Here is a 115,343-nt window from a genome sequence, read left to right on the forward strand (position 1 = left end):
CCGTTCAAATAACGTAGAACGATTTGTATTTTTTCATCAGCTGTAAATTTAGCCATAGAAAAACTGCACCTCCAATTGTTAGACTGTGTCTAACAATTGGGGTGCAGTTCAAATCCCCTTGCTCTTTTTTGTTTACATATACGAAAATAACAGGGAAACATATAGTAGCGGCGAATATATGTATCGTTAGACTGATGTAAGAAGAAAATAAAAGGGAGAGAAGGGGATGACGCAGTTTGAACCTGGTATTCACCATATTGAATTTTGGGTAGCAAATTTAGAGGAGTCTATGCTGTTTTATAGTAAATTGTTCGCTATCATTGGGTGGCGACAGTTAAACAAATATGCATTTAGTACGGGAAGTACGGAAATATATTTTAAGGAAGTAGATGAAAGGGTAGTAAGAACATTAGGACCAAGGCATATTTGTTATCAGGCTATTAGTAGGAACGTAGTTGATGAAGTAGCGAAATTTGTTAGAAATATAGAAGTAGTAGTAATTCGTGGACCGATTGAAATGAATCATTATGCAGAGGGGTACTATACGATAGATTTTTATGATCCAAATGGTTTTATAGTAGAGGTCGCTTATACACCTAATGTAGAAATATAAGATACGATTTTAATTATAAAATCATAGAGGGAAGCAAGGATTCCCTCTATGATTCAGGTCATTCACGTCCTTTTGTAAATGTAAGAGGCTCAGTACTTAGCATTTGTGGTAAGTGTAATTGTAAAGTAGGAAACTCACCGTGTATATTGATGTCATAGGCAAATAATATATTCATTTTTGTTTGGAACAAGGTAACTGTAGTAACGAATACGTCGTAATGATAATGTTGTAGTTGCATTTCTATATCCATAAATTGTACATATAACGAGTCACCTTGTTTGTATACTGTTAACAGGCCATATGCAGGATGCTTAAATGTTCCAGTATAGTCATCTAACTTGCGAGAAGATACCGTCCCTTTTATTTGCTTAGGCAGCGATTCAATTGATTCTTTCATCATTTCTTTCATTTTTTCACTATCTTCTACTGCACGTTTATGCCAGTTTATGTTTTCTAAACCGAGTAGTTTATCGTAAATATAGTTTGTAAGGTAAATAGGAAGTAATGTATTGCCGGAGTTTGTTAATACGATAATTCCTATATTTTCGTTTGGCATAAATGATATAAGTGACGTAAATCCATCAATATTGCCGCCATGGTGAATCAGTTTATAACCACGATAGGCACTAATAAACCAACCTCGCCATCTTTTATTACTGCTATAGCAGCGCCGGGGACGTGTAAATCGTTCATCATCATTTTAACTTTCGTTTGTAAGTTGTTTATAACAGGAGTTTCAATTTTCGCCATCGCTTTAACCTCCAAATATATTTTTTCTTCCCGTGCTAGTATTTTGATCATTGAGAGTGAAAACCTTTTGGATATGGAAAAATTAAGGGATTTTTAATAATCGATAAAGTGGGTATTTAGAATCTTTCGATATTTAAACGAATTTAAAATATAAATATTTTGAGTGAGAACTTTGTAAATGTATGCATGATTGTTTTTAATATGATAAACTCCATATAGATATAGATGCGAAAGAGGGTTTTTCTTATATATGAAACATGCTGAATATGAATATTTAAATTTATGCCGCCATGTCATGGAGCATGGTACGAAAAAAGAGGATCGTACAGGAACAGGAACGGTATCTGTATTTGGATATCAAATGCGCTTTAATCTTAGTAAAGGGTTCCCTTTATTAACGACAAAGCGAGTTCCATTTCGTCTTGTTGCAAGTGAGTTACTTTGGTTTATGAAAGGTGATACAAATATTCGTTATTTATTGCAACATAATAATAATATTTGGAATGAATGGGCGTTTAAAAATTGGGTAGAAAGTGCTGAATATAAAGGACCGGACATGACGAATTTCGGACTGCGCTCACAACAAGATGAAGCATTTAAAAAACAATACGATGAGCAAATGGAAATCTTTAAAAAGAATGTGTTAGAAGATGATGAATTTGCACAGAAGTATGGTTATTTAGGAGATGTATATGGCAAGCAGTGGCGCGCTTGGAAAACGGCTGCTGGTGAAACGATTGATCAATTAAAAGATGTAATTGAAATGATTAAGAAAACACCGGATTCTCGCCGCTTGATTGTTTCGGCATGGAATCCTGAAGATGTACCAAATATGGCACTTCCGCCATGCCATACATTATTCCAATTTTATGTAGCAGATGGAAAGCTTTCATGTCAATTATATCAACGAAGTGGAGATATTTTCTTAGGCATTCCATTTAACATTGCAAGCTATTCGCTGTTAACGCATTTAATTGCTCATGAGTGTGGTCTTGAAGTAGGAGAATTTGTTCATACAATTGGCGATGCACATATTTACACAAATCATTTTGAACAAGTGAAGAAGCAATTAGCACGTGAACCACGTCCATTTCCAACATTAAAATTAAATTCAGATGTGAAATCTGTTTTTGATTTTGAAATGGAAGATTTAATGATAGAAGGATATGACCCGCATCCAACAATTAAAGCACCAGTTGCAGTCTGATTGTAAGAGGAGATGAAAAGATGATTATTTCATTTATGGTTGCAATGGATGAAAATCGAGTAATTGGTAAAGATAATAAGTTGCCTTGGCATTTACCAAGTGAGTTACAATATGTGAAAAAAACAACAATGGGACACCCCCTTATTATGGGAAGAAAAAATTATGAAGCCATTGGAAGACCGCTTCCTGGAAGACGAAATATTATTGTTACACGCAATACAGATTATTACGTGGAAGGCTGTGAGATTGCTCATTCTGTGGAGGAAGTGTTTGAACTTTGTAAAAATGAAGAGGAAATCTTTGTTTTTGGTGGAGCGCAAATTTATGAGCTATTCTTACCGTATGTGGATAAGTTATATATAACGAAGATTCATCATGCCTTTGAAGGGGATACATTCTTTCCGGAAATCGATATGAAAGATTGGAAAGAAGTGTTTGTAGAGAAAGGTGTAACGGACGAGAAGAATCCGTACACATATTACTATCATATATATGAAAAGCAACAATAATAAAAAAGATTGATGTAAATATGTTTATTTGCATCAATCTTTTTATTTACATGGTTAGATGAAAGTTTTTGAATTTGCTTTGAAGATGCTATAATGAGAACGAGTATATGTTTTTTACTATATATGGTTATGAAAGAGAGCATGTATTTCGTTACTTACTAGGAGGAGGAGAATAGATTGAAAAAAATATGGGGGGCTCTTTTTCTTTGTTTCATGCTGGTCTTAGTTGGCTGTGGCAAAGAAGAAAAGCCAATAGATGCATTCCATACATATGCCAAAGCATGGAATAAGCAAAAGTTCGCTGAGATGTATGATCAATTATCAGAAAATGCAAAAAAGACAATTTCTAAAAAAGAGTTTACTGAGAAATACGAGAAAATTTATGCAGGTATTGAGGTTAAAAACTTAAAGGTAGAAACAGGTGAAGGAAGTAAGGAACAAGAAGACAAAGGACCTGTACATTTTAAAGTAAGTATGGATACTGTTGGTGGAAATATTTCATTTTCACACGAAGCGAAAATGGTAAAAGAAAAAAGTGGAGATGAAGAAGTTTGGAAAATAGACTGGACTCCTGATTTTATCTTTCCAGGGATGACAAAAGATAGCAAAATTCGTATGCAAACATTTCAAGCAAAACGCGGTGAAATTTATGATCGCAACGGAAAAGGGCTTGCTATAAATGGAAGAGCATCTCAAGTAAGCATTGTTCCTGGTAACTTAGAAGATAATGCAGCACAGACAAAAGAAACGGTTGCGAAACTATTAAATATGTCCGTAGAAGAGATCGACCAAAAATTAAATGCAAAATGGGTAAAACCAGATTACCTTGTGCCAATTGGCATTTTACAAGAGGGAGTTACTCAAAATGATTTTATTGATTTACCGGGTGTTGCAACTCGTCCTGTAGATGTTCGTACATATCCATTAGGAGAAGCGGCAGCGCATTTAACTGGTTATATTGGGAAAGTAAATGCTGATGATTTAAAGAAACTTGCGAAAAAGGGCTATCAAGCGGATGATCCGGTTGGAAAAGCTGGTTTAGAGCAAGTGTTTGAAGAAAAACTACGTGGTAAAAAAGGTGGGCGCGTCTTTATGGAAGATGCGCAAGGGAAAGAAATCAAAACATTGGTGAAAACGGAAGCAGTAGATGGTGAAAATATCAATTTAACAATTGATAGTACGATTCAAGAAAAGATTTATAATGAAATGAAAGGAGAAGCAGGTTCAAGTGCGGCGATTAATCCGAAAAGCGGTGAGACACTCGCACTTGTTAGTAGTCCAGCTTATAATCCGAATATCATTGCAAGAGGAGCTTCAAAAGCACAACGTGAAGCGTGGGCTAATGATCTGAAAAAGCCGATGACGAATCGATTTACACAGTTATCTGTACCAGGTTCTGTATTTAAGCCTATTACAGGTGCAATTGGTCTTGAAACAAAAATAATTGATCCGAAGGAAGAATTAAAAATTGAAGGATTGAAATGGACGAAAGATTCTTCATGGGGTAACTATTATGTAACACGTGTAAAAGATGCAAGTCCAATTGATTTTGACAAAGCAATGAAGTATTCTGATAACATTTATTTTGCGCAGCAAGCATTAAAAATTGGGAAAGATAAATTTGTAAATGAAGCAAAAAAATTCGGATTTGATGAGAAATTACCAATTGAGTACGGGTTCCCAGCTTCAAAAATTGTGAATGATGGAATGAAAAATGATATTCAAATGGCGGATACAGGATATGGACAAGGTCAAGTATTAATGACGCCTCTTCATTTAGCTTTCACGTATGCACCAATTGTAAATGATGGAACGATACCTTCACCGCACCTTATAAAAACAGAGAAACTACCAAAGGCTTGGAAAGAGAATGTCATTTCTAAAGAAAACCAAGATATATTAAAAACAGCATTAACAAAAGTCATTAATGATCCAGACGGTACAGGGAAAATTGCTAAAATTGATGGCATGACTCTTGCTGGCAAAACAGGAACGGCTGAGTTAAAAGCAGCAAAAGATGCAGAAGGTAAAGAACTTGGATGGTTCGCTGCTTTTGATTTAAATGCACCTGACATGGTTGTTACAATGATGATTGAAGATGTAAAAGGTCGAGGTGGAAGTAATATTCCAGCTGAGAAAGTAAAGCATGTTTTTCAAAAGTGATAGGTAATGAGAGAGCTATCTTTATTTAAAGTAGAGATAGCTCTTTTTAAGGCTAACATTTATAAATGTTATAACGGGATATTGTGAAACTGAATAACTTATTAACTTACGAAAAAAAAGTAACTATTTTTCGTTGACAAAGAGAAAATCTTTTTGTATTATACTTACATAAGGTAAGTAATTTACTTTTAAAAAACAAATCTCAAATTAAAGATAAATGTATAAAGGGAGAGAATATAATGACAAAAGTTCTATTTATTACAGCAAATCCAAATTCAGCAGAAACATCTTTCGGTATGGCAGTAGGTGAAGCTTTTATCGAAGCATATAAAAATGAAAATCCACAACATGAAGTTGTAACAATCGATTTATTTAACACAACAGTACCAGTAATTGATGCAGATGTATTTGCAGCTTGGGGCAAGTTTGCAGCAGGTGAAGGTTTTGAAGCATTAACTGAAAACCAACAACAAAAAATTGCAGCAATGAACACAAACTTAGAAACATTTATGAATGCAGATCGTTATGTATTTGTAACACCAATGTGGAACTTCGGTTACCCACCAGTAATGAAAGCATACTTAGATAACATTGCTATTGCAGGTAAAACATTTAAATATACTGAAAATGGTCCAGTAGGATTATTAGAAGGTAAAAAAGCACTTCATATCCAAGCTACAGGTGGCATTTACTCTGAAGGTGACTATGCAGCAGTAGACTTTGGTCGTCAACACTTAAATACTGTATTAGGATTTATCGGTGTATCTGACACAGAATACCTTGCAGTTGAAGGTATGAATGCAAATCCTGAAAAAGCACCAGAAATTAAAGAAGCAGCAATTGCTAAAGCACGCGAATTAGCAAAACGTTTCTAATATAGAAAACTCAAAAATGTCCAAACGCTTGTCGTTTGGACATTTTTTCTTCTTTTTCCCTCGTTTGTCTAGTATAATGAAGGACGGAATGATAATAGGTGGGGGTTTTGTATGATTCAAACGTTTTTTAAAGTTTTATATTTAATTGTAATTGTAATCGGTATTACACCGAGATTGTGGCGCATTCAAAAGAAAGCAAATACACTATCGCCACAAGAGAAAGATCGCCTTGTGTATAAAACAACAAATTGGTTTGGAAAAAAGATGGTTCGTGCAGCTGGAGCTGGATCGACTGTAGAGGTGAAAGGGCTTGAAAATGTACCGAAAGATCAACCGGTACTTGTTGTAAGTAATCATCAAAGTAATATGGATATTCCTGTTTTACTAGGATATTTAAATAAACCGATTGGATTTGTTTCTAAGGCAGAAATTAAAAAAATTCCGATTGTACCAGCTTGGATGGAATTAATGAATTGTGTGTTTATGGATCGTAGTAATCGCCGTCAATCTCTTCAAGCGATTAAAGAGGGGATTGAACTATTAAAAAAGGGCCACTCTCTCGTAATTTTTCCAGAAGGAACACGCAGTAAAGGTGGCGAAATAGGTGAGTTTAAAGCAGGGAGTTTTCACCTTGCAATCAAATCGGGAGTAGCTATTTTACCGGTCACGATAGAGGGAACATATAAGATGTTCGAAGCGAATGGAAATAGACTGAAACCAGCGCATGCAACGCTTACCATTTCAAAACCAATTACACCTGAGCAATATGGAAATATGGATGTTAAAGAATTAACGCAGTATACAAAGGATATGATTGCTGCTCCATTACATAAGTAATAAAAAAATCTCAGCTTTTTCAAGCTGAGATTTTTTTATGCGACAGGTAACACGTAAAATAATACGCAGAAGAACATCATTGTACTACCACCTAATACGAATAGATGCCATATTGCATGATTGAACGGTAGTTTTTCCCACAGGAAGAAAATAGCACCGACTGAATAGAGAATACCCCCAATTAAAAGGAGAGAAAATCCGTGTCCAGTTAAGTTTTCATAAAGGGGCTTAATAGCTACTATAATGAGCCATCCCATAATAACGTAGCAAAGTGTTGACATTTTAATAAAGCGGCGTACAAAGAAAATCTTAAAGATAATCCCCCCAATCGCTAATGTCCAAATAATAGCAAGAAGTGTCCAGCCAAGAGGGCCGCGTAACGTAATGAGTAAAAAAGGTGTATACGTTCCGGCTATTAATAAGTAAATAGCAGAATGATCTAAAATGGTAAAGACCTTTTCAACTTTTGGATGGTGAATGCTATGTAATAATGTTGAAAATAAATATAGTAGAAACATGCTTACACCATAGACTGTAAAAGCGATAATGGCAGAAGCTGTACCGTGTTTTGAAGCATGGATAATTAATATGATTAATGCGGGTATGCTTAAAATAGCACCAATTCCGTGAGTAATCGCATTCGCAATTTCTTCTTTTACGAACTGTGTCATTTTTGTTATCTTTTGTGTCATAATTTAATCCCTTCCATCGATAAAATCAATTATTATCTCTTTAAACATATCATATGCAATAAAAATAGGAAATGAAATTTGTATAATTGATTATATTTTTTAATTTTTTTGACAAAATATAATGGATACGTTGACGTTTACAAACTTTTTTGACAAAATGAGATTATGGGATAGTAGAAGGGAAAAATCGAGTAAGAAGGGGATGGGGAAATGTTATCAAATATTGGCTTTCCGGGATTAATTTTAATTTTAGTAGCCATACTTATATTATTTGGTCCGAAAAAATTACCAGAAATCGGACGGTCTTTAGGTGAAACATTAAAAGAATTTAAAAAATCAACGAGAGAGTTAACAGATGATGCGTTTCAGGAGAAAGAAAAAAAGTAAATTATAGTAAAACGCGATATAAAAAATTTAAAAAGAAGGAATAGGAGAGAACACCTATGCATAGAAAGGGAGAGTGCTTTTTAAAAATACTCTTCTTGTTTGTATAATCAGGGTTTATGATTGATATATGAAAGACGATTTCAACGAGAGAGTGTAGTAGGATTTTTGCTAGATTTGGTGAGAAAAGTGTGGTGAACGAGATGGAAGATCGAGAGATGAGTATAGTAGAACATATCGTAGAACTTCGAAAACGTCTAATAATTACTATTTTATCGTTTATCGTATTTTTAGTAGTTGGTTTTGTTTTTACGAAAGATATTTATTTTTGGTTAGTAAAAGATTTACCGATGAAGCTGACAGTTCTCGGTCCGAGTGATGTATTATGGATCTTTTTCTCGATTGCTACTGTATTCGCCATTGTTTGTACAATTCCGATTGCAGCAATGCAAATTTGGTTGTTTGTAAAACCGGGATTGCATCCGCGTGAGCAGAAAATGACATTAATGTATATTCCTACATTATGTGTATTATTTATAGCGGGTTTATGTTTTGGATATTTTATTGTAATGCCATTTTTATTTCATTTTTTAACAACAATCGGAAATGAAATGTTTCATACGATGTTTACGACAGAGAAATATTTTCATTTTGTATTAAATTTAACAATTCCATTTGCGGTTATATTTGAATTACCAGTCATTGTTATGTTTTTAACAAGCATAGGTTTATTAACAGCGGAATTTCTGCAAAAAGTCAGAAGATATGCTTACGTTATATTAATCATTCTTGCTGCTTGTATATCGCCACCAGATTTTTTATCACATAGCTTAGTGGCTGTACCTCTTATTTGTATTTATGAAATAAGTATTGCTATATCTAAATTTGTAAGTAGAAGGAAGAAAAGAAGAGAAGAAGTACACTCAAAAAGTGCCTCATTATAAAGGTACTTTTTGAGTGTATTTGTTATACTATGTTTATAATCGCATACAATATAAAAAAAGAAAAAAATTATAGAATCTCCGAAATTTAGACAAACTTTTCACCTTTGTAAGTTTATACTGAAGTTACAAATCCAATAAAAAAGAGGATTGATATTGTGATTATGAAAAGTTTTTACTTTACTCATTCAACAGGAAATTGTATTAAAATATTCGAAATACCGGTTTTACAAGCACATCATCCATTAGCGTTTCTGATTCAGTCGCGCCTCCAATTATTTATCACAAAAATTCAAAAACAAAAACACCCGAGGGTCTCATACTCTTTCCGAGAATATTTACAAAGTTGTTTAAAGTGGAATGATTATTCAAATGTATATCAAACAAATACGCTTGAAAAAAATGCATGATGGAAATACTGGCAGAGCAAATGAGCTCTGCCGTTTTCTTTTTGGACATAAAACAGAAGATTTTTACTGAAAAATGCTTTCAAATGGTTGAAAGCATTAGGAATACTAGTATAATAACAAGGAGAGCGTATTGGAAAGGGAAGAAGTAAAATATGCAAAAAATTAAAATTGTAACAGATTCAACGGCAGATTTATCACAAGATGTGATTGAGAAATATGATATTCATGTAATCCCATTATCTATTTCTGTAAATGGACAAACGTATTTAGATAGAATAGATATACAACCAGATGAATTTATTGAAGAAATGATGAAGTCAGAGGAATTACCAAAAACATCACAACCTGCTATGGGATCATTTGTTGAAATGTATGAAAATTTAGGAGAAGATGGTAGCCAAGTTCTTTCCATTCATATGACGGGTGGGATGAGCGGTACAGTTGCAACCGCGAATAGCGCAGCATCCATGACAGACACAAAAGTAACAGTTGTCGATTCTCAATTTATTACGCATGGGTTGGCATATCAAGTCCTTGAGGCAGCCAAGATGGTACAAGAAGGTCGTTCATTAGAAGAAATTTTAAACCGTCTTGATGAAGTAAGAAAAAACACTCGTTTATATGTTGTTGTAGATACGCTAGAAAATTTAGTAAAAGGTGGGCGTATCGGAAAAGGGAAAGCCTTCATTGGTTCATTATTAAATATTAAACCAATTGCTAGCCTTGAAGATGGAGTTTATAATCCTGTTACGAAAGTACGTAGCCAAGGGCAAATTGTAAAAACATTAGCGAAATTGTTTGAACAAGATATAGCTGGAAAGACTGTGAAGGCAGTAGCAATTCCACATGCAAAAGCACTTCCGCTTGCAGAAAGTGTAAAAGCTGCTGTTGAGAAAGTAAGCGGATTTACACAATCAGAGATTTTTTATACAACACCAATTATCAGTACGCATACAGGCCCAGGAGCAATCGGTTTTATGTATTTAGCTGAGTAGAAAAAAGCTACTTGAAATTTTTATTCAAGTAGCTTTTTTAACTGTATAAAAAATAAGAAATAAGCAGAGCTATACAAGCACTTCCACTCATAATAAATCGTGTTTGTAAGTATTCTTTCATCTAAACACCTTCCGCTTTTTTTCTATATAATGTATTTTCAAGAAAAAAGGTTATGCTTGGAAAGGTTCTAAAATTTTTTTAACTTCTGCATGATTCAGTAGGGAAGAATATAGAAATGTTTGCCCAAGAAATAGCACATGTAAGTGTTCCCAAGGCAACATACGCAAATTCCAATTATTGCGAAGACGTGTGATAGCTTCCCTCGGCGTTTCATCTGCAAGCGCAAATGCTCCATAATGCATTGGAATGAAGTGAGTTGCATTTACGTCTAAATAGGCCTGTACGGCTTCCTCAGGTGAGACATGAGAGACTTTCATAAACCATTCTGGTTCATAGGCACCAATCGGCATGAGTGCGACATCAATCGAGAAGCGTTTTCCAATTTCCTTAAATCCTCGAAAATAGCCGCTATCTCCACAGAAATAAATGGTTTCGTCCGCTGTTTCATTGTGAATTATCCAACCACCCCAGTGAGAAGTGTTCATATCAAACAGTGATCGCCTCGTCCAGTGTTGAGCTGGAACAAAATGAAAAGAGACCTCATCAATTGTTGCAGATTCCCACCAGTTATACTCTTCTACACGCGTAAACTTCTTTCGTAAAAATAATTTTTTAAGTCCCGCAGGTACTAAATATAGAACGTCATTGTTTAGTTGGCGGAGTGTTGAAAAGTCTAAATGGTCGTAATGCCCATGTGAGATAAGCACAATATCAATATTAGGTAGTTCTTGTAGTGAGAGTCCAGGCTCTGTAAGTCGCGGTATAAACTTTAATTTTTTTGCCCAGACAGGATCCGTTAAAATATTTAATCCGTTTGTTTGAATGAAGAAAGTGGAATGTCCGATCCATGTAATAGTCGTTTGTTCATTGTTCTTTCGTAAAAATTCAACTTGTTTTACAGGTGATTGTTCCACAAGAAATGAAAAATCTTTTTTGCCTAAATTACGTTCTTTTCGCCACTTTAAAAACGAACGAATCGATTTTTTTGTAGTAACGGTATCCATGTTTTCGTAGCGTTTCGCCATGAACATCACCTCATTTAAAATCTTTGTAGTTGTATTGTATCGAAATCTTGTAAAGGAAAACAGTGGAAATCATTGATGAATCATTAAAAAGTTGTAAAGAATGGTTTGAACTTCTTTACAAAATCAGCATATATTTGTTGGAAGTATGCAATGTAAAAATATTGTAAGGAAATAATATTAGTAAATAATGAAATGTTTGTCCAGTTATTTACTTGCAAATGAAACGAATCTCTATAAATTCGTACGATTTCGTGAACAAATAGGATAAACAATTTTCTCATGGTGTTTACTTTTGTTATGATAAACTTAAAACACATATTAAGGAAAGAGAAAAGAGGTTTGAAAATGAAGCGTTATCAAAAGCTGATTGGTCTCATAGTTGTTTTTTGCTTCTTTATACTTGCAGGATGCGGCTCAGGAGCAAAACTCCGTAAACCATTAAATTGGGATTTAGAAACTTTTCAATATATAAATCAAGATGGAAAACAGTTTGGAACAAAAGATTTAAAAGGAAAAGTATGGGTAGCTGACTTTATGTTTACGAATTGCCAAACAGTTTGTCCACCGATGACTGCTAATATGGCTAAATTACAAAAAATGGCAAAAGAACGAAAGTTAGATGTTCAATTTGTTTCGTTTAGCGTAGACCCTGAAGTAGATAAGCCGGAGAATTTAAAAGCATTTATACAAAAGTTCACGAATGACACAAGTAATTGGAATTTATTGACGGGTTATACATTAGAAGATGTAAAGAAATTTTCAAAAAATAATTTTCAATCTCTTGTTGATAAGCCAGAGAATGGTCAAGTGATTCATGGAACATCATTTTATCTAATTGATCAAAATGGGAAAGTAATGAAAAAGTATAGTGGAATTAGTAATACTCCATATGAAGATATATTGCGTGATATGAAACGGCTATTGGATTAAAAGAAGGATGCTCAGCATCCTTCTTTTTAAAATGTATTCACTTGTAAGTTATTCGATGGATAAAATATCATGTTGCTGCGGAAGCTTTAGGGCACGAATTTCTAATACACCATTTTGATAAGTAGCTTTTGCGGTCTTTTTATTTATTAAATAAGGTAATTTAATAATACGAGAAGATTCTGAAACAGAGCGTTCACGGCGATAATAATTATGCGAAGCTTTTTCTTCTGTTTCCTCAAGAATATCTTCCGTTACAGAAACCTTTAAGTATTCACTCTGCATTTCAATTTGTATTTGTTCCTTTTGAACACCTGGGAGTTCAGCTGTAATAACAAGTTCTTCACCGGCTTCATATAAATCAACGGGGAATGTTAATAAACGATTTCCCTTTTGGAAAAAATGATTCAAATCAGCGATTACGTTGCGAAGAGGTGTCTGTTCGAAAAAATCATCAATTTGTTTCAAATAATTTCGGACTGGCGGACGTGAAGAAGACTCTTTTTGTTCTTCGCTCATGACGATCCCTCCTAGAAATCAATTTGCAATATCATATGACAAAAGTGGAGAAATGTGAGTGCCTATTTTTCAGGTTTATATGAAAAAGTGCTAAAAATGTGAAACGGAGTGATTTTTTTATAGTTTTTGTCGCCATATTGAGTTGATTATGCTAGTATAAATAGGGTTGATATAGTAGTATAGAAACAGAATGAAAACTGAAAGAGGGTAAGAAGTATGTGTGGTTTTGTAGGATGTTTATGTGAAAACCCTAGAGAGTTTTCAGAAACAGAAAAACATCAATTTGAAAATATGAACACGATTATTTTCCATCGTGGTCCAGATGACGAAGGATATTTTCGTGATGAGCATGTACAATTTGGCTTCCGCCGTTTAAGTATCATTGACTTAGAGGCAGGACATCAGCCGCTAACTTATGAAAATGATCGATATGTAATTATTTTTAATGGTGAGATTTACAACTATGTAGAATTGCGTGAAATGCTACTAGAGAAAGGTGCAACATTCGCAACGCAATCTGACACTGAAGTAATTATTGCATTATATGCACATATGAAAGAAAAGTGTGTGGATTACCTTCGCGGTATGTTTGCATTTATGATCTGGGATCGTGAAGAGAAAAAACTTTTCGGAGCACGTGATCATTTTGGAATCAAACCTCTTTACATTGCAACACAAGGGGATACAACTTTCTTTGCATCTGAAAAGAAAAGCATTATGCATGTCATGCAAGATAAAGGGGTAAACCCAACTTCGCTACAACATTACTTTACGTATCAATATGGGCCAGAACCAGAAACATTAACAACGGATATCAATAAAATTGAACCTGGCCATTATTTTGTAAAAGAAATTGGTAAAGAAATGGAGATTCATCGTTACTGGAAGCCATATTTTAAGGCTTCAAACGCAACGAAAGAAGAGCATATTCAAGCGATTCGCGATGTACTATATGATTCAGTAAAAGTGCATATGCGCAGTGATGTACCAGTAGGTTCATTCTTATCTGGGGGTATTGATTCATCTATTATTGCTTCTATCGCAAAAGAAATGAATCCAAATCTTCTAACGTTCTCTGTTGGTTTTGAACGCCGCGGCTTTAGTGAAGTAGACGTGGCGAAGGAAACTGCTGAGAAGTTAGGTGTGAAAAACTATAGTGTATTTGTAACAGCACAAGAGTTTATGAATGAATTCCCGAAAATTATGTGGCATATGGATGATCCATTAGCGGATCCAGCAGCAGTACCATTGTACTTCGTTGCAAAAGAAGCACGTAAACATGTAACAGTTGTTCTTTCTGGTGAAGGTTCAGACGAACTGTTTGGTGGCTATAATATTTACCGCGAGCCAAATTCTTTAAAAATGTTCTCTTACATTCCTACTCCAGGAAAAGCTGTTTTAAAAGCTTTGAGCGGAGCGCTTAAAGAAGGATTTAAAGGAAAAAGCTTCCTAGAGCGTGGATGTACACCAATTGAAGAGCGTTACTATGGCAATGCAAAAATCTTCCGTGAAGAAGAAAAAGCAGCATTCATGAAGCATTACAATGAAAGTATTAACTATATGGATATCACGAAACCATTGTATAACGAAATTAAAGATTATGATGATGTAAGTAAAATGCAATATATTGACATGTACACATGGTTACGTGGAGACATTTTATTAAAAGCGGATAAAATGACAATGGCAAATTCATTAGAGCTTCGTGTACCATTTTTAGATAAAGAAGTATTTGACGTTGCTTCTAAAATACCAACAGAATTAAAAATTGCTAACGGAACAACAAAAGCGATTTTACGTGAAGCAGTACGCGGAATTGTGCCAGACCATGTACTAGATCGTAAGAAACTAGGCTTCCCAGTACCAATTCGTCACTGGTTAAAAGATGAAATGCATGACTGGGCTGTTAATATTATTAAAGAAAGCAAAACAGAGCATTTAATCGATAAGCAATATGTATTAAACTTACTAGAAGCGCATTGTGCGGATCAAGGCGATTATAGCCGTAAAATTTGGACAGTATTAGCATTTATGGTATGGCATCAAATCTTTGTTGAACATAAATATGATACAAATGACTTCCATGAAGAAACAAAGCGTGCATATAGCTTAGTTTAATTTTGAAAAACCTTAAGGTCACGTTTGATCTTAAGGTTTTTTTCATAAATACACACTATACTTGATACAATAAGAATAAAAGGATGGACAACGTATGATTACATTTGAAAAAGTAAATGCAGATACAAAAGAAGCGGTTAAGGAGATGTTTGCTTCCCACGGCTTAGAGACAGAGGAAGTGCAATATTGTATAAAAGCTGATGATACATATATTGGTGTAATTGGTTATGTCGTTCAAGATAAGCGTGCACAATTATCTCATTTTGTCATTCATTTTGATTATCAAGGTTATGGATATGGTACGAATGCTTATTTTACATTTGAGGAGATGATGAAACATAGACAAATAAAAGAGATAAAAGTAGCAATCCAATATGTAAATGATAAAGCAAGAGCTTTTCTTGAAGGAGTAGGTTTTACGTTAGACGAAAATGGATACATAAAACGTTTTTAACTGAATGTAAGGCAGGTGGGGGAATGTCGATCACAACCAGTCTTGTATTAATAGGGAGTTGTTTTTTTATTGCAGAAATGTGCCAACTTTTCATTCGAAGAAATAGGCGAATGAAACGCAAGCCATACGAATGGCAATATACGCCGTTTTTTTTCGTTTTATTGATTACTTTACTTTTGTTGCAAAATATCATTCATTTTCCACCGCTGTTAAGTATTATTTTGAAATTTGGCTTATTATATAGCGGAATTGGGCTCCTCATTTTATTTTGTCTATTTTGTATACGCCATACTCATTATCAATCTTACATATTTATTTTAAATTGGTTAAACAGAGATGATAACAACCGCCATATATAAGGCGGTTTCGTATGTACATAAAATGGTAAAAAAGTGGATTGTTTCCTAGTGTAGATAGAAGAAAGGAAGAGTGCTGAAGGGAAGAATAGAGATCGTAATCCATTTATAGTATGCGGTTTTATAGATTGAAATATCAGAAAATTATTTCTATTCAAAAGGAGTAGGTGTACAATAGAAGTAATATGTTGTAAAGAGGTGAAAGAATTGACAGGTGCTTATAAAGAGTGGATTTTGTTTAATGGAAAAATTGTAAACATAAAGCAAGAAAGGCCGATGATAGAGTTAGAAGAGCGCGGATTGCAGTTTGGAGATGGGATTTACGAAGTGTTTCGATTGTATAACGGAAAACCACATTTACTAGAGTTACATTTGGAAAGATTTTTTGCATCTATGAAAGAAATTCATTTGATTCCCCCTTTTACAAAAGAAGAACTTACCGAGCAGCTTCAACAGTTGATTGAGAAAAATCAATGTAAGGAAGATGGGAATGTATATCTTCAAATTTCACGAGGTGTTCAATCTCGGGATCATGTATATGACTCGAATTTACAAGCTACCTATTTTGCAAACATTGTCTCATATCCAAGACCAACTCAAACTATGGAAGAAGGGATAAAAGTTACGGTAGAAGAAGATATTCGTTGGAAGTTGTGCCGTATTAAATCCTTAAATCTTCTTCCTAACATTATGATTAAAAATAAAATTCATGAGCAAGGGTATCAAGAAGCGATACTTATTCGAGATGGAGTTGTTACGGAAGGGTGTCATTCTAATTTCTTTATCGTAAAGAATAATAGATTGATTACACATCCTGCAGATCAGTTTATTTTACATGGAATTACCCGTCATCATGTGATTTCATTGGCAAAGTCTTTACGTATTGAAGTGGAGGAGAGAGAATTTTCTTTGCAGGAAGTTTATGAAGCGGATGAATGTTTTTTTACTGCAACCCCTCTTGAAATATTTCCAGTTGTTCAAATAGGAAATGAGCAATTTCGAAATGGAGAAAGAGGACCTATTACAAAAAAATTACAAGCCGCTTATGAAGAAAGTATTGCCCCTTTAAAGGTAACAAATTAAGTATCGCAAGAAAGAAGAAGCTGGATAATCTCCCAGCTTTTTTTCATGATATAATGCAAAGAATAGGATAACTTTTGAAAACGCTATAAAAGGGGATAGTATGATATGAATTATGAAACATTTAAAGAAATAGTTCATGGCCGACGAAGTATACGGAAGTTTACAGAACAAGAAGTATCTGTTCAGGACATAGAGGAAATTATTGATTGTGCTCGCTATGCACCAAGTGATACAAACTCTCAAACATGGGAATTTATTGTGATTATGAATCGAGATAAAATTAAAGATATTGAGAATATGACATGGGAAGCATTACATAAATTGGCTGATCAGGCTGCAAAGAATGGTCAAGAGAAAGCAGGAAAACTGCTCACGCGTTCCTTTGGACCATATGCAACGGCATTTTCTGATGCACCGGTGTTAATTATATGTTTAGCAACACCGTATGAATCTAAATTTCGTGAAAAAATATTTGATCCTATTTCGTTTGTTCCAGATGCAGTATGGGAAGAAGAAGGAATGAAAAGTAGCTGCCTAGCAGCACAAAACTTAATGTTAGCAGCACATGCAAGAGGGCTAGGCACGTGCCCGATGACAGGGCCGGTGCTGTTGGCGCAAAATGAATTACGAGAGTATTTACAAATAGAGCGAGAAAAACAAATAAATATGGTGATTTCATTAGGATATCCGAAAGATCATCCAAAGAAGCTCGCACGAAAAGAAGTAAAGGAGATTACAAAATTCATTTTTTAAGGATGATATGAAAAACAGACATTGCTTTGATCAATGTCTGTTTTCTTTTTCTCATATGAATATTTTCTAAATAGTATGGGTTAAAATGAAATAGAAGGAGGGATTTCCACAAATTTCTTAAAAAATGTAATACTGTTAAAAAAGAAAGTATGATATAGTAATCGCGAATAAACAAGTTTGTTCACGTAAGTGTTAAAAATGAGTTTTAGAACATAAAATTATTTTTGTATAATAAGTGAAAAGGACTAATAGACAGGGGGAATGGATTTTGAAAAAATTCATAATCGCTGGATTGTCTGCTTTATTGCTTATCGGGTGTACTGCACAAAATGAAAGGAAAGAAGTGCAGTCTGTGAAAGAAGAACAAGTTGTAAATGCAAGTGATGAAAATTTAATTCCTTTTCCTAAAGGGGTAAGTCAGATGGGAGCAGGGGAAGTAAAAGTCATTACACCAGATGGTACTTCAGAAAACGGAAATGTACCAACCGTGTTTGTAAAGAAAGATACCTTAATACAACAAGTTGAGGTAGAGCTCACTAATTTTCAAAGTGATAAAGAAACGTTTGTATTCGTAGATGATATATTTGCAGACAAATATCAAGTTACGAATGCAACGCAGACAACAGTGGCATTAAAACAAACAACATTAGAGACTGGGCATCATACAGTTACAGCAGTACAATTTGAAAACAATGATCCCAAAGGAAACGTTGTAAGTTTCAAACAAGCGAAATTTGAAACGCAGCCAGCACCTTAACAAAATATATTAAAAAAAGTACATTACTTGTAACGGTAGTGTACTTTTTTTAATATATTTAGAATGAAAGAGACATAATGATTAGAATCGTTATCATGTTTGTAGGTATTTTGTTTGAAAATGTCGAATATAACATATGGCGTCGTAAAAGCACGTTTTCTATTGTTTAGTATGAAACAAATCGAGATGAGAGTAAGTAGGAACGTGATACATATATCATTCATAGTTTGACGACAAAGTTAAAGAGACAATATAGGGTTTTACATTAGGTTTAAAAAGCAGTAAAAAGACATAATAAAAATCTATTTGACAGTAGGAGTTGAAGGGATATGGGGAAAGAAGCTTTATTAATTGTAGATATGAGTAATGATTTTGTAGCGGATAATGGATCTTTAACTGCTGGTAAACCAGCGCAACAAATTGTACCGTATATTACAGAATTAGCAACTCGTTTTTTAGAAGAAGAGAATATTGTTGTTGTTACAATGGATGCGCACGAGCCTGATGATCCTCATTTTCAATTATGGACGCCCCATAATATTGTGAATACAGAAGGGCAACAATTATACGGTGAATTATATGAATGGTATCAAGAAAATAAAGGAAACGAAAATGTAATTTACGTCCCAAAAACAAATTATAATGCGTTTTTTAAAACAGATTTGGCCGCTACTTTAAAAAACTTGGAAGTTGAAAAAGTACATACTGTTGGAGTATGTACGGATATTTGTGACTTTTTGACAATAGCTGGAGCAGATGCAGAAGGATTTCAAACAGCAATACATAAGCGAGGCGTCGCAACATTTACTGACCTTGGTGAAACTATGATAAATCACATGAAACTTTGTTTTCATACTGAAATCATTGAGTAGAAAATGGAAGAACTCATAAACTAAAACGTAACTGACGGAGAAGGTAATACATGTTATAGAGGATGATTGAAGTGAAAAATTCCGTTTCTGACGGAATTTTTTTATTTTCTTTATTGTCCTTCACATCATGTAACACTTTACAATATAACCAAAGGGAGAGGGGAATTTAGCGAACTTTCAAACGAAACTGGAGTCAGTGTTCGATCACTTTAGTATTATGAAGAAAATAATGTTGTTTTTATTCTACAGAAAAACGAGATAGATTCCAAAAAAATGTGATTCTTTTTAGTGAGATCTTGAATTTCACATACCGTATAGTATAGAAATAATGGAAAAAAGTACATGATCAAATAATCAAGTAAATAGTTTGACCTTTTTTGACCATTTGATATAATAAAGACAGAAAGAGTTAATCTTTTATTCATATCTTATAAGGAGGAAAGAAATATGCGTGATTTATTTCCAGAATTAACAAATCGTAGAAATGGCGTTGCAGAATTTGGGCCTTCTTTATTTGAGATGATGACAGATGCTTTCTTTAAACCGATGAGCATAAATACTTTTAAAGTAGATGTTCAAGAGGATTCTGATAAATATGTAGTGGAAGCAGATTTACCAGGATTTCAAAAAGAAAACATTCAAGTTGACTTTGAAAACGATATGTTAACAATCCAAGCGACTCAAAATCATGAAGTAGAAGAAAAAAATGAACATGGCATATATATTCGTAAAGAACGCTCTACAGGTTCATTTATTCGTCGTTTTACATTTAACGGTGTAGAAAATGAAAATGTAAAAGCAAAATTTAAAGATGGTGTGTTAACAATCGAATTACCAAAATCTAATCAAGTGAAATCAAATCGAAATATTATTGATATAGAATAAAGAAGCTGAGCAATTCAGCTTCTTTTTTTGGTGTATTGTTTAGAAGGAAAGTGCAGAAGTATGAAAGGAAGCGATGAAACAGAATCGCTTGCCATTGCTAACAAAAAGAGAAGAAGTTCTTTATGAAATTGCGAAAGGGAGAAGGAATAAAGTGAAACTTTAATCAGTGGGGGGGGTCTTCATCCCCCACTGATTATGAGCCCTCACCAATCGGGCTGTTACGGGCAGCCCTACTCCCACCTATCTTCCTTGCTTCTCTCTGAATCTTGAGGTGGGAGTCTTACTGCCCTCAAATAGCGGGAGAAAGAAATTGCAGTAGAGCTTCATATTACAGAGCGAACAGTGAAATGCTTGGAAGATCGGACACAGGTAGCACTTTACGCTGTAAAACAAGAGATATAAAAAATACCACTAGTGTCGCGTAGTAGTATTTTGAGTTTTCTGTGTTTTTGTTTTTCTTCCATAAGAAGAAAAACAAAAACACTTTAACAGAGGTAGTAAACATTCATTTTTTTACCATAACCTTCGACTCGTGTAACAGAGACATAAAAAGCTTTATTTTATGGAACGCTCTTTCCTTAGATTTTACGTTGCTAAATGTGTGCAGGTTTCCATAACGACGCTTTTAAAAAGCGACTGATTTGCAAATAGGTTCGCTTACTTTGCGAAGAGAACTGAGCTAGCACATGTAAACAGTACACAATCATTGCAATGTATACTTGATTGTGCACCGCTTGTTCGCTCTGACCGTAAAACTTCTTGAGATTCAAATGTTGTTTCATCCATTTGAAAAACAATTCTATGGCCCACCGTGACTTATATAACTTGGCGATTTCATCCGCGCCTAAATCAAATCGATTCGTCAGTAAATGTAATTCATTTCCTTTTGAATCGAGTACCTTGATGAAACGAAATGCGTTTTCAGAGCGATTTTGCGTCGTGCCAATCACAATCATTTCATCCGAGATCACAGCGGTTTTTTTCGGTAAGGAGAATGTCTCAATCACCCGTGTCACCACATTTTTACGTAATCGTGAGACAAAAAAGTAACCTTCATCCGTCATACGGTCGAATCGCTCATCATCTAAGTAGCCGCGGTCAAACACATACATGCATTCTTTGTCATCTACGAATACTTCTAGCTGACCACGATCATGTTCCTGGGCATTCGTGAGGACAGCTTGATCTGGGTACTAATAGTACTAATACCCTTTTTCCATAAAGACAAGCCGTAATCTTATACTTTTGCATCAAATAGGTAATATTTCTCATACTTGATATAACCCGAAAAAGGGAAAAATATCGTAATCTTACTAGCAGGTGATGTCATGTATTCGAAAATGCTGAAAGTTATTGTCGACATAACAAAGAAAAAGACGAAAAAGACAAAGCATTCCGTAAAGGCTTTGGAACTATCCGTAAAGAATTCTTATTATAATCAGAAGGAATATGAAGAGGCGGGAGGGTATCGCCGTTTCTATGAATCCCTCCTACAAATAGAAGAAGAGGGATTGGTCCAACGAGTTAAATCATCCAGATTAAACAACCTTGCCCCGGTGCTACACGAACAATACTGGTTATTTGGCAGGAAACAAAAACAGAGATGGAATGACGGCGTGATTTTCATGCTATTGGATGAGCTGGATATAAGGAAATACCGCTCATTATCCTTTCTTCAAACGGAAGACAACTTATCTAAATTATTAGCCCTATATCGTTTTATGAAAACGAAAGATAGGCATAACTGGATAAACAGAGAAGAGCGGTCACTGATGCTTTTTGGTGACGAAAAATTTTTGAGCTCCAATAAGGGGAAGTCATTTTTGAATCGCATCAATCTAACCCTTCAGGATTTAAAAATAGAGGAGAAACAAAATGAATTTGAATATTGGATGTCTGCCGATTTCGATATGCTGTCCAACATTCACGTGTTGATTATTGAGGGTAAAGCGACGTACCGCACTTTTAAAAAACAATTAGCTAAGAACGAATGGATTTTTGAATCGCGACCGGATTTATTGATTTTTGGTCAAGGCAATGGGATTGTCTCTACATTTCCATATATCGAGAGGTTGTTGCGAGGAAAGAATGCCACCATTAGCTACGCTGGAGATATTGACCCTTCTGGCTTAAGCATTTATTACACTTTAGTCCACCGATTTCCCGAATATCACATACAGTTAGCTGAAGATATCTATGAGTTTATGATGATGAAACAACAATATTACCCCCAACAAACCAGTCAAGTCTTGGCGAGCGGGGCTGAACGATATTTCAAAACTCATTTTCCTCATCTTTATCATCAAATCGAACCTCTTTTTACAGAGGATTTGCGAATACCGCAAGAAGTGATAAATTTTGACACTATCAAAGTTGGAGGTTAAATTGTGGCGGTAGATTACAATAATATTGAAAGTCGTGGAAAACGATTAAATCCCATATGGAGTTTAGGGACAGGGATGGAAGTCGGCGAATTGTCACCGTATATACGGCACATTTGTCTTGACATATTATTAGAGATTTTTAAACGTGAAGTACGAGCAGATGAGAGAAGGACGATACCTGAATTAGAGCATCTAACCAAACAAGTCCTGACCAAATATAATTTTCAAGCGAGCAAGGAAAGAAGTGAGCGCATCGTTGAAGGACTTATCTGGAGCGGGGACCCACGCTACTTGAATGCTTTTAAAGTCCCTTATTTCAACGAAAAAAAACAACAATGGGAAGAACATTCCTTTCGATTTTTAGAGGATGAACTTGAAAGCAGTAACTTGGAAGAACAAATTTATGTCTATAAATTAACAGAAGAATCATATGAAATTATCTTTATGAGCCATGAAATTCTAGATGAATTGGATATTGATATTCAATCCTGGGTGGCATTGCAATTAATAAAGAGCGGGAATTATCGGGATGCACTGGATAGATTACAGAGGTTAATTATACGGGTTCGAAAATTAATCAAAAAAGAAAGCAGACTTTCTGTTGAGATCAAACGGAACCCTAAAATTATCAATAGCTACACCCGCCACAACGGTCAGGACCATAAGAAGACAGTCGAAACTCAATTCGCTGAAGAAAAAGAGCGGTATATGGAAATGGAACGGTTGTTAAGTAAAATCAATGATGTGCCCGATTTAGAGGTGGAGGTCTCAGCACTTCTTGAGAAAATCAATGAAACAAGAGAACTTCACGATAACCTTGCGCAACTGGTCATTGAAAATATTAAAACGGAAATCACGATTCGAAAAAATCATTTTCATCTGCTTTGGAAAAAACCTCGTATCTCCTTTAAAGAATCCATCTGGGAGGATTTAATCCTTCAAAAAGGTTTTGCAGACCCAGATGACATGTTTAAACTACTCTCCATGTTATTTTCACCTAAGAAACCATTGATTTACCCTTTAGATTGGTCGATTGAGCAAGATGTGACGATGCCTGTTATCGACATAGACGGCGATGGTGACGATGATTCTTGGGATGACGACGATGAATTCATTATTCCTCCTACCGATTGGAAGCCGTTGGTGGAGCTATGGAAACCTGTTTTTTATGAATTGTTGAAAAAAGGCACCATCCATCTTCATTCTGTTTTTGATGATGAAAGCAAGAGCGTTTGGTTAAACAACAAGTATGCTATCGAGCTATGGAATCAATTTGTGAATAACTCGCTTTTCGTCACCAAGCAGGACCTTCTAAATTCCAGTGACCAGCGAGTTCGCCTTTTAAAAGAGCTCATACACGAGGATGAAAACTTTGAAGAACTATTAAACCAGTACATTGTAACGGAATTCGTAGAAGATGAACATGTTTCATTTACATTGGATGACCAAAGGGGATTAATCATCACTGACTACCAGCTGCATTTAAAGGAGGGTGTCAAAAATCATGCTTAACATGGAAAGTGTGGAAGTCGCCAATGAGATTTACAGTGCTTTGTTGGAGAAACGTGCCCTGAAGGATGAAGATGCATTGGTTTTTAAATATAAACAAAATGAATCAGCACGACTCATTCTTAAAAATCGCTGCAAAGTAGAAGGAACTGAGATACTACTCGGCAAGGAGTATCTCCACTTCGTTACCAAAGACGGTTCGTTATATTCCTCTGCATTTTCACAAATGAAAGAAAAATACTATGTGATAGAAAATAAGAGGATTCTACATTTAATCGGTTTACTACACTTTGTCTTTTTCTCCGAAGCTAATACCGAAATTACCACTAGTCAAATAGAATGGCTTCAAAACGGTGTTTCCTACTTTAAACTTATCGAGCAAGCTGACAAAGTTTTCAAACAACTCTATGATACGCAGGTAAAAAGCAATGGTGAATTTTCAAAAAAATTCTCTATTGCCATTGACGGTATATATCATATGTGGAAAGACCTTGACATTGATTATTCTGGACGTCAGCGTGTGACCATGAATCGTAAAACGAAATTTGGATTGGTCCATACAGCTATGAAAATATTAGAAGATGACGGATTGGTTTTTATCAAAATCTTCAAGAGAAACGCCGAAGCGGTACCAACTCGTATTCTCAATGAGCGCTTGGACTTGCAATTTAATAACAATGCTAAGTTTCATGAAATTAAAAATCTGATAAGTCAAATAAAAGATGATGAGAGGAAAGGTGAATAGATGGATTCCTTAATAAATCAAATACGAATCGCGGGTCTGAAATATGCAAAGATGCAAAAACAATATAAAAATACGTTGCTCCCGTTTCACCGTGATGGGGAACCGGTACATACGTTGATTACACTGGTTAATATGGGCGGGAAAGGCGTTCTGCTACAAGCCATCTTTCAATTGTTGGACCCTCTCATTCGTTGGGGAAAAGAAGAAAAGATGGTGGACAGCTTCTTTTTTAATGACAAACGAAAATTTGTTCCTTATTCTTTTCACGTACTCATCGAATGGCTAGTCGGTAGGGAACCCTATACAAAAATTACGACAGGAATCGCGATATCCGCCAAACCCAAGACGAGTAACAAAAGCGATGCCTCACCCATTGAACCGGAATATCTCTTATATATTGTGGAGCAGAACGAACAGACTCCTTTTGATATCGCCTCTATTCCGGTATGGAATGAGGATACTCAAATCGCGTTATCGATTGATGATTTAAAGAACTACTTAAAAAAACATGAAGATCATGTGAAAATCTTTAATCGAAATCAAAAACGAGAGTATTTTTCCATTCTCAAAAATTATGGGATTGACCCGAATGAATGGCGTGTATTGAAGAGCATCAATAAAGATGAAGGAGATGTCTCTGCCTTTTTTAATAGAGCCAATGATAACCATAGTCTTATGTCTAATCTCATCATCCCGGCACTTGATAAACAAATTGAGCCGGAATATAAAAAAAGCTATGTCGAATCCAAAAGTTTAGCAGAAACGTTCAAGGATGTAGCAATAGCCAATCAAGAAATGCCAAAACTGTTGGAACGAGAACTCACGTACAAAATTATCATGGATGAACTAACACCGGTGGCTGCCTATTTAAAAAAATGCGCCGAGTTAGAAGAAGACCTACTTGAACATCGTAAAAACGGGTATATCATCAAGGAGTTTATGAAAGGTCAAGTTCAAATGAAAGTAGAAACTGATAAGGTGGATGCTCAAGAACTTGAGGATATCGAGAACCAGCTGCAAGGACTAAAGTGGGAATCGGCAAATCTTGGTTATGCAAAGGCGTTCCAAAAAGTCTCTGACTTAGAACAAGAGATTGAGTCACTATTAGCCAAGTATGAGGAAGTAACAGGTCTTCTAACTAAGGAAGAAGGTCTATTTAATGAATACACCATTAAATTAAATTTATTTGAACACGCTAAATTACACAAAAATCGGGATAACAAACTTAATCAATATAACGAGTTGAAAAGTTTGCTTGAACTAGATGACTTAGAAAATGAAATGAAAATATTTAAAGAAAAATTTAAAAACGAGTGGAACTTTATTCAAGTGGCGTGGTCTTCCATTAAGCAAAAACATCTTGATTATATGAAACAATATGATGGAGAAATTGAAAAAGACAAGTTGTTGCTTAAAGATATCGAAGATTCCATCAAAGAGTTGGAAACCAAAAACATTCAAATCAACACACTCTTGGGAGTACATGAAAAGAAAAAAGAGGAACTTCAAGCTCGCTTCGGTGAAATGGTTGCCGAAGACCCCCAGTCTCTTCTTGATAATTTGGATTTAAAGAAACAATCACTTCAAGAGAATTCTGCCGACTTAATCACAGAACAAAACAATTGGCAGACAGAGAAAAACGGGCTTCTCCTTAATAAGGGTGAAAGTTCCGCAATGGTTTCTTCTCTGAACGAAAAAATCAAGAACTTAAACATGGACATTCAATTAAAAAGCCAGAAGGAGAACGCCTTAATGGAAGAGATATCGGATATCACCAATGAACGGGTCGAAGCATATTCAAAAGAAGTTATGGGTACTTCCATTAAAGCATTAGAGAAATTATGTACGTTAACGGAAAATACCATTGACTCCAAATCAAAAGAACGATGGTCATTGGAATCACAATACGATTTACTAAAATATTCGGATTATTGGATACCGAATAAAGATATCGTTTTGGTAAAAGAACAGATTTCTTCCCAAGGTATCGCCTGTGAGTTGGGCATGGAGATTTTATATCAAATGTTGGATACCCTAGGCGAAGAATTGACGAAAAAAGAAATCGAAAAACACCCTTTATTCCCATATGGTGTAGTGGTTCATTCAGATGATTTAGAGGACATTGAGTTCTCGTTCCTTGAAAACCAATATTATCAATCTCCTGTTCCCATTTTTGTTCGTGAGGATATGAGAAAACATGGAGCCGACATGAAGCAAGAACATGAACGTCTCTATCCATTCCAACAGGGAACATTTGTCGCCATTGATGGGTGGCTGCATCAGGCTCTTGATTTGTATTCTTTCAGAGATAAGAAAATCGAGTTGGATAAAAAAGCGGATGATTACGCTTATTTGGTTGACCATCAAAAAGAGTATTTAGCACGTTTGAAGGCATTGATTGGGAAATGCAAACAATGGCTAAATGGCCCGGACTCTGACCTCCTTCTCTTAGCTCGTAATGGACTAGCTGAGGACCTACAAGTACACACCAGTTTGTTACAAACGATTAGTGAACGACTGCCAGAAATAGAGATGAAGACAAAAGAAAACACAGCTCAATTAGAAGAAATTACAAATGACCTAGTTTTGGTAAAAGACGACATCAAAATCATCACTTCTTGGATAGAGGAAATGAAGGAAAAGAAACTACTGATAAAAGAAAAGACCAAAATCCGCACCCAAATTAACAGTTTCAATGAACAATATGAGTCAAGGGAGCGTGTGATTCGGAATAACGAGTCAAAAGCTGCAAGTTACCGTGAGGACTATAAAGAGTGGAAAAGGGAAGCCGAAGAACAATTCAAACTCTTGGCACATATTTTTCCTTGGGCGGAAAATCCACTGAATAAAAACAGTGATTTCTCCGTCGAGAAAAAGGATGTGCAAGCCCCTATCTACCGAACAGAGGAAATTGACTTGCTAAGAAATGAAATCTTTAAGTACAACAGTTTAAATAATGAAATCGAGAAAAAGAATTTCGACCTACAACGTATTTCCAACGATATTCGCAGCTTGGGCGAAAAGATTCGTGAGATTGAGATAAAACTTGATGAACTTGATAAAAACTGGAAAACATTAACCACGCCAAATGAATCGAAAAACGTGATAGTACAGTCCATTCGAACGCATGAAAAAAATGCTGCTGAATTTAAAGAAAGAGCAGGTAGCTTAAAAGGAGAATTTACTAAGAAACAGGGTGCCAAAGAACTAGCCGATGAGTTTCTACAAAATGAAAAAACAAATGTCATGAAACTCAATCCGTCCAAGGAACCGGAAAATTGGTCTGAGATAGATTTGGATGAAAAAGATAAAGAAATTAAACGGAATCGCCAGCAAGCCCTTTCCTTGAAAAAGAAAACCGAAGATGCTCGGAAAATCAATCAGAGAGCCATCAATACATTAAATATCAATATTACACAACTAGAGAACATGGATTTAGAAAAGACCAGCATCAAAGATTTTAATGACATCGAATGGCTACAGGGAATCAAGGAGAACTACCAGCAGAAAACTTCTTCTTGGACCAAGGAATTCACTTACCTGAGCAAACAATTGCAGCAATCTGGAGCGGAATTTAAAGTGAAGTACGATGAATATCGCAAAGCCATTGTCCAAACAAAGGATATGGATAGGGAAATTGTGTCGAGAGTAGATGCCTATTTCGATGACATCAATACACAAGAGTATCTGCTGCGGTACGAAGGGGTTAACAGCATACTTGAATCTTTTGAAGTGGAACTACAAAAAATTCACGAGAATAAGAATGAAGGTCTCACTATATTAAAACAGTGGACAGATAGAGCAACCTATCGAGTAAATCTTATCGTGAAGAAGATGAAACAGATGGTTCATAAAATGAAAATAAAAAACTATCAAGACCACTCTTTTCCGCTTGTTAAATATTCGAATTATTACCGGTTCAATGAAAATTTGGAGCAGTACAATAGTATCCTAACGGATTTCTTTATTAAAGTTTTGGATGAACTTCAGAATGACTATGAAGACATCAATGATGTTCCTATCTTTGACATCGAAAAACGAATTGAAGTCAGTACATTGGTGTTAAAAGTCTTAGGAAACCAATATCCCACGCTATCTATTTACAATCCTGGTGGCAAAAATCACTTGCTATACGAAAAGCCGAGAGATTCCTATTATTCTGATTGGGAAACCATTATGAACGGGGATTATGCGGAAGCTTCCGGCAGTGGTGGTCAAAAGTTGATGACCCAGATGATTATCATGGCAATGTTGATGAAGAGTAATAAAAAAGGCTGGTCTGTTTTAATATCGGATAATCCTTTCAGTAAAATGGTATCGGAACATGTCATTACACCAATTTTCGCCTTATGTGAATTGTTAAAAATACAATGGATTGTGGTATCTCCTCCTGAACTGACATCGACGTTTGAATTGACAAGAAGATTCCCAGTCATTCATCGTTTGTCCTTTACACGAGATAAGGGAAAGGACTTTATACAAGACGATATTCAAATGAATACCCGTATCTATATAGATAAAGACAACATACTAAATGAAAAGCGTGCAGTGTCCGAATAATTACCCAATTTAAATAAAAATCAATCTCTAAGTAAACAGTGCTGTTCGTATGTTAAACAGCGCTGTTTTTCTTGGTGCGGCCCAGCATGCGCCTATTCTCTAAGGTTCAAGTCCCGAATCGTGAAGGCAGTAGTAACGATTAGCTTAAGACAAGGGTGTCCGTGGTAACGCGTAATCTGAAGGAAGTCGGCGGCAAATCTCCGGTCTGAGGAACACGAACTTCATACAAGGCGAGATATCATTGGATGAGGTTGCTAAACAAATCAAAGTCCTTACTGCCAAAAGATGATACAGAGTAAATGAAGCAGACAGGTGGAGAGGAAGAATATGTGCTTACCTGGGGGACTTCAAGAGGGCTAAGTAAAGAGTGGCACAAACAGAAAGTAACGTTCACGAAGAAAGGAATATCAAAAATGTTGATGAAACAACTATTGTCACGGGAAAACTTAATCATGGCTCTGAAAAGAGTCAAGTCAAATGGAGTCATGGAATCGACAATATGCCCGTAACATTCCTATGAGGGCATGTGTACGAGAATTGGCAAACCATTCGCGAGCAAATTGAGGAAGGAACATATACACCTTCTCCTGTCCGTCGTATCGAAATCCCGAAACCAAACAGAGGAGTAAGGTTATTAGGTATCCCAACCGTGACAGACCGTTTCATCCAACAAGCAGTCTCTCAAATCTTAACTCCCATATTTGCCCCTATGTTTTCTACAAAGAACCCTAGACAATTCGTATTGGGAAAGTCTAGGGCTCAGAAGTTTGAGTAATAGATATTCAATGCTTCGTCAGACTTAATTGAACCGCCGTATACGGAACCGTACGTACGGTGGTGTGAGAGGACGAGGGTTAGTCACCCTCTCCTACTCGATTACTCCTTGTAGACTGAACCGAAAAAATGGGGAAGAAGATCAAGGAAAACTTTAATCAGTGGGGGCTTCACCAATTGGGCTGTTACGATCAGTTCACCTCTCATTTAAGTTAAGGCGGAATCAGTAGGATGAAAATCAGAATAAATAAAATAATGTTTTCATAAATAGTAAAAGAATACGTAAAGTAGGAGTGTTTATCATGCAAGTTATACATAGAGGGATTTATTTAGAAAAAGTGGAGGTGGTAAGGTGAATAATAGACAGCAACAAGAAGAGAAAAAAATTTGTCTTTGTATGATTGTTAAAAATGAATCGAAAATCATTGAACGCTGTTTAAATTCCGCAAAACCAGTTATTGATTTTGTGTCGATTTGTGATACGGGGTCTACCGATCATACGCCTGAAATAATAGAACAATGGTGTAAAGACAATGAGATAACTGGGACAGTTCACCATGAACCGTTTCGAAATTTTGGCTATAATCGTACGCTGGCAGTATCGTTAGCGCAAAAAACATATCCGGAATCAGATTATTTATTAGTACTTGATGCGGATATGGTTTTAGAAGAGACAGCAAATTTTGATAAAAGTAGTTTAACGAAAGATCATTATTTGACAATGCAGTACGATATTCATATTAAATATTGGCTTACTAGATTATTAAAAGCCTCTCTTTCTTGGAAATCTGTTGGGGTTACGCATGAATATTGGGATGTAGATTGTTCAAAAGTAGGGGCGGATTATCAACAAGAAGTGGGAAGATTAGATGGCCTTGTTGTAAATGATCAAGGAGATGGCGGAAGTAAGAGTGATAAATTTGAAAGAGATAAACGATTATTATTGGAGGGAATAAAAGATCAAGAAACGACACTAGAATTGAAAATTAGGTATGTATTTTATTTAGCTCAAACCTATTACCACTTAGGAGAACTTGTGGAAGCTATTAAATGGTACAAAAAAAGGGTTGAGGCTGGGGGATGGGGAGAAGAAGTATTTTATTCATTATTACGAATTGGAGTTTGCTATGAGCAGTTAGCAATAAAACAAGAGCAGTTAAGAAGTAAGGCAGGAAATAGTGAGCAGAAATTGGAGAGTTTCATTCAAAAAGAAGAAGAATTTCTTTCTCTGGCGGTTACGTATTTTCAAAATGCTTGGGAATATAGGCCAAGTAGGGCAGAGTCATTATATCAGTTGGCAAGATTATATAGAGCGAGATCGAAAAATCATCTAGGTTTAATGTATGCATTACAAGGAAAAGAAATCCCGTTTCCAAAAGAAGATCTTCTATTTGTAGATTATCATGTGTATGATTATTTATTTGACTATGAAATTTCGATTTGTGCTTATTATATTGAAAGTAAGAAACATATCGGTAGAAAAGCACAAAAGTTTCTTGAATCGAAAATCGAAGAATTACCGGTACACATCGCAAAGGCGGTTGAGAATAATAAAAAGTTCTATTAAAAAATTTATATGTGAAAGGGGAGGTGGAGGGATTATGGAATTAATAAGATGGGCTATTGACCTCGGTACATCTGTGTATGGAAATACGCATGAGGAGTTAATTCCACTGTTGGATTATTACTACGATCACGATCATTTGAAAGCTTTTGTTGTTGCAAATCTTATTTTAGAAATGGATATACAGGAGGCGGATAGACCAAGTATAGAATTAAAAAGATGCGTGGCAGCATACTATGCTGGTTTATATAAAGTTGCAAAAAAATATGCGGATGAGATGGTAAGGAAGTATCCAAATAGGGAGTTGTATGAAAATAATGCAAAAGCAATTGAATCATTTTTAAATAAAGAATATGATTATTGTTTCTATATATGGCCGTACACATATGGGAGTTTTATAGACGTTGCACGCGCTTTAAAATGGAAATTAGAACAACAAGGAAAAGAAGTGATTATATCAGAAACGTTATTGGATCAAGCAAAACAGACCGTTCTTTTCGGTGCTCATTTATTTGCTTATCGCCCCATTTCTATACCAGATCGCGCAATTGTGTATAATTTAGAACAATTATATGATGAGAGTCCTTATGTAAATGCGGCATATCTTACAATATTAAAGGATAGAGAAGTGTGGGATTATAGTTGTCAAAATATAGAATGGTTGAAACAGAAAGGATTAGGAAAAGAAATAAAGCATGTGAAGATGAATTATGCCCCAACATTAGAAATGAAAAAAGAGGCATTTCCTCACGTCATTTCAGAAGATATTGATGTTCTGTTTATTGGTGCTATGAATGAGCGGCGTCAAGCGATTTTTGAACAACTTCAAGAGCTTGCACCGAACTTGCATATCGTTTTTCAGAGCAATGTATGGGGAATTCCTAGAAACGAACTAATAGCACGAGCAAAGATTATTTTAAATATTCATTTCCATTTAACTGGAATTCTTGAAACGCCGCGAATTTCTCATGCTGTTGCGAATCAAAAGTTTATTATTTCTGAATCGAGTAATCCAGAAGATGAAAAAGAATGGCCAGGAATCGTTTTTGCTTCTTATGAACAAATGGTAGAAATGATTATAAAATATAGCAAACTACCAGAGGAGCGGAGAAAGTTAGCAGAGAGAGCGTATTGTCATTTTAAAGAATAAAAGTCATAATGATTTCTTTTTATACTATTTTCTAAAACATTTTCATTTTTTGGTATATTTTGTGTAGAATTTTCTGATAAGATAGAATTAGAATTTTAAATAAGGGGGAGAAAGAATCATGAAATTAGTCGTAATAAATGGAACACCAAGAAAATTTGGTAGAACACGTGTAATTGCAAAATATATTGCAGAGCAATTTGAAGGGGAATTATATGATTTGGCGATTGAAGAATTGCCTTTATACAACGGGGAAGATTCACAGCGTGAACTAGAAGCAGTAATAAAGTTAAAAAATTTAGTAAAATCAGCAGATGGTGTTGTACTTTGTACACCAGAATATCATAATGCAATGAGTGGCGCTTTGAAAAATGCACTTGATTTTTTAAGCAGTAGTGAATTTATTCATAAGCCAGTTGCTTTATTGGCAGTTGCAGGTGGAGGAAAAGGCGGAATGAACGCATTAAATAGTATGCGTACTGTCGCAAGAGGGGTGTATGCGAATGCCATCCCAAAACAAGTTGTAGTAGACGGTTTACATGTACAAGATGGAGAACTTGGAGAAGATGCAAAACCGCTTATCCATGATCTTATTAAAGAATTAAAAGCGTATACGGATGTTTATAAAGAGGTGAAAAAGCAATTAGGAGTTGATTGATGTGAACGCTCTTTATCATGAATCATCATTCTCGTTTGTATTATATTTTAGGAACCAATAGCTTATATGCTATTGGTTCTAGGATTGCTATGATAACGATTCTGTAGTTTGTAATCAAGGGAAGCGGTGGCGATGTATCTATTGTAGCGATTCTTCCTCAAAATGCGTGGCAACGCAGCCATTAAAAAGATTTCTGCCTCCCTTTCTTTTTCTATATAATAGAAAGAAAGGGAGGATAAATATAGTCATGAATAAATGGATTATCTGTTTTCTATTTCTTTTACCGGTATTATATATACTATATATTACGTATCGGATGTATGAAGTTGCTCGACAAAAGGTGAGTAATGAAGTTCCTTATATATTAATATTAGGTGCAAAATTATTTGGGGATAAGCCATCACGATCTCTTCAAAACCGCTTAGATGTAGCTTTAAAATATTTAAATGAAAATCCGAAGACAAAGGCTATCGTATCTGGGGGACAGGGCGAAGATGAAGATATTCCAGAAGCACATAGTATGCGAAATTACTTAGTAGAACACGGTATCAATGCCAATCGTATTTTGATGGAAGATCGTTCGACAAGTACGTATGAAAATTTAAAGTTTAGTAAAGATTTATTTTATATTACACATGTTATTGTTGTAAGCAATACATATCATTTATATCGTACAAAAATTATTGCAAAACGTTTAGGAATAAAAATGGAAGCATTAGCTGCTTCGACTCCTGCACGTTCTAAGAATAAGGCTTATGTAAGGGAATACATAGCGATTATAAAGACGCTATTATTTGATCATTAGAAAAAGTGAGTTAGAATGGATTACCATGAATCACGAAATGAATGTGAAGTAGATAAAATGTAAAAGATTGTGAAAAAATAAAAGCTTGTCCGTAAATTTTACAAAAAATATACAATTTTAGTTTAAAAAAACGACCGTTCATGAGAAATGAACGGTTTTTTTATGCATACTTATACATTTTTTCAAAAAAGTATTCCCTTTTTACTCATTTTCTTTTAGAATAAGTAATGTTTTCCTGAAAAAATATAAAAGAAACTTCTATTAGAGAAAAAGGTGACTTTAATAGTTGACGGATAAACATAACACCTAGAATGACAGACGGGGTGATACCGATAGAAAAGAAATTAGGATTTTTCTCATTAATTGCATTAGTAGTCGGAACAATGGTTGGCGGTGGTGTATTTAGCCTTCCGCATGACTTAGCAGCTGGGGCAAATAGTGGTGCCACACTAATTGGTTGGTGCATTACAGCGTTAGGAATGATTCCACTTGCACTTGTATATCAAACATTAGCAAGGCAAAAACCAGAGCTTGAGGGTGGAATTTATAGTTACGCACGCGCAGGATTTGGTGAATACATTGGTTTTAATAGTGCGTGGGGATATTGGCTTGCTGGGATTTTAGGAAACGTAGCAACGATTATGTTACTGTTTAGCACGCTTGGATATTTCTTTCCAATTTTTAAAGGTGGAAATAATGTAGCGTCGATTATTGGTGCCTCTCTTTTATTATGGACACTTCACTTTTTGATTTTAATTGGAATTCGTGAAGCGTCAATTATGAATGTAATTGCTACAATTGGAAAGCTAGTTCCGATTTTATTATTTATCGTCGTAATGGTTACAGCATTTCGCTGGGAGACATTTACGCATGACTTTTGGGGAGAAGGGACTGTTTCCATCTCTTCTGTACTTGGACAAGTGAAAAACACAATGCTCGTGACGCTTTGGGTATTTATTGGGGTAGAAGGAGCCGTTGTGTTATCTGGGAGAGCAAAGAATAGTCGTGATGTTGGAAAAGCGACAGTTTTTGGCCTTATTTTAGTCATGGCAATTTATATTTTAATTTCAGTCCTTTCAATGGGGGCTATGCCAAGACAAGAATTGTCTCTTTTAGACACGCCTTCAATGGGACATGTATTAGAACATGTAGTTGGCTCTTGGGGAGCTGTTGCTATTAATATCGGTTTAGTTGCATCACTTGTGGGGACTTTAATTGGATGGTTTCTACTTGTTTCTGAAATTTCTCATGTGGCCGGAAAAGATGGTGTTTTTCCGAAAGTATTTACAAAAACAAATAAAAAGCAAACACCACATATTGCATTATGGATTTCGAATGGTGTTGCACAAACGTTATTTATCATTGTGCTTTTCTCAGAATCAACGTATCAAATGATGTATTTTATTGCTTCGACATCTATTTTATTACCGTATTTATTATCCGCATTGTATCAGCTGAAATTAGTGGTTACAAAGGAAATAAAGCAAGCGAGAATAAAAAACGGAGTATTAGCTTTCATTGCGTTTATTTATTCCATCTGGTTAATTTATGCGGCTGGATTAAAGAATTTGTTACTAGTTTCCATTGTTTATGGTATTGGTCTTGTTGTTTATATGTTTGCTCGAAAAGAAAAAGGAAATCGCTATTTTTCAAACGTCGAGAGATATGTTGTGGTTGTCATTGTAATTGCAACTATTGTATCGCTTTATATGTTATTTACAGGAAATATACAAATGTAAAAAGTCCTCTTGGAGGGCTTTTTTTGTTTTAGATACAAGGAGTTTGTTGTTTTTTACAGAATATTTCATATATAAGAATAAGATGTTCAGGAGGGATGAATATGGAAGAAAAAGAACAGTTGGTAAGGATTATAGAGTTGACCAATGATTTGCGAAAAGTTTTAGTACAAGAATCGTTTTTTAACCATCATCCCGAATTGCGCGGAGTGATTGAAAATTTAGCAGGATCTGTAGAAACATTAGCGAATTTGCAACATAAAAAGGATGAAAATGCTGAAGATAGACTACGATATGTCTTAGCGAAATTAAAGATTGCTCACAATGCGATTTTGCAAGAAAAACAAACATTTTCTTCGCACTAATATCAATTTTTCTCTGAAGACCTGACGGATAACGTCAGGTTTTTTGTTTCTAGTTTTATAAAATAATACATACAATAAGAACAGCATGGGAAAAGAGGGTGAGTGTATTGAAATTACATAAAGCGCTTCATCCAAGTTTTATCAAAAGGATGTATCATATGAGATTTCTTGGAAAATTTGTAGAAGGCATAGAAGAAAAAGAGACATTTTGGATCCAATGTTTGTCGCCAATTCCTTCGGTTTTGCAATCCCAGTTTGGAGAGGAACCATACGTATTTGAAGGGATATGTAGTAATAAAAAGAATGAAAAAGTGTTCGCTGATTTGAAAAAGAGAAAGTTAGAAAAACAGTTGGTGTTATTTCGACTGTATTATGAAAGAGGAAACATATATGTAGAATTAATATGTACAGAACAGAAAGAATTGGTGGATGCATATAAAATTATTCCTTCACCAAGACTAACTGGATATAGAAAAAGAGAATCTTTTGAGCGAAAGCTTGGGAACGGCTACTTATCGTTTCTGATGCCTAAGTTTCCACAGGATTTTGATACACCGGATTTATTATGGCATGAAGGGCGTTTATATGGAAATTTATCATTAAAGCCGTCTGTTAGTTCCATTGCCTATTGTGAACAAAAAAAGGAATGTAAATATATTGAGATTGATGACTGGAAGAAATATATAGAATTAGAAGTTGATGATCATTTGTATTTTGTAAGTGCAAACATATATGAGCAACTCGTAAAACGCGTTGCGGAAGAGGGGAAGCCAATTGAAGTGATGGATACTAGAAGTCAAAAAGAAGAGCAGGAGTGGGACGAACGAGAAACTTCTTTTCTACAGTATGTACAGAAAACGGTATGTGATAAAGGGTTATATATCGATGTAACGGATATCTTTAATTTTCATATTAGTGTAAAAACGAATATGTTAACCATTCTTGGTGGTATACCAGGAATTGGGAAATCTCATTTTGTGCAGGCGTATGCAGAAGCATTAGGATTGCAATATGATGAGGAATTAATATGGATTCCTATATCTCCGACTTATCAAGAGCCACATGATTTACTCGGTTATCTCCATCCAAGCGGAACATTTATTGAGAGTGAGACACAGCTTGTTCGAACATTATTAAAAGCAAAAGAAAATCCGAATCAGCTATATATGATTGTATTTGATGAAATGAATATGTCGCATATTGAGCATTGGTTTACCCCATTTCTATCGATTCTCCAATTAGAAAAAAAGAATCGTATTCTTACTTTATATGAGGAAGGGGCTAGGGGAGAAAATCAAGTTCCAGCGAAAATCGAAATTGGAGAAAATATTATTTTTGTTGGCACGATAAACTTTGATGAAACAACGAAAGAATTATCCGATCGCTTATTAGATCGAGTCAATCTTATTACATTGCAAAAAATTCCATTTTGTGAAATGAGTATGAGACAGGAAAAGAATATACAATTTCCTCCTTTGACAGTAACAGCTGGGGAATTTCGCATAAATTGGGTAAGAAATAAAGCAATGGTTGAAGTTTTTTCAGAGGAGGAATTGGAGTTATTAGATAAGTTGCACGATATATTGTCCTCTTACGATGCATCAAAAGGTATTTCTTTTCGATGCGCTGCGGCTATTGCCTCATACTTGCAAAATATTCCTTTGCACAATAATCAGTCTTATATGATTAGCAGGGAAGAAGGATTTGACCTACAAATTAAGCAGCGTGTATTAACAAAGTTGCGCGGAACCGAGATGACAGTTGGTGCTCTTCTTTCCGAAGAGGAAAAAAAGGGAGCGATGCTAATCCCATTATTACAGTCTCCTCTTGCAAATTGTGTCTCAACATTCGAACATTCCTTAGCCTATTTAAGACAAAAGCGACGCGAATTGGAGTTGTATGGTTATGCAAAATGAAGAACGCAATGAGACTGAAATTGTCGACACGATAGAAATGTTGCCCTTTGTACTGAAACTGATTGTAGGATCGGAAGCCAAGGGAGAATCTATCGTTTTAAATCGTCTCTGTACATCGGCATTCTCTCTCTCGAAGTGTATTTATAAAGTGCAGGAGTTAAAACCATTACGACTATCTTTACATTATGAAAAACCAGTTCATGTTACATTTATATGGAATAAAGTATATGAAGGACAAAAAAATATACAAGAATCACAATATGAACTACATGAAAAAAGATCGAAAATATTAATATATGAACATGGAAAAACAGATTTTTTTTATCCGTGGCGCTGCGGCTTATACCACTTTGAAGTAAGAGTGGGAGAGGAAATATACTACGGAGCATTTCAAATTGTTCCAAAAAATTTGGGAGACGATCAATTTGAAGTGATTCAAAGTTATGTGAAGTCGATTTTGAACGAATTAATTTTAGATCGAGGCTATTATAAAAAAACATTTTCAGCATTAAGTGATATTGAAGATTCTTCTTATTTAATGTTACTGCGCATGCTGCCGAAGAAGATGAAAAAAATAAAACAAATTTATAAAAAAATCGAAATGAATACGAAGTACGTAAATACGTACAATTGGGAGACGCGAGAACGAAAATCGACAAGGAAAAGTGTAATCATAAGTGAAAAAAAACCATATGGAAAGCACTATAATCGCAAGTTTATGGAGCAGAAAAATAGCTTGGAAAATGCTTTTCTTAAATTTAAAACGAGGCAGTTTTATTCTTATTTATTAGAAGCTCAGCATTTTTTACAAAAGACAGTTAAACTACTAGAGGACACAAAGGAGAAAAAAAAGGAGGAATATCAAGCTGTTAAAACCATTATGCAGACAATTGATCGAAATGGCTCTGTGACGGATCGGGAAAAGAAAAAATATAAAAATATACATTTGTTGAAAGAAGCGGATTTACGCAAGAGTGCAGTAAAAATACAAGAATATAAAATTTTGAATCGTATTGTTGATGAAAGTGCACAGTACTTTCATCATTTGTTGCATTCTCCATTTTGGAAGGACGTTTCTGAAAAATCGAATATTACACTTTATTCCGTCTCTATACCACACCGGCAACTTATATATCATTTAGAGTTGTTACCTCATTATAGACAGCAATCTCCAGCCTTATTATTCGTGTATAAACCAACATTTTTAGTCTACGAATATTATGCATTTTTTATTGTTATTTCTATACTGCAACAGATGGGATTTCATGATAAAGTACCGGTGCGAGAACAAATACAGAAATATTTTTATTTAGATGGATTACAAGATGGTACGACAATTGTATTACATCGTGATAAATTTCGAATTCATGTGGCATTTAATGATTTAATTGAAACTCATCCACTTATTGCGCTAAGTAAAGGAAGCCATTTTTATAATGGGGAGGACACGAAAAAACCGGATATTCGACTAGATTGCTATGTAAAGCAGGGAGAAGGGTATGAATATCACTCATCTATTATTATTGAAGTAAAATATAGTCCAATGTATAACATTTTTCAGCCTGTTGGTAATACAAAAGCGACAGAGCAAATGTATAAATATTGGTCTATTAAATATGTAGATGAAAAAGAGGGAAAACGTATATTTAAAAGAAAGGCGATTTATGAAGTAATTTGTGTCTATCCTGGAAGTCATATGCACGGAAAAAAAATTGAATCAGGTTGCGGTGTATTTCTGCAGTTATATCCGTATAAAACGAAGCAAGGAAAAGAGAAGTTAGCTGGAAAACATGGACTCATACAAATTTTTGAGGAATGGTTAAAAAGTATAAAAACGTAAAAATCCTTACTGTTAGAGAACGCTAAAAAATAACCACCTACTATATATTTAGGTGGTTATTTTTGTGTTTTTAATAAAAATGAACGGAGAATAGGAATTCTATTTTGTTTAACGAATACTATAGGTAATAAATATTTTTAGTTGCATACGAAGGTTTGGTCTTATATTATATAATGTAAGCGTTATCAAAGAAGGTGACGATAAGAAAGGCGGGTAAATATGTTCCAGCGTGTTCAAACGAAGGAAGAGCATTTTTGGTTCGAGCAATTGTGGGGAGATTTTTGTGAGGAACGAAATTTAATGTTTGTGGAACGAAATTTAAATCCATCACGATTTTTATTAATAGAAGATCAGCATTATATTGGTACCGTTGAATGTATTCCATATACCGTCCCAGAACAATCTAATTCTGAGTTTTTTTATCCGTTTTCTAAAAATAAATTGATAAAAAACTTAAACAATGTATATGAAATTGGAAAGTTAAGTATCGCAAAAACATCTCGAGGTCGAGGGCATTTCAAAAGATTAGCAGCGATTTTGTTTATACATGCTTTAGAAATGAAGGCGGAATGGTATATTGCAGTTGTAACAAAACGAATGTATATGTATTTGCTTACACTTGGTTTCCCAATTGAACTAATAGATACACCATTTGATTTTCATGATATGTTACAAGGAGTTCCAGTCCGCATTCATGCTCGAAAAGGTATTACACACTTATATTCCTTGAAGGAGTTTCGCGATATCATTCAAGGGAATGCTCATGCACAAACGCTCATCAAAGGATACAGTAAAAATATTATGTTAACAAATTAAATTGTCACAAATTTTTATATAATGTTGTGACTCATATCACATCCTTCTTATTTCATTTACATTACGCTTTATTTGTAAGAGTTGATTAAGAAAGGATGGGATTTAGGACAATGTAATAACTCCATTTCAACGATAAAAATTGCAGCTGCATTAGCAGAGACTTTCCAATGTGAAGTCAACGAATTACCAGTGAGTATTATATTATCATGGTTTGAACAGAAGGCTGTTGCCATTTTGCTCGGTCTATTTAGCCTTGGCATACAAGATATTCGGATTGGACCAAAAGTACCTGAATTTATTTCATCTGGTGTTTTGCAAGTGCTACAAGAGAATTTTGGGTTGAAAACGATTATGACTGCTGCTGAAGATATGGAGACGATATTATCATAGTAAAACGAAAGGATGCCTAAACAATGGGCATCCTTTCAATGTATATATTGATACAGTTATCATGACCGAAACTAGCTCCTTACCCGTAATTTCGTAGGTTAATTTGGTTAAACTGAATAACTATAAAAAATAAACCAAATCAGAGCTACATTACGAAAGGAGCTAGTTTATTAGGAAGGATGCCACAAAAGATGAAGTGAAAGAAAAGAGAAGAAAGTATCTGAAGCATTAGATAAAGCTGAAGAAGCACAAGAAAAAATTGAGGCAAAGAAAAATAAATAAGGTTATAGTGTAAAAGGCTGTCGTGTATAATAACAGCCTTTTAATTTTTTGTTGCAAAAGAAGTTATGCGCTGTAGTAAAAAAGAAATTATTTTAGAATTCCACCTATCCTCATGATGAATGGTGTAAATATTACGCTGAAACTCGAATCCTGGGATTGGTATATAGTACAGCTCATTTCGTTGTACTTCTTGTTCGATAGCAAGTTGAGAAATAAAGGCAACTCCATTACCGTATTTTAAAATTTGTTTCATTGTTTCTAATGAATCTAATTCAATTTCAGATTGGAAAGTAATGTTATGTGCTAACGTCCATTGTGTGAGTAAATCTCTCGTTGTAGATGGAGTACGATGCAATAATATACGCTCCTTTTCAATATCTTGTAATGATACATTTTCTTCTTTTGAAAAATGATGTTCTTTGGAAAAAGCAAGAACAAGTGTATCGGGTATTATTTTCGTTTGTTTTAAAAGTGGTTCATCAAATGGTGCCGCAGAAATTACCCCGAGATCAATTTCATGATTTTGTAGCATCATTCGAATTTCAGGAGCTGTTTTCACCATTAGTATTATTTTTATATTAGGAAATTCACATTGAAATTGGTGAACAACTTTTGGTAAAAGATAAGTCGCGGGTACATAACTTGCACCAATTGTTATAGCTCCTTTATTAAAATCTTTAAATTCTTGTGTGACCCGTCTAGCTTCTTTCATAAGTGCATCTATTTTACAAGCATAATGATGCAATGCCTCGCCAGCCTCTGTTAAGAAATACCTTCCGGAACGTAATTCAAATAAAGGCACACCAAGTTCCTCTTCTAAGCTTTTTATATGAAATGTAATAGTAGGTTGTTTAACGCCAAGTTTTTCTGCAACAATCGTAAGTTTGTTGTATTTCTTAATCAGTACTACAATTTCTAATTTTAAGAGATTCATTATGAGTCGCCCGCCTTTTTTATCCCGCATTAACGGGCAGTAAGACTCCCACCTCAAGATTCAGAGAGAAGCAAGGAAGATAGGTGGGAGATTAACAGCCCGTAACAGCCCGATTGGTTCAACTAATAATCAGTGGGGGATGAAGAAAACCCCCACTGATTAAAGTTTCACTTTATTTTAACTATAGAAAAAATCTATAGAAATAAATAGTTTATTAGAAGTTTTTTAATTTAATCTTTACAGTACATTAACATTCAGTATAAATCTTCCATATAGAATGGAAGCAAGTTAAGAATGAGAGGAAAGAGATGAACCGATGGATATTAAAATTCATGGATTAGAAAAGACATTTGGAAAAACGAAAGCGTTAAAGCCGTTGCAAATTGTAATGAAACAAGGGGAATTTACCACACTTTTAGGACCTTCGGGATGTGGAAAAACGACTTTGCTTAGAATGATAGCAGGACTTGAAGAACCAGATAAAGGAGAAATATATTTTGGAGATAAGTGCATGTATTCTTCTATAAAAAAGATAAAAACATCTCCTCATGAACGGAATATCGGTATGGTATTTCAAGATTTTGCTTTATGGCCGCATATGACTGTATTTGAAAATGTTGCATTTGGTTTAAGGGCTACAAAGCAAACAAATCATTTACGCGAAAAGGTGGAAGATGCGATAAAGAGAGTTCGCCTGCAAGGGATGGAGAAAAGATATCCACACGAACTCTCTGGGGGACAGCAACAACGTGTCACATTCGCTAGAGCAATTGTAACAAAACCTCATTTTATTTTATTTGATGAACCGCTAAGTGCACTTGATGCAATTTTACGAGAAGAAATGAGAACAGAGCTTATGGATATCGTTCATTCCATCGGTTTAACAGCATTGTATGTAACTCACGATCAAACAGAAGCTATGTCAATGTCAGACCAAATTATTGTTATGAAGCAAGGAGAGGTAGTGCAAAAAGGAACACCAGAAGATATTTATGTGAAACCGTCGCATGAATTTGTTGCAAAATTTGTTGGTAAGGCAAATTGGCTTGTAGAGGGTAAAAAAATGATTCGTCCAGAGCATGTGAGCTGGACAAAAAATGATGTGTGCGAAATGTATAGTGGTGAAATTCAGCACGTTACATATGTAGGAGAACGTTATGAAGTAAAAGTAAATATGGGGACACTCGGTGTATGGACAGCTTATCACAATAGTAAGTTAAGCGTCGGTAAACCAGTATCATTATATGTACCAAAAAAATGTATTCATCATATAGGGGGAGAATCGTATGAAGAAATTCAGTTCGCTTAAGTCTTTATTTGTATGTACGTTATTATTTTCTGCTGTAGTAACAGGATGTAGTTCGAAGACAGGTAATGCAGATGCAAAAAATAAAAATGCGAATGAAAAGAAAATTGTTGTATATAGTGCAGGGCCAAAAGGATTAGCAAAAAAAATTCAAAAGGACTTTGAAAAGAAAACGGGTATAAAAGTGGAAATGTTTCAAGGAACAACAGGGAAGATATTAGCGAGAATGGAAGCTGAAAAGAAAAATCCAGTCGTTGATGTTGTCGTACTCGCTTCTTTACCAGCCATGGAAGGATTAAAGAAAGAGGGTCAAACGTTAGCTTATAAAGAAGCGAAACAAGCTGATAAGCTTCGTCCAGAATGGTCGGATGATAAAGGACATTATTTCGGGTATAGTGCTTCAGCATTAGGAATTGTGTACAACACAAAAAATGTGAAGACAGCGCCTGAAGATTGGAGCGATATAATAAAAGGAGAATGGAAAGGGAAAGTGAATTTTCCAGATCCAGCACTTTCAGGTTCCGCTTTAGACTTTGTAACAGGATACGTCAAGAAGAATGGAAAAGATGGATGGAATTTATTTGAACAGCTTAAGAAAAATGAAGTTACAGTAGCAGGGGCAAACCAAGAAGCGTTAGATCCAGTAGTAACAGGTGCGAAAGATATGGTAATTGCGGGTGTTGATTATATGACATACAGTGCAAAAGCAAAGGGTGAACCTGTTGAGATCGTATATCCAAAAAGCGGAACAGTCATTAGTCCACGTGCAGCAGGTATTATGAAGGATAGTAAAAATGTAGAAGGTGCAAAAGAGTTTATTGATTATTTATTATCAGACGGTGTGCAAAAACAAGTTTCTAAAGCATATTTACTGCCAGGTAGAACAGATATAAAAGCGGAAAATAGACCAAATGTAGAAGAGATTCCAGCATTAAATATTGATTGGAAAACAGTTGAAAAAGAACAAGATGAAATAGGAAAACAATTCAAGAAAGTATTTCAATAAGATGGTGATTACATGGTAAATCGATTCGTATCAGTAAGACAATTTGGAATGGTGGTAGCGTTGTTACTTGTGGCGATGTTAATCGTCATTCCGCTTTTTCTCATTTTATTTTCTAGTATATATGAAAATAGCAGCTGGAATTTCTTAAAGCCTTTTGAAGTCATGCAGAGTGGTGGATTAGCTGGGATTTTTTTAAATTCGATGCTTTTAGGTGTACTCGTAGTAATAGGAGCTACAATATTTGCATTTCCATTGGCGTTCATTATGAGCAAAACAGATGTCGGAAAATATAGTAAGTTAGATATTGTTTTTATGATCCCATTTATGACCCCACCGTATATTGGATCGATGGGTTGGATTTTATTTATGCAACCTAACGGCTATTTCGAACAGTTCTTTCCGATGCTAAATCCGATTTCATCATCGTTTTTTAGTTTAGGCGGTATGGTTTTAATTATGAGTCTGCATTTATTTCCATTCCTTTATTTCATGTTGAAAAACACGTTACTTCAGATTGGGAGTAGTAAAGAAGAAGCGGCAGCAGTTCATGGTGGAAAATTTTTCTACCGTTTAAGAAAAGTGATATTGCCGTTATTAGTATCAAGTTATGTAATGGGTGCTTTACTCATTTTCGTAAAGACGATTTCTGAATTTGGAACACCAGCTACATTCGGACGTAGAATAGGATTCCATGTGTTAACATCAGAGATTCACAAATTTATTTCGAGTTGGCCAATTGATTTTAGTAGTGCAACAGCATTATCTTCTTTATTACTTAGTGCATGTATGCTCATTTGGTATATGCAAAATGTATTGAACCGAAAATACTCATATGCAATGGTTAGTGGAAAAGGTGTGAAATCTAAAAGGTATACTTTGTCTATATTTACACGTTTTGTTGCATGGGTCTATGTAATTGGTTTACTAATAGTTTCAATAGGTATTCCATACTTTTCTATACTTATAGCTTCATTGTCAAAATTAAGAGGTGGCGGCTTACATTTAAATAACTTTACAACGAGCCATTATGAATCATTGTTTACAATGGGGTCTCCAGGATTAGAAGCCTTATGGAACAGTTTTCTTTTTTCACTCGTAACAGCGATTGTTGCTGCAAGTATTGGAGTTTTTTTAGCAATTATGATTCGAAAAGGGAAAAAGTCCTCTGAAAAATGGCTTGATATGTGCGGTATGTTACCAAATATGGTACCAGGAATCGTGATGATTGTAGGTCTTATTTTATTTTGGAATTCACCATATATACCTATATCAATTTATAATACACCAGTCATGGTTATCGTAACTTATGTTGTTCTTTTTCTGCCTTATACGGTGCAGTATGTAAAAGTATCTCTCGGACAAATTGATGACTCTCTTGTACAGGCGGGAACTATTTTTTCTGGAAATTATATTTATATTTTTAGGAAAATCATATTGCCTCTTATTATCCCCGGCATTCTTGCTGGATGGGCGATGACATTTACGATTTCGATAAGAGAGTTAGTAGCATCGCTCCTCGTACTACCTCCATCAGTAGAAACGTCAGCAACGTTTATTTTCGCTCAATTTGAACAAGGGGAAGTATCTATAGGAATGGCGATGGCCGTTGTTTCGGTTGGACTTACAACAATGTGCTTATTACTTCTGCAACATATGGAGCAAAAACGAAAAGGGGTAGCATGATGAGGGTAGAAGTATGGGGAGGAGCAGGAGAATATGGTCGTTCCTGCTATTTTATAAAAAATAAAGAGACGAAAATATTGTTTGATTGTGGTATTAATCGATCATATGAGGATAGTTATCCAAAAATAGAGAGAGAAGTTGTTCCATTTTTAGATGCGGTATTTTTATCACATATTCATGAAGACCATACGATGGGTTTACCTTTATTAGCGAAGTATGGATATAAGAAAAAAATTTGGACGACTCATTATACGAAGGAGCAACTTCCAGCTTATTTTGAAAAATGGAGAAACTACAGTTTGGCGCAAGGGTGGAATTTACCTTATAACAATCAAAATATTAAAGATTTACATTATGTATGTATTGATGAGATTAGTAATCCAAATGAATGGATACAGGTTACTCCTACATTGCGGTTTCAATGGGGGTATAGTGGGCATGTATTAGGTGCTGTTTGGTTTTTAGTGGATATGCATAATACATACGTATTTTATTCTGGTGATTATTCAGCAGAGTCTCATATACTACGAGCTAATTTACCTGAGAAATTGCGTGGCGATATAAAAATAGCAATTGTAGATGCCGCGTATCACACTGATGATATTACGCAAACTGAACGAGTAGATGAATTATGTACAGAAATTGAAAGAGCTACGCAAAATAAAGGGATAGCATTACTACCATTGCCTCCACTTGGTAGGGCACAAGACATCGTATTGTATTTATATAAAAGATATAAAGAACTTCCAATTATAATAGATAAAGAAATTTTAGCTGGATTTGAAGAGATGTTCGTATACAAAGATTGGATAAAAAATAATGAAGAACTCGAATGGATGATAGAGAGTTTGAAAAGAAACATAATAGTTATGGATCATGACATTTGTATGCAAAATAGTTATGGAATAGTTGTAATGAGTGATGCGAATATGCAAACGAAACGAGCACAATTATATTATGAACAACTTCGGTATGAAGAACAAACTTCCATTATCTTTACTGGACATATTGCTAAAGGGAGTTTCGCTGAAAAGGTGATGAAAGAACGTGTAAGCAGGAAATGTAGGGTGAAACGAGTTCCGTATAAAATTCATCAAAGTATAAGAGATGTTAAAGAGATGTTAAACATATTATTACCAGAACATACAGTGCTAGTGCACGCTCTTAAAGAGGATACAGATCGATTACAGAAAAAGCTAAGTATAGCAGGGTATGAAAATGTATATTCACTTGCAATGGAATGCATAGAAGTAATTTAAAATATAAAGAAGTTTCAAGAGTATGAAAGAAAATCAATAAACTTGTGGCGCGCATTACATAAACGTTTAGCTGTGCCATGGGCATGGGTACTACGTATTGCGAAGAAATTGATGATGAAGAAGATTATGGATAGATAAGTAAGGAAGCAGCTTTAGTTGCTTCTTTTTTTATCCCGCTATTTTAGGGCTGTTACTACACCAAAATAGCGGGATAAATAAGAATCATTAAAATCCAAACATACTTAAAATCATTTTACGGCGTTTTGGTTTCTTTTCTCGTTCATATGTTGATTGACTGTCCGGTGTAATGTATACGGGTTCTTCTTTCTGAATAGAAGCTTCCAATTTTTCAATCTTTGTTAACATTTCTTCCATTTCACGACGATGCTGTAATAGTTGATATGTGACAACATCATTTGCCTTATCTTGCATTTGTTCTTCAATATGATCTAATCGTTTTGTAATTGTATTTAATTGTATGACGAGTTGTTCAATCTCATTTGAGGATTTCGTTTGGGAAGTGGAATCTTGTTCCATTTGAGAACGGTGATATTCTAACATTTGATCAAAGTCACTTTTTGTAAAAATGTAATGTCCATATTTATTCTTTTGAATCGTGAGATTTAATTGTTGAGCAATCCGAACCACTGCTTTTGGGTTAACACCTAACTTTTTCGCAATAAAGGGTGTTTTATATTCCAAGATAATCCCTCCTATATATATCTTGTTACATGATTTCTAGATGAAAAGTTTGTTCCCTTCTAGAGTGACAAAAGAAGTGTTGAATCGCCAAAGAAAGTGTTTTTTTACGAAATTTAATATGTATCTATGAAACATAGAGCTGCCCCATTTTCAACTTCTCCGTGTTGTAAATTGACGGGAACAAGATTTTTAGATTATCATAAATATAAATATCTTTTTTTATGTATGCATATAATATATAAAAAGGTGATTGCTAATGTAGAATTTTGCCAGATTCAAATTGGATATTTCGCTTGAATAATTTGAAGTAGGAGGTGGCTTCCTTGCTTACAGTGTAAGTAAGGAAACATATTTGGACATATTTAGGATAAGTATGTTGATTGTTTTAATTGTCTTAACTGCATTTTTCGTTGCAACAGAATTTGCAATTGTGAAAGTGAGAGGATCGCGCATCGATTACTTAATTGCTGAGGGCAATAGGCGCGCAAAGTCAGTAAAAACAGTCATTACAAACTTAGACGAGTATTTATCAGCTTGCCAATTAGGGATTACAGTTACAGCACTTGGAATAGGATGGTTAGGAAAACCAGCACTAAAGCACACGTTTGATCAACTATTTGCTAGTTTGAAAGTACCTGTTCAACTTGCGGAATTTTTAGCTGTAATTCTAGTGTTTATGTTCATTACTTTCTTCCATGTAGTTATTGGGGAATTGGCACCAAAGACATTTGCAATTCAAAAGGCAGAGCAAATTAGCTTGTTTATAGCAAGGCCGCTCATTTTCTTTTATCGCCTTACATTCCCATTTATATGGCTACTAAATGGATCCGCTCAATATATAGCAAGAATGTTTGGTTTATCGAAGGTAAAAGAGCGTGAAGATGTACATTCAGAAGAAGAACTGAAATTATTAGTTTCAGAAAGTTACAAAAATGGAGAGATTAATCAATCAGAATTTAAATATGTGAATAAAATTTTTGAATTTGATGACCGGATTGCAAAAGAAATTATGGTCCCGCGTACGGAAATGTATATTTTAGATAAGGATATGCCGACAAAAGAAGCATTGCGAAAAATGTCAAAAGAAAAATATACAAGATATCCTGTAGTTGACGGAGATAAGGATCATGTTATTGGATTTGTTAATTTTAAAGATATTTTCACAGATTATGTGGAACGTGGTGCTGATCATGCTGAAACAGTAGGAACATATATGAGATCGATTATTCTTGTTATCGAATCTATTCCAATTCGTGATTTGTTTTTAAAAATGCAACGGGAGCGTACGCATATTGCGGTGTTAATTGATGAATATGGAGGTACATCAGGGCTTGTAACAGTTGAAGATATATTGGAAGAAATTGTTGGGGAAATTCAAGATGAATTTGATATAGATGAACAACCGGAAATTCAATGTGTCAGCGAAACGAAAACAATTTTAGAAGGAAAAGTACTTGTTAGTGAAGTGAATGCGCTACTTGGTTTAACAATTCATGACGATGGAATTGATACGATTGGCGCTTGGATTTTAACGAAAAACCTTGGAATTGAAGAAGGAGATATCGTGAGAATCGAAGGATATAGGTTCTGTATTAAAGAATTAGATGGCCATTATATTAAGCAAATAGAAGTAACGAAACAACCCGCGCCAATTGTTATGTCTGAAACGGACTCTTCTATATCGCTGCAAGAACAAATTAGTTCGTAAATGGAATGGATGAGTAGATCATAAAAGGTACACTCTTTAAAGTGTACCTTTTCCTTCGTTATGAGGGCATTTCTTGTTTGAAAATGTCATCTTCAACGTAAATTTGACTTTTATCTACAGCAGTATGATGCGCTACAACTAAGCCAATTGGTGTATGTGTTCCCTTATTTTGAACAATAGTGAAGGGAACGTTTTTTTCGTTTGCTAATTTAATGTATTTTGATAAATGTGGGTAAGCAATGCTTCCATTTACAAATAGATGCAGATTCTGAGAAGAATTCATACTTTTGGTTACTTCTGAATAAATGGTGCTTCGCATTACTTGACCGATGGTTAAAGCAATCTCTACACGTTCGCGCAATGTACCTAAATACATATTACGTTCTTCTGGTTTATTTTGCTTTTGGCCATAAATGCCTTCTTGGAGATAATCTTCCACATTTTTATTTACCATATTTTTCACACCTTTCCATGTTTATTGTACGCAAGAATCGGAAAGGATGCAAAAAAAATCATGATATATATGTGAAATTTGACACAAATAGAAGGAAATTATCTAGCACTTATCAAAGGGTATAACGGACGATAAAAATAAAATGAATTTTATCAACAGAAATTAACAAAATGTGACAATAATCTCTTAACGAAATTTGTTTTTTGTGATACTATTCAAAATATACAGGGTATCGTCGCATGGAAATGGAGGAAATGGGGGTTTTTCCAATCGGTAAGGAGGATATTAAAGAAGTATTTTGTTCGTATTTGAAAGACAATAGGCATCAATTCGTAGAGAACTGGAAAAACAAAACGATAATTTCCGACAAAGATCCGTTTAAGCAAGAGGTAGAGCGAAATGGAGAACGCTTATTAGAATTCATTATTAAACTTATTATGGAAGATAAGGATATTGCTTATTTACAGCCGTTATGTGAGAAAATTGCGATTGAACGTGCAGGGGCGGACGCAAATATTGGCGATTTTGTCTATAACGCAAATGTCGGAAGAAACGAACTATTTGAAGCGATGTGTGAGTTAGATGTGAAAGCTTGCGAGCTAAAACCAATTATGACAAAAATACATACTTGTTTTGACAGATTAATTTATTATACTGTTTTAAAATACTCGGAAATCATATCAAGAAATTTAGAGGAAAAACAGCAATATATAAATGAAACACATAAAGAAAGATTAACTATTTTAGGGCAAATGTCTGCTAGCTTTGTTCACGAATTCCGGAATCCGTTAACTTCCATAATGGGTTTTGTGAAACTGCTGAAATCAGAACATCCTAATTTATCGTATTTAGATATTATTTCTCATGAACTAGATCAGTTAAACTTTCGTATTTCGCAATTTTTACTTGTTTCTAAAAAGGAAATGTGGAATGAATCGGAACGATTTTGGCTAAACGATTTGTTTCATGATATTATTCATTTCTTATATCCAAGTTTAGTAAATGCAAATGTTTCAATTGAAAAAAACTTACCTTACCCGATTCCATTTGTAGGATATCGAAGTGAAGTGAGGCAAGTTTTTTTAAATATTTTAATGAACTCGATTGATGCTTTAGAAGCAATGAATGAAAATCGTAAAATTATTATCGATACATGTGAAGATGAAGAAATGATTCATATTGTAATAAAAAATAATGGTCCAATAATTCCAGCAGAGAATATTGAAACGATTTTCGAACCGTTTGTTACAACAAAAAAATTAGGAACTGGTATTGGTTTATTTGTATGTAAACAAATTGTTGAAAAGCATAATGGGACGATTACATGTCAATCAAACTCTGAGTGGACAGAATTTCATATTACATTTCAAAAATAAGATGAAAAATCTACACCATAATATGGCGTAGATTTTTTTAATTTGTAAGAGTAACAGTAGTAACATTTGGCGATTTTGTAGTGTAACCTACAAGGGAAATTGTATAAATCGTATTTGGTTCGATTTTTACGTTTGGAATCGTTACAAGATTTTTCTTTGTATCAACAAGTGAAATTTCGATATCAGCTGTACCAGGGCTTACTTGTAAATAATCTGTTACTTGTTTAAAGAGTACGTTTTCAAATAGATGATCGCCGTTCTTTAAGGATACATTTACAACTGAAGTGTCAGGTGAGAAGTGTGCGAATCGTATTTTAGCTTGACCAGATGGCAAATGTGTATTATCTAGCATTGGTTGTAGTTGAATATGCGAATCTTTATCAAGTATTGCAAGTGTATAGGAATGATTTCCTAGCATCGGGATAAGTGCTGAAAAAATTGGGGTTTCATTATCTAGAGGAACAATATCAAGCCTATATTGCCCTTGCATGAAGGAGAAATAAGGGCTGAATTGTTGAAAAGTGATATTTTTAATTACTTTTTGTCCATTTATTAAAATATCAACAGGGGCTGTATGCGGTGAGGCATGAAAGATCCTCATATAAGATGGTAACGTTGCCTCTTGTGATTCACGCCTTTCGTATGCCTGTACAAGTTGCTTTACCGCATGATGATACTTCATGGATAGCTCGATATATTTTTTAGGATTTATATATTGATAGTACCGTGCCAGTTGTTCATAGCAAATTGCTTCTTGTCCATATTTTTCAAATTCAGATTGCGTCATGGATATTCCTCCTTTGTCATTATTACAACTATATGCGTCAGTAAAAAGAAGTTATGCAAGAAACTTGCTTTCAAAAGAGATTATACATATGGATTTTTGGATTTCTAGGCAAATACACATACGAAAGGATAGTTGTCCTACATAATGTAATAGTGCAATATAAATATGGAAAAAGGAGGGAAAATATGTGGGGGTATGGATATCCAGGTAGTTATTGTGGCTACGGAGGGTACGGTACAGGTTATGGATTTGCGTTGTTAGTTGTGTTGTTTATTTTATTAATCATCATTGGAGCTTGTTGGGTGCGCTAATCATGGATAAAGAGCGTCATACTGAACTGGTTACTGTCGTTAATCGGTTCTTTTTTTATGAAAGAAAAGCATTGCATATTTCTTAAGAGAAGAAAATGTTTAGATTTATAAGAAATTTGTCTAATTTTGTTTAAAAGTATGAGATGTAAACTATGCAAATAGGAAGGAAATGAACGGGAGTTTCGTCGAAGTTTACACAATATCGGCAATTTGAATAGAGTAGCTGATGTTGTAGGAAATTTTTAATCGGATTGGGGGGAGCATGATTTTATCATCGAAGGAGAGGGAATTTAAAAAGCTTTAATTCTGAATATTGTTTCGATTTACAAGGCCTATTTCTATAGTTTATAAGTATTTTTTATCTATTCACTGCTTTTGCGGGGGATTCTTTTTTATGAAAGAAACGTCAATTTTCTTCATATATATATACAAATTGGAGAAATGGGGGAGCGCTATGCGCGATTACTTAATTAAGCCACTTGTTGGTCAGCCGTATCCAATGATTTCTCATGGAAAAGGAGTATATTTGTACGATCAAAATGGAAATAAGTATTTTGATGGTTCCTCGGGAGCTATTACGGCTGGTATCGGACATGGCGTAACGGAGATTGCTGAAGTAATAAAAAAACAGGCAGAGGAGATTGCTTTTGTCTATCGGTCACAGTTTACAAGTGAACCAGCAGAAAAGTTAGCAAAAAAACTAAGTGATTTAAGTATAGGAGACTTGAATTGGAGTTTTTTTGTAAATAGTGGTACAGAAGCAAACGAGACAGCTATGAAAATTGCAATTCAACATTTTCAAGAACGTGGTATTCATGGTAAACATAAAATTTTATCAAGATGGATGAGCTACCACGGAATTACGATGGGAGCTTTATCTATGTCTGGGCATCCATTGAGAAGACAACGATTTGTATCTATTTTGGAAGATTATCCAACCGTATCAGCTCCATATTGCTTTCGGTGTCCGTTACAAAAAGTATATCCAACTTGTCAGCTTGCCTGCGCAACGGAATTAGAACGAGCGATTGAGCGAATTGGTGCGGAACATATTGCAGCTTTTATAGCGGAACCGATTATTGGTGCTGCCGGTGGAGCGGTTGTTCCCCCAAAAGAATATTATAAAGTGATTAAAGATATTTGTACGCATTATGATATTTTATTTATTGCGGATGAGGTTATGACAGGGCTTGGGCGAACAGGAGCGTGGTTTGCAATGGAGCATTGGGGTGTGGAGCCTGATATTATGACGCTTGGAAAAGGGCTCGGAGCTGGTTATACACCAATGGCAGCGACGGTTATAAGTGATCGTGTTATGGATCCGATTTTAAGAGGGTCTCGATCAGTAATGAGCGGTCATACATTAAGCGCAAATCCATTATCAGCAGCAACTGCTTTAGCGGTTATCGAATATATGGAAAAACATAATTTGCCCGAAAAAACAGCGGAAAAAGGAGAATATTTAATAAAGGGATTACAAAAAATTCAGCAGCAATCGACTATTATTGCAGATGTGCGGGGGAAAGGATTCCTAATTGGAATCGAATTGCAACCGTTTACAAAAGCGTCGGAGCTCATTTCAGTGGCAGCTAAAAACGGCCTCCTTTTATATCAAGCTGTTTCAGGGCAAGCGGGAAAAGAAGATAGCGCATTGCTTGTTGCACCACCAATGACTACTACATATTCTGAGCTAGATGAGCTACTTAGTATTTTTGCTAAGAGTGTAGAGGAAATGATGCAAAGAGGAGGGCATAGTATCGCATGAAAATGGTGACAAATACATTCGGAAAGTTGAAAGAAATAGATGAAGTCATTTCGTTATTTCATGATGATATGACATTAATGTTTGGGGGATTTGGTGGAATCGGATCCCCTCCATCTCTTATACAAGCAATTGTGGAGAAAGGAATTACAAACTTACATGTAATTGGAAACGATACAGGGTTCCCAGATGTGGGGATTGGTCGTCTTATAACAAGAGAAAGAGTAAAATCGTTAATCACTTCTCATATCGGTTCAAATCCGAATGCAGGGAGACAATTAAACGAAGGAAAGTTACAAATTGAATTTTCACCTCAAGGAACATTAGCAGAGCGCATTCGAGCAGGCGGCGTAGGTCTTGGCGGCATTCTTGTTGATGTTGGTGTTGATACGATGGTTGAGGAAGGGAAACGAACAGTTGAATTAAATGGAAAAACGTTTTTAGTTGAAACGGCTCTTACAGCTGAAATAGCGATTGTGTATGCGAAAAAAGCAGATCCATTTGGAAACATTGTTTTTGACAAAAGTGCGCGTAATATGAATCCACATGTTGCGATGGCGGGGGATATTACAATTGTAGAAGCGGAAGAAATTGTACCGCTTGGTGCCTTACATCCGGAAGAAATTGTAGTTCCAGGTGCTTTCATAGATTATATTGTTCCATCGGAAGGGGTGAATTGGAAATGGGCATGGGAATAGATGTAAGAGATAAAATCGCAAAGCGGGCTGCGCAAGAAATTCAAAATGGCATGATTGTCAACTTAGGAATTGGTATTCCTTCACTTGTTCCCAATCATTTACGGGAAGATATACACGTTATGTTCCATGCTGAAAATGGAATTATCGGTATGGGACCAACACCTAATAAAGGGGAGGAAGATGCAAATTTATGCAATGCAGCGGGACTGCCGACGTCGATTATTCAAGGGGCAAGTTACTTCGATAGCTGCACCGCATTTGGTATGATTCGCAAAGGTTTATTAGATTTAACAATTCTAGGATCACTGCAAGTGAGCGGAAATGGGGATTTAGCCAATTGGATTGTACCAGGAAAGCGTGTTCCAGGTATTGGCGGAGCAATGGACCTAGCACAAAAAGCAAAGCGAGTCGTTGTTGTAATGAACCATGTCGATAAGTATGGGAATGCAAAGATTGTATCTGAATGTACATTGCCTTTAACATCAAAAAAATGCGTGGATGTCATTATTACCGATATGGCTGTGATGGAAGTCACTTCTAAAGGATTAGTACTTCAAGAATTGATGAGCCCTTATACAGTAGAAGATGTGAGGGAGCATACGGAAGCGGCTTTCCATGTAAGTTCTAAATTGCTTGTAATTGAATGAAGGGAGCGGGATATATGGAAGATTTGAAAAAACAATTATGTGATTATATTGAAAATCATGAAGAAGATAGTGCGAAACTATTAAAACGATTGATCCAAGAAAAGAGTGTGTCTGGAAACGAAAGTGGAGCGCAAGCAATCATAATTGAAAAGTTGCGTGAATTAGGATTAGACCTTGACATTTGGGAGCCGTCTTTTACAAAAATGAAAGATCATCCTTATTTTGTGTCCCCAAGAACAAATTTTTCAGATAGTCCTAATATTGTAGCTACTTTAAAAGGAAGTGGCGGCGGAAAATCCATGATTTTAAATGGACATATTGACGTTGTACCAGAGGGAGATGTGAACCAGTGGGATCATCCCCCTTATAGTGGGGAAAGAATTGGAAACCGTATATATGGTCGTGGAACGACGGATATGAAGGGAGGGAATATTGCTTTAATACTTGCGATGGAAGCAATTATTAAGAATGAAATTGTATTAAAAGGAGATATTTATTTTCAAAGCGTAATAGAAGAGGAGAGCGGTGGTGCAGGAAGTTTAGCAGCTATTTTAAGAGGATATAAAGCGGACGGGGTCATTATTCCAGAACCAACAAATATGAAGTTCTTTCCAAAACAGCAAGGATCTATGTGGTTTCGACTGCATGTGAAAGGGAAAGCTGCACATGGTGGGACTCGTTATGAAGGAATCAGCGCAATTGAAAAAAGTATGATTGTAGTGGAGCATGTAAAAGAATTAGAACAAAAGAGAAATGACCGAATGACAGACCCGCTTTATAAGGAAATTCCCATCCCAATTCCGATTAATATAGGGAAAATTGAAGGAGGAAGTTGGCCGAGTTCTGTACCAGATTCCTTAATATTAGAAGGAAGATGTGGAATTGCGCCGAATGAGACTATAGAGGCGGCAAAAGAAGAATTTGAAACTTGGATTCAACAATTACAGGATAAGGATGTATGGTTTAAAGATCATCCTGTAGAAGTAGAATGGTTTGGAGCGAGATGGGTGCCAGGTGAATTAGATGAGAAACATGAGCTCATTACAACACTTCAAGATAATTTCGTGCAAATTGAAGGGGAAAATCCGATTATAGAAGCATCGCCATGGGGAACAGATGGCGGATTATTTACTCAAATTGCAGATATACCGACGATTATATTTGGTCCAGGAGAAACGAAGGTAGCGCATTATCCAAATGAATACATTGAAGTAGATAAAATGATTGCCGCTGCAAAAATCATTGCATGTACATTATTAGATTGGTGTGAGGTGAAACGATGAACTATTATGAATCATTTAAAGAACAGACAAAGTATTATACTGTAGAAGGAGTATTGGACTATTTTAACAAGCGAGTGCGAGTTGATCATTACACAGGCAATGTAGAATATGTAAGACAAACAGTTGAAGAATTGGCCAAGAAGCATGCTTTCACTAAATGTATTATAAAAGGAAAGGGAGAGCATGTTTCGGCGTGGCTCTCTTTTGGCTTTTTATTAGAAGCAACAATTCCTCATTATTTTCAAGGTCACGATGCTTATTTTTTGGTGAAGTATTTGCAGGATGAAAGAAGAAATAGTATCGAATGGGAAAATGAAGATCAAATTTTAAATGGTGTGAGAGAAAAAAAGGGAATAGATAAACAAGTTCCGAATCCATTTACATTGCGGAAGGCTACAGAAGATGATGCAGAACAGTTAGCAAATGTATTCGGAAGAGTTTTTGAAATTTATCCAACACCATTAAATCAAGTGGACTATGTGAAACAAACAATGAAAGAAGATACCATTTATTATGTATATGAATTAGAAGGGAAAATTGTTAGCACTGCTTCTGCAGAGATGAATGTGAAAGAAGGGAATGCAGAACTAACAAATTGCGCGACTTTACCTGAGTATCGAAAACATGGTTTTATGAAAAGCTTACTTGTTCAATTAGAAGAAGAACTGCGAGATCGAGCAATCTTTTGTTCTTATACAATTGCCCGCTCGCTTTCATTTGGAATGAATGCGGCTTTTCATCAGTTAGGCTATACGTATACAGGCAGACTTGCTAACAATTGTTATATTTTCGATAAATTAGAAGATATGAATGTATGGGTAAAAGATTTATCCAATTATTGATAGGTAGTACGATTCGGTGGGAAATACGTGGGAGCAGAGCTTGCCCATAAACGACAAATTCGTAAAAGTTATTCATACTGATGAAAGTTTCACTTTATTCAGTATGAATGATTAAACAAATAACGAATGTGGAGAAGAAACAATAGAATGAAATCACAATGCTTATAATCGCACATAGGGGTGCCGACAATTCGGCATGTAATATGCTGAATTGTTGGCAAGAGGAGGGATGACATTGCTAGCTGTTTCTACACAAGAAGTCATTGAAGCGATTTTGAGCAGTATTGATGAAGCAATTCATGCTGTAGATGAAAATGGAATTACCATTTTTTATAATGAGGTTGCAGCGAAGCATGATGGTTCAAAAATTGAGAATGTACTAGGAAAGCATTTATTAGAGGCATTTCCATCGTTATCTCGGGAAACGAGTACACTTATGAAAGTTTTACATACAAAAAAGCCTATCGTCCATCAAGTGCAGCGTTATCAAAATTTAAAAGGTGAGGATGTATGTACTGTTAATACGACTTTACCTATTTTCATAGAAGGAAGTATTGCTGGAGCGGTTGAGATTGCAAAGGATTATACAACGATTCAAAAATTAACAGATACAATTGTTGATTTACAGTCAAAAATGAAGCGTTCTTCTAAACGAAAAATAACGAAAAAACATATTGCATTTAATACAATCGTGACGAATGATACTCGTTTTCGTCAAACGAAAGAGTTAGCGCAAAAGGTAGCCCCAACAGATGCAAATGTTTTAATATACGGCGAAACAGGAACAGGAAAAGAATTATTTGTCCAGGCAATTCATGAAGCTTCAAAAAGAAAAAATAAACCGTTTATTGCACAAAATTGTGCGGCGCTCCCAGAATCACTATTAGAAAGTTTATTATTTGGAACGACGAAAGGTAGTTATACGGGAGCTATTGAGCGTGCGGGGTTATTTGAGCTTGCAGATGGAGGGACATTATTTTTAGATGAGTTAAACTCGATGCCCCTTGATCTGCAAGCAAAAATGCTTCGCGTTTTAGAAGACGGGGTCATACGTCGAATAGGTGATAATAAGACAAGAAAAGTAGATGTACGTGTCATTACTGCAATGAATCAGCCTCCAGAAGTCTGTTTGCGTGAAAATAAGATTCGTACGGATTTATATTATAGATTGAATGTATTTTCTCTCTATATTCCGCCACTTCGTGAGCGAATAGAAGATGTTTTACTACTGGCATCTTATTTTTTAAAACAGTATAACAAGGAATATAAAAAAGATGTATTTGAGATTAACGATGATGCAAAAGAGAGATTATTATCGTATCATTGGCCAGGAAATGTAAGAGAACTAAAGCATACGATTGAACATGCTGTAATTATTGCAGAAGGGCATTCGCTAACAGTTTGTTGTTTACCCCGAATATTTCAGAAAGAAAATAGACAGGAGAAGAAAAAGATATTGCCTTTACGCGAGGCGCTGTCTCAAATAGAAAAGGAATTGATTCATCGAGCTCTAATAGAAACGGAGGGGAATATATTACAAGCGGCTAAATTACTGAGTATTCCAAGACAAACTTTGCAGTATAAGTTAAATAAATATAAAAAAAACGCCGAATAATCGGCGTTTTTTATGTGTTTGCACCAATAAAAGAGCGTTTACATATACAAAAAGTAACAAGAATCATAGTGAGTTATTATGGTATCTACACGTAAAAAACGATTTTTCCTATATATAATAAGGAACTTTATAATGTCGCTTATCAAATTTGTGAAGTTGGCATAATTATTGCTTATATAAAAAGTGAGCGTAAAAAAAGGGGGAATAGCAATGTTACACGATGTATATAAACCAAATCGTCATTGGAAAGAAATTGAATTATGGAAAGACGTGACAGAAGAACAATGGAATGATTGGATTTGGCAATTAACGAATACGATTAAAACGTTAGATGATTTAAAGAAAGTCATAAATTTAACACCAGAAGAAGAAGAAGGTGTTAAAATTTCAACAAAAACGATTCCGTTAAATATTACACCGTACTATGCTTGGCTTATGAATCCCGATGATCCGCGCTGTCCGATTCGAATGCAGTCTGTACCGATTTCGGAAGAATTATATAAAACAAAGTATGATTTAGAAGATCCACTACATGAAGATGAAGATTCACCAGTTCCTGGTTTAACACATCGCTATCCAGATCGCGTCTTGTTTCTTGTAACAAATCAATGCTCCATGTATTGTCGTTATTGTACACGCCGCCGCTTTAGTGGACAAATTGGCATGGGCGTACCAAAAAAACAATTAGATGAAGCAATAGCTTATATTCGTGAAACACCGCAAGTACGAGACGTTTTAATTTCTGGCGGCGATGGGCTCCTGATTAATGATAAAATTTTAGAATATGTATTAAAGAATTTACGAGCAATTCCGCATGTGGAAATTATTCGTATCGGAACAAGGGCGCCAGTTGTATTCCCGCAACGTATTACAGAAAATCTATGTAATATTATGAAAAAATATCACCCAGTATGGCTCAATACACATTTTAATACTTCTATTGAAATTACAGAAGAGTCTAAATTAGCATGTGAAATGCTTGCAAATGCAGGCGTTCCAGTTGGGAACCAAGCGGTTATTTTAGCAGGAATTAACGATAGCGTCCCAATTATGAAAAAACTGATGCACGATTTAGTGAAAATTCGAGTTCGCCCATATTATATTTATCAGTGTGATTTATCGGAAGGAATTGGTCATTTCCGTGCGCCAGTATCTAAAGGCTTAGAGATTATCGAAGGACTGCGCGGACATACTTCTGGTTATGCAGTACCAACGTTTGTTGTAGATGCTCCAGGCGGAGGCGGTAAAATTGCACTTCAGCCAAACTATTTAATCTCGCAAAGTGCGGATAAAGTTGTACTCCGTAACTTTGAAGGGGTTATTACAACGTATCCAGAACCAGAAAATTATGTACCAGGGAGAGCGGAAGGGTACTTTAAAGAAATTTATCCGACATATGAAGAGAAGCGCTCTGATATTGGTGTAGCGGCATTAATGAGCGATAAGAAATTCAACCTCGTACCAGATGATCTACAGCGTATGAATCGCCGAAAAGATTATGAAATGAATGAAACGCATGCATCCTTAAAGGATAAGCGTGAAAAACGTGATCAACTTAAAGATAAAAAATATAAAGCACAAATGGAAAAGCTAGAAGCTGATGAAAAATCTGAAGGTGATGCAGTATGAATTGTATGTGGTGTGAAAGTACAGAAGCAACAGAAAGTGTAAATACTGTATATTGGGAGTTGCCGGATGGTACAAAGGCAATTGAAATCCAAAAAACACCATGTATTTCTTGTTCTTCGTGTGGGATGGAATATCAATCTGATCATATTGTGAAAGAAATTGAAGATCAGTTGTTTCTCATTTATACAAAAGATTTGCCAAAGCAATTGACTTATGAGGAATTAATGGGGCGTCCGCGTTTATTAAAGAGAAATTATTTTGATTTTTAACCAGCCATTGTGCTGGTTTTTTTCTTTTCTCCCTTGTATAATGTACCCAAGTTAGAAAGGTAGGGAACATTTTTGAAGAAAACATTTTACCATTATATGATGAAACACCGTGCACCATTGGTTAAAAATGAAATATCTGATTTGGCAGAAGCAATCTACGATGATTTAAGTTTTCCAAAGCAATCAGAAGATTATCATGAAATTAGTTCATACTTAGAATGCAGTGGATTAATAGAAAGTATGTCTATCTTTGATAAGGCATGGGATTTGTATTTACAAGAAAGATAGCTAGCATAATATGGTTGTAAAAATACATCGCTTTATAAAAAGTGATGTATTTTTTTTATGAAAAAATTTTTTGAATATACGCTTATGTGATAAGCGTTTTTATATCGTTCGCATATACTGTTATCAAAATCACGGCTTTAAAAAGGAGAGATATAGATGTCAAGAAAAAAACAACCTAAATATAATGTCGGAGATATAGTCGTGATTACGCTATATGGAACCGTTGGTAAAATTACAAATATGAGAATGTTAGACGATGTATATGTATATGAAATAAATAATCACGATGGATATTATGTGGAACAAACGCTTCAACATGTTACAGAGCAAGATATGAAAAAAAATAAGACAGAATGGATTGAACTATGTTATCAGTTTACATTTGGCGACCTTGTGCAAGTTTCAGGGTATGATCAAGATATTTTTCGTATCGTTGGATTTCGTACAGAAGTATGGAGATATAAAAATGATGCATGGGAAGATACGATATATGAATTATCAAGAATTACAGATGGTGAGTGGTTAGAAGCGGATGAATCTGATTTAACACTACTTGCGAATGCCCAAACAGCAAATGCGATTTTAAAGAAAATGAAACAAGATAAAGCGGGAATGAATAAATTAGACTTAGAGAAATTGAAATCCATTAACAATTCAAAGAAAGTAAGTATTAAAACAAATAAGCAAGAGATTATTGATGGATTATTAGATATTTATAATGATTATCAGTTATTATATAAGACTTTTCAAGATGAAGAGTATAAAATTGTGATGAATGTGATTCATAATTATTTAGTAAAATTAACAGAGAAAAAATAATGGATTAGAAGATAAAGAGAAATTGGATAAAAACGTATGCTGTATAAGGTATGCCTACTATACTTAAAAAAATAAAAAGCCATTTAATAAGAGAGTCTGCCCATTTGTCCTCATGCATGAACTCTTCTTTTCTTTGCTCTATTTCATATTGATATTTCATTATTATTACCTCCTTTTAATAGCTTGTACTACATCGTATGTGCTTGCTCACAGCAATATGACTGAAAAGAATAAGGGGAAAAGAAAAAGTATTTTTCTAATTTCATATACATAATTTTGAAATTCTTTCATAAAACAGAAATAAAGGAGTGATGCTCATGAAGGAAATTGAAGTCGTAATTGACACGGAAGAAATTGCGGAGTTTTTTTATGAGCAACTAATTGAAAGAGGGTATGTACCGAAGCAAGAAGAAATTGAAGATCTTGCTGATATTACATTTGAATACTTACTAGAAAAATGTATGATTGACGAAGTGTTTGATGGAGATGAAGAGTAAAAGTAACGACGGGATCGACTCGTCGTTTTTTTACTCTTCTCAGCATGAGTCTTCTTTACAAAGTTGTCACAAAATTTATGAAAAAATATTGGTATAATGAAGATAAAATTTTCTATAAGAGGTGAAGGGATGTTCAAAAAAATTATTGATTCTCTATTAGGGAAAAAAGGTAGATACCACTCTTATTCAAGCAGTGACTATCGTCATAGAAGACGCTCTTATTCAAGTAGCGATTACAACAGAAGACGTCCATCTCACGGATATGGACATCAGCACTATAAAAGAAAACGGAAAAGCCGTAGTTTCTTTTCCAGTAGTTGATGAAATGGCGACATATACTCGCGTGGTTTGATAGACCGCTGCGTAAGAATACAATTGTTATAGAGCGCTATAAGATTGAATCAGTAATTGGAATGGGCAGTTATGGCTTTACCTATAGAGTGATAGATTTACAGAATCATGAGGTTAAAGTATTAAAACAATTAAGACAAAGTAAGCAAAAGTATGAATCAGGAAGGAAATCGTTTGAAGGAGAACAGCAAATTTTAAAGAATTTACAACATCCAGCGATTCCGAGCTTGTATGATCACTTTGTCTGGAAGAAGCAACCGTTTTTTGTCATGGAGTATATGGCTGGAGAGAATTTTGAAGATTTTATTTTTCGAGATGGATATATATATGAAGAACGAGAAGCATTTTATATCTTATATAAAATATTAGACGTTGTTTCTTATATTCATAGTCAAGGTATCATTCATCGCGATTTAAGAATCCCTAACATTTTAATGAATGGGAGTTCAATTCGTATCGTTGATTTTGGATTAGCGAGATATAAAGGAGATATGGATGAACGAGCGCGATCTTATGAAGGCGAACAAGCTTTTATGCGCGAAGTTGAATATCGCAGTGACTTTTATGCGCTAGGCCATTTTATCTTATTTTTGTTATATGCTAGCTATGAGTCTAACGATAAAATAGAAAAACCATGGTATGAAGAATTACAATTAGCGGAAGGTAATAAAGAAATTATTATGAGAATGTTGCAAATGAAGAAACCATATTATGAAAATGTACAAGAGCTTAAGCAGGACATATACTTTGCATTAGAAGAGACGAGAGATTCGTGTTTCGAAAATTTCTAGCATACAACAAAAAATGAGTCGTTATATTTCTTAATAAAAACAATGTATAAAAAAGAAATGGAGAGGGAAACTAAAACAACCGCTCCATTTTTTGTATTGTGAGGTTATGTATGTGAAACGATATCGACATTTATACTTGTTAAGTTGTATATTACTCATTTGTTTTGTCGTATTATCATTTTCGTATCATACCGCTTGTATTGAGAAGTTTGATGATGTTATTACAACATTTATTCAAAGTTTCCGAAATGAATATTTGACGACTTATTTCATTTGGATGTCTTATATTGGCTCTAAAAAAGTCTATTTTCCATTGCTTATTATTATCATAATGTACTTTCTCATCCGAAAAAAGTTGTTGAGTGCGTTATTTTTAATGATTAACTATTATGGATCTCGTTATCTTAACAGTATGCTTAAGCTATGGTATGAGCGTCCAAGACCTGATGTATCACAACTTGTCACAGCGACTGGATATAGTTTCCCGAGTGGTCATACGATGAATGCGACGGCATTTCTAGGGTTTATCGCCTATGTGACGATTACGGAACATCGTATTGCACTACATAAAAAAGTGTTAATTATTTTTACAGCCTGTTTCGTAATCTTTTCGATTTCTATTAGCCGTATCTATCTTGGCGTACACTATCCATCCGATATATTAGCTGGGTGGGCGGCAGGAGGAAGTTGGCTTGTTTTATGTATTATCTTTCATCAAGCATTCTTACAAAAAGACTCTATGGTATCGAAGACGCTAAAAAAGTGATTGCTTTGAAAAAGAACACGCATTTTTATCGGAATGTTGAGAAGAAAAAGGAGTCCATCATCTATATACAGCAGGTGATGGACTCCTTTTTCTTATGATCATGGTATTATAGGTTCTTTTTGCATCGGCTCAACATGAATATGAGTATATAAAATTCCAAATTTCTGTTGTAACATTTCTTCAATTGTGTCCGTAATATGATGACTTTTGCTTACGTCCATATGAGCATCTACTTCAATTGTAATATCAACATATGTTTGATTTCCATACATACGAGCTCGAATATCAACAATATGTTCAACCCCTGGAACAAGTTGCACTGCTTGAGAATACTCTTCCATTTTTTCAGGATCAATCCCATCTGTTAACATGTGGGATGTTTCTGTAAAAATATCCCATGCTGTTTTGCAAATAATAAGTCCGACAAGTAACGCTGCAATTGGATCAAGAATGGCCATATGAAATTGTGAAGCAACAATTCCAACGACGGTACCAATACTAACAAGCGCATCTGATAAATTATCTTTGGCAGCAGCTTCTAATGCTTTACTTTGTGTCCGCTTTGCAATTTTTTTATTATACATGTATACAACGTACATCACGATAGCGCAAAAGAAAGCAACCCAAGCAGCGATTACATTAGGTGCTGTTTGCTGAGGATTAAAAAATGATTGAATAGCGCTAATAATAACTTCAAATCCAACAGATGCCATAATAAAAGAGGCTACTAATGAAGCGATTTGTTCTGCGCGAGAATGCCCATATGGATGATCAGGATCACGAGGTTTACGCGAAATTTTAAGACCAATTAAAACAGCTAGTGAAGCGCCGATATCTGTTAAATTATTTAAACCATCTGCACGTAATGCGCTAGATAGAGCGATATAGCTAATGATAATTTTTATTGCTGATAAAAATATGTAAGCAACAATGCTAACAATAGCCCCTTTATCAGCTTCTTGATTCGAACATGAATTCATAAAAAGCACTCTCCTTTCTGTCAAGAAATTCCTTCTATCAATAGAGTATCAAAGGAAAGTCGTGTGGGTCTATACAAACATTGTTGACGCCTTATAGCTTTTTGAGTAGGGGATAACAAAGTTTCATAAGGGAAAAATCTGTTGAAAAATCCAAATAAAAAACCACTGAAACAATATGTTCCAGTGGCATCTCTTATCTTAGTATGCTTCTAAAAACTCAGTAACTTGTTCTTCTGTTTTCGCATTTGCACTATGTAAATGACCTAACTTCTCACCATTTTGATATACAAGTAAACTTGGAATACCCATTACTTGATACTCTTCTGCAATGCTTGGAAACTCATCTTTATTAATAGCGTACCATTCAAACTTATTGAACTCTTCTATTACATCCCCAATAAAATGATCCATACGCACGCAATCTGGGCACCATGTTGTGAAGAACTTAACAACTACTGGCTCTTCACTTGCGATAATGTCTTTGAATTCCTTGTCAGACTTGATTTCTTTCATGTTTTTGTCTCCTTTCAATCGTATACGAATTCGCTAGTATTTTTATGCAAAATTCGTATTTGCAAACATTTTGCAAACATTAGTGTTTTTGGAATAGATTATTTGCAAAATCCTCCACTGCTTTTTCTTGAAGTCCTGGTACGACATGAGAGTAGGTGTCCAATGTGATGCCTACTCGTTTATGTCCTAATCGTTCACTCACAATCTTTGGATGAATACCTTGTTTCAACATTAATGTCGCATGAGTATGTCTGAGATCATGGAATCGAATATCAGGAACTCCACTTTTCTTTATAAGCTTTTTCCAGAGCTGTGTCAAACTTCTGAGATTGCAACGATTGTTGTTAGATTAACCATAGTTATGATAGTTATTTTTGTATCGTTTTTTTAACATGATTTGAACTTCTTCATAGGATGTTACTTCTTTATGATGTAGTGCTATATTACTGTCATCAGAGATCGGAAGGTAGTATGAAAATCATAATAAAATAATATATCATAATAATATTTTTCGCTTCACAAAAAAAGGTTCTGCTGTCTCAAGCAGAACCTTTTTCAAAATGGCAAAGAGTAACTCTTACCTTACTCTTCGGGAATATAATACACAAAAGTTAGCTGAGTGTCTAGGTCAAATATTTACAATATAATTATTCGAATATACTACTTTTAAAAGGTGGACTAAGAAAAAGAGCAGCTAGCAGAAGCTAACTGCTCATCTCCAAGGGGGACTGGAGAAAGAAAAAAGTCAGAGGTCATTCAATGAGCTATGGCATACAGCCTATGTATAGTATTGACGGAATATGAAGTTTTATTCAAAAGAAGATTTTTTAAATAGTATTTAAAAAATTCGTGAGGAGATAAGAGATGAATACTATACTTTTAAACGTTTGTATGACTTAGAAAGAAATATTCGTTAGTGTAGAAAAAACAAAATGAATTAAAAGGACTTGCTGCCTAGCGCAAGTCCTTTTAGAAAGACGACAGAGAAATAATATGGAGATTAACTATATAGTAACAATATTTGCGAGGTGAATCCATATATTGGATGTTGAGAAAATTCTTCATCCAGGTAAAAAGAGAAATAGAGATTAGGTTACAATATGAAAAAATTGTTATTTTAAATTTAATTTACTTATAGTAAACATTCCAGCAGATAAGATTCCTGCACCTACTATAGAGCCTAACCAATCTCTCCAAGTTAAGGCATGTAAAGGTGTATCCGTTAAATTGATCATTAAGAATATAATAAATATCAAAATACCGTATATGAAACATCCCCAAAATGATTGGCAAGCCTTTGTAATTTTTATTCGAAAGTTTTTCATATAAATCATCCTTGTTAACAACTGATATTTTTTTATTTGAATTATTTCATATAAAAGATTGGAATGAAAGGGGGAAAGTAGTAAATATGCAATATTGCATATTGAAACAGAAGACAATCAACCTTTGAAATAGTGAACAGATTAATCGTATTCATATTTTTTATAGTAGAAAAAGGTGTATTTGCTAAGTTTTAGAGATTAATATTTATGAAAAGTAACATAGTAATTTGAGGGATATCCTTTCTTTTTTCACCTTTTGAGAAGGACAAGCATATGATAAGGTGTAGGACAAGCTCACTCGCTTATATCCTATTCAATACTCATAAAAAAACTCCTTATCACGTTAGCATCCAACTAGTGGATGCTTTTTTTTCGGAATGTTGAGAATAGAAAGGAGTCCATCACCTATGACAGTAGGCGATGGACTCCTTTTTCTTATGAAGCGAGCTTTTTCAGGCGTGCTGCTTTTTATTGTTTTACAGCATGAATGTAGTGAATCGTTTCAAAGGCTGATAGATAGTCTTGTCGATTGCGAAAATAAAGAGCATTGATTTGAGTTGGTGATAAATGTTCATAGATGAGTAAACCAGATTTTTCTAACATCTTCTCCATTTCAAAATAAGAAAAGCACGATTTCATCGGTTCACCGCCCGCAGAAGCCATTTTGATCATATTTCCGACTCTATTAGAAATTCCTTTTGTTTCAAAGAGTTTTTCATCTGCATAATCAAACACAATAGAACTTCCCGGTGGAACGATAGTAAATAGATCATTGATTAAATTGGACATTTCTTCTTTCGTTAAATAGTAAGAAACACCTAAAAGGCTAAAGAATGTTTTTGTACGACGGAATCCTTCAGCTATTAGGTTTGTATACATAAACTTTTTTGTAAAGTCCATAGAAACAAAGTGAAGATTACTAGGAATTTTCAAATCTGTTTCATGTAATCGTTTCATTTTAAAAGTTTGTGTAGCAGGGTGATCAATTTCAAATATTTCTAAGCTGTTTTCCAGTTCTGGATGTCGAAAGCTAAAGGTGTCTAATCCAGCTCCGAGTATGACATATTGTGTTAATCCTAATGTGATTTCGTGGAGTAATACTGCTTCACAATATGCAGCACGTGCTAATGGTGTTGGAGAGAGTTGAACTTGGGTAATCCATTTTAATAGTTCTTCTGTATTTCCTTTCAATTTTTGTGCAATATCTTTGTTGAAGAATTGTATACCTTGTACCATGTTTTCTTTGATCGTATTATATTCTTGTTCAGAGATTAATTCTTTTGCTATATTATCATGAAAAATTTTCGGTGTATCAAATTGACTATGATACGATCTGCTAAAAGCTGCTACTAATGAAGTTATACTGGATGCGTTTTCTTTCATCTCAACACACTCCTTTTTAAAAACAAAAAAATAAGATTCTCCTGGCCAGGAGAATCTTATTATAAATCTAAAACAATCAAATGTAAATTGTAGCATAAAGCAACTTTTTTGTCAAATATTTTAATTTTGATATGAGAGGCGAAATTTGTTTAAAGAAAGTCATTAAGAATAAGACAAAACTCGCATCTCACTTACGAGTTTTGTCTTAATGATGCTAATAATTAGTTTTTGTTATCTTGTTTCTTTTGCTTATTAGGTGTAATTTCATTAGCGAATTCCGTATTTGCCAAGTTTAATTTAGTTGGAGTAAACGTTTTTGTCGTATTTTGAACACTTTGAAACAAACGTTGAATCGGTTTCTTTATATTTGAATTCCGTGTTGCAGCTACACCGAAAATGGTTCCTAACCCTAATAAGGAAAACCATATCCATCCTCTATTAGTTCTTCTATTTCTAAACAAGTTAAACATTTGCGGCGGTCTTCTTCCAGAAGTAAATAATGACATGGCGAAATTAAGTATATTCATCTCTTTGCCCCCTGTAAAAGTATAATTAGAAAAAGAATTGTCAGCTCTATTTCATATGATTTATCTTGCAATATTTTATAAAAATTTATGATACCAACTTATAGTAATGTCTTCGGTTTGTTTCTAAAATTTTAAGATTTCCTAAATATTTTTCATGAAAATATGCAAAATAGTTTTATCGATATTTCAAAAAGGGAAATGAAAACAAGATGAAAAGTTATGTACTAACGATTTGGAATTTTATCGATCCGATATATTACAAATTTACGCGATTAACTTATATTCATAAGGGAACTTGTGATGACAATATTTTGCGCGTGAGGGTTACGCGTTACAAAGGAAAAAATATAACTCTTTCAGATGGTACACGAATCAATAAAAATGATACTTTAATTAAAATTCATTTACACAATGTTCGTTTACTAAATGAAATGAAGTCGTTTGAAAATAATATTAAAAAAGGAAAGTTCATTTATCAATACGTCAAAAAGTCCTTACCAGATCTTGCGTTATATATTCAAAATCATCCTAAGGCAGATAAAATTAAAGGTGTAATTGGCATTACTATGTTAAATCGAGGAGCGGATCGATTAGGATTTGAATTTGTTTCTATTTCGAATCCTTTTTATAAATGGTTTAAATGGATAGCGTTTATACCAATATGTTTATTGTCTGGTAATAATTCGATTATAAAAATGGTAAAGAATAATATATCTTCTTCTCCTCAATATTTATTTATGTCAAAGGAAAGTTTATTGGAAAGATACACTTATAAAGCCTCACATGAAGTCTCTAAAAGAAGATAGTAGAGCAATATAAAATTCTATATTCTAATTGGGGAGTAAAGATACAAGCTGTTAACGAGATCTGTTAACAGCTTTGACTGTCTATACTGCATGTAGTTCTTTATTTGTAGTTGGTATTGATAGTTGATGCAATGTAATTTCTGGTCTACTTCCCACTCGAATATTTACTCCTGTTTGCCCAAGTCCCTCATTAATATAAAAAGGTTTCCCATCTTGCGTATGAAGTCCTTTTATCATATTCATTCTTGCAAGCTTACCCATTTTCACAAGGTGATAGGCCTTTGGATAACAAATTTGCCCACCGTGGAAATGACCAGCAAGTAAATAGTCAAAATGATATTCTTTCATATGAAGAACGACATTTGGATCATGAGTTAATACTAAATTTACGCCTTGCTTAATCCCTTTGTATGAAGCTGTTAAGTCACTGCGTTTCGTACTAAAGTCATCAATGCCAATAATATTTATCAGTTTCCCTTGAGCATAAATGATATGATTTTCATTTTGCAGTACTTTACAGTTATATTGTTCGAGTGTTTCTTTTAATGTTTGTAAGTCTGTTTCACGCAACACATAATCATGGTTACCAAAAACGGCGTATATACCATACTTTGCGTGTAATTGATTTAATACTTCTAAATAGGGAGCAAGTTTCGGTATGGTACGCTTACGGTCAAGAAAATCACCCGTAAGTGCAATTAAATCAATTGATTCATCTTTTAGTTTGTTATAAAGCTGAGATGGGGAAATAGAAATATTTTCAAGATGCATATCGGAAAGGTGTAGAATATTTAATTTTAAATCTTGTTCGTGAATGTACTTTTGATTTATTTGAACTCTATTCATAACAACATCAGCTGTGTTTTTATGAGCTTTTTTGAAAAGGTAGAAGAGAGCAATAAATAAAATAGATAGTAATAAAATTTTCATTCCATCACTCCTTTTATAAAAAATTATACATGAAAAATCTTTTTGTTTTGTATGTAATTTATGGAACAAGAACCATCATTCATTACTACTAGAATAGAAAAGAAAAAGTGCTACATAATAAAAAAATAATGAAAAATATATTATTAATTGTTATGGCAAGAGGTGCTTTATGGAACAACATGTAACGCAAAAAAAGATCTTATTTTTGCCATTTTTACAAATCTCATCAGGACATTATCAAGTTGCAAATGCATTAATCGAGGGAATACAGAAGGATCAATTTCATATAAAATGCGATCAAGTGGATATTCTCTCATATAGTTATGGGAAAGTAGAGACATTCGTTTCCAACATGTATTTAAAGTGGATTGAAATATTTCCGGATTTTTACAACAAGATATACAAAGCTTTTGTTTACAAAAACGAAGAAGAGCAGAAACGGTATCGATTATACGAAATTTTGTTTGTCCCATTCATGAGAAAGTTAATAAAAGAAAAACGACCTGATCTAATTGTTTGTACGCATGCATTGCCTTCTTATATATTAAATTATTTAAAAGAAAAAGGTGAGCTAAAAATCCCTGTTATCAATGTATATACGGACTACTTTATTCACCAAGGATGGGGGATTACACATATTGATTTTCATTTTGTTCCATCCCGTTATATGAAAGAGTTTTTACAAAATAAAGGGATACATAATGAACAGATTTTTATTACAGGAATTCCCATTCATAGAAAAATAAAAAAACAAACAGAGCATGTAGAAAATGTTCCATCTTCTACATTGTCAGTCTTAATTACCGGTGGAAGTTTAGGAGTTGGAGCAATAGAAGAATTAATAGACCGAATAGGAATGGAAACAAGCATTTATTTTTATGTGTTATGCGGGAAAAATAAAAGATTATATCAAAAAATTCAACGATTACAACGAGATTATATTATTCCTTTACCATATATTACAAGTAGAGAAGAAATGAACAAACTTTATGACCTAATAGACGCCATTATTACAAAGCCAGGAGGAGTTACAATTAGTGAAAGTTTATTTAAAAGAAAACCGATTTTTATATATCATGTATTACCAGGACAAGAGGAAATTAATTTACAGCAGCTAAAACAGTTAGGGGTAATTATCCAGCTAAACAAGGTGGCAGGTGAAAGAGAAACTCTTGAGGAGCAATTATACTCCTTTTTTCAAAATAAAAATCGATTCCAACGTTATCAAGAATGTATAACAAACTATCAGCAACAGCTCATGATGAAAGAACCGTCACAAATCCTAAAAGAATTAATAAATAATGATATGGCCGAATAAAGCCTGCTGTCTCTTTAGTGAAAATAAATGAAGTGATTGTGCTGTTCATTATATTTTATGAAATGGATAATTCGTTTTAGTTATATATTTTTGTATATAAAATGATTTTATGAGGTGACATTTCATATGGAGCATATCGGACAAACGACCATAGAACTTCTAGTCGGTTTTTTCGTTTTATTAATTGCTACTAAATTGTTAGGGAAAATGCAGATTTCTCAACTGACTCCCTTTGATTTTATTTCTGCGATTGTTCTCGGTGAGCTTGTTGGAAATTCTATTTATGATCCTAAAGTGAAGGTATGGTCTATTTTATACGCTGTATTTATATGGATTATATTAATTTATACGATAGAAGTATTGACACAAAAATGGCGAAAGGCAAGAAATGTGTTTGAAGGGCATCCTTCTATCCTTATACGGAATGGACATATTGACAGAGAACAATTAAGTGCGAATCACTTAGATCTGAACCAGCTACAACAAATGTTGCGACAACAAAAAGATATTTTCTCGATTAGGGAAGTAGAGTATATGATTTTAGAACCAAATGGGAAAATCAGCGTCCTAAAAAAGCCTCAATATGCATCTCCTACAATTAAAGATTTAAGTTTAAAACAGAAAGCAGTATATATGCCGATTTCATTAATCAGTGATGGAGAGGTTATTAAGGATAATTTAAGAGAAGCAGGGTTTGATGAAAATTGGCTTTTAAAACAGATTAAACAAAGAGGGATTACAAAGTTTAAGGATGTATTATATGCGGAATGGAAGACAGATGAAGGATTTTTCTGCCAAAGAATGGATGGGATATGATATCAATAACTCCTACAGATTTCCAAAAAAAGAAAGCTCGTGTCTCTAGTGATAGATGGATGAAATTGCCGATTATCATTGTAGCTTTCTTATGATGAGAAAAGAAAAGTTGTTCATTTAAACGGCTTCCGGTAATGATATGGAAGGCGGAGTCATAGAATATGTGGAACTACATAATATATTATAAAAACTCTCCTTTGCGTCATGTATGTACTTGTCTTTTTCTTTTATGGGAGAAATGAATCGTTCATGATGAAAGTCAGCTCCAATATAGAAGCTGACTTTTTTATGTTGGTCATCATTTTTTAAGAAAGATAAGCAAACTCCTAATAAAATGAATGTTGCTTTTATTATACGTTCAATCCAGTGTGATAGAGACGGGGGTACGTATATTTGGAATAGACGTAATATCACAAGGGGATTTATCTCAATGAATAAGAACGTGAGCGAAATCGCATACTTCTATTTCATATGGGGATGATACCCATTATAGGATCTGAAAGAAAAAGGGGAGAATTTAAATGAATTACAGGATCTTTAAAGTTATTAATGGATTAGCTGGTCGTAATTCGAGCTTAGATGCATTTATGGTATTTATTTCGCAAAAAGCTCGATTTCTTTACATTTTTTTATTACTTATCATGTGGTTTAGAAATAATAGGTGTCGAAAACGTATATTGTTTGCTGGTATATCGGTAGGAGCTGCTTTATTTGTAAATCGTTTCATTCAGTTTCTTTATTTTAAACCACGTCCATTTATTATACATCCTGTGCGTTTACTTATTCCGGCTAAAAAGAATTCCTCATTTCCTAGTAAACATACAGTTGTAGCATTTGCCTTAGCGACTTCTATCTTACTTCGTGAGCGTTTATTTGGAGTTGTCATGTGGATTTTAGCCATTTTAACAGGTTTCTCAAGAATTTGGTTAGGGCATCATTATCCATTCGATATTATAGGAAGCGCATTCATTGGAAGTTCAATTAGTATAGCTGTTGAGAGAATAAAACGTTTATATGGAAAGTGAATCATACAGAAGTTGAATAATAGGAATTTGGTGGTTGGATTTTTTATGCTGTGTGATGGTTTAAAAGTATTGGTGTTAGGAAGAAAAAGATTATATAAATGGATATAATTACATAATGAATAACATAAAAAGAATCCCATTTTAGGATTCTTTTTATGTTATGTGCAATCATTTTTTAGTATGGGTAGCTTGATTTATGAGGGATAGAAAGAAATTCCACTGCCTTTTATTAACGATAAGATAATGCTTGTTTTCTTAACGCTTCCCAAGATTGTATAAACGTTTTTTTATTCACTTTATGTGCTTTCTTTGCAGTTAAAGGATCATTAATATAAACATGCTCGTCTTCAAATCCAATTAGTACAACGGCATGCAAATCTAGAGGAGTTTTAATTTGTTTATTCCCATGCTTCCAAGATTCCCATCTATCTGGAAGTTTGTAATCTCCCGTTGTCCAAACGACTACAGGCCTACCTATTTTAATTTGAGCAAGCACATCATTAAATGTTTTTCCTGTTAAGTTCACTGTACGATGGGGGAGATAATACTCCATCAATTCTTGTAAAGGCCCAGCATAGACAGCATACCCTTTCCTTTTTCCAGTTATATCTCCCACAAAACCTTTTTGAGGATCTCCCCATTGAATAATATCTCCATTTTTACCTATCGAAATGGGGGTAGGATCTTTTTTTACACTGTTAGCTAATTGCATTTTATTCACTTTTATGCCTGCATACTGTAATACCATTGCTAGGCTTGTCACTTCACAACCATATTTTAGTTCTGGTTTTTGAGGTATTAGTGGTACATCTAAAATGATTTTATTTTTAATGGAAGGAGCTGAAGGCTGCGAAGAATCCGTTTGAGATGTTCGATAATTTACATTTTTTATCGGTTTACTTCCTTTATTTGTAACATCAAATTGATGTTTTTCTATCGGAGGTTGTTGTGTAGAACAGCCTGTTAAAATCGAGAACAATATATATAAAATGAAAAGCTTCTTCAAATGATTCACCTTCTTTATGTCATAATATTTCATGAAACATCATTTTTTATTTAACTATTTTCTTTCTAAATATTTCTTAGTCCATAATGTTGAAAAGCATAAAAATGAAAATGTGTTCTGTGCTATAAACGGTACAGAAAAGAAACATATTTCTTTTCATAAAGGCGAATGATAAAAACTGAAGTAGATTGAAATGAGTCGCTTATGTAAGATAATTACAAACAATCGAGGTGATCCCATACATGCCGATGTTAGATGTAGACGGTAGTAGTCTTTATTATGTAGTGAAAGGAAAAGGGACTCCTATCCTTTTTATTCATCCGCCGATATTGACGCATTCAAATTTTGAGTATCAAATAGAGGAGCTATCTAAACATTTTAAAGTAATCGTTTTTGATATTAGAGGACATGGGAAAAGTTTTAGTTCGAGGGAACCTATAACTTATTCATTAATTGCGAAAGATATGAAAGCCTTATTAGATCATTTAAAAATAAAAAATGCTTTTATATGTGGATATTCAACAGGGAGCTCTGTGGCACTTGAGTTTTTGTTAACTTATGCAGAAAGGTCCTTAGGAGGCATACTAATAGGTGGAATGTCAGAGGTACGTCAAGGATATTTAAAAAATAAAATCTCTCTCGGTGTAAATTTAGCAAAGATAAAAGCCATTTCATTTTTAGCATTTGCTATTTCGTGGGGAAATTCTAATAAAATGACATTGTTTAAAAAAATGTTTCGAGAATCTCGAAATGGTAATGCGAAAAATATTGAGGAATATTATCGTTATAGCTTGCATTACAATTGTACCCACCAGCTTCAAAATATCCATCTACCGGTGTTATTAGTTTATGGAGAAAAAGATAAAACATTTTATAGTCATGCGAATATATTGCATGAAAAGTTACCATATAATGAACTGAGATTTATTCATCATACAAAACATCAAATTCCGACAAAAGCGGCTACAGAGTTGAATCAAATGATTGGAAATTTTATTTATACCCACACAGAAGTTCTTGAAGAAAAGGTACTTTCTTAAGCTATAGTATGGAAAGTATTTCAGAGAAGAATGTATATTCGTGTTAACGAGCTGCCCCAATTTATTCTTCACTTCTACTATAAAAAATAGTAGCACAGACCATAGCCGTGGTCTCTGCTACTAATCTTAATATGTTTTTTGATATCCATTTCACTAGATGATACATATACGATATAACTTTACAGTTCATATATAAATGGAATAAAGAGAAAAGGACAGGGGAGACTAGACTTATATGAAAAGAGTGTATCAAAAAAACTTCTGTAAGGAGTAGACTAAATGAAGCATGAAGAAGTGTTTAAAGTTGAAATTTCTGTAGGTAGTGAATTGGTAGCAAAGCACGAAATGAAGGCGTATGATGTTATAGATGTGATTGAAAAGCTAGCTCATACATATTTAGATGATGATATAGAACGTTTTGATGAGAAGTAAGGAAAATATGGATTATTTGTTGCGCTTATCCGGGCAGTAAGACTCCTACTTTAAGATTCAAAGAGAAGCAAGGAAGATAGGTGAGAGCTTATAATCAGTGAACTCCTGCCGATTATAAGCTTCACTTTATGCCCAAGGCGGATCATAAGCCTAAGATTTCTAGATATATGGCTAGGTTTGTCATACATCATACTCACGCATTTCTATATCGTTGCCTTTTCTTTGTTTAAGGAGCTGGGGTCAATGAAAAATAATTTGATATACTTGAAAACCAAAGTATATTCCGTATCCAATTAGCGATAAACCCGATAAAATTGTTAATAAGGATAGAACACGTAAGTTCAGTATATTACGAAAAGAACTGGATATAGTGGCCATAGTAATATCCCATAAAAAAATTCCTAAAATAATGCCTAGGCTATAAAGAAGAAGCTGATCGTTGTCGTATGAAGAAGCAGTTTTTGCTAAGATGGAGCCAAATATACCAATCCAAAATAAGATGCTGATTGGATTTGATAACGACATGAAGAAACCAGAGAAAAAAGTTTTTACAATGGATTCTTTGCTTCTATGATTCGTAATTGTAATTTCATTGGCGGATTTTAAACTTTCTATTCCTGTATAGAATAAAACAAAAGTTCCGAAAGACCATAAAAATAGTTTTACGATATCGGTCTGAAGAAAGTGCACAACTCCAAAATAGATAAGTAGCATATAAATAAGATCTGCGATTAAGGCGCCAATTCCTAGCACCCAAGAATGAAAAAATCCATATTTAATTCCTTTGTCCATTTGTGCGGCATTAATAGGCCCAATTGGAGCTGATAAGGATAAACCTAAAAAGATATAACTTAAAAAGATACTCATACAAATAAGTTCCTCCCATCTAGGGTTGCTGAATTTTATGTATACTTATTGGTATTCGGCTATTCATGTTTGTACAACTAAATAATATGTCAAAAAAACCAGATTGTATCACAAAAAAGCGATACAATCTGGTTTTTCACTTCTTTAACATGTAATTTCCTGATAGAAGTTTTCTTCCTATATGATGAGATTCATTATGACTGATTGTTATTTAAATATTTCATGGCTCTCGAAAAGGGACATTTTGATGGAATGGTTTCATCGTCACGTAAAAAATATTGCTGCCATTCATAGTTTTCTTTTTCACCATACCATTTAAGAGAGGGGTGGATTGGAGCTGTATCATAAGAATATAAACGTTTTCGTATCGCCTGTTTCAGCTTTTCGCTTAGCCTTTTCGGTTTCATTATTTCTTGCAATACCCACCTTGGGGTAATAGCAAGCATCATGCATGGAAAAGATCTACTTTGTCTTTTAACATGAGCGGGAGTAGCGCAGTAAACAAAATATGGTTCTTCATGAAAGCAAAATTCCCACGTGTTCTTCATAGGATCACTTGGAACATGTTCAGGCCATTCTTTTTCATCTAATTTACTTGTTTGGTTAAGAAGGGACCAATACCAATTTTCGTAGTCTGTCACTGTAGCTTTTGTACGAATTTTTGTTGGGGTTTCAATAAAAACAATAAGAGAGGTATAATTACCTAAATCTTTAGAGTGTTTTGCGTATGCTTTTAGTAAATGAGCCAATTCTTTACTAGTAGTCTCTTTTCTAGGATCACCGATAAATCCATATCTCAAATGATTAGATAAAAAACCTTTCTGTGCAGGAATGCAAGGAAAAGGCCGGTGTGTGTTTGTCATTTTACGAACAAAAGAATGAAATACGTCTTGCTGCCACTTCGGGACATTAGCACGATCTTCCTGTAACATCTCTTTATCATAAAGTATCATCACGTTTTATCCCCCCTATATGCAATACAATAATATATAGGGTATTAATGAAGGGGAAATAGGTGACTGACTATAGAAGCATTTGTACAATCATTATTGCTTTTGTGGATGTAAAAGATGCATGGAAATTTAGTGGTACAACGTTCCTTTTTCTCATTTGTAACTAAAATGTTTATAGCGTAATGAGAAGGAGGTATCGTGATGGAGAATAAAGAAGAAATAACATTTATCGATTGTAAGGGTAGAGAAATCAGTGTGATGATTGACACTAAAAATAAAAAGCCATTATGCCGAGAAGATGGATCGATAGTTGGTAAATATGTTTTATAAATCATAATGTGGTATTTGTTACATAGAAAAGGAATCCGAGTTGGATTCCTTTTCTAGTTAGTGTGTGAGTTAATAAATAGATAGTAAGACAATATAATATTACATTGTAATATTATAAAATTCAATAGGGGATTATAAAGAGGAGTTATCTTGTTTAAGAAATTTGTCATTCTGTATGGACGAGAAATAAGGTTCTTCATATCATCTTCTCCGGTGCTAACGGGCAGCGAGATTGACTTAGAGAAAAGCAAGAAAGATATGATTTATGCTTTTGAACAATCTCATTCATTTCTAAATTGAACTATCCCATCTTCAATTCGTTTATGAGGAGGGAGTCTTACTGCCTTAAAATAGCGGGACAAATTTTACTGGCAAATACAATCGCGAATGTAAACCGCATCGTGAAGAAGAATCCGTTTATTGCAAAATACAATTCTCACTCATAGGAAATTAGGTATGATTGGTTAGTTAATATGTCGCAAACTTTAGAAAATATGGAATGACTAAAATTTCTATTGGATTGAACATAGAAAGTCCTAGCTACTGCCAAGCTAGGACTTTCTAGAGGATAAAACTGCAAAAAATAATGTGGTTTGGACATTAAAAGTTTAACATATTAATGGTAAAAATCTATATATAGATTTTACGATTTTATGAACAAAGATAAACTGTCATTTTTCTTATAAATGTGTATCTAGCATACGGTATAAATATATTTTTACAAATGAAAAGCAGCTAGTTGATAGCTAGCTGCTTGGCCCCAGGGAAAGGGAGAAAAAAGATTAGGTACTCACAAAATCGACTATAGCTGTTTTACAGCTTATTTATATAATGCTCAAAATTTTAATTATTATACAGCTTCTTGAAAAAATGTATTTGAATATATTTTCAGGCAGTTCGATGTAAGGCTGTATAGTTATAAAAATAATAAAGAGAGTACCAATATCCCGCCTATAATGAATCCTATACATAATGTCGTGTATTTTAGAAAAACCTTCATCGTATATACATCCTTTTTCCATATAGTATGAGTTAGTTATGATATTTTTATGAGTGAAAAGTACATATTGTAGATTAAAAAAATAATCAAAGGGTAGAAGTGATACAACAAATGAATTATCTAGAGGAAATCGGAAAAAAGATTAAACTTGTATTTTATACAATGAACAATTTCGTATGAAAAATTGCATATAAAAATAGATTGTGGTTCAACTTGCTGTTCACTATAATTTATATATTAAAACATTTATATTTATGGATAATATATAGACGAAAAGAAGGTAGAGGATGAAATGAAAAAGATTTTAAAAGGAATATTTCTTTCTACAGTTGCACTTACAATTTGTACAGGAGTAGAGGAAATAGGATTTGGAACGATTGAAAATACAGTGTATGCGAGTGAAAAGCATTATGCAGATCAACAAGTAGAAGTGAATGGAAAACGAATGATTATAAAGTTTAAAAATGATAATCAATTCCCTTATGAAGATGGAGTTGAGAAACGAATTATAAGTGAAAAAAAGGATGTAGTATTAAATCAATTTTTTAATGAATTTCCAACATTTACATTGCGGCGTTTATTCACATCTTTGAATCCAAATGAGATTCAAAATATCGATAAGAATGTAAAAGGACATGACAATCAATCATCTGCTAGTTTATTAAACTATTATATGTTACAAGTTCCTAATGATGTAGAAGAAAAAAGTGTATTACAGAAACTAAAAAAATCTCCTCTTATAGAGGATGCGTATGTACAAGAAAAAGAACAGTTAGCACCACCTGAAATGCCTAATCATCTTTCCCTTCATCCATATGACGATCCTAGATTTGGAAAACAGGGATATCTTGCAGCAGCACCATATGGCATTAATGCGACTTATGCATGGAGTATTAAAGGTGGAGATGGAAAAGGAACAACCTTTGTAGATATGGAATATGGTTGGTTATTAAATCATGAGGACTTAGTACAACAAAAGATTGAACTGATGTCTGGTCAAAATATAAATTAGCATGTTGGTCATGGAACTTCTGTATTAGGAATTGTTTCCGCAGTAGATAATGAGATTGGTAATATAGGTATTGCGCCAAAAGCAAGAGTGAAAGTAATCTCTCAAATACGCAATAATGGTGATTATAATACAGCTGATGCGATATTAAGTGCTGTGAATGATTTACAACCTGGCGATATTTTATTACTAGAGGCACAGTCTTCTTATGATGGATATGGAAATAAATATTTACCTGTAGAAGTGCAACCAGATGTATTTGATGCAATTCGTGCCGGAACAAATAAAGGAATCGTCATCATTGAGGCAGGGGCTAATGGCGGGAATGATCTGGATCAATTTCGGGACAGAGATGGTAAACAAGTTTTAAATCGTAATAGTCCGGATTTTAAAGATTCAGGTGCTATTATGGTAGGAGCAAGTTCATCAACATTTCCGCATAAACGGCTATGGTTTTCTAATTATGGAAGTAGAATTGATACATACGGATGGGGAGAACATGTAGATACAACGCATGCGGAACCAAGTAGAGAGGCAACTAACTTGTATACGTCTTCCTTTAACGGAACATCGAGCGCTTCGCCGATTATTGCAGGGGCAGCTACATCATTACAAGGTATCGCCAAAGAACATTTAGGACAACCGTATACACCGGAAGAGTTAAGAGACATTTTAAGTAATCCTAGTACTGGAACGCAGTCTCAAAATCCAGTTACAGATAAAATAGGAGTTTTACCTGACTTGAAAGCAATCTTATCTAAGTTAGGATTTCATCCAGCAAGATTAGAATCAGAGGGCGCTACGCATCAACAAATGGTACAGAGTGTAGAACAGGAACCAAATAATCAATTAACAGAAGCAAATGTTTTGGAGATGAATAAGCCGATAAAGGGAAATTTGAACAATCATGATCATGTTGATGTATATACCTTTAACATTAGTTCGCCGCAAAATATTGAACTTTCTGCATCTAATGAACGAAAAATCGGAATGACATGGCTCCTTTATCATGAATCTGATTTGCAAAATTATGTAGCATATGGTCAAAATGATGGTGATGTCATTAAAGGGACATATAGAGCAAAACCAGGGAAATATTACTTGTATGTCTATAAATATGAAAATAGAAATGGCGCGTATACATTACATTTAAAATAAATTTTATCCGATTTTGAACAAGTAAACCCATGAATGATTCATGGGTTTTTTTATGTATGTGACACAGAGCAATATATGTTATGTAGCTCTGTGTATAAATTGTGAAGTTAAGTTGTTCCAAATTGACTTTGATCTGCTACATCAGAATCAAACGTATTTGTTGTACTAATACCATTAAAAGTATTAACTACAACCGCCACATTAGAAGCACCTGAACCACTATAAGCTTTTGTATTTTCTTTTGGCGAGACATTATAAAAATCACCTAAATTGAAGGAGCCATTACTGTTTTGAACAACTAAATTTGCAACAACTGAGGGCATTTTTTCACCTGCTTTATAAATAATAGTTAAATGTATAGTATGATTTGTTCTTTAGAAAGGTTCGTAAGTATATTCAGGCAATAGGAATGTTAAAGGATTTTAATAGGAAAAAGTCACAATTCTTGATTGAATATGCAGTTTGAGATATTCTGACTATACTATGAGTAAGATGAAATTAATAAATGAGTGGGTATATGCGGGACACAATCGTAAAGGAGAAGCTGATGATATGAATGATATTATTACACAAGTAGATTTAACAAATCCTAAATCAAGTCGTCTTATTGCGTTTATTCATGCATATAAAGTTACATTGTTAGAAGAAGCATTTTGCCCAAATAAGATCGAATTATTTTTTAATGAAGTTGCAATTTTATCCGCTATAAAAACAGCTCATATTACGAAAGTTTTTATAAGAGAAGGATTAGAAGCATTTTTCTATGACACAGGTGTATTGCTCGTAAAGCAAGATCATAAGAGAAATACTAATGCATCCATTCCATTACATTTTGATCAAATTCGGAAGTTGCAAAATGAAATGGAGAAACTGAGAAAGCATGTGAAATGAAGATTTTACAAGGATGATTTATTGTTATATATTAAAAGATTGGTTTTCTTTGAGAAATGTAGCTACGAATATACATACAACTTTATTGGGGACAAAAATTTAAAAATGGACAGTTAGGCACTGTATATATATCAATGTGAAAAATGAGAAAGACTATAGGGGAAAAGGAATAGTAGGTGTGGAGTAACAAGGCGTTACTCTTTTTTTGTTTGTAATGTGTACGAGTAAGTGAAATAAAATGATAGCAGCGTACACAAAATCTTCATGTTTAGGGGCGTTGATCTTATGGGATTAGTGGGGGATGAAGAAACTCTTACTGATTTATACCTAGTTCAAGTCGTTTTACTTATATACATGTTGTAAGGTAGTACAAAACTTAGGTATTGGAACAATCCATCTATAAAATTTTGAATAGGATATTAAGAAAGGAGAGAAAGAATGGAAAAACATATAGTTGATCTTTCGAAATGGAATGGTGATATTAACTGGGATGTAGCTGCTCCTCAAATTGCTCTTGCCATATGCCGTGTACAATATGGGTCAAGAACAGCAGATGAGCAGTATAAAAATTATGTTGCAAATTTAGAGAAGCGTGGTGTACCTCATGGTGCTTATGCGTATGGCTGTTTTGTTTCTGTACAAGATGCCATTGTAGAAGCAAAGGACTTTATGGCTCGAACAAGTCCAAATGCGAAGTTCCTCGTATTAGATGTAGAAGACGATACACTTAAAAGTTGTGGTCCAGATCAGTTGGCTGCTGCTTCACAAGCCTTTATTCAGACGTGTAAAGCAGCGGGGTGGAAAGTTGGGTTCTATGTAAGTCACCATATGTATAATAAGTATGGACTAAGTGGGGTGAAGGCAGACTTCCTTTGGTTGCCACGTTACGGTGGGAACAAGCCTGCATATGAATGTGATATATGGCAATATACAGAGACAGGAAATGTCCCTGGAATTGGGAAATGTGATTTGAATTATTTAATAGGAAATAAAAATTTATCATGGTTTGTAGGAGGGGGAGTTTCATTGGCGGATGATGGAAGAAGAAAAATTAAAACAGGCGGGTTAGGTATAGGCGCTATAAAAGAAGTTTCTGAAGTTTTAGTAGAGCGAAATATAAAAGCTACCATTATTTTTGAAGGAAAGAATGGTAATCCGTATGTATTAACAGAGAAAATGAGCAATCCAGAAATGGACAAATTCACTGCTTGGTTAGATGAAAGAGGATGGTATTATGAATATCTTTCATCTTAATAAAAAAGGAGCGTTATAAGACGTAACGCTCCTTTTTTCGTGCACAATAATATTAAACTCTAGTGTGACGATAAGAATTTTTTATATACGTGTCATGATAGTGGCTTTTTGATTGAGCATTTAATAGTTCTTTGTAAACGCTTTCTGGGACGTCAAAAAAATCATATGTGCCATTTCGAAATTCAATTCGTAAAATCATAGATGATGGATTATAACCGACAGCGACTAAGTTTTTAGAAATTACTGGATATAAAGTCACGTTTGTTCAGCTCCTTTCTTTAATATATTTAAATATTAACTAGAGAAAAACCTGCTATTTTGTAGAATTCTAATACATAGATGATGTATATTAAGTATGAATATGAGTTGTTCTCCTTGCTTTTTAATGAGTTCACACGAAGTTCATATTGTTGTGCTATTTTTATGTCACCTTTGCTTTGCGAGTATGTTTTCATTTGGAGATGTTTGATCAATGTAAAAAATGCATATGATTTTATGCGGGGACCTTACTGGAATCACTTGAAATGTAATCTCTTATATTTTATGTTCAAAAAATGAACAATATTAATAGAGGGATTGAAAAATTCAAAAAGCATTTTGCTATTGGTATAAGCTATCATGGGAGTTTGTTATACTTTTAGATTGCTTTTTGATAAAATTATTATTTTGAAGAGGATAGTATGTTTATCAATGCAAGCAATATTTGAATTTTGTTTTCAAGTAAATCAATGAGAGAATTGAAAGGTAGGAGAAAGAAACATGTCAGAAAATTATCGTTCTCGAGAAGAGCGAAGACAAATTCAAAAGAAAAAGCAACCAGCTGTGAAAAAAAGAAAGGGAACAGAAAAAGGAAAAGAAAAAGCGTCGTTTTTTCGCAAATTTTTAATTGGTTGTTTAATATTTGGAATTGTAGCGCTTGTAGGAGGAGTCACTACCTTTTTCATTATGATAAAGGATGCCCCTAAATTAGAAAAATCAAAGCTTGTTAATCCGTTATCAGCAAAAATTTATGATAAAGATAAAAAGTTGATATATGAATACGGAAAAGAAAAAAGAACAAATGTAACGTATGATCAAATACCAAAGTTAGTTGAAAATGCATTTTTGGCTACGGAAGATGCACGGTTTTATGAACATAGTGGGGTTGACTTTAAAGGGACAGCACGTGCTGTTTTAGTCAGCTTAAAGGGAGAGTATGGATCGCAAGGTGGAAGTACAATTACGCAACAAGTAATTAAGAATTATTTTTTATCTATGGATAAAACACCGAAGCGGAAAGCGCAAGAGATATATTTAGCGTATAAGTTAGAGCAGCAATATTCAAAACATGAAATTTTAGAGATGTATTTAAACAAAATTAACTTAGGAAATCGTTCATACGGTATCGCAACAGCAGCAGAAAACTATTATGGTAAGGAATTGAAAGAGTTAACATTACCAGAAGTGGCGATGCTTGCGGGGTTACCAAAAGCACCGAACAATTATGACCCAACAAAATCACAAAATGTGGAGAAGGCAACAGAGAGAAGAAATGTTGTGCTTCGTCTTATGAATCGACATGGTTACATTTCTAAAGAACAAATGGAAGAAGCTGCAAAAGTGCCAGTGACAAAAGGATTACGTCCAGCTAAACAAATTGCAGAAATGCCGTATCCTGCATTTATAGATGCAGTAGTAAAAGAAGTAGAACAAGAATTACCAGATGCGAATATTGGCTCAGATGGTTTATCTATTTACACAACGTTAGATCCAAAAGCACAAGATTTTGCAGATAAACTGTTAAATGAAAATATTATTGCTTATCCAAACGATCAATTCCAAAGCGCGTTCACGTTTATGGATACAAAAACAGGAGAAATTCGTGCTATAGGCAGTGGTCGCGGTGAAAATAAAGCTACATTTAAAGGGAAGAATATGGCTATTGAATTAGATCGCTCTGTAGGTTCAACCATGAAACCAATTTTTGATTACGGTCCAGCAATAGAATATTTAAAATGGCCAACATATCATCAATTAGATGACTCGCCATATAAGTATTCAACAGGCCAACAAGTGCAAAATGCGGATCGATCTTATAAAGGTTTGATGACAATGCGCGATGCATTGAAACTATCTCGAAACATACCAGCGATTAAAACAGCGAAGGAAGTTGGTTTACGAAAAGCACAAGGGTTTGCAGAAAGTTTAGGAATTCCATTTAATAAAGCGGCAGTAGAATCAACGGCCATTGGTAGTAATGAAGCCTCACCAACAGAATTAGCTGGAGCATACGCAGCATTCGGTAATGGTGGAAAATATATAAAACCACACTTTGTAAAAGAAGTTGTTTATCCAGACGGAAAATCAAAAAGTTTTGAATCAAAAGCAAAAACGGTTATGGAAGATTATACTGCATATATGATTACCGATATGTTACGTTCAGTTGTTCAATCAGGTACAGGTACAGCAGCAAATGTAAGTTCTTTAGATATTGCAGGTAAGACGGGAACAACAAATTATTCAGCTGAAGACGTAGCGAAATATCATTTGCCATCAAGTGCTGCACGTGACAGTTGGTTTGCTGGTTATACCTCTGAATATACAATGGCAGTATGGACTGGCTATATGCAAAATAGCAAAGAAAATTATATTAGCAGTAAGAATACAAAGATTGCTCAGCTTATTTTTAAAGAAATGATGAGTGAATTCGGCTCCAGTAAGGCGAAATTTAAAAAGCCTAGCAGCGTTATTCAAGAGGGAAGTGAATTGCGAGTAAAAGGTGCAAAATCTGATTCTTCTCCAAATCCGAGCAAGTCAAATTCAAGCTCAAATGATCAAAAGCAAAACGATGATCAAGAGAAACAACAAGAGCAGCAGAAGCTAGAGGAAGAGAAAAAACAACAAGAGCAACAGAAGTTAGAGGAAGAGAAAAAACAACAAGAGCAACAGAAGTTAGAAGAAGAGAAAAAACAGCAAGAACAACAAAATGAAGAGAATAAGAAAAATGAACAAAAACAAGAAGATGCCGCTAATAAGCAAAACGGAAATAATCAAGGAAATCAAACGCCACCAAACAGTGGACATGGAAATAATCAAGGGAATCAAACGCCGCCAAATAGTGGAAACGGAAATAATCAAGGGAATCAAACGCCATCAAACAGTGGACATGGAAATAATCAAGGAAATCAGACGCCGCCAAATAGCGGAAACGGTCAAGGAAATACACCACCAAGTAGTGGTGGAGGCCAAGGAGAAACGACAACTAGCTCAAATGGTGGACAGTGAGTGTAAATTTTCTTAAAGAGTAGTACATCATGATTGGTAAAAGCCCCTATAATTGCGATATAAATTCGCATTATAGGGGTTTTTATGTTGAATTTCAATTTTTAAATGTAATGATGAGAAAATAGATTATAACCTTACCTAAATCATTATATATTGAATGTCCCATAAAAGTTTTGAAAATATATGGATGGAAAATGATAAAAAATTTGTAACGGAGGATGTAGAGGAGGATGATAACCTGAACTACTAGTTGAATGATTACCGTGCTGCAAAAAAGAAGGAGTTGCTTCCAATGGAGATTGATAATGCTGCCATGTTGTAGGAAGGGCTACGCCAACATCAGAAGTGCCGGCATGTACTGATGCGACATGTATAGCAGGGGACACGGGAGCTGCTACTGTGATTCTTGCGGGAAAGGTATACATAAGTGATCACTCCTAAATTGTAGGATATAACAGTATATTCTTATATGAATAAGAAAGGTGCATGAAGAATAAAAACTATCAAAGTAACGACGAAGAAATAGAGAAAATAATAACTTTATTAAAAACGAAAAAAATTTATATGAAAATTGTATTTGAACCCTAATAACATAAAAATATTTTAAAACGAGTGACATATTTGTATCACTCGTTTTTTTTATGTGCTTATTCAAGTTAATTTGTTGTGCCTGATTTTGCTAAAAAAACTATATATTTAGGTTCAACATAAAACAGCATCATTTCATATTTTGTTGTAAAAAGCGTAAATATTATTTTTGAAAAGTAGTAGTGTTACATCAGAAAAAATACTGGAAACTTATCGTTGTAAAATAAATTGAAATCTTCTAAAAACTCTGATACATTGAAATAGAAATGTAGTTTTCTATCGTTGTAAAGGTTTACATTTATGTGCACAAAGATCTATTAGGATTGGAGGAAATAGTAATGAGAGCTGAAGAAAAATTTTCCCCGGGATTAGACGGTGTAGTTGCAGCCGAGACAAAAATATCGTTTCTTGACACAGTAAAAGGTGAAATCGTAATTCAAGGGTATGACTTAATTGAACTATCAAAGACGAAAGAATATTTAGATATTGTGCACCTTTTATTGGAAGAACATTTACCGAGCGCAGATGAAAAACAGGCGCTTGAAAAGAAATTAAAAGAAGAATATGAAGTGCCAGATGGCGTATTTCATGTATTGAAAGCATTACCGAAAGAAACGCATCCAATGGATGGATTACGTACAGGGGTATCAGCATTAGCTGGTTACGATCATGATATTGAAAATCGTTCATTGGAAGTAAATAAAAGCCGCGGGTACAAATTGTTAAGCAAAGTACCAAATATCGTGGCAAATAGTTATCATATTTTAAATGATAAAGAGCCTATCCAGCCATTGAAAGAATTGTCATATAGTGCGAATTTCTTTTATATGTTAACAGGTAAGAAGCCGACTGAACTTGAAGAAAAGATATTTGACCGCTCTTTAGTTTTATATAGTGAGCACGAAATGCCGAATTCTACATTTACAGCTCGTGTCATCGCATCGACGCAGTCGGACTTATATGGAGCTTTAACAGGTGCTGTGGCATCTTTAAAAGGAAGCTTACATGGCGGTGCAAATGAAGCTGTTATGTACATGTTGTTAGAGGCAGGTACTGTTGAAAAGTTTGAGGGATTACTCCAAAAGAAATTGTATAACAAAGAAAAAATTATGGGATTTGGACACCGCGTCTATATGAAGAAGATGGATCCAAGAGCGCTTATGATGAAAGAGGCTTTAAAACAATTATGTGATGTAAAAGGGGATTATACATTATATGAAATGTGTGAAGCTGGAGAGAAAATTATGGAGACGGAAAAAGGAATTTATCCAAACTTGGATTATTATGCAGCTCCAGTGTATTGGATGCTCGGTATTCCGATTCAACTCTATACGCCAATCTTTTTCAGTTCAAGAACGGTGGGCTTATGTGCGCACGTAATTGAACAGCATGCAAATAATCGATTGTTCCGTCCTCGTGTAAATTATATTGGCGAGCGACATGTGCTTAGCAAATAAAAAACAACTGGGGAGTTGTTAAGGCCGCCCGCCAGATGGGTGTTTGACCGACACCCATCCTTAATAATAACGAATTTTCGACAGAAAGGGAAGGATAGCGTGATTAAAACAAATGAAATTAAACAAAAAGATGCAATTTTAGAAGAGATTACGGACTATGTATTAAATAAAGAGGTGACAAGTGAAGAAGCATTCAGCACAGCGCGCTATGTACTACTTGATACACTTGGATGCGGTATTTTAGCATTACAATATCCAGAGTGTACGAAATTACTTGGACCGGTTGTACCAGGAACAATCGTACCAAATGGCACACGTGTACCAGGTACATCTTATGTATTAGATCCAGTAAAAGGTGCATTTAATATTGGATGTATGATTCGGTGGTTAGATTATAACGATACATGGCTTGCGGCAGAATGGGGACATCCATCAGATAATTTAGGAGGTATTTTAGCTGTTGCAGATTATATGAGCCGCGTTCGCATTTCGGAAGGAAAAGAACCTTTAAAAGTAAAAGATATACTGGAAATGATGATTAAAGCTCATGAGATTCAAGGTGTCCTTGCATTAGAAAATAGTTTAAATCGCGTCGGTCTAGATCATGTCTTATATGTAAAAGTGGCAACAACGGCAGTTGTTACGAAAATGCTTGGTGGTACACGCGAGGAAATCTTTAACGCACTTTCTCACGCATGGATTGATAATTCTAGTCTTCGTACATACCGTCACGCTCCAAATACAGGTTCTCGTAAGTCTTGGGCAGCTGGGGATGCAACGAGCCGCGGTGTTCACCTTGCTCTTACTGCATTAAAAGGAGAGATGGGGTATCCAACAGCATTATCTGCACCAGGATGGGGATTCCAAGATGTACTATTTAATAAACAAGAATTAAAACTAGCAAGACCTTTAGATTCTTATGTCATGGAAAATGTATTATTTAAAGTATCCTATCCAGCAGAATTCCATGCGCAAACTGCAGCTGAATGCGCAGTGAAATTACATCCAGAAGTGAAGGGTCGATTGGATGAAATTGATCGTATTACGATTACGACACATGAGTCAGCTATTCGTATTATTGATAAAGAAGGACCATTAAATAATCCAGCTGATCGTGATCATTGCTTGCAATACATTACTGCAATTGGTTTATTAAAAGGGGATATCGTTGCGGATGATTATGAGGACGAAGCAGCTTCTAATCCTCGCGTAGATGAATTGCGAAATAAGATGGTTGTTGTAGAAAATAAACAATATAGTTTGGATTACCTTGATCCGAACAAGCGCTCAATCGCCAATGCTGTACAAGTTCATTTTAAAGATGGCACAGCAACAGAAAATGTTGAATGTGAATATCCACTAGGACACCGTTTCCGTCGCGATGAAGCGATTCCAAAGATTGTACAGAAGTTTTCTGCCAATATCGCTGGTCATTATGCTAATAAGCAACAAGAAAAAATACATGAAGTATGTTTAAATGAAGAAAAATTAGAAAATATGAATGTAAATGAATTTGTAGATCTTTTCTTAATATAGGGGGAATAAGAATGGCTTGGGTTGTGAACAAACAATCAACACAAGAAGAGCTTGCGAATCGATTCCGGGCTTTAGTAGAAGCGCCTGAAATTTTACAAATTCCTGGTGCACATGATGCAATGGCTGCTCTCGTAGCAAAAAACACCGGTTTTTCTGCTCTTTATTTATCGGGAGCTGCTTATACAGCAAGCAAGGGGCTTCCAGATTTGGGGATCGTGACATCTACGGAAGTAGCTGAGAGAGCAAGAGATCTTGTTAGAGCGACAGATTTACCTCTTCTTGTTGATATTGATACAGGATTTGGTGGTGTACTCAATGTAGCGCGTACGGCTGTAGAAATGGTAGAAGCGAATGTTGCTGCTGTTCAAATTGAAGATCAACAACTGCCGAAAAAATGCGGACATTTAAATGGAAAAAAACTTGTTACAACTGAAGAGTTGATACAAAAAATTAAGGCTATTAAAGAAGTTGCACCATCACTTGTTGTCGTAGCGCGTACGGATGCTCGAGCTGTAGAAGGATTGGATGCAGCGATTGAAAGAGCGATTGCTTATGTCGAAGCAGGAGCAGATGCTATTTTTCCAGAAGCGTTTCAATCGGAAGAAGAATTTCGTTTATTTAACAGTAAAGTGAACGTTCCGTTACTTGCAAATATGACTGAATTTGGGAAAACGCCGTATTATAGTGCAGAAGAATTTGCTAATATGGGATTCCAAATGGTCATTTATCCTGTTACATCACTTCGCGTTGCAGCAAAAGCATATGAGCGTATATTTACACTTATTAAAGAAACGGGCTCGCAAAAAGAAGGATTATCAAATATGCAGACGAGAAGTGAACTGTATGAAACAATTTCATATCATGATTTTGAAGAATTAGATAACGGAATTGCGAAGACCGTTTTATCTGAAGATCAATAACAAAAAGAAAAGGCGATGACGATACATCTTTGGCAAACACAACTGCTTGATGTGGAAGTGCATCGTCTTTTCATATTCTCTATTTGCTTGTAAATAAAATGAAGATGGAAATGATAGGAGGATATAGATGGAGAAAACAAAGCTGCAATGGGATGAGTTTTTTTCACAAAATGAGGAACTTCATACATTCTTTTTTACGCCGGAAGACTTTTCAGGTGACGAAGAATTAATCGCAAAAACGACAGAACAATTTGTGAAACAAGAAATTGTACCTCAAATTGAAAACATCGAACAGCACAATTATGAAATTTCGCGCAGTTTATTTAAAAAGGCCGGTGAGCTGGGCCTACTTAGTATAGAAGTTCCTGAAAAATATGGTGGATTTGAACTAGGGAAAGTAGTTTCGGGACTTGTAGCAGAGAAAATGGGATATGCAGGTGCATTTAGCGTTTCTTTTAATATTCATGCAGGAGTAGGGACACTGCCGTATATATATTATGGAACAGTGGAACAAAAGGAAAACTATTTGTCCAAAATTGCATCGGGTGAATGGATTGGTGCATACGCTTTAACAGAACCAAACGCGGGGTCAGATGCTTTAAACGCAAAAACAAGTGCAGTTTTAAATGAAGATGGAACCGAATGGACATTAAATGGTGAAAAGCAATGGATTACAAATGCGCATATGGCAGATGTATATGTTGTTTTTGCGAAAACAAATGAAGGAATGACAGCATTTATTGTCGAAAGAACATGTGAAGGTGTTTCACTTGGATTAGAGGAAAAAAAGATGGGTATTAAAGGTTCTTCAACAGCAACGCTCATTTTAGAAGATGTAGTGATTCCAGCAAAAAATGTATTGGGTGAAGTTGGAAAGGGACATCATGTAGCTCTTAATATTTTGAATTTTGCAAGATTGAAACTTGCTTTTGGAAACATCGGAACAGCAAAACAAGCAATTGGTTTATCTGTACAATATGGAAAAGAACGTAAACAGTTCCAAACTGAACTCGTTGACTTTACAATGATTCAAGAAAAAATCGCAAATATGACGATTGCTACATATGGTGCGGAAAGTTCAGCTTACCGAACAGCAGGTATAATTGATGAAGCAATTGATGAGAATGATGAAAACATCATGCAAAAAATGTCTCAATTTGCAATAGAGTGTGCGCTTAATAAAGTAAATGCTTCAGAAACGCTTGGATATATCGTCGATGAAGCTGTACAAATTCATGGTGGTTACGGTTATATGCAAGAGTATGAAGTGGAACGCTTATACCGTGATGCTAGAATTAGTCGCATATTTGAAGGGACGAATGAAATTAATCGATTAACAGTTGCGAAAATGTTAATGAAACAGCTAAAAGAAATGGATCATGAGGTGCAAGAAGAATTATTTGAAAACTTAGAAAGAAATCATCGCTATATTTTATTGTCAAAACAATTGTTGAAACAATCTTTGAAAACGTTATCTCAAACTCCTGGCATAAAACTGGAACAAGAACAAGAATATTCACGTGTAATCGCAGATATGTTGAGAGATGTTTACGTAATGGAATCAGCATTTTTACGTACGAAAAAAGCAGTAAGTAAAAATGGCGAAGAAAAAGAGCGTGTAAAACAGCTCATAACAGATGTGCTTTGTGAAGAAGGATACCGCAAAGTAGAATCAGCTGCAACTACACTTCTTTCTGCAGCAGTAACAGAAGAAGAAAAAAGACATTCCATTTTAGACGAAATTCGTCAACAGTCTGTGCCTCTATATACGAATTTATTTCTGAAAAAGAGAGAGATTGCAAAAACAATTATAAATCGGGGGAAATATGTTGTGTAAGGTCACAATGTAAGAGAGTGTTTATAGTTAAAGTGGATGAAATGGGAGGGAGATTGTTATGAAAAAGATTGGTTTCATCGGTTTAGGGAATATGGGGCTTCCGATGTCTAAAAATTCAGCGAAATCAAACTATACAGTTTATGGTGTTGATTTAAATAAAGATGCCGAGGCTTCCTTTGAAAAAGAAGGTGGCATTATCGGTTTATCCATTGCGAAATTAGCAGAAACGTGTGATGTGGTTTTTACAAGTTTGCCATCTTCACGAGCTGTTGAAGCTGTTTATTTTGGGAAAGAAGGCTTAATTGAGAATGGTCATCCAAATGTTATACTCATTGATACAAGTACAGTAGCACCGCAACTAAATAAGAAAATTGCAGAATTTGCAAATGAGAAAAAAGTAGACTTTTTAGCTGCACCAGTTAGCGGAGGAGTAATTGGCGCGGAGAATCGTACATTAACCTTTATGGTTGGTGGTTCAAAAGAAGTCTATGAAAAAGCTTTGCCTGTAATGAAAGTATTAGGAGCGAATATTTTCCATGTGAGTGAACAAATTGATAGCGGCACAACAGTAAAGCTAATTAATAATTTACTAATTGGTTTTTATACGGCAGGTGTTAGTGAAGCTCTGATATTAGCTAAGAAGAATCATATGGATTTAGATAAAATGTTTGATATTTTAAATGTAAGTTATGGTCAAAGTAGAATTTATGAACGAAATTATAAAAGCTTTATTGCTCCAGAAAATTATGAGCCGGGATTTACTGTCAATCTATTAAAGAAAGATTTAGGATTTGCAGTCGATTTAGCGAAAGAAAGTGAGCTTCACTTACCAATAAGTGAAATGCTGCTCAATTTATATGATGAAACAAGTAAAGCTGGTTATGGTGAGAAAGATATGGCTGCTTTATACAAAAAGATAAGCGAACAACTCATTTCAAGCCATAAATAATAAACGAATGATTGTCAATAAAAAATAAAAAGGAGCGAATAAAATGATCACAACAGAAATTAAACGAGTGAAGAATCATATTAACGGTGAATGGGTAGAATCTACAGGTATAGAAGTAGAGGCTGTTCCAAATCCTGCAACAGGAAAAATTATTGCATATGTTCCTCTTTCTCCAAAAGAAGATGTAGAGCGTGCTGTAGAGGCTGCGAAAAATGCGTATGAGACATGGTCAAAAGTGCCAGTTCCAAACCGTTCAAGAATGCTATATAAATATTTACAACTGTTGCAAGAAAATAAAGATGAGCTTTCGAAAATTATTACATTAGAAAATGGAAAAACATTGAAAGACGCAAGTGGTGAAGTGCAAAGAGGAATTGAAGCAGTAGAACTGGCAACATCAGCTCCAAATTTAATGATGGGGCAAGCACTTCCGAATATTGCAGGTGGAATTGACGGCTCAATTTGGCGTTATCCTCTTGGCGTTGTTGCTGGTATTACTCCATTTAACTTCCCGATGATGATTCCGTTATGGATGTTCCCATTAGCAATTGCTTGTGGAAATACATTTGTATTAAAAACATCTGAGAGAACACCCCTTTTAGCAGAAAGACTTGTAGAATTATTCTATGAAGCTGGTTTTCCAAAGGGAGTATTAAATTTAGTACAAGGTGGAAAAGAAGTTGTAAATAGCATTCTTGAGAATAAAGACATTCAAGCTGTTTCTTTTGTTGGATCTGAACCAGTGGCCCGTTATGTATATGAAACAGGAACAAAATATGGAAAGCGAGTACAAGCACTTGCAGGTGCAAAAAATCATGCAATCGTTATGCCGGATTGCAACCTTGAAAAGACAGTGCAAGGTGTCATTGGATCAGCGTTTGGAAGTAGCGGAGAGCGGTGCATGGCATGCTCTGTTGTAGCTGTTTTGGATGAAATTGCAGATGAATTTATCGATGCTCTTGTATCAGAAACGCGTAAGTTAAAAGTAGGAGATGGCTTCCATGAAGAGAATTATGTAGGACCATTAATTCGCGAATCTCATAAAGAACGTGTTATCGGTTATATTAATAGCGGTGTAGCAGATGGAGCGAACTTATTAGTAGATGGACGTCAAATAAAAGAAGATGTTGAGGATGGGTATTTTGTTGGAGCGACAATTTTTGATGGAGTAAATCAAAATATGAAAATTTGGCAAGATGAAATCTTTGCTCCAGTATTAAGTGTTGTCAGAGTAAAAGATTTAGAGGAAGGGATTGCACTAACAAATCAATCTAAATTTGCTAATGGTGCAGTTATTTATACTTCAAGTGGTAAGCATGCACAAACATTCCGTGATCATATCGATGCTGGAATGATTGGTGTAAATGTTAACGTTCCAGCACCAATGGCATTCTTTGCCTTTGCAGGAAATAAAGCATCTTTCTATGGCGATCTTGGAACGAATGGAAAAGATGGTGTTCAATTTTATACACGTAAAAAAGTTGTTACAGAGCGCTGGTTTTAATGTGAGAACGGCTTGATATGTAATGTATGGCATATAAAAAATGGGCGTATCTTCATAGCCATTCAGTTGAGGTTCAAAAGCGAAAAGCTTTTGAACCTTTTTTCTTATTGTATACATATGATTAAAATGATGTTGTCCCAAAAGTAGCTGAATAGCTACTTTTGGGCAACCTCTTTCTTTACGTAAAATATAAAAAAGAATCGTCCATTTTTGATATAATTAAGTCACCACAACAAAATAATCAAAAGAAAGGAACGATTCTTTTATGTTTATAGATTATAACAAAAACCAACTTATCAGCGTCTCTGTCAAAAATCAAAAACAGCGAAAAGAAGTACGAGAACGTTTGCGTATAAAAGAAGGTAAAGAATTATATGGAAAACGAAAAATAGAGGTAGAACCCGTATTTGGTCATATGAAATACAATCGTTTCTTCCAACGTTTTTCCTTGCGAGGGCTTTCTAAAAATCGATTGGAATGGGGTCTTATTTGTGTTGCCCATAATTTACGGAAATGGACAACAACAGCTCAATCCAAAGCTTATCCATATTAAGGTGAAAATGAAAAAAACATCTTCAAAAGGTCGTATTTAAAGATCTTTTGAGACAGCTCCTTATGCACTATAATTATGTGGAAAAATATTAAAATTTAATATAAAATGTATTACTTAAACAATATATAGAAATGGAGTGTTTTTGATTGTCTTTTATACGTAACAGTAAAATTGGAACAAGGGTAAGGATATTAACATTCATAGCGTGTGTTGTTATTCTTACATTAACTTCAATTGGATTTTTGTCGATTCAAAAAATAAATAAGACATCTAATGATATGTATCAAAATCACCTACTGCCGGTTCAATGGATAGAAACTGTCCAAGCGAATATGTATCAAATTAATAAGGACCTAATGGAATTCTTGCTTTCAAAGGACGAAAATAGGAAGCAAGAATTGACAAAAGAGATGGGGATGATTCGTGAAACAAATGACGAGTTATTAAAAAAAATTGAGGCTAAAATAAACTCAGATAAAGAGAAGGAAGTACTTCAAGCATTTCAAAAATTATTTAATGAGACACGACCGAAGTTAAAAACAGTACAAGAATTAGCACAGTCTAATACTGAAGAAGCTTATACATATTATGTAAAAGAAATTGGACCGAATTTACAAAAGCTAAGTGTAATGATTCAGGAATTGGCATTGGATAATAATCATGTAGTCCAACAATTATATAAAGAAAATGATACAGATGTGAAAAATACAGTATTTACGTTTATTACTATTTCAGTTCTTGCAATTATATGGCTTGTTGGGATCGGTTATATGATTAGAAAAGCAATTAGTAAACCAATCACATTATTACAAAGAGACATAGGGCGAGTTGCTGCGGGTAATTTAACAATACGTACTTCTTATACGTCAAAGAATGAATTAGGAAGCATCGTACAGTCTTTTAACGGCATGCTAGATAACCTGCAACAATTGATTGGAAACGTGAAAGTCACGACACAGGAAGTTATTTCTTCTACAAATGCCATGTTACAAGATGCGACGCAAGCGTCGAATATATCAAAAGAGGTTGTTCAAACCATTTCAGAAATGAATATTAAAATTGAGAATCAAGTGACAGGGATCCAGGAAAGTTCATCATCAATGGAAGAAATTTCAGCAGGAGTGCAAACAGTAGCTGACTCTTCATCAACTGTTGCTGAAGTAGCTGTTACAACAACAGAACGAGTGGATTCTGGTAGTAAAGTCGTGAAACAATCCATTTTTCAGCTGAACAATGTACATGAAGTGGTAGAAGAAACGTCTAAAGCGATAGATCATCTTGTCTTACGCATACAGAAAATTGATACAGCATTAAATGCCATTACACATATTGCAGAACAAACAAACTTATTAGCTTTAAACGCTGCTATTGAAGCTGCACGTGCTGGAGAAAATGGAAAAGGATTTGCAGTAGTTGCATCTGAAATAAGAGATTTAGCTGAACAGTCTAAGGAATCCGCAAAAGAAATTAATCATTTAATAAAATCGATTCAACAAGATACGCAACATACTGTTCTCGTTATGCAAAGAGGTACAGAGAAAGCAGCGGAAGGAAAAGAATCTGCTCTTACAGCAGAGCAAGCATTTTCTTCTATTATGGAGGATATCAATAGAATTACAAGCCAAATTCAAGCAGTGTCTGTTGCAGTAGAGGAAATATCAGCTGGAACAGAAGAAGTAAATGCGTCTCTATCCGCAATTTCTGAAACTTCTACACAAGTATTTGAAGGAACGGGGCAAACGGGACAGTTGATTCAAAAACAAGCAATGTCAATCCAAAAAATTTCTACTAACTCTAGTGATATGAAAAAGAAAGTGGAGGATTTAGAAAAAATAGTTGAACAATTTATTGTTAAAAATTAAAAATAAGCTATAATAACAAACTATATATGTAAAGTTTCACTTGATATGAAAATCTTATTTAAATGTAGCATACGAGCAAAAGGGCGAGTTTTATTTAAAACTCACCCTTTTTTAAGTTTATGAATAGATATAGGGACAATTTCATTTTTATCTCAGTTACTTTTTTCAAAAGCCAATTTAATACCAAATCCAATTAGTACAATGCCAGTAAGTCCTTGAACATATTTTTGAGTAGTAGGTTTTTTCATGAAAGTACTGATTTTATCAATTAAGAAGATATAGAAGCCAAACCAGATTGCTGTTAAAACTAGATAAGTAAGTCCCATAATGAAAAGCTGAACAAGTGTATTATGGTTCGGATTTAAAAATTGTGGTAAAAAGGTTAAAAAGAAAACTGCAACTTTCGGATTTAAAAGGTTAGTAAGAAATCCTTGACGAAAGCAAGAACTGTTTTTATTTGTATGGTTTATAGAGTGTTCATTTACATCTATATTGTTTTTGTTTTTTAAAGATAAAAGTGCTTTTATGCCTAAATAGACGAGGTAAAGGGCACCGCCATATTTAAAAATGGAAAATAAGAAAGCAGATTTTACGATAATTGCAGAAAGCCCAATTACAGCAGCTAGCGTATGAATGAAAAGAGCGATACATGTGCCAAAAACTGTTTTAACACCTCCTATTTTCCCGGAAGTAAGAGTATTTTTTGTCGCCATTGCGGTGTCAGGTCCAGGCAAAATAATAAGACAAATGGACATAATAATAAAAAGAAAATAGTTCTCCATAATCAAGCCACCTTTCTTTTCTGTATTGTATGAAATTTAGGTTAACAATAGTTTAACATAAAGTGAAACTTTCATCAGTGGGGTTTTCTTTATCCTCCACTGATTATGAACCCTTACCACCCCGGGCTGCCATAAAATAGCGGGATAAATGAAGAGGAAAGCTGAATCATCTGAAATAAAGAATAAGAAGCTAGATGACGGCAGCGAATCTGCCGCTTATCTAGCTTCTTCATCATACATTTAGAAGATGAAAGAAACGGTTTACATCTTCATCTGAAACATCACTTAATTGTTTATATTTATACTGCGGATTTTGGTCTTTATCGATAACAACGGAACGAACACCTTCAAAGAAATCATCGTGGCGCATGAAATTTTTTGCTAGTATAAGGTCGGTTGCAAAGCATTCTTCTATCGATTTACCTTTTCCCTCACTTAGTTGCTTTAATGTTACCTTTAATGAGAATGGAGACTTTGATAATAATGTTTCTTTTGTATTTAAGGCAAATGTTCCACCATCTTGTTCTAATGAGTCGATAATTTCTTCAACTGAACGGAAGGAAAAGTGGGTATTGATATCTTCTAATATAGCAGCAAGTGTACTTTCTGCATGAGGTGTACTTGCGAAGGTATGAATAATTTTCTTTAATGCAGTATGTACATCTTGCATATTCCAATTTATATTTTCGATTTCTGTTAAGAAAGAAGATAAAGATTCGGTTGTCATATAATGATCAGCAGCATTTATATACAATACATCAGCAGCTTTAAGAGTGGCAGCTGTTAAAGCAACGTAGCGACCAGTGTGTCCCGGTGCTTGATTTAAGAAATAAGCAGCTCCAACATCAGGGAAAAATCCAATATTCATCTCAGGCATTGCCCATTTTGTGCGTTCTGTAACAATTCGATATGTTGCTCCATTTGTTAGACCAACGCCACCACCCATAACAATGCCATCTAAACAAGCGATAATGGGTTTAGGATAACGATATATGTAACTATCTATAGCATACTCTTCTTCAAAGAATTTTTCGGCATGTTGTAATGCGGCTTCATTTGAACGTGCTTCATATAACGTTTTAATATCTCCCCCTGCACAAAAACCTTTTGACCCAGCACCTTTTAAGACAATCAATGCAATTTGATTATCTGTTTCCCATTCTTTTAGTTTTTTTCCAATTGGTTTTAACATATCATACGATAACGAGTTAAGAGCTTTTGGACGGTTTAACGTAATGGTTGCGACACCGTTATCATTAATGGAAAACAAAACATTTTCAGTCATTTTAAATCCTCCTCTATAAATCTTCTCGTTTTCTTATTTCTCGATAAAAGCTCAAATGTCCTTTATAATTTATTGTATATTGCAAGGAATGTGCCAGTTTTGAGAACGTGAAATGAAAGGAAAACAAAGAAAATAAAGTGTCTAATTGTCTAACCAAATGTATATTTGTTTAGGCGAAATATTGAAAATTTTTTAACATCTTGCATATTTTGACGAGTAACATTTGCAGGATTTCAATGTAGGAAACGGAATATTACAACAGCAATCACGATTGTTTGTAGTGTGAAAACAAAAGGTATGTTATGATGTTGAATGATTTTCATGTAAGAAAATGTAATATAGAAACTATATTTTATCATAAATGCTGAATTATCAAACTTTTAACAAGACATTAGTTTGTATATAATAAGGGATAGAGAAAGGGGAGATCGGAATGCCAGGACCTTTACTATTATCGGTTATTATTTTGTCTTCTCTCATGGTAGGAATTACGCATTATTTTCATCATACAGATACGACAGAAGAAGTGAAGGATAAAGTTCGTCTTGTATTTCCGATTTTTATCATTGCTATTTCACTTTGCTTTATATTAAATAAAGACGGGTATACTATCGCATTATTTTCATTTTTTATAGTGATTGTTTTAATTACTGTATTGTACTATATATTGAAAGATTATTTACAAAAATAAAAAAGAAATAAGAAGATGTATGCCCTTGTCAATCTAGAATCCCCACTATACTATTAAAGTATAGTGAATAGAGAAAAAGGGGTTGTATCTATATGAAGTTTGAGATGCATACAAAAATTATTTCAAATGAAAAAGAAATAAGATTACATATAGAAGAAAACATATTTCAATTAACTTTAGAGGGCTATCACTTATTTGCTGTGAATGAAAGATTACCTTTATATAAATCAGAGCATGAAAGAATTGGTAGCGCAATGATTCAAAAGTTAGAATGGAAAGACGAGAAAACAATTGTTAACTATCAACTTGTTTCATTACAATCAGTAAATTAAAAGAGAGAAGGGAAGGACGAGATGAAGTTTTTTCATACAGCGGATTGGCATTTAGGGAAACTTGTTCACGGTGTGTATATGACGGACGATCAACGAGTTGTTTTAGATCAGTTTGTTCAAGCTGTAGAAGAAGAAAAACCAGATGCTGTAATTATTGCAGGTGATTTATATGACCGAGCAATTCCTCCAACAGAAGCAGTCGACTTATTAAATGATGTATTACAAAAAATAGTGATTGATTTACAAACACCTGTTATCGCGGTAGCAGGAAATCATGATAGCCCAGATCGCATTCATTTTGGTAGTGGGTTAATGAAAAAACAAGGGCTACATATTGTCGGGCAATTTCAATTTCCATATGAGCCAGTTATTTTACATGATGAGTATGGGGAAGTGCATTTTCACTTAGTTCCATATGCTGATCCAAGTATTGTTAGACATATTATGAAAAATGAGGATATTCGTTCTCATGATGATGCGATGCGTATTTTTATAAATGAGCTATCAGAAAGAATGGATAAAGAGGCAAGACATGTCTTTGTAGGACATGCATTTGTTACATCTTCGGGTGAACCAGAGGAAAACACGAGTGATGCAGAGCGTCCGCTTTCAATTGGTGGTGCCGAGTATGTAAATAGTCACTATTTTGACCAGTTTCATTACACAGCGCTTGGACATTTACATCAAGCGCATTTTGTTCGTAATGAAACCATTCGCTATTCTGGCTCACCGCTTGCATACTCCATTTCAGAAGAACGACATAAAAAAGGGTACTATATTGTGGAAATAGATGGAACAGGTAATGTTGAAATAGAAAAGCGTTTATTGATTCCCCGTCGCCAAATGCGAACAGTAGAAGCGACAATAGATGATTTATTAAAACATCCAACAAGTGAAGACTATGTTTTTGTCAAGCTATTAGATGAAACACCAGTATTACAACCAATGGAAAAAGTTCGATCTGTATATCCAAATGCAATGCATGTTGAGCGTTCTATGCAAAGACGAGAGCTTACAGAAGCAAATGAAATCACTATTTCTAGACATAAAATGGATGATGTATCTTTATTAAAAGCTTTTTATAAAGAAATGAAGGGATCGGATTTATCCGAAGTAAAAGAACGTCTCTTCTTAGAAGTGTTACAAACAGTGCAGGAACGGGAAGGTGAACGAGGATGAGACCAATTCAGCTTACGATGACAGCATTTGGCCCATATAAACAGAGGGAAGTCATTGATTTTAGCGACTTAGGAGATCATCGTATTTTTGCAATTTCAGGAAATACTGGTGCAGGAAAGACGACAATTTTTGATGCGATTTGTTATGCGCTATATGGAGAAGCTAGCGGAGAAGAACGAAGTGATACAAGTATGCTACGCAGTCATTTCGCTGATGATAGTGTATATACGAGTGTAGAATTGACATTTCAATTAAAAGGAAAACTATATGAGATAAAAAGACAACTTGGACATAAGAAAAAAGGAAATAAAACTGTGACTGGGCATGCGATTGAATTGTATGAAGTAGTCAACGGTGAGAAAAATCCATGTGTCGATCGTTTTCATGTGACGGATGTAAATAAAAGAGTTGAAGAGTTAATAGGTCTTAGTAAACATCAGTTTAGCCAAATTGTTATGCTTCCACAAGGAGAGTTTCGAAAACTATTAACATCTGAAACAGAGAATAAAGAAGAAATTTTACGCCGTATTTTTAAAACGGATCGGTATAAATTAATGCGTGAATTACTAGATCAAAAGCGGAAACAGTGGAAAGACGTCTTGCAGGGAAAACAAAAAGAAAGAGAAATTTATTTCCGAAATGCTTTTCAATTGCCCGTTCGAGATGGTTCGTTATTAGAGGTCTTAGTGCAGCAAGAACATGTCAATACGCATCAAGTGGTTGAAGCGCTTGAACAAGAAACGAGTTACTATGAAGCGGAAGTTAGACGATTACAAGCGCAGCAAATCGCACAAATAAAGCAATTAAAAGAAATAGAAGAACATTTTCATACAGCGAAATCAACAAATGAAAAATTTCAAGATTTACAGCAGAAAAAAGAGCAACAAAAGGCTTTAGAAGAAAGACGCGAACAAATTGAACTCGCAGAAAAACAATTTAAACGAGCAGAACAAGCAAAAAGGTTACTACCGTTTGAACAGTGGTATGAAGAAGCGCAGCAAAGTGAGCAGAATGCCCAGCAATCATTGAACCAAATAACTGTTCAGAAGAACAAAACGGCTGAAGCATTTGCGCTTGCACAGGGAAAATATGAAGAATTAAAACAGAAAGAACATACGCGTGAAGAATCGAAACAAAATGTGCAGAGACTAGAAGAATTACAGCCCATTATAACTTCATTGGTAGAACAAAAATCAACAATGCAAAAAGCTGAGGCACAGAGCGAGCGAATGAAAACGAATATTCAAAAGCTGGAACAACAGCTAGAAGTTCAGATTTTGCAAAAACAACAACTAACTGAGGAATTAAACCAGTTAGAAGCCGCGCTCGAACAATATGTAGAAAAAGTAGAAGAATTAACCCATATGCGAGAAGATGCAAAAGTATTAAAACAAGCATATGACGTTTGGCAAGAAAAAGAAAAATATGAGCAAGAAAAAAAGCAAGCGACTCAAAACATGGAGATTGCTGTTACAACATATGAAGAGATGGAGAGCCGCTGGTTAAATGAACAAGCAGGCATATTAGCACTGCATCTTCATGATGGAGAATCTTGTCCGGTATGCGGTAGTACAACGCATCCAAATAAAGCAACAGAGCGAGGCGATTCTATTGATGAAAATCAACTGAATGAGTTGCGAGAAAAGAAAAATATTGCTGAAAAATTACATCTTCAATTAGGAGAAAAATGGAATTTTTACCGTCAGCAGTATGAGCAAATAATTGAAGAAGTGAAAAAGCGTGGTTATCAACCAGAAGCGTTAGTCGATACGTATCATGCACTAGTACAAAAAGGAAAACAACAAGCGGCTGAAGTAAATAGATTAAAAGTAAGTGAAGAAAAGCGAAAACAGCTTGCATTACATGTAAAAGAGCTAGAAGTACAATTAGAGGAAGTGCAGAAGAAAAAACGTGAGATGGAAATGGCGCATCACAGCATAGAGAAAGAATACATTGAGCTTCGAACATCTTATGAATATAATCAACAAAAAATTCCTGAAAACTTACAAACATTTGAAGCATGGAAACAAAAACTTGATGATGCAACGCAAGAGTTACGAATGATGGAAGATGAGTGGAAGAAAGGACAAGAAGCTTACCAACATTGGCAAAATGAATACGTGCGCATGCAAGCTGAATATGATAGTGCTGTAAAACAAGTAAACAATGCGAAAGAGAAGAGAGAAGAGACGTTTGCACGTTTTGCAAACGAGCTTGAACAAGGTGGTTTTGCGGATCAAACTACGTATAAAGAAGCAAAACGAACAGATCCAGAAATAGTAGAATTACAACAAAAAATTAAAAGTTATTATTCATCACTTGAAGTATTGGCGAAGCAAATTGAAGAATTAACAAATGAATTACGGGATAAAGAATGGACGGATATTATCTCAATTGAAGAACAAATGAAAAAGTTAGATATTGAACTTGATATTACAAAAGAAAAACGTCAGCGTGCACAAAGTGCCGTGGAATATATCTCTGACTTATATGAAAATATTAGACGAATTGACGAGCAAATTCGTGAGGAAGAAAAAGCTTTCCAAGAACTTGTTGATTTATATGAAGTAATGAAAGGAGATAATGAAAGCCGTATTTCCTTTGAGCGTTACATTTTAATTGAGTATTTAGAACAAATTGTTCATATTGCGAATGAAAGACTGGGTAAATTATCAAATGGACAGTTCTATTTAAAACGAAGCGAACGAGTGGAAAAGCGCAATCGTCAAAGTGGATTAGGATTAGATGTATACGATGCATACACAGGTCAAACGCGCGATGTGAAAACATTATCGGGCGGAGAGAAATTTAACGCGTCACTTTGTCTTGCGCTTGCAATGTCAGATGTAATCCAAGCACATGAAGGCGGCATTTCGATTGAAACAATGTTTATTGACGAAGGTTTTGGATCACTTGATGAAGAATCTCTTACAAAAGCAGTAGATGCACTCATCGACCTGCAAAAATCAGGACGATTTATCGGCGTGATTTCACACGTACAAGAGCTGAAAAATGCAATGCCTGCTGTATTAGAAGTAACGAAGCAGAAAGATGGGTGTAGTCAGACGAAGTTTATGGTGAAATAGTTTTGGCTTCATCAGTGGGGATGAAGAAAAGCCCCACTGATGAAAGTTTCACTTTATAGAATAAATAGGGAAGTTTGTATGTTGTACTTGCATATTGAAAAGTGAAAAACATAGAAAAAGAATCTCTGTAGCGACAGAGATTCAAAGGAAAGAGAAGTATGTTTTGTGTGAATAACTACATCGAATGGAATCCTTTCGATAATAAAAGGATAACATGAACTTTTTTGTATTATAACCGGTAAATATAGCCAAAGAGACTAGCAAATGGAGCAAGTCTCTTTTCTTTTTAATAGAGATTAACGTACCCCTTTCATAAAGCTTTGGATTTTTGGTGAAAGTAAGAATAAAACAGCACTTAAAAGAATCGAGACCCCACCGATGACACCAAAGTATATAATTTCTGTTTCCGGTTTATATAGCGGTACAATTTGCGCGTTAATTGCTTGCGCGGAAGCATTAGATAAAAACCATAAACTCATTGTTTGCGCAGAGAATGCTGCTGGCGCTAGCTTTGTTGTGGCAGAAAGTCCAACAGGTGATAAACATAATTCTCCGGTTACAACGAGGAGGAAGCTAAGCACTAACCATATTGGACTTACTAGTGATTCTGTACCATGCATGTATGCTGGAATAATCATAATTAGGAAAGAAATTCCTGCAAAAAATAGTCCGACTGAAAATTTCTTAGAAGTAGAAGGTTGACGATCTCCAAGTTTTATCCATAACCATGCAAATACTGGTGCCAATAAAACAACAAATAGTGGATTCAAGGATTGGAACCATGAAGATTGCAGTTCTAATCCGGCGAATTGTAATTGTGTACGCTCATCAGCATATCTTGCGAGAATAATAGAGCCTTGCTCCTGGATGGACCAGAACATAATACCTGCAATAAAAAGAGGTATGTATGCTAGAAGGCGTGAGCGTTCTACCTCAGTTGTTTTCGGACTTCGATACATGACATAAAAATAACAAGTTGGGATAATGATACCTAGCACACTTACGACCATGGTGAAGCGTTGTATGGTTAGAATACCAGTTGTAATTGTCATATATCCAATGATGATAATGACAAGAGCACCAATACCGAGCCTTCCAAACACTTTTGTGCGTTCTTGAGGTGCTAAAGGGTTAGGGACTTGAGTGCCTGCTAAGCCAAGGTTTTTCTTTTTTGTTGTAACAAATACGATTAGGCCAATGAACATACCGATAGCTGCTGCACCAAAACCGAGATGGAAACTATACTGTTGTCCAATGGTACCAACGACTAAAGGAGAGAGAAGACCACCTAAATTAATTCCCATATAAAAAATACTAAAACCTGAATCACGTCTTTTATCTTCGTCGCTATATAAGTCACCTACAACACTTGATACATTTGGTTTTAATAATCCTGTCCCGATAACGATAAGCGCCATCGAGATAAAAAAGGCAGTAATGCTGCCGGGAAAAGATAAGACAATATGACCGAACATAATAAAAACACCGCCGTAAAAAACAGTTCGGCTTGTCCCTAATAGACGATCGGCAATCCAGCCACCTATAATGCCAGACATATATACAAGTGAACCGTAGATGGCCATAATGGATGCAGCGGTTGCTTTATCAATTCCAAGTCCACCTTTTGATACTTCATAATACATATAAAAGAGTAGAATTGCTCTCATTCCATAGTAAGAAAAGCGCTCCCAAAATTCTGTGAAAAAGAGGGTGAATAAGCCTTTTGGGTGACCGAAAAAGCCTTTCTGTGGGACGCTTTCAACTATGGATTTTTTATCTAATGTTGCCATAAAAAAATAAAACCCCCTAAAAATTTAAATTGTTTAAACATTTTAATTATACAAAAAATATAAAATTTAATAAAGCTTAATATTTTTACAAACTAATTAGGGGTATGTTTCCGGGGGATGGTGAGATGGTTTCAGATGAAGGATGGAAATGGGTAATGCAATCTTGCACGTCAGCGATACTAGAAATGGACTTCACCTTTGGTAGCAAGAATCCCACTGGTGTTAGCCAGCTTGTCCCTTTAGGGGGAGTGACAAATTGTACAATGGATTTTCTTTTGATAAAATTGGATTTAAGTCAGTATTTTGGACACAAAAAATTGGTACGGCATACTTTTTCTTTCTTTAAAATGGCATGAAATGACTCCATACAAGCGTTATCATACGGATACTTCCTCTTTGAAATCTATTGTAAGACTTAACTAAGTTGTGTCCATATGACTATACTAACTCCATATAGGCTTATAGCCTTTGTGCAAACCACCCTTTGGAAGGATGGTTATGATTTGTATGGTGATAAAAAAGGCTTTTCTAGGGGTATCGCTAATCAAATGTCTTAACGTGAGTTTTATATCATTGGGTGAATCCCCCCTCCATGAGACCTTCAGATGTCTTTTCCTTTGCAATATAATGTAGTTAAAAACAAGTTATTTAAACTAAAAAATAGGGAAGTGTCAGCTTCTAGTATAATCGATATTTTCTTAGTAATCTTTGATAAAGTAGAATCTCAACATTCCTAAAATTTAAACAAATATTTCTATAATTCGAAAATATTTACATTTTTGTAAATTTGGTTATATTTAGGTTGTAAGTTATAAAATTATTAAAGGAGGAATTGTTATGTTTAAGAAATTAGTAGTTGGAGCTTTAGCGACAGGTATTGCATTAACAGGAGGAATTGGGGCCGCATCAGCAAGTACAACAACTACAGAAAATACTGTTAGTCCTAAAACTGAATTAAATACATTAGATTCGATTTTTAAAAGGGATGAGATCAGATATGATAATAGGTTTGCTGACTATTTTTATCAAAATGGAGTTCATTGGTACCTGAAAGGAATAGAGGTAAAACATGATAAAGAAGGTAAAGTTTATTACGTAGGACATTATGAGGGAAGAAAAGGATAATGAAGTTTTAAATAGAAAAGCCTCAATAAGGAGGCTTTTCTATTTATTTAGAACTACTTTTCCATAAAGAAAAGACACTTACAGGTGCCTGTGACTGCTAAACTAAAGTGGTTCTTACGCACTTTTGGTGAAGGAATACAAGAAATGATATAATAAGATAAAAAGGAGTATTCCATTTTATGTATATTGTTATTCCTTCATTTGAAGGTATTGAACTTATGTCTTCGTTTCAAGCAGCCCACACTCATGTTTATATCCTAAAATCCATCTGTAAGTCATGCTCCTGCCCTTCTTGTGGTATGATTTCATCACGAGTACATAGTCGTTATACGCGTTTTGTTCAAGACTTAGCTATTCAACAAATATCTATCCACCTACAATTACAAGTAAAGAAATTCTTTTGTGATAGCCCAACGGATATTTGTCGAGCGATTCGCGTGGCTTCAATCATATCAACGAAAAACGAATCGTTTGCAAGAAATTTCACAGAAAATTGTTCTATTCACAAACTGTACAACTGCATCTAAAGTGACGGAATCACTAGGATTTCATACAAGGCGTGATACACTTCTTCGCTTACTCTATAAAATGGAGCCGCCTACGTATCAAAACTTATTTAACATTGGAATTGATGATTTTGCTTTTAAAAAACGCAATCGTTATGGAGCGCTTATTATAGATCAAGATACAAGGCGTCCTATTACGATTTTAGAAAGCCATACAAAAAAGACGTTGTAGAGTGGTTAAAACAACATCCTACTATACAAGTTGTGAGTCGTGACGGCTCTATTTCCTACGCTTCTGTCATTTCCGAAGCACTTCCTCATGCCCAACAGGTAGCAGACCGTTGGTATATACTGAAAGGACTATTTGATGCATTGAAAGAATCACTAAACCAGCATGTTCCTGCAGAGTGGAAAAATAGCGTACCAGAAATATTTCGAACAGAGTTTCCTGAACTAAAAAAAGTTCATCGCATGATTCAAGATTTCCTATCTATTGTTCGTGAAAAACGCGCTGAAGACTTAACAAATTGGCTTATAACATATAAAAACATACCATTTCCTGCCATCCAAACATTTATAAATTACGTGGAGAAAGATATAAAAGCAATTACTGCAGCATGTTCTCTTTCATTTAGTAACGGCATAACAGAAGGACATATTAATCGACTTAAAACAATCAAACGAATGATGTATAGATGTGCGAGTAGCAAACTATTAACACAAAGAGTGTTAATAACTTTGTAGAGAAAATGTTTTTCTAAAAAATATTCAAATCTCTTTACATGGGGACATATAGATCCTCACCAAAAGTGCGTAAGAACCAATTCTACTTGACGGTTACAACTACCTTACATTATATGAAGTTTTACATGTTTCACAGTAGAAATTAATCTCAAAAATGATGCAACAAGAAAAGGAATGAGAGTATATGCCTTTTGTTAACGTTTACTATCCTAAAGGTCTTTTAAAGAAAGAAGAATTAAAAAAGGTGAGCAATAGTATTCACCATTCGTTGATTGAACATTTTGAAGTACCTAAAAATGATTATTTTCAAATGTTTTTTCCCTACCTTTCTAATCAATTTTTTTATGATCCGTATTACCTGTTAGAAGGAGAGAAAAAGAGAACAGAAAACATGATATATGTTTCTATTACATGTGGGCCAGAAAGAACAATAAATCAGAAAAAGAGGTTGTATCAATCTATATCAAAAGCTATTTCTAATCATATAAACATCTCTACAACTGATATTTTTATTGTATTAAACGAGACATCAGCTGAAAACTGGTCATTTGGTCAAGGCGTAGCACAATTGGCTAATATGAAGGAGGGAAAAGAATAGTGAATGCTCGTATCAAATCCAATATACCAAAGAAAATGAGAGAAATGGCTCCTGATTTTGTTGATTATAGTGAAAATATATTATTTTACAAAATATGAAGAAATCCTACTTTAACATCTAGAGAAAGAAGTTTATGTACACTATCTGCTCTAATTAGTATAGGTAATACTGAACAATTACTATTTCATCTACAATTAGCTGAAAAGAATGGAATTAGCGAAAAGGAAATTATTGTTTTGATAACACATATGGCATTTTACGTTAGATGCTCTTGTGCTAAAGGATATGGTAATAACTTAATTTCCATAATGGAGGAACGTGGTTTATCCATTTCTCTTCTCATACAACGATTATGCGTTGGGTTCATTAGTATGGTCCTGAATTGGATAAATGAATTCGTTCTATGTTAGGGTTCAAGTGCTTTGACACAGCTATATCTATTCTTTCTGGAGTAGAAGCTGTGCATATGATGAAAAAAGAACAGATTGATTTACAGACCAGTCTGTCTAAAATTAGAAAGAATTTATTCATCAATTGTTTGAACTTGTAGCATAAAATACAATTCTGTTAGGAATATATGCATTTTACTGGTTTTCATGTTATCTTTGCACCAGAACCCGAATTAGTTTGAAAACTTATTCATAAGAAATGTAAAATTTTAATGATATAAATAATAAATACGAGAGAGGGGAAATTATGGATACATTATTGAAAAAAATAAAACTACTTAGTAAACAAGAACCAAAAACATTGGAGCAAATGGTTTTAAAATTAACCGAAGAGGTTGGTGAGACAGCTCAAGCAGTATTGTCTTATTTAAAGGTAAATGGCAGTGAATATAAGAAATTAGAAATGAATGATGTCAAGGAAGAGTGTATAGATGTGATTCTCGTATCTTTAGCTTTATTTTATAAACTAACGGAAGATGAAGATGAATTGCAAGGATTAATGGAGAAAAAAATGAAAAAATGGGAGAATGGAATGCGATAAATACTGTTTTTGAAACTACTAGAATGAACTAGTAGTTTTTTATTTTTATGAACGTTTTTTACATTTAGTTTATGAATTAAGGAATCATATGTCATTTATCTCTTAAAATAGGGATGAAATTGTCAAGTTATTATTTTCAGATATTTGTTGAGAAAATATTAATTTGAAAATGTAGTAAATCGCTACTTTTATCCCGCTATTTTAGGGCAGTAAGACTCCCACCTCAAGATGCAGAGAGGCAAGGAAGGTAGGTGGGAGGAGGGCTGCCCGTAACAGCCCGATTGGTGAGGGCTCATAATCAGTGGGGGATGAAGAAAACCCCCACCGATTAAAGTTTAACTTTATCATGTCCGTAGTTGAGGTGTAAATATAAATATATTTGTTTCAGGAGTAAAATTCACAGTTTTTGAGTGAAGGGCTGTTTTTATAATAGGTGATATTGCTAATTTGTTATATAGATATAATTAAAGATTTTATCAGAAAAGTAAAAAAATATTGACAAGATTATTGAGAAACATTATCATTTGGTTGTGAAACAGAAAATGAAAATCATTATCAATTAAATGGTTTTAGAAATCAAAGTACAACACACGTACAAACCTTCACTTGACAGATAAGTTTACTGTGTATATCATTTTTATTGAAATCCGATTGATAATGATTATCAATATCGATTAAAATTAATAATCTTATTCATGTTAGACGGGAATAAGAAAGCGATTTTGAAAAGAAAGGATTTGGGGATATGAGTTGTAACGAGTTCAAAGGGAAAATAGCTTTAGTTACTGGGGCAGCCCAAGGAATTGGTAAAACAGTGGCCAGTATGCTTGCTGAAAGGGGGGCTGAAGTTGCTGCGGTAGATACAAATCTTTCAGCTCTTCAATTCCTTTCACATTCTCATGAATCAAAAGGAACAATCTTGAAAGCGTTCCAATTAGATGTCAGTAACAGTGCTGCAGTAGAAAGTATAGTAGATCAAATCGAAAATGAGATGGGATCTATTGATATTTTAGTAAATGTTGCTGGCATTTTACGAATGGGTCAAATTTCATCTTTTCGTGATGAAGATTGGGATGCCACTTTTTCTGTCAATTCTACAGGAGTGTTTTATATATCACGTGCAGTTAGTAAACGTATGATGGGGAGAAAGTCTGGCGTAATTGTGACGGTTGGTTCGAATGCAGCGAATATTCCGAGAATAGGGATGGCGGCATATGCAGCATCAAAAGCGGCAGTAACGATGTTTACGAAATGTCTAGGATTGGAACTTGCAAAGTACAATATTCGCTGTAACTTAGTTTCGCCCGGTTCAACCGAAACAGAGATGCAGCGGCAACTTTGGACAGATGAAAATGGGCCTGAAAGGATTATTGCAGGTTCACAAGATACATATAGATTGGGAATTCCACTTCAAAAAATAGCGATGCCTGTAGAAATTGCTGAAGGAGTATTATTTTTAGTTTCAAGTAAGGCAAGTCATATTACGATGCATAATTTATGTATCGATGGTGGTGCGACTTTAGGAGTTTAAAAAATGATTATGGGAGGGATTTCAAATTATGAATCATACAGCTGTTTTAAAAGAATTAGCGACAAGTTTATTACATGATTACAAAGCTGGGTCTTCGTTCTTTTTTGCTTCACCATATCGAACGATTCTAGCTGAAGGAACATTTACTGCAGTTAAGCATAGTCAGGCAGAAAGTTTTCTTGAAACTGTTCAATATGTATTAAAAAATGCAAAGCAAGCGGGACATCAAAATCCAATTGTAGTAGGGGCGCTACCTTTTGATCGAACAAAAACAATGCAACTTATTGTCCCTCAGGAAACGAGAGTTACAGATCGTTTACAGTGGGATGTTACAGAACAAACTCAGGAATCTTCCTCTGTACATAGATTTAAAATGAAGCCGATCCCAACGCCTTTAGAATATATGCGTGGTGTAGAGCAAGGAATAGCAAAAATAAAGAGTAGTGACTTGAGAAAAATCGTTCTATCAAGATTATTAGATGTTTATTCTTCAGGGGAAATGGACGTTCAGAAGTTGCTATATGACTTAGCAAAACACAATTCACATGGTTATACATTTGCGGTAGATTTACCAAATAGTGAGGGTGATACAAAGCAGAAACGCACTCGAACCTTGATAGGAGCTAGTCCTGAATTGCTTGTTTCAAGAAGAGGAATGCAAGTTATTTCTAACCCGCTTGCAGGATCTAGACCTCGAAGTGGAGATCCTGCTGAAGATAAGAGGCGAGCAGAAGAATTACTTTCCTCAGCGAAAGATTTACATGAACATGCGGTTGTTGTAGAAGCAGTGGCGGCAGCGCTTCGTCCCTATTGCCGTACGTTACATGTGCCAGAAAAACCATCACTCATTCATAGTGAAACGATGTGGCATTTATCTACAGAAGTGAAAGGGTCGCTACTGGATGAATCTATTTCTGCATTAGAATTAGCATCTGCACTTCATCCGACACCTGCTGTTTGCGGAACCCCTACTGAAAAAGCACGTGAAGCAATTCAAGAGATTGAACCATTTGATCGAGAGTTTTTCACTGGCATGCTTGGTTGGAGTGATATAAATGGTGATGGAGAATGGATTGTAACAATTCGCTGTGCGGAAGTAGAAGAGAACTCACTTCGTTTATATGCCGGAGCTGGTATTGTTGCGGAATCAA

104 protein-coding genes and 10 pseudogenes (1 of these 114 running past the window's edge) are annotated in these 115,343 nt (G+C 34.7%); 87 read left to right on the forward strand and 27 right to left on the reverse strand.

Features of this window, described 5'->3' with window-relative positions:
* The first annotated feature begins 226 nt into the window (after window positions 1–226).
* Entirely contained in the window at window positions 227–613 is a 387-nt protein-coding gene (locus MR058_RS04385) for a VOC family protein (RefSeq protein ID WP_242142833.1), read from the forward strand.
* 58 nt (window positions 614–671) lie between these two features.
* Here MR058_RS04385 and MR058_RS04390 read toward each other — a convergent pair.
* Together MR058_RS04390 and MR058_RS04395 are read right to left on the reverse strand one after the other, a co-directional pair.
* Window positions 672–1,253, reverse strand: a pseudogene (locus MR058_RS04390) (DUF3471 domain-containing protein); the annotation flags it as partial.
* Complete coding sequence (locus MR058_RS04395; protein WP_242142834.1) at window positions 1,217–1,363, reverse strand: hypothetical protein; 147 nt, start codon at window positions 1,361–1,363, stop codon at window positions 1,217–1,219. The gene MR058_RS04395 and the pseudogene MR058_RS04390, both read right to left, overlap by 37 nt.
* Before the next feature lie 250 nt (window positions 1,364–1,613).
* Here MR058_RS04395 and MR058_RS04400 point away from each other — a divergent pair, with 250 nt between their 5' ends.
* From MR058_RS04400 to MR058_RS04420, 5 genes are all read left to right on the forward strand, one after another.
* Window positions 1,614–2,570 carry a thymidylate synthase gene (locus MR058_RS04400; RefSeq protein ID WP_242142835.1) on the forward strand — a complete coding sequence of 319 codons (957 nt, stop codon included), beginning with the start codon at window positions 1,614–1,616 and terminating at the stop codon, window positions 2,568–2,570.
* A 20-nt stretch (window positions 2,571–2,590) separates the two neighbouring features.
* A complete protein-coding gene (locus tag MR058_RS04405; protein ID WP_242142836.1) occupies window positions 2,591–3,079 on the forward strand; it encodes a dihydrofolate reductase in 489 nt (162 codons plus the stop codon).
* 177 nt (window positions 3,080–3,256) lie between these two features.
* Window positions 3,257–5,242: a penicillin-binding transpeptidase domain-containing protein gene (locus MR058_RS04410; protein WP_242142837.1), complete on the forward strand. Its 1,986-nt coding sequence runs from the start codon at window positions 3,257–3,259 to the stop codon at window positions 5,240–5,242.
* 239 nt (window positions 5,243–5,481) lie between these two features.
* Window positions 5,482–6,117, forward strand: coding sequence for an FMN-dependent NADH-azoreductase (locus tag MR058_RS04415; protein WP_242142838.1), 636 nt, complete (start codon window positions 5,482–5,484; stop codon window positions 6,115–6,117).
* Between the two features lie 111 nt (window positions 6,118–6,228).
* On the forward strand, window positions 6,229–6,954 hold the full coding sequence (locus MR058_RS04420; protein ID WP_242142839.1) for a lysophospholipid acyltransferase family protein: 726 nt from the start codon (window positions 6,229–6,231) through the stop codon (window positions 6,952–6,954).
* 35 nt (window positions 6,955–6,989) lie between these two features.
* Here the strand turns inward: MR058_RS04420 and trhA are convergent, their stop codons facing one another.
* On the reverse strand, window positions 6,990–7,646 hold the full coding sequence (gene trhA / locus MR058_RS04425; RefSeq protein WP_242142840.1) for a PAQR family membrane homeostasis protein TrhA: 657 nt from the start codon (window positions 7,644–7,646) through the stop codon (window positions 6,990–6,992).
* Between the two features lie 210 nt (window positions 7,647–7,856).
* On the opposite strand from trhA, the gene MR058_RS04430 reads away from it, so the two are divergent.
* The 4 genes from MR058_RS04430 to MR058_RS04445 all read left to right on the forward strand — a co-directional run bounded on the left by MR058_RS04430 (window position 7,857) and on the right by MR058_RS04445 (window position 10,376).
* Window positions 7,857–8,033 carry a twin-arginine translocase TatA/TatE family subunit gene (locus tag MR058_RS04430; RefSeq protein WP_012094130.1) on the forward strand — a complete coding sequence of 59 codons (177 nt, stop codon included), beginning with the start codon at window positions 7,857–7,859 and terminating at the stop codon, window positions 8,031–8,033.
* Between the two features lie 200 nt (window positions 8,034–8,233).
* Entirely contained in the window at window positions 8,234–8,974 is a 741-nt protein-coding gene (gene tatC / locus MR058_RS04435; protein WP_242143489.1) for a twin-arginine translocase subunit TatC, read from the forward strand.
* 155 nt (window positions 8,975–9,129) lie between these two features.
* Window positions 9,130–9,381: a DUF2535 family protein gene (locus tag MR058_RS04440; protein WP_242142841.1), complete on the forward strand. Its 252-nt coding sequence runs from the start codon at window positions 9,130–9,132 to the stop codon at window positions 9,379–9,381.
* Window positions 9,382–9,533: 152 nt separating this feature from the next.
* On the forward strand, window positions 9,534–10,376 hold the full coding sequence (locus tag MR058_RS04445) for a DegV family protein (RefSeq protein ID WP_242142842.1): 843 nt from the start codon (window positions 9,534–9,536) through the stop codon (window positions 10,374–10,376).
* Between the two features lie 171 nt (window positions 10,377–10,547).
* Here the strand turns inward: MR058_RS04445 and MR058_RS04450 are convergent, their stop codons facing one another.
* Window positions 10,548–11,522, reverse strand: coding sequence for an MBL fold metallo-hydrolase (locus MR058_RS04450; RefSeq protein ID WP_242142843.1), 975 nt, complete (start codon window positions 11,520–11,522; stop codon window positions 10,548–10,550).
* Between the two features lie 345 nt (window positions 11,523–11,867).
* Here MR058_RS04450 and MR058_RS04455 point away from each other — a divergent pair, with 345 nt between their 5' ends.
* Window positions 11,868–12,452 (forward strand): SCO family protein, encoded by a 585-nt coding sequence (locus MR058_RS04455; RefSeq protein WP_242142844.1) that lies wholly within the window; start codon window positions 11,868–11,870, stop codon window positions 12,450–12,452.
* 48 nt (window positions 12,453–12,500) lie between these two features.
* Here the strand turns inward: MR058_RS04455 and MR058_RS04460 are convergent, their stop codons facing one another.
* Complete coding sequence (locus tag MR058_RS04460) at window positions 12,501–12,968, reverse strand: Hsp20/alpha crystallin family protein (protein WP_242142845.1); 468 nt, start codon at window positions 12,966–12,968, stop codon at window positions 12,501–12,503.
* 216 nt (window positions 12,969–13,184) lie between these two features.
* Here MR058_RS04460 and asnB point away from each other — a divergent pair, with 216 nt between their 5' ends.
* The 8 genes from asnB to MR058_RS04500 all read left to right on the forward strand — a co-directional run bounded on the left by asnB (window position 13,185) and on the right by MR058_RS04500 (window position 20,246).
* Complete coding sequence (asnB, locus tag MR058_RS04465) at window positions 13,185–15,086, forward strand: asparagine synthase (glutamine-hydrolyzing) (RefSeq protein WP_242142846.1); 1,902 nt, start codon at window positions 13,185–13,187, stop codon at window positions 15,084–15,086.
* Window positions 15,087–15,180: 94 nt separating this feature from the next.
* Window positions 15,181–15,540: a GNAT family N-acetyltransferase gene (locus tag MR058_RS04470; RefSeq protein ID WP_242142847.1), complete on the forward strand. Its 360-nt coding sequence runs from the start codon at window positions 15,181–15,183 to the stop codon at window positions 15,538–15,540.
* 23 nt (window positions 15,541–15,563) lie between these two features.
* A complete protein-coding gene (locus MR058_RS04475; RefSeq protein WP_242142848.1) occupies window positions 15,564–15,899 on the forward strand; it encodes a hypothetical protein in 336 nt (111 codons plus the stop codon).
* A 204-nt stretch (window positions 15,900–16,103) separates the two neighbouring features.
* Window positions 16,104–16,979, forward strand: a complete 876-nt coding sequence (gene dat / locus MR058_RS04480) for a D-amino-acid transaminase (protein ID WP_242143490.1) — start codon at window positions 16,104–16,106, stop codon at window positions 16,977–16,979.
* A gap of 105 nt (window positions 16,980–17,084) precedes the next feature.
* Complete coding sequence (locus MR058_RS04485) at window positions 17,085–17,732, forward strand: nitroreductase family protein (RefSeq protein WP_242142849.1); 648 nt, start codon at window positions 17,085–17,087, stop codon at window positions 17,730–17,732.
* A gap of 268 nt (window positions 17,733–18,000) precedes the next feature.
* The gene (locus MR058_RS04490) at window positions 18,001–18,489 is read left to right on the forward strand and encodes a hypothetical protein (RefSeq protein WP_242142850.1); all 489 of its coding nucleotides are present in this window, start codon (window positions 18,001–18,003) and stop codon (window positions 18,487–18,489) included.
* A 329-nt stretch (window positions 18,490–18,818) separates the two neighbouring features.
* Window positions 18,819–19,361 carry a cysteine hydrolase family protein gene (locus tag MR058_RS04495; protein ID WP_242142851.1) on the forward strand — a complete coding sequence of 181 codons (543 nt, stop codon included), beginning with the start codon at window positions 18,819–18,821 and terminating at the stop codon, window positions 19,359–19,361.
* A gap of 447 nt (window positions 19,362–19,808) precedes the next feature.
* Complete coding sequence (locus MR058_RS04500) at window positions 19,809–20,246, forward strand: Hsp20/alpha crystallin family protein (protein ID WP_242142852.1); 438 nt, start codon at window positions 19,809–19,811, stop codon at window positions 20,244–20,246.
* Window positions 20,247–20,839: 593 nt separating this feature from the next.
* On the opposite strand, the pseudogene MR058_RS04505 reads toward MR058_RS04500, so the two are convergent.
* Window positions 20,840–21,439, reverse strand: a pseudogene (locus MR058_RS04505) (IS4 family transposase); the annotation flags it as partial.
* A 135-nt stretch (window positions 21,440–21,574) separates the two neighbouring features.
* On the opposite strand from MR058_RS04505, the gene MR058_RS04510 reads away from it, so the two are divergent.
* From MR058_RS04510 to MR058_RS04580, 15 genes and pseudogenes are all read left to right on the forward strand, one after another.
* A complete protein-coding gene (locus tag MR058_RS04510) occupies window positions 21,575–22,630 on the forward strand; it encodes a Wadjet anti-phage system protein JetD domain-containing protein (protein ID WP_242142853.1) in 1,056 nt (351 codons plus the stop codon).
* Window positions 22,631–22,633: 3 nt separating this feature from the next.
* Complete coding sequence (locus tag MR058_RS04515) at window positions 22,634–24,142, forward strand: hypothetical protein (RefSeq protein WP_242142854.1); 1,509 nt, start codon at window positions 22,634–22,636, stop codon at window positions 24,140–24,142.
* Window positions 24,135–24,884: a DUF6063 family protein gene (locus tag MR058_RS04520; RefSeq protein WP_242142855.1), complete on the forward strand. Its 750-nt coding sequence runs from the start codon at window positions 24,135–24,137 to the stop codon at window positions 24,882–24,884. Before MR058_RS04515 ends, MR058_RS04520 begins: the two co-directional genes overlap by 8 nt.
* A complete protein-coding gene (locus tag MR058_RS04525) occupies window positions 24,885–29,444 on the forward strand; it encodes a coiled-coil domain-containing protein (protein ID WP_242142856.1) in 4,560 nt (1,519 codons plus the stop codon).
* A 413-nt stretch (window positions 29,445–29,857) separates the two neighbouring features.
* Window positions 29,858–30,162 (forward strand): annotated as a pseudogene (locus tag MR058_RS04530) (group II intron reverse transcriptase/maturase); the annotation flags it as partial.
* A gap of 453 nt (window positions 30,163–30,615) precedes the next feature.
* Window positions 30,616–31,785 carry a tetratricopeptide repeat-containing glycosyltransferase gene (locus MR058_RS04535; RefSeq protein ID WP_242143491.1) on the forward strand — a complete coding sequence of 390 codons (1,170 nt, stop codon included), beginning with the start codon at window positions 30,616–30,618 and terminating at the stop codon, window positions 31,783–31,785.
* A 34-nt stretch (window positions 31,786–31,819) separates the two neighbouring features.
* Complete coding sequence (locus MR058_RS04540; protein WP_242142857.1) at window positions 31,820–32,932, forward strand: glycosyltransferase family protein; 1,113 nt, start codon at window positions 31,820–31,822, stop codon at window positions 32,930–32,932.
* A 118-nt stretch (window positions 32,933–33,050) separates the two neighbouring features.
* Complete coding sequence (locus MR058_RS04545; RefSeq protein ID WP_242142858.1) at window positions 33,051–33,587, forward strand: NADPH-dependent FMN reductase; 537 nt, start codon at window positions 33,051–33,053, stop codon at window positions 33,585–33,587.
* Window positions 33,588–33,834: 247 nt separating this feature from the next.
* Window positions 33,835–34,392, forward strand: coding sequence for a YdcF family protein (locus MR058_RS04550; RefSeq protein WP_242142859.1), 558 nt, complete (start codon window positions 33,835–33,837; stop codon window positions 34,390–34,392).
* 311 nt (window positions 34,393–34,703) lie between these two features.
* Window positions 34,704–36,131, forward strand: a complete 1,428-nt coding sequence (gene arcD / locus MR058_RS04555) for an arginine-ornithine antiporter (protein WP_242142860.1) — start codon at window positions 34,704–34,706, stop codon at window positions 36,129–36,131.
* Between the two features lie 101 nt (window positions 36,132–36,232).
* Window positions 36,233–36,493 carry a LemA domain protein gene (locus MR058_RS04560; RefSeq protein ID WP_242142861.1) on the forward strand — a complete coding sequence of 87 codons (261 nt, stop codon included), beginning with the start codon at window positions 36,233–36,235 and terminating at the stop codon, window positions 36,491–36,493.
* A gap of 107 nt (window positions 36,494–36,600) precedes the next feature.
* Window positions 36,601–38,409 (forward strand): AAA family ATPase, encoded by a 1,809-nt coding sequence (locus MR058_RS04565; RefSeq protein WP_242142862.1) that lies wholly within the window; start codon window positions 36,601–36,603, stop codon window positions 38,407–38,409.
* Entirely contained in the window at window positions 38,399–40,249 is a 1,851-nt protein-coding gene (locus tag MR058_RS04570) for a hypothetical protein (RefSeq protein ID WP_242142863.1), read from the forward strand. Before MR058_RS04565 ends, MR058_RS04570 begins: the two co-directional genes overlap by 11 nt.
* Before the next feature lie 219 nt (window positions 40,250–40,468).
* On the forward strand, window positions 40,469–41,065 hold the full coding sequence (locus tag MR058_RS04575) for a hypothetical protein (RefSeq protein ID WP_242142864.1): 597 nt from the start codon (window positions 40,469–40,471) through the stop codon (window positions 41,063–41,065).
* A 99-nt stretch (window positions 41,066–41,164) separates the two neighbouring features.
* A pseudogene (locus MR058_RS04580) lies at window positions 41,165–41,455 on the forward strand (hydroxylamine reductase); the annotation flags it as partial.
* A 322-nt stretch (window positions 41,456–41,777) separates the two neighbouring features.
* On the opposite strand, the gene MR058_RS04585 reads toward MR058_RS04580, so the two are convergent.
* Complete coding sequence (locus MR058_RS04585) at window positions 41,778–42,671, reverse strand: LysR family transcriptional regulator (protein ID WP_242142865.1); 894 nt, start codon at window positions 42,669–42,671, stop codon at window positions 41,778–41,780.
* 316 nt (window positions 42,672–42,987) lie between these two features.
* Between MR058_RS04585 and MR058_RS04590 the strand changes: the two genes are divergently transcribed.
* Genes MR058_RS04590 through MR058_RS04605 form a run of 4 tightly spaced genes read left to right on the forward strand, consistent with a single transcriptional unit; the run spans window position 42,988 to window position 47,925 of the window.
* Window positions 42,988–43,980: an ABC transporter ATP-binding protein gene (locus MR058_RS04590; RefSeq protein ID WP_242142866.1), complete on the forward strand. Its 993-nt coding sequence runs from the start codon at window positions 42,988–42,990 to the stop codon at window positions 43,978–43,980.
* Window positions 43,958–44,983 carry an ABC transporter substrate-binding protein gene (locus MR058_RS04595; protein WP_242142867.1) on the forward strand — a complete coding sequence of 342 codons (1,026 nt, stop codon included), beginning with the start codon at window positions 43,958–43,960 and terminating at the stop codon, window positions 44,981–44,983. The genes MR058_RS04590 and MR058_RS04595 overlap by 23 nt, the downstream gene beginning before the upstream one ends.
* Window positions 44,984–44,995: 12 nt before the next feature.
* Window positions 44,996–46,666 carry an ABC transporter permease gene (locus tag MR058_RS04600; RefSeq protein WP_242142868.1) on the forward strand — a complete coding sequence of 557 codons (1,671 nt, stop codon included), beginning with the start codon at window positions 44,996–44,998 and terminating at the stop codon, window positions 46,664–46,666.
* On the forward strand, window positions 46,663–47,925 hold the full coding sequence (locus tag MR058_RS04605; RefSeq protein WP_242142869.1) for an MBL fold metallo-hydrolase: 1,263 nt from the start codon (window positions 46,663–46,665) through the stop codon (window positions 47,923–47,925). Before MR058_RS04600 ends, MR058_RS04605 begins: the two co-directional genes overlap by 4 nt.
* Before the next feature lie 225 nt (window positions 47,926–48,150).
* On the opposite strand, the gene MR058_RS04610 is transcribed toward MR058_RS04605, so the two are convergent.
* Window positions 48,151–48,627 (reverse strand): chromosome segregation protein, encoded by a 477-nt coding sequence (locus MR058_RS04610; RefSeq protein ID WP_242142870.1) that lies wholly within the window; start codon window positions 48,625–48,627, stop codon window positions 48,151–48,153.
* A 373-nt stretch (window positions 48,628–49,000) separates the two neighbouring features.
* On the opposite strand from MR058_RS04610, the gene MR058_RS04615 reads away from it, so the two are divergent.
* Window positions 49,001–50,335: a hemolysin family protein gene (locus MR058_RS04615; protein ID WP_242142871.1), complete on the forward strand. Its 1,335-nt coding sequence runs from the start codon at window positions 49,001–49,003 to the stop codon at window positions 50,333–50,335.
* A gap of 58 nt (window positions 50,336–50,393) precedes the next feature.
* On the opposite strand, the gene MR058_RS04620 is transcribed toward MR058_RS04615, so the two are convergent.
* Window positions 50,394–50,789, reverse strand: coding sequence for a YueI family protein (locus MR058_RS04620; protein WP_242142872.1), 396 nt, complete (start codon window positions 50,787–50,789; stop codon window positions 50,394–50,396).
* A 239-nt stretch (window positions 50,790–51,028) separates the two neighbouring features.
* Here MR058_RS04620 and MR058_RS04625 point away from each other — a divergent pair, with 239 nt between their 5' ends.
* Complete coding sequence (locus MR058_RS04625) at window positions 51,029–52,165, forward strand: BA2291 family sporulation histidine kinase (RefSeq protein WP_396021420.1); 1,137 nt, start codon at window positions 51,029–51,031, stop codon at window positions 52,163–52,165.
* A gap of 37 nt (window positions 52,166–52,202) precedes the next feature.
* Here MR058_RS04625 and MR058_RS04630 read toward each other — a convergent pair whose 3' ends face one another.
* Window positions 52,203–52,952 carry a DUF4397 domain-containing protein gene (locus MR058_RS04630; protein WP_242142873.1) on the reverse strand — a complete coding sequence of 250 codons (750 nt, stop codon included), beginning with the start codon at window positions 52,950–52,952 and terminating at the stop codon, window positions 52,203–52,205.
* 185 nt (window positions 52,953–53,137) lie between these two features.
* Between MR058_RS04630 and MR058_RS04635 the strand changes: the two genes are divergently transcribed.
* The 11 genes from MR058_RS04635 to MR058_RS04685 all read left to right on the forward strand — a co-directional run bounded on the left by MR058_RS04635 (window position 53,138) and on the right by MR058_RS04685 (window position 63,115).
* A complete protein-coding gene (locus MR058_RS04635; protein WP_242142874.1) occupies window positions 53,138–53,263 on the forward strand; it encodes a YjcZ family sporulation protein in 126 nt (41 codons plus the stop codon).
* Window positions 53,264–53,717: 454 nt separating this feature from the next.
* Window positions 53,718–55,028, forward strand: a complete 1,311-nt coding sequence (locus tag MR058_RS04640; RefSeq protein ID WP_242142875.1) for an aspartate aminotransferase family protein — start codon at window positions 53,718–53,720, stop codon at window positions 55,026–55,028.
* Window positions 55,025–55,723, forward strand: a complete 699-nt coding sequence (locus MR058_RS04645) for a CoA transferase subunit A (protein WP_242142876.1) — start codon at window positions 55,025–55,027, stop codon at window positions 55,721–55,723. Before MR058_RS04640 ends, MR058_RS04645 begins: the two co-directional genes overlap by 4 nt.
* Entirely contained in the window at window positions 55,708–56,370 is a 663-nt protein-coding gene (locus MR058_RS04650) for a CoA transferase subunit B (RefSeq protein ID WP_242142877.1), read from the forward strand. The genes MR058_RS04645 and MR058_RS04650 overlap by 16 nt, the downstream gene beginning before the upstream one ends.
* Window positions 56,371–56,384: 14 nt before the next feature.
* Window positions 56,385–57,653 carry a peptidase gene (locus tag MR058_RS04655; RefSeq protein ID WP_242142878.1) on the forward strand — a complete coding sequence of 423 codons (1,269 nt, stop codon included), beginning with the start codon at window positions 56,385–56,387 and terminating at the stop codon, window positions 57,651–57,653.
* A complete protein-coding gene (gene ablB / locus MR058_RS04660) occupies window positions 57,650–58,495 on the forward strand; it encodes a putative beta-lysine N-acetyltransferase (RefSeq protein ID WP_242142879.1) in 846 nt (281 codons plus the stop codon). The genes MR058_RS04655 and ablB overlap by 4 nt, the downstream gene beginning before the upstream one ends.
* Before the next feature lie 229 nt (window positions 58,496–58,724).
* A complete protein-coding gene (locus MR058_RS04665; protein WP_242143493.1) occupies window positions 58,725–60,110 on the forward strand; it encodes a sigma-54 interaction domain-containing protein in 1,386 nt (461 codons plus the stop codon).
* A 210-nt stretch (window positions 60,111–60,320) separates the two neighbouring features.
* Window positions 60,321–61,739 (forward strand): lysine 2,3-aminomutase, encoded by a 1,419-nt coding sequence (kamA, locus tag MR058_RS04670; RefSeq protein WP_242142880.1) that lies wholly within the window; start codon window positions 60,321–60,323, stop codon window positions 61,737–61,739.
* On the forward strand, window positions 61,736–62,008 hold the full coding sequence (locus tag MR058_RS04675; protein ID WP_242142881.1) for a YokU family protein: 273 nt from the start codon (window positions 61,736–61,738) through the stop codon (window positions 62,006–62,008). The genes kamA and MR058_RS04675 overlap by 4 nt, the downstream gene beginning before the upstream one ends.
* A 72-nt stretch (window positions 62,009–62,080) precedes the next feature.
* Complete coding sequence (locus MR058_RS04680; protein WP_012094179.1) at window positions 62,081–62,296, forward strand: YozE family protein; 216 nt, start codon at window positions 62,081–62,083, stop codon at window positions 62,294–62,296.
* Between the two features lie 156 nt (window positions 62,297–62,452).
* Complete coding sequence (locus MR058_RS04685) at window positions 62,453–63,115, forward strand: hypothetical protein (protein ID WP_242142882.1); 663 nt, start codon at window positions 62,453–62,455, stop codon at window positions 63,113–63,115.
* Between the two features lie 4 nt (window positions 63,116–63,119).
* On the opposite strand, the gene MR058_RS04690 is transcribed toward MR058_RS04685, so the two are convergent.
* A complete protein-coding gene (locus MR058_RS04690; protein WP_242142883.1) occupies window positions 63,120–63,275 on the reverse strand; it encodes a DUF3930 family protein in 156 nt (51 codons plus the stop codon).
* A 157-nt stretch (window positions 63,276–63,432) separates the two neighbouring features.
* Between MR058_RS04690 and MR058_RS04695 the strand changes: the two genes are divergently transcribed.
* The 4 genes from MR058_RS04695 to MR058_RS04710 all read left to right on the forward strand — a co-directional run bounded on the left by MR058_RS04695 (window position 63,433) and on the right by MR058_RS04710 (window position 65,520).
* The gene (locus tag MR058_RS04695; RefSeq protein ID WP_012094184.1) at window positions 63,433–63,612 is read left to right on the forward strand and encodes a YozD family protein; all 180 of its coding nucleotides are present in this window, start codon (window positions 63,433–63,435) and stop codon (window positions 63,610–63,612) included.
* Between the two features lie 129 nt (window positions 63,613–63,741).
* Window positions 63,742–63,933, forward strand: coding sequence for a hypothetical protein (locus tag MR058_RS04700; RefSeq protein ID WP_012094186.1), 192 nt, complete (start codon window positions 63,742–63,744; stop codon window positions 63,931–63,933).
* Window positions 63,933–64,754 carry a serine/threonine protein kinase gene (locus MR058_RS04705; protein ID WP_242142884.1) on the forward strand — a complete coding sequence of 274 codons (822 nt, stop codon included), beginning with the start codon at window positions 63,933–63,935 and terminating at the stop codon, window positions 64,752–64,754. The genes MR058_RS04700 and MR058_RS04705 overlap by 1 nt, the downstream gene beginning before the upstream one ends.
* A gap of 112 nt (window positions 64,755–64,866) precedes the next feature.
* Window positions 64,867–65,520 carry a phosphatase PAP2 family protein gene (locus MR058_RS04710; protein WP_313949159.1) on the forward strand — a complete coding sequence of 218 codons (654 nt, stop codon included), beginning with the start codon at window positions 64,867–64,869 and terminating at the stop codon, window positions 65,518–65,520.
* Window positions 65,521–65,618: 98 nt separating this feature from the next.
* Here MR058_RS04710 and MR058_RS04715 read toward each other — a convergent pair whose 3' ends face one another.
* From MR058_RS04715 to MR058_RS04740, 6 genes and pseudogenes are all read right to left on the reverse strand, one after another.
* On the reverse strand, window positions 65,619–66,500 hold the full coding sequence (locus MR058_RS04715) for a cation diffusion facilitator family transporter (RefSeq protein WP_242142886.1): 882 nt from the start codon (window positions 66,498–66,500) through the stop codon (window positions 65,619–65,621).
* 198 nt (window positions 66,501–66,698) lie between these two features.
* Window positions 66,699–67,013 (reverse strand): thioredoxin family protein, encoded by a 315-nt coding sequence (locus MR058_RS04720; protein ID WP_242142887.1) that lies wholly within the window; start codon window positions 67,011–67,013, stop codon window positions 66,699–66,701.
* A gap of 79 nt (window positions 67,014–67,092) precedes the next feature.
* Window positions 67,093–67,359: pseudogene (locus MR058_RS04725) on the reverse strand (site-specific integrase); the annotation flags it as partial.
* A gap of 766 nt (window positions 67,360–68,125) precedes the next feature.
* On the reverse strand, window positions 68,126–68,338 hold the full coding sequence (locus MR058_RS04730; RefSeq protein WP_242142888.1) for a hypothetical protein: 213 nt from the start codon (window positions 68,336–68,338) through the stop codon (window positions 68,126–68,128).
* A 468-nt stretch (window positions 68,339–68,806) separates the two neighbouring features.
* Complete coding sequence (locus MR058_RS04735; RefSeq protein WP_242142889.1) at window positions 68,807–69,721, reverse strand: class I SAM-dependent methyltransferase; 915 nt, start codon at window positions 69,719–69,721, stop codon at window positions 68,807–68,809.
* A 221-nt stretch (window positions 69,722–69,942) separates the two neighbouring features.
* Entirely contained in the window at window positions 69,943–70,248 is a 306-nt protein-coding gene (locus MR058_RS04740; protein WP_242142890.1) for a hypothetical protein, read from the reverse strand.
* 209 nt (window positions 70,249–70,457) lie between these two features.
* On the opposite strand from MR058_RS04740, the gene MR058_RS04745 reads away from it, so the two are divergent.
* Window positions 70,458–71,054, forward strand: coding sequence for a YkoP family protein (locus tag MR058_RS04745; protein ID WP_242142891.1), 597 nt, complete (start codon window positions 70,458–70,460; stop codon window positions 71,052–71,054).
* An 81-nt stretch (window positions 71,055–71,135) separates the two neighbouring features.
* On the opposite strand, the gene MR058_RS04750 is transcribed toward MR058_RS04745, so the two are convergent.
* Entirely contained in the window at window positions 71,136–71,984 is an 849-nt protein-coding gene (locus MR058_RS04750) for a metallophosphoesterase (protein WP_242142892.1), read from the reverse strand.
* Between the two features lie 169 nt (window positions 71,985–72,153).
* Here MR058_RS04750 and MR058_RS04755 point away from each other — a divergent pair, with 169 nt between their 5' ends.
* From MR058_RS04755 to MR058_RS04765, 3 genes are all read left to right on the forward strand, one after another.
* A complete protein-coding gene (locus MR058_RS04755) occupies window positions 72,154–73,302 on the forward strand; it encodes an MGDG synthase family glycosyltransferase (protein ID WP_242142893.1) in 1,149 nt (382 codons plus the stop codon).
* A gap of 126 nt (window positions 73,303–73,428) precedes the next feature.
* Window positions 73,429–74,118: a YetF domain-containing protein gene (locus MR058_RS04760; RefSeq protein WP_242142894.1), complete on the forward strand. Its 690-nt coding sequence runs from the start codon at window positions 73,429–73,431 to the stop codon at window positions 74,116–74,118.
* Between the two features lie 521 nt (window positions 74,119–74,639).
* Window positions 74,640–75,143 carry an undecaprenyl-diphosphatase gene (locus tag MR058_RS04765; protein ID WP_242142895.1) on the forward strand — a complete coding sequence of 168 codons (504 nt, stop codon included), beginning with the start codon at window positions 74,640–74,642 and terminating at the stop codon, window positions 75,141–75,143.
* Between the two features lie 229 nt (window positions 75,144–75,372).
* On the opposite strand, the gene MR058_RS04770 is transcribed toward MR058_RS04765, so the two are convergent.
* Window positions 75,373–76,149, reverse strand: coding sequence for a C39 family peptidase (locus tag MR058_RS04770; protein ID WP_242142896.1), 777 nt, complete (start codon window positions 76,147–76,149; stop codon window positions 75,373–75,375).
* 242 nt (window positions 76,150–76,391) lie between these two features.
* Between MR058_RS04770 and MR058_RS04775 the strand changes: the two genes are divergently transcribed.
* Window positions 76,392–77,189, forward strand: coding sequence for an alpha/beta fold hydrolase (locus MR058_RS04775; protein ID WP_242142897.1), 798 nt, complete (start codon window positions 76,392–76,394; stop codon window positions 77,187–77,189).
* A 279-nt stretch (window positions 77,190–77,468) separates the two neighbouring features.
* Window positions 77,469–77,621: a hypothetical protein gene (locus MR058_RS04780; RefSeq protein ID WP_242142898.1), complete on the forward strand. Its 153-nt coding sequence runs from the start codon at window positions 77,469–77,471 to the stop codon at window positions 77,619–77,621.
* A gap of 240 nt (window positions 77,622–77,861) precedes the next feature.
* Here the strand turns inward: MR058_RS04780 and MR058_RS04785 are convergent, their stop codons facing one another.
* Together MR058_RS04785 and MR058_RS04790 are read right to left on the reverse strand one after the other, a co-directional pair.
* A complete protein-coding gene (locus MR058_RS04785; RefSeq protein ID WP_242142899.1) occupies window positions 77,862–78,488 on the reverse strand; it encodes a LysE family transporter in 627 nt (208 codons plus the stop codon).
* A gap of 194 nt (window positions 78,489–78,682) precedes the next feature.
* Window positions 78,683–79,444, reverse strand: a complete 762-nt coding sequence (locus MR058_RS04790; protein ID WP_242142900.1) for a YqcI/YcgG family protein — start codon at window positions 79,442–79,444, stop codon at window positions 78,683–78,685.
* Window positions 79,445–79,642: 198 nt separating this feature from the next.
* On the opposite strand from MR058_RS04790, the gene MR058_RS23270 reads away from it, so the two are divergent.
* Together MR058_RS23270 and MR058_RS04795 are read left to right on the forward strand one after the other, a co-directional pair.
* A complete protein-coding gene (locus tag MR058_RS23270; RefSeq protein ID WP_277926453.1) occupies window positions 79,643–79,771 on the forward strand; it encodes a hypothetical protein in 129 nt (42 codons plus the stop codon).
* Window positions 79,772–81,063: 1,292 nt separating this feature from the next.
* A pseudogene (locus tag MR058_RS04795) lies at window positions 81,064–82,938 on the forward strand (S8 family peptidase).
* A gap of 107 nt (window positions 82,939–83,045) precedes the next feature.
* Here MR058_RS04795 and MR058_RS04800 read toward each other — a convergent pair.
* Window positions 83,046–83,261, reverse strand: a complete 216-nt coding sequence (locus tag MR058_RS04800) for a spore germination protein (protein ID WP_242142901.1) — start codon at window positions 83,259–83,261, stop codon at window positions 83,046–83,048.
* A 229-nt stretch (window positions 83,262–83,490) separates the two neighbouring features.
* Here MR058_RS04800 and MR058_RS04805 point away from each other — a divergent pair, with 229 nt between their 5' ends.
* A complete protein-coding gene (locus MR058_RS04805; protein ID WP_242143494.1) occupies window positions 83,491–83,829 on the forward strand; it encodes a hypothetical protein in 339 nt (112 codons plus the stop codon).
* Between the two features lie 438 nt (window positions 83,830–84,267).
* Complete coding sequence (locus MR058_RS04810) at window positions 84,268–85,083, forward strand: GH25 family lysozyme (protein WP_242142902.1); 816 nt, start codon at window positions 84,268–84,270, stop codon at window positions 85,081–85,083.
* Between the two features lie 52 nt (window positions 85,084–85,135).
* Here MR058_RS04810 and MR058_RS04815 read toward each other — a convergent pair whose 3' ends face one another.
* Entirely contained in the window at window positions 85,136–85,342 is a 207-nt protein-coding gene (locus MR058_RS04815; RefSeq protein WP_242142903.1) for a KTSC domain-containing protein, read from the reverse strand.
* A 500-nt stretch (window positions 85,343–85,842) separates the two neighbouring features.
* Between MR058_RS04815 and MR058_RS04820 the strand changes: the two genes are divergently transcribed.
* Complete coding sequence (locus MR058_RS04820) at window positions 85,843–88,347, forward strand: transglycosylase domain-containing protein (protein ID WP_242142904.1); 2,505 nt, start codon at window positions 85,843–85,845, stop codon at window positions 88,345–88,347.
* A 146-nt stretch (window positions 88,348–88,493) separates the two neighbouring features.
* Here the strand turns inward: MR058_RS04820 and MR058_RS04825 are convergent, their stop codons facing one another.
* Entirely contained in the window at window positions 88,494–88,772 is a 279-nt protein-coding gene (locus MR058_RS04825; protein WP_242142905.1) for a hypothetical protein, read from the reverse strand.
* Window positions 88,773–89,273: 501 nt separating this feature from the next.
* Here MR058_RS04825 and mmgD point away from each other — a divergent pair.
* The 8 genes and pseudogenes from mmgD to MR058_RS04865 all read left to right on the forward strand — a co-directional run bounded on the left by mmgD (window position 89,274) and on the right by MR058_RS04865 (window position 99,553).
* Window positions 89,274–90,392, forward strand: coding sequence for a citrate synthase (gene mmgD / locus MR058_RS04830; protein ID WP_242142906.1), 1,119 nt, complete (start codon window positions 89,274–89,276; stop codon window positions 90,390–90,392).
* 99 nt (window positions 90,393–90,491) lie between these two features.
* Window positions 90,492–91,928: a 2-methylcitrate dehydratase gene (gene prpD / locus MR058_RS04835; RefSeq protein ID WP_313949160.1), complete on the forward strand. Its 1,437-nt coding sequence runs from the start codon at window positions 90,492–90,494 to the stop codon at window positions 91,926–91,928.
* Window positions 91,929–91,939: 11 nt separating this feature from the next.
* Entirely contained in the window at window positions 91,940–92,848 is a 909-nt protein-coding gene (gene prpB, locus MR058_RS04840; protein ID WP_242142907.1) for a methylisocitrate lyase, read from the forward strand.
* 127 nt (window positions 92,849–92,975) lie between these two features.
* Complete coding sequence (locus MR058_RS04845; protein WP_242142908.1) at window positions 92,976–94,685, forward strand: acyl-CoA dehydrogenase family protein; 1,710 nt, start codon at window positions 92,976–92,978, stop codon at window positions 94,683–94,685.
* A gap of 52 nt (window positions 94,686–94,737) precedes the next feature.
* The gene (locus MR058_RS04850; protein WP_313949164.1) at window positions 94,738–95,634 is read left to right on the forward strand and encodes an NAD(P)-dependent oxidoreductase; all 897 of its coding nucleotides are present in this window, start codon (window positions 94,738–94,740) and stop codon (window positions 95,632–95,634) included.
* Window positions 95,635–95,677: 43 nt separating this feature from the next.
* Window positions 95,678–97,138, forward strand: coding sequence for a CoA-acylating methylmalonate-semialdehyde dehydrogenase (locus MR058_RS04855; RefSeq protein WP_242142910.1), 1,461 nt, complete (start codon window positions 95,678–95,680; stop codon window positions 97,136–97,138).
* Between the two features lie 295 nt (window positions 97,139–97,433).
* A pseudogene (locus MR058_RS04860) lies at window positions 97,434–97,691 on the forward strand (transposase); the annotation flags it as partial.
* 146 nt (window positions 97,692–97,837) lie between these two features.
* Window positions 97,838–99,553 carry a methyl-accepting chemotaxis protein gene (locus tag MR058_RS04865; protein ID WP_242142911.1) on the forward strand — a complete coding sequence of 572 codons (1,716 nt, stop codon included), beginning with the start codon at window positions 97,838–97,840 and terminating at the stop codon, window positions 99,551–99,553.
* Between the two features lie 152 nt (window positions 99,554–99,705).
* Here MR058_RS04865 and MR058_RS04870 read toward each other — a convergent pair whose 3' ends face one another.
* Window positions 99,706–100,338 carry a LysE family translocator gene (locus tag MR058_RS04870; RefSeq protein WP_242143496.1) on the reverse strand — a complete coding sequence of 211 codons (633 nt, stop codon included), beginning with the start codon at window positions 100,336–100,338 and terminating at the stop codon, window positions 99,706–99,708.
* A 229-nt stretch (window positions 100,339–100,567) separates the two neighbouring features.
* The gene (locus MR058_RS04875) at window positions 100,568–101,620 is read right to left on the reverse strand and encodes an enoyl-CoA hydratase/isomerase family protein (RefSeq protein ID WP_242142912.1); all 1,053 of its coding nucleotides are present in this window, start codon (window positions 101,618–101,620) and stop codon (window positions 100,568–100,570) included.
* Between the two features lie 433 nt (window positions 101,621–102,053).
* On the opposite strand from MR058_RS04875, the gene MR058_RS04880 reads away from it, so the two are divergent.
* From MR058_RS04880 to MR058_RS04895, 4 genes are all read left to right on the forward strand, one after another.
* Complete coding sequence (locus tag MR058_RS04880) at window positions 102,054–102,311, forward strand: hypothetical protein (RefSeq protein WP_242142913.1); 258 nt, start codon at window positions 102,054–102,056, stop codon at window positions 102,309–102,311.
* A 92-nt stretch (window positions 102,312–102,403) separates the two neighbouring features.
* Window positions 102,404–102,643, forward strand: coding sequence for a DUF2584 family protein (locus tag MR058_RS04885; RefSeq protein WP_242142914.1), 240 nt, complete (start codon window positions 102,404–102,406; stop codon window positions 102,641–102,643).
* A 21-nt stretch (window positions 102,644–102,664) separates the two neighbouring features.
* The gene (locus tag MR058_RS04890; RefSeq protein ID WP_242142915.1) at window positions 102,665–103,822 is read left to right on the forward strand and encodes an exonuclease SbcCD subunit D; all 1,158 of its coding nucleotides are present in this window, start codon (window positions 102,665–102,667) and stop codon (window positions 103,820–103,822) included.
* On the forward strand, window positions 103,819–106,908 hold the full coding sequence (locus MR058_RS04895; protein WP_242142916.1) for an AAA family ATPase: 3,090 nt from the start codon (window positions 103,819–103,821) through the stop codon (window positions 106,906–106,908). The genes MR058_RS04890 and MR058_RS04895 overlap by 4 nt, the downstream gene beginning before the upstream one ends.
* A gap of 296 nt (window positions 106,909–107,204) precedes the next feature.
* On the opposite strand, the gene MR058_RS04900 is transcribed toward MR058_RS04895, so the two are convergent.
* The gene (locus MR058_RS04900) at window positions 107,205–108,698 is read right to left on the reverse strand and encodes a peptide MFS transporter (RefSeq protein ID WP_242142917.1); all 1,494 of its coding nucleotides are present in this window, start codon (window positions 108,696–108,698) and stop codon (window positions 107,205–107,207) included.
* Between the two features lie 125 nt (window positions 108,699–108,823).
* On the opposite strand from MR058_RS04900, the gene MR058_RS04905 reads away from it, so the two are divergent.
* The 9 genes and pseudogenes from MR058_RS04905 to dhbC all read left to right on the forward strand — a co-directional run.
* On the forward strand, window positions 108,824–109,054 hold the full coding sequence (locus tag MR058_RS04905) for a hypothetical protein (RefSeq protein WP_242142918.1): 231 nt from the start codon (window positions 108,824–108,826) through the stop codon (window positions 109,052–109,054).
* 481 nt (window positions 109,055–109,535) lie between these two features.
* Window positions 109,536–109,823, forward strand: coding sequence for an LCI fold-containing protein (locus MR058_RS04910; RefSeq protein WP_242142919.1), 288 nt, complete (start codon window positions 109,536–109,538; stop codon window positions 109,821–109,823).
* Between the two features lie 179 nt (window positions 109,824–110,002).
* Window positions 110,003–111,073 (forward strand): annotated as a pseudogene (locus MR058_RS23835) (transposase).
* A 184-nt stretch (window positions 111,074–111,257) separates the two neighbouring features.
* On the forward strand, window positions 111,258–111,671 hold the full coding sequence (locus tag MR058_RS04930; RefSeq protein WP_242142921.1) for a tautomerase family protein: 414 nt from the start codon (window positions 111,258–111,260) through the stop codon (window positions 111,669–111,671).
* Window positions 111,671–111,934, forward strand: a pseudogene (locus tag MR058_RS04935) (carboxymuconolactone decarboxylase family protein); the annotation flags it as partial. The gene MR058_RS04930 and the pseudogene MR058_RS04935, both read left to right, overlap by 1 nt.
* A gap of 131 nt (window positions 111,935–112,065) precedes the next feature.
* Window positions 112,066–112,226: pseudogene (locus MR058_RS23585) on the forward strand (IS6 family transposase); the annotation flags it as partial.
* Window positions 112,227–112,367: 141 nt separating this feature from the next.
* Window positions 112,368–112,661: a MazG-like family protein gene (locus tag MR058_RS04945; RefSeq protein ID WP_242142922.1), complete on the forward strand. Its 294-nt coding sequence runs from the start codon at window positions 112,368–112,370 to the stop codon at window positions 112,659–112,661.
* A 745-nt stretch (window positions 112,662–113,406) separates the two neighbouring features.
* Entirely contained in the window at window positions 113,407–114,192 is a 786-nt protein-coding gene (locus MR058_RS04950; RefSeq protein WP_242142923.1) for a 2,3-dihydro-2,3-dihydroxybenzoate dehydrogenase, read from the forward strand.
* Between the two features lie 28 nt (window positions 114,193–114,220).
* A protein-coding gene (gene dhbC / locus MR058_RS04955; RefSeq protein ID WP_242142924.1) for an isochorismate synthase DhbC crosses the window boundary here: on the forward strand, window positions 114,221–115,343 show its 5' portion. The gene runs 89 nt beyond the window's last position; the window shows 1,123 of its 1,212 coding nt (coding positions 1–1,123); its start codon is at window positions 114,221–114,223; its stop codon lies off the right edge, out of view.

This window comes from Bacillus cereus group sp. BfR-BA-01430, from assembly GCF_022663115.1.
GTDB classification, from domain to species: domain Bacteria; phylum Bacillota; class Bacilli; order Bacillales; family Bacillaceae_G; genus Bacillus_A; species Bacillus_A cereus_BD.

Excerpts from the sequence above, each read along its gene's own strand:
- MR058_RS04385 (WP_242142833.1), top strand. The coding sequence starts at position 227 with ATGACGCAGTTTGAACCTGGTATTCACCATATTGAATTTTGGGTAGCA.
- MR058_RS04395 (WP_242142834.1), bottom strand. The coding sequence starts at position 1,363 with ATGGCGAAAATTGAAACTCCTGTTATAAACAACTTACAAACGAAAGTT.
- MR058_RS04400 (WP_242142835.1), top strand. The coding sequence starts at position 1,614 with ATGAAACATGCTGAATATGAATATTTAAATTTATGCCGCCATGTCATG.
- MR058_RS04405 (WP_242142836.1), top strand. The coding sequence starts at position 2,591 with ATGATTATTTCATTTATGGTTGCAATGGATGAAAATCGAGTAATTGGT.
- MR058_RS04415 (WP_242142838.1), top strand. The coding sequence starts at position 5,482 with ATGACAAAAGTTCTATTTATTACAGCAAATCCAAATTCAGCAGAAACA.
- MR058_RS04420 (WP_242142839.1), top strand. The coding sequence starts at position 6,229 with ATGATTCAAACGTTTTTTAAAGTTTTATATTTAATTGTAATTGTAATC.
- trhA (WP_242142840.1), bottom strand. The coding sequence starts at position 7,646 with ATGACACAAAAGATAACAAAAATGACACAGTTCGTAAAAGAAGAAATT.
- MR058_RS04430 (WP_012094130.1), top strand. The coding sequence starts at position 7,857 with ATGTTATCAAATATTGGCTTTCCGGGATTAATTTTAATTTTAGTAGCC.
- tatC (WP_242143489.1), top strand. The coding sequence starts at position 8,234 with ATGGAAGATCGAGAGATGAGTATAGTAGAACATATCGTAGAACTTCGA.
- MR058_RS04445 (WP_242142842.1), top strand. The coding sequence starts at position 9,534 with ATGCAAAAAATTAAAATTGTAACAGATTCAACGGCAGATTTATCACAA.
- MR058_RS04450 (WP_242142843.1), bottom strand. The coding sequence starts at position 11,522 with ATGGCGAAACGCTACGAAAACATGGATACCGTTACTACAAAAAAATCG.
- MR058_RS04455 (WP_242142844.1), top strand. The coding sequence starts at position 11,868 with ATGAAGCGTTATCAAAAGCTGATTGGTCTCATAGTTGTTTTTTGCTTC.
- MR058_RS04460 (WP_242142845.1), bottom strand. The coding sequence starts at position 12,968 with ATGAGCGAAGAACAAAAAGAGTCTTCTTCACGTCCGCCAGTCCGAAAT.
- asnB (WP_242142846.1), top strand. The coding sequence starts at position 13,185 with ATGTGTGGTTTTGTAGGATGTTTATGTGAAAACCCTAGAGAGTTTTCA.
- MR058_RS04470 (WP_242142847.1), top strand. The coding sequence starts at position 15,181 with ATGATTACATTTGAAAAAGTAAATGCAGATACAAAAGAAGCGGTTAAG.
- MR058_RS04475 (WP_242142848.1), top strand. The coding sequence starts at position 15,564 with ATGTCGATCACAACCAGTCTTGTATTAATAGGGAGTTGTTTTTTTATT.
- MR058_RS04485 (WP_242142849.1), top strand. The coding sequence starts at position 17,085 with ATGAATTATGAAACATTTAAAGAAATAGTTCATGGCCGACGAAGTATA.
- MR058_RS04495 (WP_242142851.1), top strand. The coding sequence starts at position 18,819 with ATGGGGAAAGAAGCTTTATTAATTGTAGATATGAGTAATGATTTTGTA.
- MR058_RS04500 (WP_242142852.1), top strand. The coding sequence starts at position 19,809 with ATGCGTGATTTATTTCCAGAATTAACAAATCGTAGAAATGGCGTTGCA.
- MR058_RS04510 (WP_242142853.1), top strand. The coding sequence starts at position 21,575 with ATGTATTCGAAAATGCTGAAAGTTATTGTCGACATAACAAAGAAAAAG.
- MR058_RS04520 (WP_242142855.1), top strand. The coding sequence starts at position 24,135 with ATGCTTAACATGGAAAGTGTGGAAGTCGCCAATGAGATTTACAGTGCT.
- MR058_RS04525 (WP_242142856.1), top strand. The coding sequence starts at position 24,885 with ATGGATTCCTTAATAAATCAAATACGAATCGCGGGTCTGAAATATGCA.
- MR058_RS04535 (WP_242143491.1), top strand. The coding sequence starts at position 30,616 with ATGATTGTTAAAAATGAATCGAAAATCATTGAACGCTGTTTAAATTCC.
- MR058_RS04540 (WP_242142857.1), top strand. The coding sequence starts at position 31,820 with ATGGAATTAATAAGATGGGCTATTGACCTCGGTACATCTGTGTATGGA.
- MR058_RS04545 (WP_242142858.1), top strand. The coding sequence starts at position 33,051 with ATGAAATTAGTCGTAATAAATGGAACACCAAGAAAATTTGGTAGAACA.
- MR058_RS04550 (WP_242142859.1), top strand. The coding sequence starts at position 33,835 with ATGAATAAATGGATTATCTGTTTTCTATTTCTTTTACCGGTATTATAT.
- arcD (WP_242142860.1), top strand. The coding sequence starts at position 34,704 with ATGACAGACGGGGTGATACCGATAGAAAAGAAATTAGGATTTTTCTCA.
- MR058_RS04560 (WP_242142861.1), top strand. The coding sequence starts at position 36,233 with ATGGAAGAAAAAGAACAGTTGGTAAGGATTATAGAGTTGACCAATGAT.
- MR058_RS04570 (WP_242142863.1), top strand. The coding sequence starts at position 38,399 with ATGCAAAATGAAGAACGCAATGAGACTGAAATTGTCGACACGATAGAA.
- MR058_RS04575 (WP_242142864.1), top strand. The coding sequence starts at position 40,469 with ATGTTCCAGCGTGTTCAAACGAAGGAAGAGCATTTTTGGTTCGAGCAA.
- MR058_RS04585 (WP_242142865.1), bottom strand. The coding sequence starts at position 42,671 with ATGAATCTCTTAAAATTAGAAATTGTAGTACTGATTAAGAAATACAAC.
- MR058_RS04590 (WP_242142866.1), top strand. The coding sequence starts at position 42,988 with ATGGATATTAAAATTCATGGATTAGAAAAGACATTTGGAAAAACGAAA.
- MR058_RS04595 (WP_242142867.1), top strand. The coding sequence starts at position 43,958 with ATGAAGAAATTCAGTTCGCTTAAGTCTTTATTTGTATGTACGTTATTA.
- MR058_RS04600 (WP_242142868.1), top strand. The coding sequence starts at position 44,996 with ATGGTAAATCGATTCGTATCAGTAAGACAATTTGGAATGGTGGTAGCG.
- MR058_RS04605 (WP_242142869.1), top strand. The coding sequence starts at position 46,663 with ATGATGAGGGTAGAAGTATGGGGAGGAGCAGGAGAATATGGTCGTTCC.
- MR058_RS04615 (WP_242142871.1), top strand. The coding sequence starts at position 49,001 with ATGTTGATTGTTTTAATTGTCTTAACTGCATTTTTCGTTGCAACAGAA.
- MR058_RS04620 (WP_242142872.1), bottom strand. The coding sequence starts at position 50,789 with ATGGTAAATAAAAATGTGGAAGATTATCTCCAAGAAGGCATTTATGGC.
- MR058_RS04625 (WP_396021420.1), top strand. The coding sequence starts at position 51,029 with ATGGAAATGGAGGAAATGGGGGTTTTTCCAATCGGTAAGGAGGATATT.
- MR058_RS04630 (WP_242142873.1), bottom strand. The coding sequence starts at position 52,952 with ATGACGCAATCTGAATTTGAAAAATATGGACAAGAAGCAATTTGCTAT.
- MR058_RS04635 (WP_242142874.1), top strand. The coding sequence starts at position 53,138 with ATGTGGGGGTATGGATATCCAGGTAGTTATTGTGGCTACGGAGGGTAC.
- MR058_RS04640 (WP_242142875.1), top strand. The coding sequence starts at position 53,718 with ATGCGCGATTACTTAATTAAGCCACTTGTTGGTCAGCCGTATCCAATG.
- MR058_RS04645 (WP_242142876.1), top strand. The coding sequence starts at position 55,025 with ATGAAAATGGTGACAAATACATTCGGAAAGTTGAAAGAAATAGATGAA.
- MR058_RS04650 (WP_242142877.1), top strand. The coding sequence starts at position 55,708 with ATGGGCATGGGAATAGATGTAAGAGATAAAATCGCAAAGCGGGCTGCG.
- MR058_RS04655 (WP_242142878.1), top strand. The coding sequence starts at position 56,385 with ATGGAAGATTTGAAAAAACAATTATGTGATTATATTGAAAATCATGAA.
- ablB (WP_242142879.1), top strand. The coding sequence starts at position 57,650 with ATGAACTATTATGAATCATTTAAAGAACAGACAAAGTATTATACTGTA.
- MR058_RS04665 (WP_242143493.1), top strand. The coding sequence starts at position 58,725 with ATGACATTGCTAGCTGTTTCTACACAAGAAGTCATTGAAGCGATTTTG.
- kamA (WP_242142880.1), top strand. The coding sequence starts at position 60,321 with ATGTTACACGATGTATATAAACCAAATCGTCATTGGAAAGAAATTGAA.
- MR058_RS04675 (WP_242142881.1), top strand. The coding sequence starts at position 61,736 with ATGAATTGTATGTGGTGTGAAAGTACAGAAGCAACAGAAAGTGTAAAT.
- MR058_RS04685 (WP_242142882.1), top strand. The coding sequence starts at position 62,453 with ATGTCAAGAAAAAAACAACCTAAATATAATGTCGGAGATATAGTCGTG.
- MR058_RS04690 (WP_242142883.1), bottom strand. The coding sequence starts at position 63,275 with ATGAAATATCAATATGAAATAGAGCAAAGAAAAGAAGAGTTCATGCAT.
- MR058_RS04695 (WP_012094184.1), top strand. The coding sequence starts at position 63,433 with ATGAAGGAAATTGAAGTCGTAATTGACACGGAAGAAATTGCGGAGTTT.
- MR058_RS04700 (WP_012094186.1), top strand. The coding sequence starts at position 63,742 with ATGTTCAAAAAAATTATTGATTCTCTATTAGGGAAAAAAGGTAGATAC.
- MR058_RS04705 (WP_242142884.1), top strand. The coding sequence starts at position 63,933 with ATGAAATGGCGACATATACTCGCGTGGTTTGATAGACCGCTGCGTAAG.
- MR058_RS04715 (WP_242142886.1), bottom strand. The coding sequence starts at position 66,500 with ATGAATTCATGTTCGAATCAAGAAGCTGATAAAGGGGCTATTGTTAGC.
- MR058_RS04720 (WP_242142887.1), bottom strand. The coding sequence starts at position 67,013 with ATGAAAGAAATCAAGTCTGACAAGGAATTCAAAGACATTATCGCAAGT.
- MR058_RS04730 (WP_242142888.1), bottom strand. The coding sequence starts at position 68,338 with ATGAAAAACTTTCGAATAAAAATTACAAAGGCTTGCCAATCATTTTGG.
- MR058_RS04735 (WP_242142889.1), bottom strand. The coding sequence starts at position 69,721 with ATGAAAGAAAACGCATCCAGTATAACTTCATTAGTAGCAGCTTTTAGC.
- MR058_RS04740 (WP_242142890.1), bottom strand. The coding sequence starts at position 70,248 with ATGAATATACTTAATTTCGCCATGTCATTATTTACTTCTGGAAGAAGA.
- MR058_RS04745 (WP_242142891.1), top strand. The coding sequence starts at position 70,458 with ATGAAAAGTTATGTACTAACGATTTGGAATTTTATCGATCCGATATAT.
- MR058_RS04750 (WP_242142892.1), bottom strand. The coding sequence starts at position 71,984 with ATGAAAATTTTATTACTATCTATTTTATTTATTGCTCTCTTCTACCTT.
- MR058_RS04755 (WP_242142893.1), top strand. The coding sequence starts at position 72,154 with ATGGAACAACATGTAACGCAAAAAAAGATCTTATTTTTGCCATTTTTA.
- MR058_RS04760 (WP_242142894.1), top strand. The coding sequence starts at position 73,429 with ATGGAGCATATCGGACAAACGACCATAGAACTTCTAGTCGGTTTTTTC.
- MR058_RS04765 (WP_242142895.1), top strand. The coding sequence starts at position 74,640 with ATGAATTACAGGATCTTTAAAGTTATTAATGGATTAGCTGGTCGTAAT.
- MR058_RS04775 (WP_242142897.1), top strand. The coding sequence starts at position 76,392 with ATGCCGATGTTAGATGTAGACGGTAGTAGTCTTTATTATGTAGTGAAA.
- MR058_RS04780 (WP_242142898.1), top strand. The coding sequence starts at position 77,469 with ATGAAGCATGAAGAAGTGTTTAAAGTTGAAATTTCTGTAGGTAGTGAA.
- MR058_RS04785 (WP_242142899.1), bottom strand. The coding sequence starts at position 78,488 with ATGAGTATCTTTTTAAGTTATATCTTTTTAGGTTTATCCTTATCAGCT.
- MR058_RS23270 (WP_277926453.1), top strand. The coding sequence starts at position 79,643 with ATGGAGAATAAAGAAGAAATAACATTTATCGATTGTAAGGGTAGAGAA.
- MR058_RS04800 (WP_242142901.1), bottom strand. The coding sequence starts at position 83,261 with ATGCCCTCAGTTGTTGCAAATTTAGTTGTTCAAAACAGTAATGGCTCC.
- MR058_RS04805 (WP_242143494.1), top strand. The coding sequence starts at position 83,491 with ATGAATGATATTATTACACAAGTAGATTTAACAAATCCTAAATCAAGT.
- MR058_RS04810 (WP_242142902.1), top strand. The coding sequence starts at position 84,268 with ATGGAAAAACATATAGTTGATCTTTCGAAATGGAATGGTGATATTAAC.
- MR058_RS04820 (WP_242142904.1), top strand. The coding sequence starts at position 85,843 with ATGTCAGAAAATTATCGTTCTCGAGAAGAGCGAAGACAAATTCAAAAG.
- MR058_RS04825 (WP_242142905.1), bottom strand. The coding sequence starts at position 88,772 with ATGTATACCTTTCCCGCAAGAATCACAGTAGCAGCTCCCGTGTCCCCT.
- mmgD (WP_242142906.1), top strand. The coding sequence starts at position 89,274 with ATGAGAGCTGAAGAAAAATTTTCCCCGGGATTAGACGGTGTAGTTGCA.
- prpB (WP_242142907.1), top strand. The coding sequence starts at position 91,940 with ATGGCTTGGGTTGTGAACAAACAATCAACACAAGAAGAGCTTGCGAAT.
- MR058_RS04845 (WP_242142908.1), top strand. The coding sequence starts at position 92,976 with ATGGAGAAAACAAAGCTGCAATGGGATGAGTTTTTTTCACAAAATGAG.
- MR058_RS04855 (WP_242142910.1), top strand. The coding sequence starts at position 95,678 with ATGATCACAACAGAAATTAAACGAGTGAAGAATCATATTAACGGTGAA.
- MR058_RS04875 (WP_242142912.1), bottom strand. The coding sequence starts at position 101,620 with ATGACTGAAAATGTTTTGTTTTCCATTAATGATAACGGTGTCGCAACC.
- MR058_RS04880 (WP_242142913.1), top strand. The coding sequence starts at position 102,054 with ATGCCAGGACCTTTACTATTATCGGTTATTATTTTGTCTTCTCTCATG.
- MR058_RS04885 (WP_242142914.1), top strand. The coding sequence starts at position 102,404 with ATGAAGTTTGAGATGCATACAAAAATTATTTCAAATGAAAAAGAAATA.
- MR058_RS04890 (WP_242142915.1), top strand. The coding sequence starts at position 102,665 with ATGAAGTTTTTTCATACAGCGGATTGGCATTTAGGGAAACTTGTTCAC.
- MR058_RS04895 (WP_242142916.1), top strand. The coding sequence starts at position 103,819 with ATGAGACCAATTCAGCTTACGATGACAGCATTTGGCCCATATAAACAG.
- MR058_RS04900 (WP_242142917.1), bottom strand. The coding sequence starts at position 108,698 with ATGGCAACATTAGATAAAAAATCCATAGTTGAAAGCGTCCCACAGAAA.
- MR058_RS04905 (WP_242142918.1), top strand. The coding sequence starts at position 108,824 with ATGGTTTCAGATGAAGGATGGAAATGGGTAATGCAATCTTGCACGTCA.
- MR058_RS04910 (WP_242142919.1), top strand. The coding sequence starts at position 109,536 with ATGTTTAAGAAATTAGTAGTTGGAGCTTTAGCGACAGGTATTGCATTA.
- MR058_RS04930 (WP_242142921.1), top strand. The coding sequence starts at position 111,258 with ATGCCTTTTGTTAACGTTTACTATCCTAAAGGTCTTTTAAAGAAAGAA.
- MR058_RS04945 (WP_242142922.1), top strand. The coding sequence starts at position 112,368 with ATGGATACATTATTGAAAAAAATAAAACTACTTAGTAAACAAGAACCA.
- MR058_RS04950 (WP_242142923.1), top strand. The coding sequence starts at position 113,407 with ATGAGTTGTAACGAGTTCAAAGGGAAAATAGCTTTAGTTACTGGGGCA.